Origin of the sequence: Dysgonomonas sp. PF1-14 (assembly GCF_029892965.1) — a bacterium.
Lineage (GTDB): Bacteria > Bacteroidota > Bacteroidia > Bacteroidales > Dysgonomonadaceae > Dysgonomonas.
This window is the reverse complement of record NZ_JARXWN010000002.1, coordinates 230,686-346,028: the sequence shown is the minus strand read 5'-3', so window position 1 is coordinate 346,028 and position 115,343 is coordinate 230,686. Positions and strand designations below refer to the sequence as shown.

The 115,343-nt window shown below is 39.2% G+C and carries 92 protein-coding genes and 1 riboswitch (2 of these 93 only partly in view); of the genes, 54 read left to right on the top strand and 38 right to left on the bottom strand.

Annotated features, from left to right (window positions below):
• From M2448_RS03805 to gldN, 11 genes are all read left to right on the top strand, one after another.
• Positions 1-724 carry the 3' portion of a tRNA(His) guanylyltransferase Thg1 family protein gene (locus M2448_RS03805; protein WP_280644961.1) on the top strand. The gene continues 35 nt to the left of window position 1, outside the view, so 724 of the gene's 759 nt are visible here — the last part of the coding sequence; its start codon lies off the left edge, out of view; the stop codon is at positions 722-724.
• Positions 725-727: 3 nt separating this feature from the next.
• The gene (hisC, locus tag M2448_RS03800) at positions 728-1,756 is read left to right on the top strand and encodes a histidinol-phosphate transaminase (RefSeq protein ID WP_280644960.1); all 1,029 of its coding nucleotides are present in this window, start codon (positions 728-730) and stop codon (positions 1,754-1,756) included.
• Positions 1,757-1,798: 42 nt separating this feature from the next.
• A complete protein-coding gene (gene hisB, locus M2448_RS03795) occupies positions 1,799-2,914 on the top strand; it encodes a bifunctional histidinol-phosphatase/imidazoleglycerol-phosphate dehydratase HisB (RefSeq protein ID WP_280644959.1) in 1,116 nt (371 codons plus the stop codon).
• 97 nt (positions 2,915-3,011) lie between these two features.
• Positions 3,012-5,066: a putative porin gene (locus tag M2448_RS03790; RefSeq protein WP_280644958.1), complete on the top strand. Its 2,055-nt coding sequence runs from the start codon at positions 3,012-3,014 to the stop codon at positions 5,064-5,066.
• Positions 5,067-5,071: 5 nt separating this feature from the next.
• Positions 5,072-5,881, top strand: a complete 810-nt coding sequence (locus tag M2448_RS03785; protein WP_280644957.1) for a transporter substrate-binding domain-containing protein — start codon at positions 5,072-5,074, stop codon at positions 5,879-5,881.
• A 207-nt stretch (positions 5,882-6,088) separates the two neighbouring features.
• Positions 6,089-7,279, top strand: a complete 1,191-nt coding sequence (locus M2448_RS03780; protein WP_280644956.1) for an AAA family ATPase — start codon at positions 6,089-6,091, stop codon at positions 7,277-7,279.
• Positions 7,280-7,369: 90 nt separating this feature from the next.
• Positions 7,370-10,939 (top strand): pyruvate:ferredoxin (flavodoxin) oxidoreductase, encoded by a 3,570-nt coding sequence (nifJ, locus tag M2448_RS03775; RefSeq protein WP_280644955.1) that lies wholly within the window; start codon positions 7,370-7,372, stop codon positions 10,937-10,939.
• A gap of 205 nt (positions 10,940-11,144) precedes the next feature.
• On the top strand, positions 11,145-13,310 hold the full coding sequence (locus M2448_RS03770) for an SUMF1/EgtB/PvdO family nonheme iron enzyme (protein ID WP_280644954.1): 2,166 nt from the start codon (positions 11,145-11,147) through the stop codon (positions 13,308-13,310).
• A 65-nt stretch (positions 13,311-13,375) separates the two neighbouring features.
• A complete protein-coding gene (gene gldL, locus M2448_RS03765; RefSeq protein ID WP_280644953.1) occupies positions 13,376-14,341 on the top strand; it encodes a gliding motility protein GldL in 966 nt (321 codons plus the stop codon).
• Positions 14,342-14,386: 45 nt separating this feature from the next.
• Positions 14,387-15,955 (top strand): gliding motility protein GldM, encoded by a 1,569-nt coding sequence (gldM, locus tag M2448_RS03760; RefSeq protein WP_280644952.1) that lies wholly within the window; start codon positions 14,387-14,389, stop codon positions 15,953-15,955.
• Between the two features lie 99 nt (positions 15,956-16,054).
• Positions 16,055-16,921 carry a gliding motility protein GldN gene (gene gldN, locus M2448_RS03755; RefSeq protein WP_280644951.1) on the top strand — a complete coding sequence of 289 codons (867 nt, stop codon included), beginning with the start codon at positions 16,055-16,057 and terminating at the stop codon, positions 16,919-16,921.
• A gap of 148 nt (positions 16,922-17,069) precedes the next feature.
• Here the strand turns inward: gldN and M2448_RS03750 are convergent, their stop codons facing one another.
• The 5 genes from M2448_RS03750 to ybaK all read right to left on the bottom strand — a co-directional run bounded on the left by M2448_RS03750 (position 17,070) and on the right by ybaK (position 20,589).
• On the bottom strand, positions 17,070-17,624 hold the full coding sequence (locus tag M2448_RS03750) for a 2-oxoacid:acceptor oxidoreductase family protein (protein ID WP_280644950.1): 555 nt from the start codon (positions 17,622-17,624) through the stop codon (positions 17,070-17,072).
• Positions 17,625-17,637: 13 nt separating this feature from the next.
• Positions 17,638-18,396 carry a thiamine pyrophosphate-dependent enzyme gene (locus M2448_RS03745; protein ID WP_280644949.1) on the bottom strand — a complete coding sequence of 253 codons (759 nt, stop codon included), beginning with the start codon at positions 18,394-18,396 and terminating at the stop codon, positions 17,638-17,640.
• Between the two features lie 37 nt (positions 18,397-18,433).
• A complete protein-coding gene (locus M2448_RS03740; RefSeq protein WP_280644948.1) occupies positions 18,434-19,516 on the bottom strand; it encodes a 3-methyl-2-oxobutanoate dehydrogenase subunit VorB in 1,083 nt (360 codons plus the stop codon).
• Positions 19,517-19,588: 72 nt separating this feature from the next.
• Complete coding sequence (locus M2448_RS03735) at positions 19,589-19,819, bottom strand: 4Fe-4S dicluster domain-containing protein (protein ID WP_280644947.1); 231 nt, start codon at positions 19,817-19,819, stop codon at positions 19,589-19,591.
• Between the two features lie 293 nt (positions 19,820-20,112).
• Positions 20,113-20,589: a Cys-tRNA(Pro) deacylase gene (gene ybaK / locus M2448_RS03730; protein ID WP_280644946.1), complete on the bottom strand. Its 477-nt coding sequence runs from the start codon at positions 20,587-20,589 to the stop codon at positions 20,113-20,115.
• Between the two features lie 107 nt (positions 20,590-20,696).
• On the opposite strand from ybaK, the gene M2448_RS03725 reads away from it, so the two are divergent.
• Positions 20,697-21,731, top strand: coding sequence for a DUF4349 domain-containing protein (locus M2448_RS03725; protein ID WP_280644945.1), 1,035 nt, complete (start codon positions 20,697-20,699; stop codon positions 21,729-21,731).
• A 39-nt stretch (positions 21,732-21,770) separates the two neighbouring features.
• On the opposite strand, the gene pdxH is transcribed toward M2448_RS03725, so the two are convergent.
• Both pdxH and M2448_RS03715 read right to left on the bottom strand, forming a co-directional pair.
• Entirely contained in the window at positions 21,771-22,409 is a 639-nt protein-coding gene (gene pdxH, locus M2448_RS03720) for a pyridoxamine 5'-phosphate oxidase (protein ID WP_280644944.1), read from the bottom strand.
• Between the two features lie 195 nt (positions 22,410-22,604).
• Positions 22,605-23,105 carry a flavodoxin gene (locus tag M2448_RS03715; RefSeq protein WP_280644943.1) on the bottom strand — a complete coding sequence of 167 codons (501 nt, stop codon included), beginning with the start codon at positions 23,103-23,105 and terminating at the stop codon, positions 22,605-22,607.
• 261 nt (positions 23,106-23,366) lie between these two features.
• Here M2448_RS03715 and M2448_RS03710 point away from each other — a divergent pair, with 261 nt between their 5' ends.
• On the top strand, positions 23,367-24,809 hold the full coding sequence (locus M2448_RS03710; RefSeq protein ID WP_280644942.1) for a hypothetical protein: 1,443 nt from the start codon (positions 23,367-23,369) through the stop codon (positions 24,807-24,809).
• Positions 24,810-24,894: 85 nt separating this feature from the next.
• Here the strand turns inward: M2448_RS03710 and rpmA are convergent, their stop codons facing one another.
• The 3 genes from rpmA to M2448_RS03695 form a co-directional block, all read right to left on the bottom strand.
• Positions 24,895-25,158: a 50S ribosomal protein L27 gene (gene rpmA / locus M2448_RS03705; protein WP_280644940.1), complete on the bottom strand. Its 264-nt coding sequence runs from the start codon at positions 25,156-25,158 to the stop codon at positions 24,895-24,897.
• Positions 25,159-25,177: 19 nt separating this feature from the next.
• Positions 25,178-25,489, bottom strand: coding sequence for a 50S ribosomal protein L21 (rplU, locus tag M2448_RS03700; RefSeq protein WP_280644939.1), 312 nt, complete (start codon positions 25,487-25,489; stop codon positions 25,178-25,180).
• Between the two features lie 131 nt (positions 25,490-25,620).
• Entirely contained in the window at positions 25,621-26,142 is a 522-nt protein-coding gene (locus M2448_RS03695) for a hypothetical protein (protein WP_280644938.1), read from the bottom strand.
• A gap of 248 nt (positions 26,143-26,390) precedes the next feature.
• Here M2448_RS03695 and asnB (M2448_RS03690) point away from each other — a divergent pair, with 248 nt between their 5' ends.
• The 3 genes from asnB (M2448_RS03690) to M2448_RS03680 all read left to right on the top strand — a co-directional run bounded on the left by asnB (M2448_RS03690) (position 26,391) and on the right by M2448_RS03680 (position 30,490).
• On the top strand, positions 26,391-28,061 hold the full coding sequence (asnB, locus tag M2448_RS03690; RefSeq protein ID WP_280644937.1) for an asparagine synthase B: 1,671 nt from the start codon (positions 26,391-26,393) through the stop codon (positions 28,059-28,061).
• A 392-nt stretch (positions 28,062-28,453) separates the two neighbouring features.
• Positions 28,454-28,726 carry a WG repeat-containing protein gene (locus tag M2448_RS03685; protein WP_280644936.1) on the top strand — a complete coding sequence of 91 codons (273 nt, stop codon included), beginning with the start codon at positions 28,454-28,456 and terminating at the stop codon, positions 28,724-28,726.
• Between the two features lie 429 nt (positions 28,727-29,155).
• Positions 29,156-30,490, top strand: coding sequence for an NADP-specific glutamate dehydrogenase (locus M2448_RS03680; RefSeq protein WP_280644935.1), 1,335 nt, complete (start codon positions 29,156-29,158; stop codon positions 30,488-30,490).
• A 51-nt stretch (positions 30,491-30,541) separates the two neighbouring features.
• Here the strand turns inward: M2448_RS03680 and M2448_RS03675 are convergent, their stop codons facing one another.
• The 6 genes from M2448_RS03675 to M2448_RS03650 form a co-directional block, all read right to left on the bottom strand.
• Positions 30,542-31,141, bottom strand: a complete 600-nt coding sequence (locus M2448_RS03675) for a YigZ family protein (protein WP_280644934.1) — start codon at positions 31,139-31,141, stop codon at positions 30,542-30,544.
• 246 nt (positions 31,142-31,387) lie between these two features.
• The gene (locus M2448_RS03670) at positions 31,388-34,627 is read right to left on the bottom strand and encodes a UvrD-helicase domain-containing protein (protein ID WP_280644933.1); all 3,240 of its coding nucleotides are present in this window, start codon (positions 34,625-34,627) and stop codon (positions 31,388-31,390) included.
• Positions 34,605-34,949: a translation initiation factor gene (locus tag M2448_RS03665; RefSeq protein ID WP_280645050.1), complete on the bottom strand. Its 345-nt coding sequence runs from the start codon at positions 34,947-34,949 to the stop codon at positions 34,605-34,607. The genes M2448_RS03670 and M2448_RS03665 overlap by 23 nt, the downstream gene beginning before the upstream one ends.
• Positions 34,950-35,188: 239 nt before the next feature.
• Positions 35,189-35,668 (bottom strand): methylglyoxal synthase, encoded by a 480-nt coding sequence (locus M2448_RS03660; RefSeq protein ID WP_280644932.1) that lies wholly within the window; start codon positions 35,666-35,668, stop codon positions 35,189-35,191.
• A gap of 685 nt (positions 35,669-36,353) precedes the next feature.
• Positions 36,354-36,965, bottom strand: coding sequence for a DUF1629 domain-containing protein (locus M2448_RS03655; RefSeq protein ID WP_280644931.1), 612 nt, complete (start codon positions 36,963-36,965; stop codon positions 36,354-36,356).
• Between the two features lie 305 nt (positions 36,966-37,270).
• Positions 37,271-39,796 carry an ATP-dependent Clp protease ATP-binding subunit gene (locus M2448_RS03650; protein WP_280644930.1) on the bottom strand — a complete coding sequence of 842 codons (2,526 nt, stop codon included), beginning with the start codon at positions 39,794-39,796 and terminating at the stop codon, positions 37,271-37,273.
• Between the two features lie 505 nt (positions 39,797-40,301).
• Here M2448_RS03650 and M2448_RS03645 point away from each other — a divergent pair.
• Complete coding sequence (locus M2448_RS03645; RefSeq protein ID WP_280644929.1) at positions 40,302-40,910, top strand: hypothetical protein; 609 nt, start codon at positions 40,302-40,304, stop codon at positions 40,908-40,910.
• Between the two features lie 74 nt (positions 40,911-40,984).
• Here M2448_RS03645 and M2448_RS03640 read toward each other — a convergent pair whose 3' ends face one another.
• Complete coding sequence (locus M2448_RS03640) at positions 40,985-41,740, bottom strand: creatininase family protein (RefSeq protein ID WP_280644928.1); 756 nt, start codon at positions 41,738-41,740, stop codon at positions 40,985-40,987.
• Between the two features lie 74 nt (positions 41,741-41,814).
• On the opposite strand from M2448_RS03640, the gene M2448_RS03635 reads away from it, so the two are divergent.
• Positions 41,815-42,414, top strand: a complete 600-nt coding sequence (locus tag M2448_RS03635) for a hypothetical protein (RefSeq protein ID WP_280644927.1) — start codon at positions 41,815-41,817, stop codon at positions 42,412-42,414.
• Positions 42,415-42,471: 57 nt separating this feature from the next.
• Here the strand turns inward: M2448_RS03635 and M2448_RS03630 are convergent, their stop codons facing one another.
• The 5 genes from M2448_RS03630 to gltB all read right to left on the bottom strand — a co-directional run bounded on the left by M2448_RS03630 (position 42,472) and on the right by gltB (position 50,764).
• A complete protein-coding gene (locus M2448_RS03630) occupies positions 42,472-43,230 on the bottom strand; it encodes a C40 family peptidase (protein WP_280644926.1) in 759 nt (252 codons plus the stop codon).
• Between the two features lie 204 nt (positions 43,231-43,434).
• Positions 43,435-43,980, bottom strand: coding sequence for an NlpC/P60 family protein (locus tag M2448_RS03625; RefSeq protein WP_280644925.1), 546 nt, complete (start codon positions 43,978-43,980; stop codon positions 43,435-43,437).
• A gap of 113 nt (positions 43,981-44,093) precedes the next feature.
• Positions 44,094-44,579, bottom strand: coding sequence for a calycin-like domain-containing protein (locus tag M2448_RS03620; protein ID WP_280644924.1), 486 nt, complete (start codon positions 44,577-44,579; stop codon positions 44,094-44,096).
• A 149-nt stretch (positions 44,580-44,728) separates the two neighbouring features.
• Positions 44,729-46,156 (bottom strand): glutamate synthase subunit beta, encoded by a 1,428-nt coding sequence (locus M2448_RS03615; RefSeq protein ID WP_280644923.1) that lies wholly within the window; start codon positions 46,154-46,156, stop codon positions 44,729-44,731.
• A gap of 90 nt (positions 46,157-46,246) precedes the next feature.
• Complete coding sequence (gene gltB / locus M2448_RS03610; protein ID WP_280644922.1) at positions 46,247-50,764, bottom strand: glutamate synthase large subunit; 4,518 nt, start codon at positions 50,762-50,764, stop codon at positions 46,247-46,249.
• 262 nt (positions 50,765-51,026) lie between these two features.
• On the opposite strand from gltB, the gene M2448_RS03605 reads away from it, so the two are divergent.
• Complete coding sequence (locus tag M2448_RS03605) at positions 51,027-51,692, top strand: flavin reductase (RefSeq protein WP_280644921.1); 666 nt, start codon at positions 51,027-51,029, stop codon at positions 51,690-51,692.
• 76 nt (positions 51,693-51,768) lie between these two features.
• On the opposite strand, the gene M2448_RS03600 is transcribed toward M2448_RS03605, so the two are convergent.
• The 3 genes from M2448_RS03600 to dapF form a co-directional block, all read right to left on the bottom strand.
• A complete protein-coding gene (locus M2448_RS03600) occupies positions 51,769-53,946 on the bottom strand; it encodes a glutamine synthetase III (RefSeq protein ID WP_280644920.1) in 2,178 nt (725 codons plus the stop codon).
• Between the two features lie 28 nt (positions 53,947-53,974).
• Positions 53,975-55,207, bottom strand: coding sequence for an LL-diaminopimelate aminotransferase (locus M2448_RS03595; protein WP_280644919.1), 1,233 nt, complete (start codon positions 55,205-55,207; stop codon positions 53,975-53,977).
• Positions 55,208-55,326: 119 nt separating this feature from the next.
• Positions 55,327-56,172: a diaminopimelate epimerase gene (gene dapF, locus M2448_RS03590; protein ID WP_280644917.1), complete on the bottom strand. Its 846-nt coding sequence runs from the start codon at positions 56,170-56,172 to the stop codon at positions 55,327-55,329.
• A gap of 724 nt (positions 56,173-56,896) precedes the next feature.
• Here dapF and rfbB point away from each other — a divergent pair.
• The 5 genes from rfbB to M2448_RS03565 all read left to right on the top strand — a co-directional run bounded on the left by rfbB (position 56,897) and on the right by M2448_RS03565 (position 62,157).
• Positions 56,897-58,033 (top strand): dTDP-glucose 4,6-dehydratase, encoded by a 1,137-nt coding sequence (rfbB, locus tag M2448_RS03585; RefSeq protein WP_280644916.1) that lies wholly within the window; start codon positions 56,897-56,899, stop codon positions 58,031-58,033.
• Between the two features lie 24 nt (positions 58,034-58,057).
• Positions 58,058-59,020 (top strand): hypothetical protein, encoded by a 963-nt coding sequence (locus tag M2448_RS03580; protein ID WP_280644915.1) that lies wholly within the window; start codon positions 58,058-58,060, stop codon positions 59,018-59,020.
• 35 nt (positions 59,021-59,055) lie between these two features.
• Positions 59,056-60,063, top strand: coding sequence for a UDP-N-acetylmuramate dehydrogenase (murB, locus tag M2448_RS03575; RefSeq protein WP_280644914.1), 1,008 nt, complete (start codon positions 59,056-59,058; stop codon positions 60,061-60,063).
• Between the two features lie 101 nt (positions 60,064-60,164).
• Complete coding sequence (gene murA / locus M2448_RS03570) at positions 60,165-61,469, top strand: UDP-N-acetylglucosamine 1-carboxyvinyltransferase (protein ID WP_280644913.1); 1,305 nt, start codon at positions 60,165-60,167, stop codon at positions 61,467-61,469.
• A gap of 46 nt (positions 61,470-61,515) precedes the next feature.
• Positions 61,516-62,157: a hypothetical protein gene (locus tag M2448_RS03565; RefSeq protein WP_280644912.1), complete on the top strand. Its 642-nt coding sequence runs from the start codon at positions 61,516-61,518 to the stop codon at positions 62,155-62,157.
• A 68-nt stretch (positions 62,158-62,225) separates the two neighbouring features.
• On the opposite strand, the gene M2448_RS03560 is transcribed toward M2448_RS03565, so the two are convergent.
• The 4 genes from M2448_RS03560 to M2448_RS03545 form a co-directional block, all read right to left on the bottom strand.
• Entirely contained in the window at positions 62,226-63,599 is a 1,374-nt protein-coding gene (locus M2448_RS03560; protein ID WP_280644911.1) for a hypothetical protein, read from the bottom strand.
• A gap of 450 nt (positions 63,600-64,049) precedes the next feature.
• The gene (locus tag M2448_RS03555) at positions 64,050-65,120 is read right to left on the bottom strand and encodes an NADH:flavin oxidoreductase/NADH oxidase (RefSeq protein WP_280644910.1); all 1,071 of its coding nucleotides are present in this window, start codon (positions 65,118-65,120) and stop codon (positions 64,050-64,052) included.
• 2 nt (positions 65,121-65,122) lie between these two features.
• On the bottom strand, positions 65,123-66,286 hold the full coding sequence (pncB, locus tag M2448_RS03550) for a nicotinate phosphoribosyltransferase (RefSeq protein WP_280644909.1): 1,164 nt from the start codon (positions 66,284-66,286) through the stop codon (positions 65,123-65,125).
• A gap of 250 nt (positions 66,287-66,536) precedes the next feature.
• Positions 66,537-67,781: a DUF1015 domain-containing protein gene (locus M2448_RS03545; RefSeq protein WP_280644908.1), complete on the bottom strand. Its 1,245-nt coding sequence runs from the start codon at positions 67,779-67,781 to the stop codon at positions 66,537-66,539.
• A gap of 439 nt (positions 67,782-68,220) precedes the next feature.
• Between M2448_RS03545 and serC the strand changes: the two genes are divergently transcribed.
• Positions 68,221-69,294: a 3-phosphoserine/phosphohydroxythreonine transaminase gene (gene serC / locus M2448_RS03540; RefSeq protein ID WP_280644907.1), complete on the top strand. Its 1,074-nt coding sequence runs from the start codon at positions 68,221-68,223 to the stop codon at positions 69,292-69,294.
• A gap of 122 nt (positions 69,295-69,416) precedes the next feature.
• Positions 69,417-70,340: a 3-phosphoglycerate dehydrogenase gene (locus M2448_RS03535; RefSeq protein ID WP_280644905.1), complete on the top strand. Its 924-nt coding sequence runs from the start codon at positions 69,417-69,419 to the stop codon at positions 70,338-70,340.
• An 80-nt stretch (positions 70,341-70,420) separates the two neighbouring features.
• Here M2448_RS03535 and M2448_RS03530 read toward each other — a convergent pair whose 3' ends face one another.
• The 5 genes from M2448_RS03530 to M2448_RS03510 all read right to left on the bottom strand — a co-directional run bounded on the left by M2448_RS03530 (position 70,421) and on the right by M2448_RS03510 (position 75,617).
• On the bottom strand, positions 70,421-70,723 hold the full coding sequence (locus M2448_RS03530; RefSeq protein ID WP_280644904.1) for a hypothetical protein: 303 nt from the start codon (positions 70,721-70,723) through the stop codon (positions 70,421-70,423).
• A 428-nt stretch (positions 70,724-71,151) separates the two neighbouring features.
• Complete coding sequence (locus tag M2448_RS03525; RefSeq protein WP_280644903.1) at positions 71,152-72,759, bottom strand: MFS transporter; 1,608 nt, start codon at positions 72,757-72,759, stop codon at positions 71,152-71,154.
• Between the two features lie 4 nt (positions 72,760-72,763).
• Entirely contained in the window at positions 72,764-73,867 is a 1,104-nt protein-coding gene (locus tag M2448_RS03520) for an HlyD family secretion protein (RefSeq protein WP_280644902.1), read from the bottom strand.
• Between the two features lie 2 nt (positions 73,868-73,869).
• Complete coding sequence (locus M2448_RS03515; RefSeq protein ID WP_280644901.1) at positions 73,870-75,177, bottom strand: TolC family protein; 1,308 nt, start codon at positions 75,175-75,177, stop codon at positions 73,870-73,872.
• Positions 75,178-75,188: 11 nt separating this feature from the next.
• A complete protein-coding gene (locus M2448_RS03510; protein ID WP_280644900.1) occupies positions 75,189-75,617 on the bottom strand; it encodes a MarR family transcriptional regulator in 429 nt (142 codons plus the stop codon).
• A 173-nt stretch (positions 75,618-75,790) separates the two neighbouring features.
• Here M2448_RS03510 and M2448_RS03505 point away from each other — a divergent pair, with 173 nt between their 5' ends.
• On the top strand, positions 75,791-77,443 hold the full coding sequence (locus M2448_RS03505; RefSeq protein WP_280644899.1) for an RDD family protein: 1,653 nt from the start codon (positions 75,791-75,793) through the stop codon (positions 77,441-77,443).
• Here M2448_RS03505 and M2448_RS03500 read toward each other — a convergent pair whose 3' ends face one another.
• The 3 genes from M2448_RS03500 to M2448_RS03490 are packed head-to-tail and all read right to left on the bottom strand — an operon-like array spanning position 77,444 to position 81,921.
• Positions 77,444-80,794 carry an AAA domain-containing protein gene (locus tag M2448_RS03500; RefSeq protein WP_280644898.1) on the bottom strand — a complete coding sequence of 1,117 codons (3,351 nt, stop codon included), beginning with the start codon at positions 80,792-80,794 and terminating at the stop codon, positions 77,444-77,446.
• 4 nt (positions 80,795-80,798) lie between these two features.
• A complete protein-coding gene (locus M2448_RS03495) occupies positions 80,799-81,341 on the bottom strand; it encodes a hypothetical protein (protein WP_280644897.1) in 543 nt (180 codons plus the stop codon).
• 19 nt (positions 81,342-81,360) lie between these two features.
• A complete protein-coding gene (locus M2448_RS03490; RefSeq protein WP_280644896.1) occupies positions 81,361-81,921 on the bottom strand; it encodes a hypothetical protein in 561 nt (186 codons plus the stop codon).
• 156 nt (positions 81,922-82,077) lie between these two features.
• Positions 82,078-82,173, top strand: a riboswitch (TPP riboswitch).
• A gap of 115 nt (positions 82,174-82,288) precedes the next feature.
• On the opposite strand from M2448_RS03490, the gene M2448_RS03485 reads away from it, so the two are divergent.
• The 15 genes from M2448_RS03485 to M2448_RS03415 all read left to right on the top strand — a co-directional run bounded on the left by M2448_RS03485 (position 82,289) and on the right by M2448_RS03415 (position 98,856).
• Positions 82,289-84,505 (top strand): TonB-dependent receptor, encoded by a 2,217-nt coding sequence (locus M2448_RS03485; RefSeq protein ID WP_280644895.1) that lies wholly within the window; start codon positions 82,289-82,291, stop codon positions 84,503-84,505.
• Positions 84,506-84,612: 107 nt separating this feature from the next.
• Positions 84,613-85,230, top strand: coding sequence for a nicotinamide riboside transporter PnuC (gene pnuC, locus M2448_RS03480; RefSeq protein WP_280644894.1), 618 nt, complete (start codon positions 84,613-84,615; stop codon positions 85,228-85,230).
• A gap of 97 nt (positions 85,231-85,327) precedes the next feature.
• On the top strand, positions 85,328-86,392 hold the full coding sequence (locus M2448_RS03475; RefSeq protein WP_280644893.1) for a glycosyltransferase: 1,065 nt from the start codon (positions 85,328-85,330) through the stop codon (positions 86,390-86,392).
• Complete coding sequence (locus tag M2448_RS03470; protein WP_280644892.1) at positions 86,389-87,453, top strand: glycosyltransferase family 2 protein; 1,065 nt, start codon at positions 86,389-86,391, stop codon at positions 87,451-87,453. Before M2448_RS03475 ends, M2448_RS03470 begins: the two co-directional genes overlap by 4 nt.
• 8 nt (positions 87,454-87,461) lie before the next feature.
• Positions 87,462-88,763 (top strand): hypothetical protein, encoded by a 1,302-nt coding sequence (locus tag M2448_RS03465; RefSeq protein ID WP_280644891.1) that lies wholly within the window; start codon positions 87,462-87,464, stop codon positions 88,761-88,763.
• 5 nt (positions 88,764-88,768) lie between these two features.
• The gene (locus M2448_RS03460) at positions 88,769-89,470 is read left to right on the top strand and encodes a nucleotidyltransferase family protein (RefSeq protein ID WP_280644890.1); all 702 of its coding nucleotides are present in this window, start codon (positions 88,769-88,771) and stop codon (positions 89,468-89,470) included.
• An 8-nt stretch (positions 89,471-89,478) separates the two neighbouring features.
• Entirely contained in the window at positions 89,479-90,033 is a 555-nt protein-coding gene (locus tag M2448_RS03455; protein ID WP_280644889.1) for an HAD-IIIA family hydrolase, read from the top strand.
• A complete protein-coding gene (locus M2448_RS03450) occupies positions 90,023-91,051 on the top strand; it encodes a dehydrogenase (RefSeq protein ID WP_280644888.1) in 1,029 nt (342 codons plus the stop codon). Before M2448_RS03455 ends, M2448_RS03450 begins: the two co-directional genes overlap by 11 nt.
• 5 nt (positions 91,052-91,056) lie before the next feature.
• Positions 91,057-91,893: a hypothetical protein gene (locus tag M2448_RS03445; protein WP_280644887.1), complete on the top strand. Its 837-nt coding sequence runs from the start codon at positions 91,057-91,059 to the stop codon at positions 91,891-91,893.
• Positions 91,894-91,994: 101 nt separating this feature from the next.
• The gene (locus tag M2448_RS03440; protein ID WP_280644886.1) at positions 91,995-93,059 is read left to right on the top strand and encodes a glycosyltransferase family 1 protein; all 1,065 of its coding nucleotides are present in this window, start codon (positions 91,995-91,997) and stop codon (positions 93,057-93,059) included.
• Between the two features lie 828 nt (positions 93,060-93,887).
• On the top strand, positions 93,888-94,589 hold the full coding sequence (locus M2448_RS03435; RefSeq protein ID WP_280644885.1) for a succinate dehydrogenase cytochrome b subunit: 702 nt from the start codon (positions 93,888-93,890) through the stop codon (positions 94,587-94,589).
• A gap of 48 nt (positions 94,590-94,637) precedes the next feature.
• A complete protein-coding gene (locus M2448_RS03430) occupies positions 94,638-96,611 on the top strand; it encodes a fumarate reductase/succinate dehydrogenase flavoprotein subunit (RefSeq protein WP_280644884.1) in 1,974 nt (657 codons plus the stop codon).
• Between the two features lie 68 nt (positions 96,612-96,679).
• On the top strand, positions 96,680-96,967 hold the full coding sequence (locus tag M2448_RS03425; protein ID WP_280644883.1) for a four helix bundle protein: 288 nt from the start codon (positions 96,680-96,682) through the stop codon (positions 96,965-96,967).
• A gap of 115 nt (positions 96,968-97,082) precedes the next feature.
• Positions 97,083-97,838 (top strand): succinate dehydrogenase/fumarate reductase iron-sulfur subunit, encoded by a 756-nt coding sequence (locus M2448_RS03420; RefSeq protein WP_280644882.1) that lies wholly within the window; start codon positions 97,083-97,085, stop codon positions 97,836-97,838.
• A 91-nt stretch (positions 97,839-97,929) separates the two neighbouring features.
• Positions 97,930-98,856, top strand: coding sequence for a putative 2-dehydropantoate 2-reductase (locus tag M2448_RS03415; RefSeq protein ID WP_280644881.1), 927 nt, complete (start codon positions 97,930-97,932; stop codon positions 98,854-98,856).
• 57 nt (positions 98,857-98,913) lie between these two features.
• On the opposite strand, the gene M2448_RS03410 is transcribed toward M2448_RS03415, so the two are convergent.
• Positions 98,914-99,585, bottom strand: a complete 672-nt coding sequence (locus M2448_RS03410) for an OmpA family protein (RefSeq protein WP_280644880.1) — start codon at positions 99,583-99,585, stop codon at positions 98,914-98,916.
• A gap of 425 nt (positions 99,586-100,010) precedes the next feature.
• Between M2448_RS03410 and M2448_RS03405 the strand changes: the two genes are divergently transcribed.
• The 12 genes from M2448_RS03405 to M2448_RS03350 form a co-directional block, all read left to right on the top strand.
• Complete coding sequence (locus tag M2448_RS03405) at positions 100,011-100,838, top strand: polysaccharide biosynthesis/export family protein (RefSeq protein WP_280644879.1); 828 nt, start codon at positions 100,011-100,013, stop codon at positions 100,836-100,838.
• Positions 100,839-100,846: 8 nt separating this feature from the next.
• Entirely contained in the window at positions 100,847-103,165 is a 2,319-nt protein-coding gene (locus tag M2448_RS03400; protein WP_280644878.1) for a polysaccharide biosynthesis tyrosine autokinase, read from the top strand.
• Entirely contained in the window at positions 103,128-104,132 is a 1,005-nt protein-coding gene (locus M2448_RS03395; protein WP_280645049.1) for an SDR family oxidoreductase, read from the top strand. The genes M2448_RS03400 and M2448_RS03395 overlap by 38 nt, the downstream gene beginning before the upstream one ends.
• Positions 104,133-105,374, top strand: a complete 1,242-nt coding sequence (locus M2448_RS03390) for a nucleotide sugar dehydrogenase (RefSeq protein ID WP_280644877.1) — start codon at positions 104,133-104,135, stop codon at positions 105,372-105,374.
• Positions 105,365-106,816, top strand: a complete 1,452-nt coding sequence (locus tag M2448_RS03385) for a lipopolysaccharide biosynthesis protein (protein WP_280644876.1) — start codon at positions 105,365-105,367, stop codon at positions 106,814-106,816. The genes M2448_RS03390 and M2448_RS03385 overlap by 10 nt, the downstream gene beginning before the upstream one ends.
• The gene (locus M2448_RS03380; RefSeq protein ID WP_280644875.1) at positions 106,816-107,943 is read left to right on the top strand and encodes a glycosyltransferase; all 1,128 of its coding nucleotides are present in this window, start codon (positions 106,816-106,818) and stop codon (positions 107,941-107,943) included. The genes M2448_RS03385 and M2448_RS03380 overlap by 1 nt, the downstream gene beginning before the upstream one ends.
• Positions 107,944-108,647: 704 nt before the next feature.
• The gene (locus M2448_RS03375; RefSeq protein ID WP_280644873.1) at positions 108,648-109,016 is read left to right on the top strand and encodes a hypothetical protein; all 369 of its coding nucleotides are present in this window, start codon (positions 108,648-108,650) and stop codon (positions 109,014-109,016) included.
• A gap of 54 nt (positions 109,017-109,070) precedes the next feature.
• Complete coding sequence (locus M2448_RS03370) at positions 109,071-110,123, top strand: glycosyltransferase (protein WP_280644872.1); 1,053 nt, start codon at positions 109,071-109,073, stop codon at positions 110,121-110,123.
• The gene (locus M2448_RS03365; RefSeq protein WP_280644871.1) at positions 110,110-111,309 is read left to right on the top strand and encodes a glycosyltransferase; all 1,200 of its coding nucleotides are present in this window, start codon (positions 110,110-110,112) and stop codon (positions 111,307-111,309) included. The genes M2448_RS03370 and M2448_RS03365 overlap by 14 nt, the downstream gene beginning before the upstream one ends.
• Entirely contained in the window at positions 111,306-112,370 is a 1,065-nt protein-coding gene (locus tag M2448_RS03360) for a glycosyltransferase family 4 protein (protein ID WP_280644870.1), read from the top strand. Before M2448_RS03365 ends, M2448_RS03360 begins: the two co-directional genes overlap by 4 nt.
• Positions 112,371-112,373: 3 nt before the next feature.
• Complete coding sequence (gene asnB / locus M2448_RS03355) at positions 112,374-114,260, top strand: asparagine synthase (glutamine-hydrolyzing) (protein WP_280644869.1); 1,887 nt, start codon at positions 112,374-112,376, stop codon at positions 114,258-114,260.
• Positions 114,257-115,343: the 5' portion of a hypothetical protein gene (locus M2448_RS03350; protein WP_280644868.1), read on the top strand. Its footprint extends 56 nt past the window's final position; 1,087 of the gene's 1,143 nt are visible here — the first part of the coding sequence; it begins with the start codon at positions 114,257-114,259; its stop codon lies beyond the right edge, outside the window. Before asnB (M2448_RS03355) ends, M2448_RS03350 begins: the two co-directional genes overlap by 4 nt.

Below are 115,343 nucleotides of genomic sequence, written 5' to 3'. Positions count from 1 at the left end.
TTATGAAACTGCTCAGGATATTTGCATTGTTCCTGAAATGTATATTGTTGCCCGTATAGATGGTCGGGGTTTTACAAAGCTGACAAAAGAGAAGTATGATTTTGAAGCTCCTTTCGATCCGAAATTTCGCGATTATATGGTCGAGACTACTAAACATCTGATGAATTGTGGTTTCAACGTTATATATGGTTATACACAGAGCGATGAAATATCCTTGCTATTTCATTACAATGAAAATAGCTTTGGGCGGAAAATAAGAAAATTTGATTCTATTTTAGCTGGAGAAGCCAGTGCCAAGTTTTCAACCCTTTTAGGGGGTGTTGCCGCATTTGATTGCCGCATATCGGCATTTCCTAATAAAAATCTTGTGATAGACTATTTCCGGTGGCGCAACGAAGACGCACATCGTAATTCTTTGAATGCTCATTGTTATTGGACGCTTCGTAAAGATGGCTTTAATAAACGCGAAGCCACAAAAAGAATAGAGAAGATAAGCATTTCGGATAAAAACGAATTACTCTTTTCTTATGGTATAAATTTTAATGGTCTTCCATCATGGCAAAAGAGAGGTATCGGTTTTTATTGGAAAGAGACTGATAAGGAAAGTTTTAATCCAAAAACAGGAGAGAAAGTTATTGCCAAAAGAAATACATTATATATTAATTATGAGTTGCCTTTGAAAGAAGGTTATTATGATCTGATTCTAAGCATATTATCTAAATAGTAAATGAACCTACAACAATTAGTACGCAAAAACGTCTGGAATATGAAAGCCTATTCGTCGGCACGCGATGAATTTAAAGGTGAGGCTTCGGTTTTTCTCGATGCAAACGAGAATCCACTGAATGATAAGTACAACCGCTATCCCGATCCGCTGCAATGGAAGCTGAAAGAAAAAATAGCCAAAATAAAAGATATTGAGCCGGAGAAAATATTTCTAGGGAATGGTAGTGACGAGCCTATCGACCTCGTTATACGTATCTTCTGCGAACCGCGTACCGATAATATTGTCGCCATCGATCCTACTTACGGTATGTATCAGGTGTGTGCCGATGTGAATGATGTAGAATACCGCAAAATATTGCTGAATGAAAACTTCGATCTGGATGCACAAACACTTCTGGAGAAGATAGATAACAATACAAAAATCATATTCCTTTGTTCGCCGAACAATCCGACCGGAAATTTGCTGAACAGAAAAGAAATAGAAAAAATACTCAATTCATTTGCCGGTATTGTCATTGTCGATGAGGCTTATATCGATTTTGCTTCCGAAGCCACATGGCTGGGCGATCTGGACAAATATCCGAATCTGATTGTCCTGCAAACTTTCTCCAAAGCATGGGGATTAGCTGCTGTCCGTCTCGGAATGGCGTTCGCATCTCCGGATATAATTAAGTTATTCAATAAGGTGAAATACCCATATAATGTAAATATCCTTACCCAAAACTTTGTTAGCGAAGAGTTGGATAAACTCGAATTGAGAAAAGAATGGGTTTCCATTCTACTGAAAGGACGTGATTATCTGAAAACAGAATTACCAAAATTATCTTTCGTTGAAAAAATATATCCTACCGATGCTAATTTCTTATTGGTAAAGGTGGCAGATGCCAATGGCCTTTACAAACAGTTGGCTGACAAAGGAGTAATTGTTCGTAACCGTAATTCTGTTTCGCTATGTGCAGGTTGTCTGCGTATAACAGTGGGAACAGATGGGGAGAATAAGACGCTGATTGAAACATTGAAACAATTATAAAATAGTAAACTAGAACTCTAAACACTAGTAAACTAAAATCAAATGAAAAAAAGGGCATTATTTATAGATCGTGACGGAACGTTAGTTATAGAACCACCTGTAGACTATCAACTGGATAGCTTCGAGAAACTGGAATTTTATCCTAAAGTTATCCGTAACCTGTATTTCATCCGCAAGAATCTCGATTTTGAGTTTGTAATGGTTACCAATCAGGACGGCTTAGGTACAGCCTCTTTTCCCGAAGATACATTCTGGCCTGTCCACAATCTGATGTTGAAAACATTACAAGGAGAAGGTATAACGTTTGATGATATCCTGATAGACCGCAGCTTTCCCGAGGATAACGCGCCTACTCGCAAGCCCCGTACGGGTATGCTTGGCAAATATATGACAGAAGAATATGATATGACTAATTCTTTTGTGATAGGTGACCGGATGACCGATGTAGAATTAGCTAAGAATCTGGGTTGTAAAGCCATTTTCTTAAGAGAAGACATGGATGTACCGGAAGAATTAAAAAATATCTGTGTACTTCAAACAACCGATTGGGATGTTGTAAGCGAATTCCTTTTTGCAGGAGAGCGAAAAGCGGAAATCAAACGGACTACTAAGGAAACAGATATATATGTCGCTCTGAATCTTGATGGTAAAGGTAATTGCGATATTTCTACCGGACTGGGATTCTTCGATCATATGCTCGAACAAATCGGAAAACATTCCGGTATGGATCTAACCATAAAAGTAAAAGGTGACCTGAATGTGGACGAACACCATACAATAGAAGATACAGCCATTGCTTTGGGCGAAGCATTACATAAAGCATTCGGCGACAAGCGCGGTATAGAGCGATACGGATACAGCCTGCCTATGGACGATTGTCTGTGTTCCGCCATACTCGACTTCGGCGGTCGCCCATGGCTTGTATGGGAAGCTGAGTTCCATCGCGAGAAGGTAGGGGATATGCCAACCGAGATGTTCCTTCACTTTTTTAAATCTCTGAGCGATTCGGCAAAAATGAATCTGAATATAAAAGCAGAAGGCTCAAACGAACATCACAAGATAGAAGGAATCTTTAAAGCTTTGGCAAGGGCTCTGAAAATGGCTAAAAAGCGGGATATATTCAATTATGAACTACCATCTACCAAAGGTGTAATCTGATGGAAAATGCGGGTTTAAATACAATAAATAGCCTTCTCTCCTGTTTTTAAGGAATCATTAACGTCTCAATTTTCATTTTTTGTGTAAGTTTGCACCGATGAAAAAATATATACTGGCAGCTCTTGTGTTTTCCATGTCTTTTCTGGCAGTAAATGCTCAGGACAGGCCTAAAGTTCAACGCACGTCACCCCCTGTTGCGGGTATCGACTCCCTGCATCTCGATTCAATAAACTTTCCGACAGGGAAAAATATAATAGATACGGTAAAAAATGTCGTTCCTAATATTTTTGCATGGAAAATAACTCCACGTCTTGGTGAACGTATATTTCTGCCTCGCGATACTATGCCTCAGAACTTCCATAATAGTATGCTGGTAGATGGTGCCGGAGTAGCTATGGGATATCTCGGGAATGTAGGTTCGCCTGCTCAATCGAAGATTTTCTTTGAGCGTCCCGAAGCTTCACGATTTATGTTTCTGGATGGCTTGTATTTGTGGCGTAAAGATCCGGAAGATCAGTTGTTTCTGAATACTAAAGTGCCTTACTCCAATATCAAATACCAAAGCGGAGGCGGGGGCGAAAGGCAGGAGCAACGCTTTCAGGGTGAATTATCTATGAATATGGGCAAGAAGCTGAACGTAGGTTTCGATTTCGATTATATTTATTCGCGTGGATTCTACAATTCCCAGTCTAACAAGGGAATAAGTTACGACTTCTATGCCAGTTACATAGGGGATAAATATAAGATGCACGCCTTTTTCCATAACAATAACTTTACCATTCTGGAGAATGGAGGTATTGCTGATTCCACTTATATTCTCAATCCTGATGCTGTGCGCTACACTGGAAATACACTGGATATCCCAACGCGGATGCAGGATACACGCAACAAGATACGTGGACGTCACCTGTATGTTACCAATCGTTACGACTTGGGTAACGATATGGAAGAGTATGCGATAAACGATAGTGTGACGGGTTTGCGTAAAAAGAAAGACTATATTCCCCTTGCCAGTGCCATATTAACTACGCATTACACCGATCAGCGCAGAGGCATAACTTCCGGATTTAGTGGTTTGGATGATCTCTATAAACCTACACCGACAGAGAATGCTAATGGAGAAATCATCGAGCAAAATAAATATAGTGGCTATATAGATGACTATATGGCTTACTATTCTTTCAAAAATACATTGGCACTTGCTATGAATGAAGGGTTCCGCAATTGGACCAAATTCGGTCTGACCGCTTTCATTGAGTACGATATGCGAAAATACTCCCGTCCCGGAGGACTTCCCGGATTGCATACAAGGGAGAGTGAGAACTCCCTGACTATAGGAGGAGTATTGTCGAAAGAGAAAGGAAAATACCTGAGATACCGAGCATCCGGAGAATTTGATTTCATAAATAGCGATTATAAGCTCGAAGGAGAGGTGACCACCATGTTTAGCCTGTGGGGCAAGAATATATCGGCTAAGGCGAATGCCTATGCTAAAGGTATTAGTCCGAGTTATTTTCAGCGTACGTTTTCATCTAAATACTGGAACTGGAATGAAGATTTTAATAATACCCAAAGAGTATATGTTGGTGGGGAGATTATTTTTCCGGAATTCTCCTTTTCAAGGACAAGGCTTAGAGGCGGAGTTGAGAATGTAACAGACTACATTTACTATGGAACTGATCGTTTAGTTCATCAGAAATCGGGTAGTGTACAAGTTGTATCTTTCAGGCTCGACCAAGACTTTCAGGCAGGGATTTTTCATTGGGATAATCAGGTTGTGTACCAAGTAACAGGAGATAAGGATGTGATTCCATTGCCTACTCTGAGTGTGTATTCTAATATATATCTGACAACCAAAATTGCTAAAGTGCTTACTTTGCAGCTTGGTGCCGATGTACATTATCATTCAAAATACTATATGCCGGGCTATGAGCCGCTCACTATGCAGTTTTATAACCAGAAAAATATGGAAATCGGTAATTTTCCTGTGGTGAATGCCTACCTGAACTTGCATCTCAAATATACACGCTTCTTTATGATGATGTACAATGTGGCCGATGGTATGGGAAATGCCGAGTCATTCTCTTTGTATCGTTATCCGATCAATCCTCGTGGCTTTAAATTAGGTATCTCGTGGCAGTTCAATAATTAACGGGTATGTTGAAGAAAAGGATTTTCATAATCATTTCAGCACTTATAATTATATTGGCTGTAATATCTTTCTTTCTTCTCAGAGGTACGTCTTCTCCTAAAGACCTGTCGCAGATAGAAGAAGATGGAGTGCTGCATATTGTTACCGATTATAATCCCGCCGGATACTATGTGTCGGGTGACACTATTGCAGGATTCAATCATGACCTCATACAGCTTCTTAAATCGCGTATCCCATTCGAAATAGAGATATTACTCGAATCCAGTCTCGATAAAAGTATCGATGGACTGAAAAAAGGGAAGTATGATGTTATGGCACGAAATATACCCGTAACATCCGAATTAAGGACTTCGCTGCGTTTCACTGAACCTGTTGCACAAAACAGGCAGGTGCTGATTCAGCGGAAGAAAGAATATAATGATGGAGCAGAACCATTGCGAAGCCACCTCAATCTGGCTAAAAAGACCTTGTATGTCCCGCAAAATTCTCCGGCGATATTACGCATAAGAAACCTATCACACGAGATTGGCGATACCATTTTTGTGAAAGAAGACCCTATTTACGGGCAGGAACAACTGGCTATGATGGTCGCAGCCAAAGAAATAGATTATGCTGTTTGTGATGAGATTGTTGCAGCCAGAGTTGCCCGTTCGATCCCCGAAATAGACTATTCTACCCTTATTGGATTCACTCATCTGGAAGCATGGGCTGTCAGTGAAAAATCTCCGGTTCTGCTGGATTCTCTTAATGTTTGGATCAAAGAGGTGAAGAAGACGAGAGAGTATGCCCGAATTTATAAAAAATATTATAAATAACTGTCTTGTAGGTGATTATTGACTTATTCGTTGCGCTATATAAATACCACTGCCGATAAACCTTTGGCGAGGGTTGCTTTTCATTCTTGCTCTGTTTTTTATATTTTGGGTGCTTTTTTGATAAAAAATGATTAAAATTGCTAAGCAGACATTGCAACAAAGTAAAAAAATAAGTACCTTCGTCGAGTTTAAACGAGGTTTTTACTAGTGGAATCATTTTTTAGAACGCATAGGTATTTAGTCGAGCATCTGGATGGAGTTATTCCCCGTTTATTGATGAAGCAAATAGACTGGTCTCATCGGCTGATAGGCATAAAGGGAACCAGAGGTGTCGGCAAAACATCTTTTTTGCTTCAGTACGCAAAAGAATTCTTTGATCTGGATAAGAGAGATTGTCTTTATATCAACCTGAATCAATTCTATTTTACGGTAAGATCGATTACCAGTTTTGCTAAAGAATTTGTAGATAGGGGTGGAAAGACATTATTACTCGATCAGGTATATAAATATCCCGATTGGTCGAGAGAGCTCAGGGAATGCTATGATTTGTTTCCACAACTGAAAATCGTGTTTACGGGGTCTACAGTAATGAAACTCGGAGAAGACGAAGAACTGGCTTCGGTTGTTTCAGTTTACAATCTGAGAGGCTTTTCATATCGTGAATTTCTGAATATCCTGTTAAACAAAGACTTTAGAGCATATACACTAGACGAAATAATAGAGAATCATCAAAAAATAGCAGAAGATATCTGTTCGCATATAGACCCGCTCGAACATTTCTGGTCATACATGCATCATGGATATTATCCGTTCTTTCTCGAAAAAAGAAACTTTTCGGAAAATTTGCTTAAAACAGTAAACATGATGTTGGAGGTAGACGTACTATCTATCAAACAGATAGAAATGTCTTATTTGCCCAAGTTGCGTAAACTGTTATATCTATTGTCCTTATCCTCTCCGGGTAAACCTAATATCAGTCAGCTGAGTATCGATTGTGAGATATCGAGGGCGACAGTGACAAACTATATGGAATATCTGAGAAGTGCCCGATTGATAAATATGCTGTATAGGGAGGACGAAGAATTCCCGAAGAAACCGGAGCTTGTATACATGCACAATACAAATCTTATGTTTCCGTTGAAGATGGCACCTATCGAAGATCAGGCATTGCGTGAAACCTTCTTCTACAATCAGATTCACCATAGCGACTGTAAGCTGAAGAAAGGGACGAAAGCGGGGACTTTCATCGTACTGGCGGGAGATAAGAAGTTTAAATTTAAGATAGAAGGAAAGAAAAACAGAGGTAAAAACAAACCGGAACAGTTTTATGCTGTAGGCAATATGGAGATAGGAGAGAAGAATGTAATTCCGCTCTGGCTATTCGGTTTCCTGTATTAAGTATATTTTCCGGTCGAAAGAACGATCTGTTTTCAGACCCATCAAAATAATAAAGTAAATTTTAAAAGATAATCAACTATTACAAAAGGTATGGCTAAACAAAAAAAATTCCTGACATGTGATGGTAATCAGGCTGCGGCGCATATTTCATATATGTTTAGCGAAGTAGCTTCGATCTATCCTATCACACCGTCATCAACTATGGCAGAGTACGTTGATGAATGGGCGGCCGCCGGACGCAAAAACATCTTCGGCGAAATATTAAGAGTACAGGAAATGCAGTCTGAGGCAGGAGCAGCAGGTGCAGTTCATGGTTCGTTACAGGCAGGTGCACTGACAACTACATATACAGCTTCTCAGGGCTTGTTGCTGATGATACCTAATATGTATAAAATAGCAGGGGAGCTCCTTCCTAGCGTTTTCCATATTTCGGCGCGCGCATTGGCAGCACAGGCTTTGTCTATATTTGGTGACCATCAGGACGTGATGGCTGCCCGTCAGACAGGTTTTGCTATGTTCTTCTCAGGATCGGTACAGGAAGTAATGGATCTTTCGGCTGTTCCTCATTTGGCAACATTAGATTCCCGTATTCCATTTATGAATATCTTCGATGGATTCCGTACATCGCACGAAATTCAGAAAGTTGAAGAAATGCAACAGGAAGACCTTCTTCCGCTGGTAAACTGGGATGCTATCAAAGAATTCCGCGAAAGAGCTTTGAATCCGGAGAATCCGGTGACTCGCGGTACAGCTCAGAACGACGATATTTATTTCCAGTCTCGTGAGGCTGCAAATAAATTCTATGATGCAGTACCTGAAATTGTAGAAAAATACCTTGCTAAAATATCTGAAATAACAGGACGTAAATATAATCTGTTCGATTATTACGGTGCTGAAGACGCAGACCGTGTGATCATCGCTATGGGTTCTGTAACAGAGGCTATTAAAGAAACAGTAGACTATCTGAATGCTAAAGGCGAGAAAGTAGGTTTGGTAGCTGTTCACCTTTATCGTCCGTTCAAGGTTGAAGCATTCTTGGGTGCAATCCCTAAAACTGCGAAAAGAATAGCAGTTCTTGACCGTACAAAAGAGCCGGGAGCTCCGGGTCAACCATTATATATGGATACTAAGGACTCATTCTATGGAAAAGAAGATGCTCCAACTATTGTTGGTGGTATCTACGGACTTTCATCTAAAGATACAACGCCTGCGCAGATAATGTCGGTGTATGAAAATCTGGCAATGGCTATGCCTAAGAACGATTTCACAATCGGTATAGTAGACGATGTTACATTCAAATCTCTTCCGATGAAAGAAGAAGTAGCAGTGGATGAATCTGCATACGAAGCTAAATTCTACGGATTAGGTTCTGACGGTACTGTAGGTGCTAATAAGAATACCGTTAAGATTATCGGGGATAACACAAATAAATATTGCCAGGCATATTTTGCTTACGACTCTAAGAAATCGGGAGGATTTACAGCATCTCACCTTCGTTTCGGTGACAATCCTATCCGTTCTACTTATTTGGTGAATACACCTAACTTCGTGGCATGTCACGTTCCTGCATACCTTCACCTGTATGATGTGACAAAAGGTTTGAAGAAAAACGGTACATTCCTCTTAAACTCTGTATGGAGCAAGGAAGAAGTAGGTAATTATTTGCCTGATCATGTGAAAAAATATCTGGCTGTAAACAATATCAATTTCTACATAATCAATGCGACAAAGATTGCTACGGAAATTGGTCTTGGAGGTCGTACAAATACAATCCTTCAATCGGCATTCTTCAAAATTTCGAATGTTATACCTTTCGATTTGGCTGTAGAGCAGATGAAGAAATTTATCGTGAAGTCTTACGGACGTAAAGGAGAAGATGTAGTCAATAAGAATTACGCTGCCGTAGATCGTGGTATTGAAATAGAAAAAGTTGAAGTTCCTGCCGAATGGGCAAATATAGTAGTTGGCAAACCAGAAGAAGACGATGCTCCTGAATTTATAAAGAGAGTGGTTCGTCCGGTAAATGCTCAACGCGGATATGACCTTCCTGTGTCGGTATTCGTAGGTCGTGAAGACGGTACGTGGGATCATGGTACAACAGAGTACGAAAAACGTGGAGTAGCAGCATTCGTTCCTGTTTGGGAAGCCGAAAACTGTATCCAGTGTAACCAATGTGCTTATGTTTGTCCTCACGCAACTATCCGTCCGTTTGTATTGGATGCTACAGAACAATCAAAAGCTCCTCAGGATATTGAATTGCTAAAAGCGCAAGGAAAACAATTCGATGGTATGGCATTCCGCATTCAGGTAGACGTTCTCGACTGTCTTGGTTGTGGTAACTGTGCTGATATTTGTCCGGGTAAGAAAGGTAATTCAGCCCTCAAAATGGTTGAGATCGGAACTCAATTCCCTGAGCAGAACAATTGGGATTTCATGATCAAAAATGTAACAAGCAAGGCTCACCTTGTGGATACTAAATTGAATGTGAAAAACTCTCAGTTTGCTACTCCGTTGTTTGAGTTCTCCGGAGCATGTTCGGGTTGTGGAGAAACTCCATACATCAAACTTGTTACTCAGTTATTCGGAGATCGTATGCTTATTGCCAATGCTACTGGTTGTACATCTATATATGGTGGTTCTGCGCCTTCAACTCCTTACCGTAAGAATGAGGAAGGTAAAGGTCCGGCTTGGGCAAACTCATTGTTCGAAGATAATGCTGAGTTTGGTCTCGGTTATGCTTTGGCTAATATGACAATGCGCGACAGGCTAGTTAAACTGATGACTCAGTCACAAGATTGCGATAAGTGTTCAGCTGAAATCAAGGCTATCTACAAAGAATGGATTGAAAATAAAAATGAGTCTGAGGCTACAAAAGAAATCGCAGCACGTATGTTGCCGCTTCTTGAAGTAGAGAAAGATAAATGTGACTATTGCAAAGAGATTTACTCTTTGAAGCAATATCTGATCAAACGTTCTATCTGGATATTCGGAGGTGACGGTTGGGCATATGATATAGGCTTCGGCGGTCTCGATCATGTTATCGCTACAGGTGAAGATGTAAATATCCTAGTACTCGATACAGAGGTTTACTCTAATACCGGAGGTCAGTCTTCTAAATCTACACCGGTTGCAGCTGTAGCTAAATTTGCTGCTGCAGGTAAGAAGATCCGTAAGAAAGATCTAGGTATGATTGCTACAACTTATGGTTATGTTTATGTAGCACAGGTTGCTATGGGAGCTAATCAGGGACAATGCCTGAAAGCGATCAAAGAAGCCGAAGAATATAAAGGCCCATCGCTGGTTATAGCATACTCACCTTGTATCAGTCACGGATTGCGTAAAGGTATGGGACACGCTCAGGATGAAGAGAAAGCAGCAGTTGCTTGCGGATACTGGCACCTGTGGCGCTACAACCCGATGTTGGAAGAAGAAGGCAAGAATCCGTTTACAATGGATAGTAAAGAGCCGGATTGGTCTAAGTTCCAGGAGTTCTTAGGCAATGAGGTTCGTTACACCTCTCTTCAGAAATCGAATCCGTCTGAAGCATCAGAGCTATATCAGGCTGCTCAGAACAATGCTATGTGGCGTTACAAGAGCTATGTGCGCATGGCGGCTGAGACATTTGATAAATTTGACGAATCTTCAGAATTAAAGAATTAATTCTGGCATTTTGTAGATTTTTTAACTAAATAATGAGAGGTGGAACAGGTTTGTTTCACCTCTGTTATTTGCTGAATCCCTTATTCTAGCGAGATAGTTAAACCTAAATTTGTTATATTTAATATGTAAAATTATTAATTATTAGAAAAATATATATTATCTTTGCCACACCTGATATATAGTTATTATAACTGATACGAAACATATGAACAAAAAGACTTTACTAACTTCACTACTATTGCTCTGTGTGTCAATAGTATCCTATGCTCAGACAGAAAGTTCTGTGCAGTATTCCGTTCCTTCGAGGAATGAATATCTATTAAAAGATCCCCTATGGTTTATCTCCATTGGTGGTGGTGCCCAAATGTATTTTGGAGAAGATGATAATGGTGTTCCCGGCAACAGAACTAGCTTCATGAGTCGTGTAACTTTAGCTCCGACATTCTCTATCGGACGCCGTATGAGTAACATCATTTCGCTCCGAGCACAGTTCTCGGGAGGTAGTTTGCATGGCTACAATGATGGCTGGAGCGGAACATATACCAACTACTGGAAACAAGGTTCTGATGCCTCTCAGGTAGGTATGCTCACAAGAGACCCTCAATGGGACTATATGGGCTGGGAGATAGATAAAGATTTCAGCTACAGGGAAGTTGATGATTCGGGTATTAAAATCTGGGCTCCTATGGGAGACAAAGGTTGGCAGCCCAATCAAGTATACTATATGCAGCACCTGCGCTATGTTAGCCTTACAGGAGATGCTATGGTTAACTTATTGAACTTGTTGACTGGGTATAAGCCAAACCGTAAGTTTGAAGTAAATCCATTTGTAGGTGTTGGTATCTATCAACGTCTTGCACATAATGGAGCTCTTGCCGGTACATTCTTTGGCGGTAGCGGAGGTTTGAACTTAGGATTCAACTTTACACGCAATTGGCAGATATATGCAGAAGGTAGAGCTATCCTGATCGACGATACATTCGATAATCAAAAAGGAGATATGAACTCTAATGGTATGGCTCAGGCTACATTAGGTATTACATATAAATTCGGTAATCCGAAATATATTGACCCGGCTATCGAAACACGTTTGCTTATGCCATACAATGTGGCTCGCGCTTGCGACAAAATGTTGTTGATACCGGGAGGTAATATAGAAATGGGTACAGGTGTTGATCCTTTGTGGGGTGACTCGGTACCTCGCAAACTGGTTGCAGTAAGCCCTTTCTGGATGGACGAAACAGAAGTGACAAATGCTCAGTATCGCGAATTCGTATATTGGGTGCGTGACTCTATAGTAAGAGAAAGAATGGCAGACCCTGCTTTTGGCGGTGATGCTTCATATAAACAAACTGTTCGCACTAAAGACGGACAAACAATACAGCGTCTGAACTGGGGTAAATCTATCCCTTGGAAAAATCCTTCAGCTAAAGAAGCTGCTGCTATAAATAGCGTTATGGGTGGAAACCCTTATGCTGCCGATAAGAGTGGCTTGATCGTAACAGCTCTGAACTACAAATATGAGTGGTTCGATTCGAAAAGCTATTATGCATTCTTAGGAAAACTAAAAGAAGGAGTTGCCAAATCGATGGTAATAACTAAAGATACAGCTTATGTAAACATGAGAGGAGACATCATTCGTGAAACTCTTTCGAGAAATTCTCATGGCGACAGAGTTGACTTTACCAATACATATATTGTAAATGTATATCCGGATGTAATGAGCTGGATGACTGACTTTGCTAATGCAAAAAGTGAACAATATACACAACATTATTTCACAGCTAAAGGTTATGATAACTTCCCTGTAGCAGGAGTTTCATGGGAGGCTGCCGATGCTTATTGTGCATGGCGTACAGACCGTTACTTATCAGAAGGCAACTGTGAAAAAGACGGTTTCGAAGGTTATAGATTGCCTACAGAAGCTGAGTGGGAGTTTGCTGCCAGAAATGGGCGTTCAGAACTTGATTACCCATGGTATTCAAACCAGACTCATACAACAGACGGTCTTGCACATGCTAATTTCAGAGCATCAAAAGACCTGAAAGATTTAGTATCTCCGGTTGCTACATTCCTGCCTAACCGTTTTGGTCTGTATGATATGGCCGGAAATATGGCTGAATGGACAACTACTACATTTACAGAATCTGTAGACCGTATGGCTGATGAAGCTAATCCGGATTTCAGCTACAGAGCAGTATTGTCCGATCCTGCTATCTTGAAACGCAAGATTATCAAAGGCGGATCATGGAAAGATGCTACTGTAAGATCAGGAGAAAGATCTGTTGAATTCCAGGATAAAGGACGCTCGTTCATCGGATTCAGATGCGTTAGATCTTGGGGTGTAGACCAAAAAGGTAGAATCAAATAATACTAAATACCGATATTATACGTTGTATTAGTATTGTGAGATTTTTATAAAGAGAAAGAATTACGATGGGAAAGAAAATGCATAATTTTAGGCTTTTGCTGGCCAGTAGAAAAGGACAGATATTATTCAATGTTCTATACAGTTGGGGTGCAGCTGTAGTTATTGCCGGAGCATTGTTTAAGATTATGCATTGGCCCATAGGTAACATTGTGTTACCTGTAGGTATGATTATAGAAGTGTTAGTGTTTATTGCTGCCGGATTCGACTACACAACAAGTACGAGTGCAGTCGGTGCCGGAGGAAACGGTGATGTAATTGTAGGTAGCGGAGTATCCAGTACTTCAGCTATTGTTGGTTCTGACACAGTAGTGACAACATCCGATACAGAAAAAGGTAGAAGTAAAGTCGGGGGATCAGGTCAGGTCGTTGTTGTCGGTGGCGGAAGCGGTGGTAGTTATGCCGGAGGAGGAAGTGTTGCAGGTAGCGGAAACGTTGCCGCATCTACAGGGGTTCCAAAAACCGGTTCTACAGTTAATGTGCCTGTTTCGGGCGGTCAAGGCGTAGTGCCACCTGCATCAGTAGGAGGAGCCGTTGCCGCAGTAGGTGGTAATGTAACACCGGAATATGCTCAGAGCCTGTCTAATACTGCTCAAAACTTAGAAGACTTCTCAAATACTATACAGTCGTTGAATGAAGCATCTCAAAAATTATTGGGTGCTTATAAGCATGTTACCGAAACTCAGGGTTTTGCAGATAATCTGGCGACATTAAATCAGAATGTAAGTGGGCTGAACGATGTGTTTAACAGCCAATTACAAACTATAACAGAACAAATGTCGGCCATCAGATATATAAACGATAGCTTGCAACGGATGAAAGGTCTGTATGACGGAGCTATAGGCGATAGTTATATGTTTAAGGAAGAGTCTGCAAAAATGACAAGGCATATAGAAGCATTGAATAATGTGTATGCCCGTTTATTACAGGCAATGACAACAAATAACAACAATATGAACCATAATAATTTCTAATGGGGAGAAATCTCTGTTTATTAGAAATTAAAAAAAGGATAACTGATGGCATTAAGTAAAGGGCAAATGACGCGGCAGAAGATGATAAATCTGATGTATCTGGTTTTCATTGCTATGCTTGCTCTAAATGTATCGACAGAAGTCTTGGATGGTTTTGTATTGATTAACGATAATCTTCAGGAAACGATTAAAGTAGCCGAAGACCGTAATAATCGCATATACGCTGATATTGAGGCTGCAAGTGAGAGTAATCCTCAGAAAGCTGAGGAATTCTTTAATGATGCTAAAGCTTTAAAACTTGAGACTGATTCTTTATTTAATTATATTCAGTCGCTAAAACTAAAGATAGCACAAAAATCGGATGGTGAAGATGCAGATATAAACAATCTGGAATCGAAAGATAATATAGATGCATCTACCGATGTAATAATATCTCCGGTCGGAGGACAGGGGAATAAGCTGAAAAAGGATATTGATGAGTATCGTGAAAGTGTACTGAAACACATTACAGATAGTGCAAAGCAGGACATCGTAAGGCGTACTTTATCGACAGAACCATCAGCGAGAGCTAAGAAAGACGGAAAAACATGGCTACAGGCATCATTTGAAAGAATGCCGAGTATAGCCGCCATTACCTTTTTGTCGGAATTACAGGCAAATGTAAGACAGGCAGAAGGCGAAGTGTTGAACGTCATAGCTCAGAATATTGATATGAAAGACCTTCGGGTAAATTCCCTGAACGCATATGTTGTTCCCCAGTCCAATATGGTAATGAGAGGAACAACCTACAAGGCTAACATAATAATGGCTGCTGTAGATACAACTCAGGATCTCCGAATAGTTATAAACGGCAAAGAGTTGCCGACAGAAAAAAAAGGTTTATATGAATTTGGTGTTGGAACACCCGGTAATTTCGAGTTTAGTGGTTATATAGAACTGATGGATCGATTGGGTAACCCATTACGGAGAGAGTTCACTCAGAAATATACCGTAATGGAACCAATGGCTACTATAGCGCCACTACTGATGGATGTACTTTATGTAGGCATAGGAAATGATGTCAGCATATCCGTTCCGGGAGTAGCAACAAGTAATGTAACAGCCAGAGTTGTAGAGGGTGGTACATTGACTCCTAAGTCGGGAGGAATATGGACAGCACAACCAGCAGCGGCTAACATTGGTAAAAAATTCATTATTTCCGTATCAGCAAATGTAAATGGTGTAAACCAGCAGATTGCGACCAAAGAGTTCCGTATACGTGCCTTACCTGATCCGCTACCGTATATTGAGTATGCAGATCAGAATGGTAACCTAAGAAAGTTCAGAAAAGGGCCTTTAGCCAGAGCTACTATATTGAATACTAGAGAACTGAAAGCATCTATAGATGACGGTGTATTGGATATCCAGTATAAAGTTCTTAGCTTTACGACACTGAACGTAGACGCAATGGGTAATGCTACGAAAGAAATGTCAAACGGAGCAAACTTCTCAGATCGTCAGCTCGATCAGATACGCAGAATGCAACGCGGTGGACAGATCTTCATTACAGGTATAAAAGCCAGAGGGCCGGATGGAGACAGAGATCTTTATTCGATGGATGTAAGAATTAATTAATTAACACAAAAATAGGATATTATGAAAACGAGCATGGATAACTATTTGCCAAATAATGTCAGCAAGTTTCCATACATCCTTTAAAAACAAAATTGTCATATGAAATATTTAGTTTCATTAATGCTTGGCGGATTACTTGTTACAAGTTCGCTTTCTGCACAAAACGCAGCAAATAACGGGCCTAGAATATTGAACGAGGTTGACGTTGTTACAAATACAGCAGAAGACATGGCTTCAACTATTTCTTCGCGTGAGCTTTTCGTTATGGAGAACTCGATGAATGATTATTCATCTACTATCTGGTCGAGAGAGATCTACAGACAACTTAGCGATGTTGAAGGAAACGAAACGTTTTTCTATCCTACCGAGTCTACAGACAGCAGAGTAAATCTGTTCTCTCTGATGATAAATCTGATGAGCACAAATACGATAAAAGCGTATAAATACGAGGCTCAACCGGATGTAACTGACGAAAAAGCATTAGATGTAAGAGAAGCACTGAAAGAGAGTGTTATTCCTTTTACCGAAGGTGCTAATCATACCGTAGTAGTAAAGAAAGAAGATATACCTTCCGATAAGATACTACACTATCTGGTTAAAGAAAGATGGTATTTCGATATCAAAACATTTAAGGGTGACGCTCGTGTAACTCACATTTGTCCGGTATTGTTCGATAAAGGTAAGCACTATCCGTTGTTCTGGATATCATTTGATGACCTGAGCGTATATCTGGCAAGAGCTAAATCTCCGGTTGCTGTAGCAAACATCACTCCGGTGTTGAGCAATGCTTCTATGTTTGATGTAATCAGAAACAGATGGTACAGAGGTTGTATATATCAGGTTGGTTTGAGACAACTATCAGTACTTTATCCTAATATGGATGACCTGATTAAAGAACGTATGCGTATAGAAAATGAACTAGACTATATTCAGGCTAAATTTTATGCAGCTGAAAGCAGAAGATAAGTAAAGTCAATTATTATAAAAGAGACCTTATAGATATGAATATTTTATCTGTAAGGTTTTTTTGTTGATATAAGGTGGAAGAGTAGATAAGCAAAAGCCCCGGATGATGATCCAGGGCTTTTGCTTTTATAATACTTATATTCTTGTTTTAACTCGGCTTTTGTACCTCCTGTATCACTTCCATCCCTTTTGCAATAGCCTGTTCATTCATTGGTAGCAATTTGTGATGGCGTTCAGGCAGAGATTTCTTTAATCCAAGCATTACATTTTCCAGTTTTACCATAGGGCTCACCTTAAGAAGCCCACCCAGTACAATCATATTAAATGCCTTTGTGTTCTGCATCATAGTAGCAGTATCTACAGCTTCTATTTTATATACAAAGATATCTTTTCGTGTAGGTGGATGCTGGAAACCGTTAGGATCGTATATCAGTATGCCGCCTGGTTTTACATGTGGCTCGAATTTTTCGAGTGAAGGCTGGTTGAGTATGATAGCAATATCATACTCGTTTACTATCGGTGAACTGATAGGACTATCACTTAAGATTACAGTCACATTTGCAGTTCCACCACGTTGTTCGGGTCCGTAAGATGGAAACCACGATACTTCCTTGTTCTCCATCAACCCCGAATAGGCGAGTATTTTTCCCATCGACAGCACACCTTGTCCGCCAAAACCTGCTATTATTATTTCTTGTGTCATATTTTCCGGTCTTTTAGATGTTTTTCAAGTCTCCAAGTGGATATACAGGGAACATATTCTCCACCATCCAGTCGTTAGACGCGGCAGGAGTCATTTTCCATCCCGAACTACAGGTAGATACTATTTCTACAATAGATGTACCTTTGTTCTCCATAGAGTTTTCAAATGCCTTTTTAATCATTCGCTTAGCCTTCTTCACCGAAGCGGCAGTATGTACGCTCTGACGCGTTGCCAGACATACGCCTTCGAGTTGTGCCATCAGATCAAGTATTTTGAGAGGATAACCGTTTTCATGGATATCGCGTCCGTTAGGAGTTGTCGATGTCTTCATATTGCTAAGAGTGGTAGGAGCCATCTGGCCGCCTGTCATACCATATATGCCATTGTTGATAAAAATAATGGCAATATTCTCTCCACGATTGGCTGCATGAATAGTCTCGGCAGTACCGATAGCGGCCAAGTCACCATCCCCTTGATAAGTAAACACCATTTTCTCAGGTAATAGTCGTTTTACAGCGGTCGCTACAGCCGGAGCACGTCCATGAGCTGCTTCCTGCCAGTCTATATCGAGATAGCTGTATGCGAATACCGCACAACCTACCGGTGCTACGCCGATAGTCTTGTCTCTCAGTCCCATTTCGTCTATAATCTCAGCTATCAGTTTGTGTACTACACCATGTGAACAACCCGGGCAATAGTGCATTTCCGTATCGTTCATCAATTCGGGCTTTGCGTACACAAGGTTTGCCGGATCTATTATATTTGTACTCATAATGATTTTAACTTAAAGTTTGATACAACAGCCTCAATTAAAGGCCAAATTTATATTCAAGGGCATCTACTACTTCACTTGGTGTAGGTACTATACCTCCCAAGCGTCCGAAATGCTCGACTTTTACTTTTCCGTTTACAGCAAGGCGTACATCCTCTACCATCTGTCCGGCATTCATTTCCACTGTCAGTATTCCTTTTACCTTATCGGCGTATTTGTTTATTATGGCAGATGGGAAAGGCCACAGTGTAATAGGACGTATAAGACCAACCTTTACGCCTTGTGCGCGTGCCAGCTCCATTGCTTTCTGGCAAATACGAGCAGCTGAGCCGAATGCTACAAATATGTAATCTGCATCCTCACAGTTTACTTCCTGATACAGGCACAGTTCTTTTTCTATTAACTTATATTTGGCCTGAAGGCGCAGGTTATTTACCTCCATCTTATAAGAATCCAACTCCAGTGTTGTAATTATATTCGGTTTGTGTCCTTCCGGCTTACCCAGAGTAGCCCAAGGGCACTGTTCTCTGATTTCTTTTTCTGTCCTTCTGCGCTTATAGGCAGGTAGTGTAACTTTCTCCATCATCTGTCCGATAACACCATCGGTAAGTATCATGGCAGGAGTCTGGTATTTAAAGGCCAGATCGAAACCTAGCGTTACAAAGTCAGCCATTTCCTGTACCGAACTCGGAGCAAGGGTAATAAGCTTGTAGTCACCATGTCCTCCACCTTTTACAGCTTGGAAATAGTCGGCCTGTGAAGGTTGTATCGTTCCCAGTCCGGGACCGCCACGCATCACATTTACCAGCAGGCAAGGAAGTTCTCCTGCTGCTATATATGATACTCCCTCGAGCATAAGGCTCATACCGGGACTCGAAGACGACGTCATTACAGCCTTTCCGCATCCTGCGCCACCATATACCATATTTATAGAGGCTGTTTCGCTTTCGGCTTGTAGTACGACCATTCCTGTCGTTTTCCACGGTGCTTCACTCATCAGTGTCTCCATTATCTCCGACTGTGGGGTGATAGGATAACCAAAGTAGCCATCTGTGCCATACCTGATTGCAGCATGGGCAATGGCCTCATTGCCTTTCATTAAAAATATTTCTTCTGACATAAGCGTTGATTGATTAAAAAACGAATTGCGGGTAACTGCCGTCAAAGGCAGGGCAATACGTTATTTATATTTTTATGCAAATTTTTTCTTATATATGGTAAGGCATGCATCGGGGCATACATAACCACAATTGGCGCATCCGATACATGAGTCCGGATCTTTCATATATACATAATGATAACCTTTTTGGTTGACATTTCGAGGTTGAAGTTCCAGTACATCGCAAGGACATGAAACCACGCAAAGATTACATCCTTTGCAACGCTCCTCATTAACTACTACTGTTCCTTTGATTTTGGCCATTTTGTATAATAATTTTTTTAGTTGTCACTGTCTTTCGGGCGATATGCCTCTCTATCCTTTCGGGTGGCATAAATACAACAGATATGCGTCTTTTTCAGATATATGTAACTGTTACGACTGTTGTTTATATAAAAAATGCCCGTTGTTACTTACACAAAGGTATATGTATTTATTTTTATAATCTCCTTTTTTATTCATAAAGATGTTAAAATAAATGATGTCATTAAACATGTTTTTTAGGGTGTAAATTCGTTGTAATTTACTAAAATACAGTGTATTATCATTATTTTTCTTTATTCTGTAAGATTTTCGACTTTAATATTTACAATTTGTATTAAATATTTAGGATTTATTTGAATTTGTAAACCTCTTTTGCCCGCACTTATGTATATGAGTGGGTGGTTTTCGACCTTTTTGTCAATAAACGAAGGGAATAGCTTCTTCATGCCGATGGGCGAACATGCTCCTCTTATATATCCTGTGACATTCAGCAGGTCTTTCATCGGAATCATGTCGCAATTCTTATTACCCGAGACTTTTGCTGCTGTTTTCAGATTTAATTCTTCTGCGCCGGGTATGATGCAAACGAAATACCCTGTTTTGTCCCCTTTGAGTACAAGTGTTTTAAATAGCTGTTCTACAGGCTCGTTCAATTGTTCTGCCACATGTATTGCACTTAGGTCGGATTCGTCTACTTCGTAGGGAATGAGTTTATATTCTATTTTTTCTTTATCGAGTAGCCGGACAGCATTTGTCTTATCGATCTTCATTAAAACTTACTTTTCGCTAGTAAAACAATTAATATTATCAGAAGTTTATGGAATTAACCATTTATAGGTATCTATTAACTAAAAGGTAAAATTAAACAAATATTATTATGAAACACATTAATAAACCATTTTTAGTTATTGTATTAGGATTTGCAGTACTATTTTCTTGTGGAAAGGCAAATAAATCAGAGGCTATGGATGAAGCTTATACAATGATGGATGTCTCTGTTGGCGATGAAAGAAATGGTGCCGATCAGGCATTGGCTGCCGTCTATGAAACCAATTCGAAAGAGAAGCCGGAAGAATCTACTGTCTATAAATTTGTTCCGCCTACGCTTGCCGTACCTAACTTTATCGCTACATCTTCGGCTTCTACACTCAACGATGACGGAATACATAAGTTAGTAAGGACTGCCCGTCTGAAATTCAGGGTAAAAGATGTTCCGAAGGCAACTCAGATTATAGAAGATGTGGTATTGAAGAATAAAGGAATAATACTAAAATCGGCTATCAATAACAACAATGTGCAGTCGCAATGGATAAATATATCGAAAGATTCGGCTTATATCGTATATCGTAACCATTTGCAGGCAACGCTCGACCTTCGTGTGTCCTTTAGCCTGTTGGATTCTACGTTGTGGCAGATTGCTCCACTGGCTGTGGTGATAGATTATCGTATAGTAGAAGGAGATGATGTGACGGCACAACTGATGGCTGACGAATTGAAGAAGATACGTTTGGAGAAGAAACAACGACGTGTATCGAATGCCATATCTACCCGAAGTGGCAAACTAGAAGATGCCATTGCCGCCGAAGAATCGCTGGACTATGCGATGGAAGAAGCTGACAGGACTAAAATATCGGAGTATAATATGAATGACAAGATAGCATACAGCCTTATTCAGATAGAGATTTATCAGGAGCCGGTAATAACGAAGGAAAAAGTAATGCGTAACGATGTAATTATCGCTTCGTACGAACCGGGCTATGGAAGTAAGATAGTGGATGCTATGAGTGGCGGCTGGTCGGCTTTGGCTAATATTTTCTTATTGATTATCCGATTGTGGCCATTGTGGATAATAGTAGCAATAGGAGCATATGTTTTTATAAGAATACGGAGAAAGAGAAAAGGGAACAGCTGAGCTAAATAACAAGAAGGGTAGGGCGAACCTACCCTTTTCTTATGGAGCTAAACGTTCAATCCTCCATTTTCCGTCAGTAAGGGTATATTGTATTCTGTCGTGCAGACGGCTTTTGCGTCCCTGCCAGAATTCAATCATAAAAGGTTCGACAATATAACCTCCCCAGTTAGACGGGCGAAGTATCTGTTTTCCTGCAAATTTTTTATCGAAGTCGAAGACGAGTTGTTCCAGATATTGCCTGTTTGGTATTGCCTTACTTTGTGGGGAAGCCCAAGCTCCCAGTTTGCTCTTTGTCGGGCGTACTTCAAAATAAGAATCGGATTCGGCATCCGATATCTTGTGCACAGTTCCTTCTATCCTTACTTGTCTTTCGAGTTCGTGCCATACGAAGTTAAGGGCGCAGTATTTATTATTCGCCAGCTGTACACCTTTCTTGCTATTGTAATTGGTGAAAAATACAAACCCTTCGGACTTTATCTGTTTCAGTAAAACAATGCGAGACGATGGTCTTCCGTCCGGCGTGGCTGTAGCCAGATTCATCGCGTTAGGCTCTAAAGCTTCTGCCTGTATGGCTTCATTGAACCATTGCTCGAAGAATGTGATAGGATCAGATGTTATGTCCTGTTCATCGAGTGTTTTCAGTGCAAAGTCGCGGCGTATATCGAATAAGTCTGTCATAGGATGATTATTTAGTTTGCTGACAAATATAGAACAGATTTTGCAGGATATTGTTGTCCCTGAAAAGAAATCCCCATTGACGTCACGTCTACGGGGATTCAAGATCAACTAAAAACTATCAATAGAAAAGTTATGTTAAACAAAGTCTGTTTTTATTTCTCTCTCTTTTTATCTTTTGTTTTTGCAATATTTTTTTTAGATGAATTTCTTTAATTCTTCAATCCAGTTTTCGATTCTTTCGTCAGTCAGGTCTGATTCATTATCATTGTCGATAAGCAGGCCTACGAATTTACCGTCTACTATAGCCTCCGAGTCATCGTAAGTGTAACCGTCAGTGCTTACCTGACCAATAAGCTTGCAGCCTTTATCTTTTATTGTCTGATATATTTTTCCGATAGCATCGCCAAAAGTATCGCTGTATGAAGAAGAGTCTCCACAGCCGAAAAGGGCTACTGTTTTACCATTAAGGTCTGCTCCTTTTACTTTTCCGATGTAGTCTTCCCAATCGTCTTGTAGGTCACCGAAACCCAGAGTGGGTGAGCCGAATAATACAACATCGTATGCTGTATAATCTGCATTTGCTTTTGCTACATCGTGCAGATCGGCTTTGTCAACGTTTAGTTTTTTAGCAATGTCTTCCGCCACTTCCTGTGTGTTTCCGGTAGTTGAACCGTAGTAAATTCCTATTCTTGGCATTGTATGATTTTTTTTTTTGATAATTATATGATGCAAAGTAAAAGGATATGCCCAGTTTCGACAATACCAATATATAGGTATATTTTTATTTGATATTAATTGTTTATTGCTATTCTGTGAAAATTTAGCTTTTTCGGATATTGATTATCTTTCTGTACGCTTTATTAGTTGTTAGAAAAAATTGTTAGAAAAAATTGGTAGATTAAATCTTTATTACTATTATTGAGGTGCTATATAATTTTCACAAAACTACAATATACTATGATTAAAAAATTACTACTCATTCTTTCCTTTGTTCTTTTTGTTTTTGCAAGTTTATTTGCTCAAAAGATAGAATATAACAAGAAGAACAGCATGATGTTGATAGATAAAGTCGAGGTGGCTAAACTGGAGATAAGCAAGGATGCTGAAAAACATCAGGTATATACCTTTACCGACCTGAAATCAGATGCGACATTGGTATTGACAGGTGCTACACCCGGACAACAACCCGAATATTACATTGTGTCATCAACACTGAGTGATAAAAAATCGGAGATAATTTTTGAAATGGTAAGTTTCACTCTGAATCAGACCAGTGCTATTATGAACCTTATGGTAAAAAAATACCAATTCTTTACCGCTGCCGGAATGGATCAGAGGGCAATTACTGATTTTCTGTATGTGGAGAAAAGAGATTACAGCAATGCAAAATCAGAAACAGCAAATACTGCACTGCAGACACAACTTAAAGTAGATTCGCTAGCGCCTGTTTATAAAGATAATAGAGTTGTAAGCAAAAATACGGGTGAGTTGCTGGCTGTATTAGAAAATACAAATGACGGCGGTTTCCTGATAAAAGATGAGAGGAATAATCTGGTTGCCAGAGCAAGACGAGATGTGCAGGGTGCAGGAGCAATAAGTATAACGACATATATACTGAATACCTATGACGACAAGCAATATGAACTAAAAGCGGATGAGTTGAGCACAGCCAAAACAACTGCAATTAATTGTCTTATTACTTATGACTATCTGGGTAAAGGGGTTAATTCATATATGATAAAGAAACCCCAACTTGCGGCTGCTGAGTCACAGAATAATCGGATACGCTCAGAATTTCGTAAAGGTAAATTTGTTACCGGTATATTAACGCTTGAGGACGGGAAGAGTATCAATGGTCGTTTCGAAATTGACTTCAGGGCTATATTGCCCGACGGGACAGAATATCCGCTCGACGATATGGGGGTGATGGCTCCTCGCTACAAGAATGCTGTACATCACTATCTGGATGACAAGAATAAAGAGAGGAAGAGAGACTACAGGGAGAAGCAGATGAAATCTTTCAAAGTAATAAATTCTAATATACCTGATTATGATGAATTCTATTGTAAAATAGAGTACAAGCCGGAACAATCAAATGGTATGGGGTTAACAAGCGGCATTTTAAAGCTTGGCGGAGTAAAATTAGCAGATAAAATAGAGGTGTTTGCTTACAGGGTAAGTGATCTGCCTAAAACGACCTTATATGCAGGCAATCAGAGACTGTTCATTGTAGATAAGAAAAGAGATCAGACAGTGATAGAATTGCGTCCAAAAACATTTCGGGATCAATTGAAACTAGTCGTTGCCGATTGTCCGGCGATAGAGGAAAAGCTGGCTACGTGCGAATATACAAGAGCCAGTATTGGTCAATTGATAAAAGAATATAACGATTGCGAGTAAGTTATTATTCTTTGTATGATATATGTTATGAAAAACGAGGCTGTCCAGAAAAGGACAGCCTCGTTTTTTATGAATATTTTGTATCTTAAGCTTCTGCTTGAGGAACTACAGATACATACGATCTGTCGTTTTTCTTTCTGCGGAATGCTACTACTCCATCAGTCAGTGCAAACAATGTATGGTCTTTTCCAATACCTACATTTTCGCCCGGATGATGAGTTGTACCTCTTTGACGAACTATGATGTTGCCTGCTTTTACAACTTCGCCACCAAATATTTTAACGCCCAATCGTTTACTTTCCGATTCACGGCCGTTTTTCGAACTACCTACACCTTTCTTGTGTGCCATTTTCTTCTGTTTTTACTGATTAAGCGATAATATCTTTAACTATAACTTCTGAGAACTGTTGACGGTGACCGTTTAGTTTGCGGTATCCTTTTCTTCTCTTCTTGTGGAAAACCAATACTTTGTCTCCCTTAGCCTGAGATACGATTTCAACTACAACTTTGGCGCCTTCTACTGTAGGGGTTCCTACTGTTACAGCTCCATCTTTGTCAACTAGTAATACTTTTTCGAACTCTACTTTAGAGCCATTTTCTGCATTGATTCTGTGAACAAATAATTTCTGGTCTTTTTCAACCTTCATTTGTTGTCCCTGAATGTCTACGATAACGTACATCTGTTTTTATAATTTACAGGTTATGTGCCTGAGGCGAACCACTTTATGTGCGGTTACTTGTAGGCCTATTGGCAATCGGATGGCAAAGGTAATAAAATGCTCCGGAAATATCAAATTATTTTCCGGCGATATTATCTTGCGTAACGCGTTTTTAACTCTCCGGTTATAGTTTCGGGGATTAGGTTGTCGTATCCACCTACGTCTATTGCCAGTGCTCTGATCTGGGCTCTGGTGAGTTTGGTATATGTCTCCAATATTTTTTCTCCCAGAAAGAATTGGGATTCTGTAACTCCCAGAAGGTTGTCAGATATATGCAATATGTCTTTTTCTATACTGTATGTTCCGTCTACAGGTCTGTCGGCTTCGCCACTGGATGAATTTTTATCATAAACTCTGATTGTTACTGAACCTTCAGACCAATCGTCGCCGTTCAGTGCAGTGAAGGTTCTTTTCATATCATTTAGCCTGAGGTCTTCTTTGAACCAGCTATTCAGTCTTTCGTCAACTTCTTTGTTGCCTGTGGTCAGAGTACGCTCTGTCACATACCAGTCACCTAATATTGTAGGCTCTTTTGTAGGTTCGTCATCACCGCAGGAAAAAGAAAAAATACCGATAGTAAGGAGGACGAATAGATTACGGATGTTTTTGTTCATGTGTGAAAAAATTGTTTTGTAAATGTTTTACAAAGATAAATATATATTTCTTTTAAGTATTCATATGTATAGTTAAAAGCGTATCGGATACAGATATAACGAAACGCTCATCTGAATATTATATATTGGATCAATTTGAAATCAAAATAATTGTAATTGAAACAAAATGATTAAATATTTTGTTTTATATATCAAAGTGTTATATTTTTGTCAAATTGTTTGATAATATAAAACTAATATTGCAAAATATGTGTGGATTTGTCGGAGTGTTTGATCTGAGTCAGGATGTAGATGTATTAAGGGCGCAGGTGTTGCGAATGTCAAAGAAAATTCGGCATCGCGGGCCTGACTGGTCGGGTATCTATTGCGGCAATAAATCGATTCTGGCACACGAAAGACTTTCCATTGTCGGTGTCGACTCGGGTAAACAACCGCTGTACAGTAAAGATAATAAACTGGTGTTGGCAGTGAACGGTGAAATATATAACCACAAAGAAATAAGGAGCAGATATCCCGATTATGAATTTCTTACCCATTCCGATTGTGAGGTTATTCTGGCTTTGTACAGAGATAAAGGTGCCGATCTGCTTGAAGACCTGAATGGAATCTTTGCTTTTGCATTGTATGATGTTGAAAATGACCTGATGCTTATTGGTCGCGACCATATGGGGATCATACCATTATATATGGGCTATGACGATCGCGGGCAATTCTATGTAGCCAGCGAATTGAAAGCACTGGAGGGAGTATGTCCGAATATACAGGAATTTCAGCCCGGTCACTATCTGTACACAAAAGAAGGTACAGAGGTAAAAAGATGGTATAAACGCGACTGGATGGAATACGATAATGTAAAAGATAATGTATCAGATGTATCCGAATTGAGGACAGCGCTCAAGGGTGCAGTGCATCGGCAGTTGATGTCTGATGTGCCTTACGGAGTATTATTGTCGGGAGGATTGGACTCTTCTATTATATCTGCCATTGCAAAACAGTATGCAGCCCGCCGTATAGAAGATGATAACAAGACGGAAGCATGGTGGCCACAACTTCATTCGTTTGCAGTAGGGTTGAAAGATTCTCCCGATCTGGTAGCTGCCCGAAAGGTAGCCGAATATATAGGAACGGTGCATCACGAAATACATTTTACGGTGGAGGAAGCGCTGGATGCGCTTAGCGATGTTATTTACCATATAGAGACATATGATGTGACAACAGTGCGTGCTTCTACTCCGATGTATTTGCTTGCCCGCTTCATCAAGTCGATGGGGGTAAAGATGGTGCTTTCGGGTGAGGGGTCGGATGAATTGTTCGGCGGATACTTGTATTTTCACAAAGCTCCCGATGCTAAGGCATTCCATGAGGAAACTGTGCGAAAACTCGACAGGCTTCATCTTTATGATTGCCTGCGGGCAAACAAGTCTCTTTCGGCTTGGGGTGTAGAGGGACGTGTGCCGTTTCTCGATAAAGAGTTTATGGATGTGGCTATGCGCCTCAATCCGAAAGATAAGATATGTGGTAACGGTAAAATAGAAAAATATATCTTGCGTAAAGCATTCGAAGATTACTTGCCGGATAGTGTGGTATGGCGTCAGAAAGAACAATTTTCGGATGGGGTAGGTTACAGCTGGATAGACTCTCTGCGGGAGCTTGCCGCTAAGAAAGTTACAGACAGGCAGATGGAACACGCCGAAGAGCGTTTCCCTATCAACCCGCCGATGTCGAAAGAAGAATATTGGTATCGCACTATATTCGAGGAGCACTTTCCGTCGGCTTCGGCTGCGCGTACTGTGCCGTCAGTACCATCGGTAGCATGTAGTACGGCAACGGCTTTGGAATGGGATGCCTCATTCAGAAACAGGGTAGACCCATCGGGGCGAGCAGTGAAGGCAGTACACGAAGAGGCTTACGAAAAATAATTGAAGAATGAGAAGGCGTTGTCTTCTCATTTTTGTTATGTGGTGGGAGTTGTTTTATCTATAAGGTATATTCAGTTAACGGCGATCAGTCAACGGTTAACAATAAAAGTGATCTTTGAAGAAATAGAGAAAAATGTGGATTTTGTCGGGTTTTAGTTAAAATATTTCTCACGTAAAGACGCGAAGGCGCAAAGAAAAATTATTTGAAAAAGTTGTGACCTTTACACACACTTCGCTCCTGTAATTGATAATTGTCAAGTTTTTGATCACTGTTGACTGATCACTGTTGACTGACAGAAGTGTTACCTTTGTTACCTTTTTTCATAATTTTTCTTTTCCGAGATAATTACTTTATTTGTAAATTGTATTGTAATCATTTAGAGACACTACATATGTCTATAAAAAAAGCAACAGCCATATTATTCGCCTTTCTATTCACCCTCTCGGCATACTCACAGGATATTTTCTATGGTGTGATCAACTCTAAAGGGGAGGAGGTTATTCCATTTGGCAAATACCATTATATTTTCCCGTCGGAATGTGGAAAGACATATCCCGTAAGGAATGTGAATGATTTATACGGGGCAATAGACTTTTCAGGAAATGAGGTAATTCCTTTTGAATATACTTCTAGTCCTTTTTTCTACCGGAACTATCTGATGTGAAACGTAAAAAAACGATTATACCTTATTATGATGAAATTAATTCATATTAATATTCGAATGACGCATTTGTAGTGAGAAAGAAGACAAACTTAGAGTCTGTTTAAATTTTATTCGTTTAGGTTTTCAGCACTATTTTTGGAATGATTTTTTTCTTATCTGAAGCGCGAATAGCGGGCTATTCAAGCTGAAGAAAGGGGAAAATCGGACAAAAAGAGACTGAAAATGAACGAAAAAAGAACGATAACAAAATGTTTTGGTAAAATTTAAACAGGCTCTAAGATATTATGGATCCGCAAGAGTGCAAAAAGTCCTTTTCATATCTCTTTACTCATAAAAAGAAAAAAATGTCAATTTTTTATCAACTTATTTAACAAATAGATATTTTTTTTGTATTTTTGCATCATCCATAAATCAAAAGTCAACTTAATAATGAAAACAGAACAAGTTTTAGCTGATTTAAAGCGCAGATTCCCTAACGAACCTGAATACCATCAGGCAGTACACGAAGTACTGGAATCAATCGAAGAAGTTTACAATCAACATCCTGAATTTGAGAAAGCTAACTTAATAGAAAGACTCTGTATTCCCGACCGCATCTTTTCTTTTCGCGTGACATGGGTCGACGATAAAGGGAACACACATACCAACATGGGATACCGTGTACAGCACTGTAATGCAATAGGCCCTTACAAAGGCGGAATGCGTTTCCATGCTTCGGTAAATCCTTCTATCCTCAAGTTCCTTGCTTTTGAGCAGACTTTTAAGAACTCGCTTACTACCCTGCCTATGGGTGGTGGTAAAGGAGGTTCTGATTTCAATCCTAAAGGAAAATCTACAGCTGAGATCATGCGTTTTTGTCAGGCTTTCATTACTGAGTTGTGGCGTCACATCGGCCCCGACACAGACGTTCCTGCCGGAGACATAGGCGTAGGTGGTCGCGAAGTTGGATATATGTTTGGCATGTATAAAAAACTAGCCCGCGAATTTACAGGTACATTCACAGGTAAAGGTCTTACATTCGGCGGCTCCCTGATACGCCCCGAAGCTACAGGTTACGGAAATGTGTACTTCCTGCTGGAAATGCTGAAAACAAAGAATATAGACATCAAAGGTAAAAAATGTCTCGTATCGGGTTCAGGTAACGTAGCACAATACACTTGCGAAAAACTTATCGAACTGGGTGCTATACCTGTATCATTGTCTGACTCTAGCGGATACATCTACGATCCGGAAGGCATTACCACTGAGAAACTAGAATATGTAAAAGAACTGAAAGAGCTGTACAGAGGCCGCATCAGCGAATATGCAGAGACTTACGGTTGCAAGTATGTTCCGAGTGCACGCCCTTGGGGTGAAAAAGGAGACATTGCTCTTCCTTCGGCTACCCAGAATGAAATCAGCGGAGAAGATGCACAAAAGATTGTTGATAATGGCATATTTGCCGTTTCGGAAGGTGCAAATATGCCATCCACACCGGAAGCTATAGAGATATTCCAGAAAGCTAAGGTACTATATGCTCCGGGCAAAGCTGCCAATGCGGGAGGTGTATCGGTATCGGGTCTGGAAATGACTCAGAACTCAGAACGTCTGAGCTGGTCGTCAGAGCAAGTAGACGAGAAGCTGAAATGGATAATGCAGAATATACACGAAAACTGTGTGAGATACGGTACTGAAGCCGATGGTTATGTAAACTACGTGAAAGGAGCGAATATTGCCGGATTTATGAAGGTTGCAAAAGCTGTGATGGCACAGGGGATAATATAATCAGTAGTTATAATATATCGAGCGATTGTTAGACAACAGTCGCTCTTTTATTTAACCGTCTATTAATCTGAGACTTTCCACCTTCTCCAATCTGCTTACCAACTCTTCGAAGCGTGCCTTTCTTATTTCCAGCGTCATCAGGCAATCCATATCGTAGCTCTGAGTGATAATTGCCGGTTCAAGGTCTTTGACAATCTTCATTACATCGTTCATAAACGGATATTCGAAAGCAAACGAGATACGACAATCTACCGTCCTTTCTACAATACTGGCTTCCCGAATGGCTTCGGCAGCGGCTTCGCGATATGCGACAATAAGCCCGCTCGTACCTAGCTTTATGCCGCCAAAATAACGGATGACAGCGATCAGTATATTTGTCAGTTCATTAGAGTTTATCTGTCCCAGTATTGGTTTCCCGGCTGTACCGGAAGGTTCTCCGTCGTCATTAGATCTGAAATCCTCCCTGTCTGCACCTAGCATATAAGCCCAACACACATGTCGTGCATCGTAATATTCCTTACGTAGTTTGTCTATTTCTACCTTTGCCTCTTCAACTGTATTCACAGGAATGGCATAAGCGATAAATTTACTCCGCTTTTCCGTATAGATAGCTTTAGATGCATCTGTTATCGTTCTGAAAATATCCTCCATATAACACAAAGATAGCAGTTTTGCAAAAATATAAATCCTTATAAAAAAGAAATGGTTGTCATCCCGACAACCAATCTTCATTTTTAACCTTAAATCTAATACTATGAAAAACACATAATATTAACGCTACATTTAGTAAAATAGTTTACTATCAGTATATTAAAAATGTCAAAATTGGCTGAAATTCCGTTAATACTCAGTCCGGATGCAGACTTCGGGTAGGTATCAGCTATACATTCCCTGGGGTTATATCTCAATAACTTTCCCCAATGTGATGTAACAGATATACCCTTTTACATCTTTATAGCCCATCTTGCGAATTTGGTCTGCATAGTATTTTATCTGACGGATATACCTCTTATCTTCCTTCTCTCCGAACTTGTAGTCGATCACTATTACCTCTTCCTTGTTTATCATCACCCTGTCGGGACGGCTAAACGATCCTTTCGGCTGCAGTATTTGCACTTCGTTCAGTACCTTATATTCACCACTGTACCAAGAGGCAACCACAGGATCGGATAGGTAGTCTTCCAATAGCCCGCCTATTTCTGCCTTTTGGGCGGCAGTTATATCACCCGATATATAATATTCGTCCAGAGCCTTTTCTATGTCGTCAAGGGTTTCCACCTTACTGACAATTTCGTGCATCAGTGTTCCGTAATCTCTTTTTCCCGAATCGGTGAAGTAATATTTATTCTTCAGCAATAAGCCAATGCGATCGTCATACGATACACTCGACAGGCTGTCTATCTTTATTTCTTCCAGAGGAGATGCTTCTTTCTTTAGCTTTGGAATATAGCTTTCCCCGATTTCGAATATGCCCGATTCTACATTCAGATATTCCGGCAAGTCGATATGAGTTTGCTTGCCAGCCAATATGCCGGATGAAGTATTAGCTCCGACCCAGAGCAGCGATGCAATATTGTTTATTTCTTCACGCTTCGGACGAGGAGCGAAAGCGATCAGTTCGTTCTTAGCACGCGTGAAAGCAACGTACAATATATTTACATTGTCGATAAAGGCATGCAGCCGTTCATCGAAATACTCATAGTCAAATATTGTATTTTTCAGTTTCTGCGAATATTTTACAGGAACAAGGTGCAAACGGTCGAACGGCTCTGTCTTGGGGTGGCACCACAGTATGGTAGTCAGCCTGTGGTCTATTTCCCAGTTGCAGAAAGGAATAAGAACGACATTGAAACCCAGCCCTTTCGACTTATGTATTGTCATAATGCGTATAGCATCCTGTCCATCGGGTGTGAAGATTGTTTTGTTTACCCCTGTTTCGTTCCACCACTTCAGGAAAGCATCCAGATCGGACGAACTACGGATAGTGAAATCGAGTACCATATCCAGAAATGACTGAATATATACCTGTTCATTATCTTCCATCGCGTTGCGGAACAGTTCAAATATCTCTTCCGTCATTTCATACAGAGGCAGTTCGCGTATGCGGTCGAGCTCTTTTGCTATATTTTCAGGAAGTTCCTCGTTCCCCGAAAAATATTTCTGTAAAGCATCTTCTGCACTTAGCTGGTTATTGTATTTGAAGTATTCGAATACGGCCAGTGTTTTCAGCGAGGCATCCAACGGATTGTGCAGGTATTTCAGTAATGCAATAATCAGTTTTATACTTTTAGAATTACCTACAAACAAGGCTTCATCCGATATGATATCATAGCGGTACTTAGAATCGGGATGATTGCTTTTGTATTCCAACAGACAGTTTGCAACATCTGCACCTTCACGCTTGGTGCGTACCAGTATGGCTATATCCTGCAAGTTATACCCTCTGTCCTGTAATTCTTCTATTTGCAAGGGTAGCTGTTCCAGTACATAGTCTTGCCATACATGTTCGTCCGTATCTATAAACTCTATCTTTACACGCCCTTCGTTATCCTTATGCTTATCGGGTATCTGCTGATAAAGTTCACCGTATGCTTTCGTTATACGCGAAAAGAACGGTTGCAGGCGTTTATCTTCCGTATCGGATAATGGTTTGTTGTATGTATCTTGCAAGAGATGCGAACCAATGGAAAAGATAGCATTATTGAATCCGATTACATTGCGGGAACTTCGCCAGTTGGTGTCCAGTGTTTCGTGGTTTATACCTTCTTGTCTGAAATCTATATCCAGTTGTTCGTCCAGTAGCTTCCAGTCCGAGTTTCGCCAGCGATAGATACTTTGTTTCACATCGCCTACAATGAAATTTTTGTTCCCTCCTGCCAAACTGTCGCGCACAAGTGGCAGGAAGTTTTGCCATTGCATCCCCGATGTATCCTGAAATTCGTCTATCATGTAATTGTTGACCCGCAGTCCCACCTTTTCGTAGATAAAGGGCGATTCATTTCCTTCTATGATGCGGTTCAGCAATTCGGTAGTGTCCGATATCAGCATCATATTGTTTTCTGCTGCATTCTCACGTATTTTCCTGTCCACATCGCCTAGTATGCCGAGCGTGAAGAAATAGCGATTTATTTCATACGCTGTCTGGTAAATGCGCGAATCATCATAGTGAGTGATAATGTCGGATACACATACATTCAGTTCTGTAAAAGCACTCTCTATCCTGTCCTTTACATCTGCTGCGGTTTTGGCTGTGTACCAGTTTGTCACATCATCGGGCAGTGTGCGGAATGTATTTGTAGGCTCCTCTATAGCTTTGTTAGCCCATTTGAGGAAGCTAAAAAATGCCGAACGCGATCCCCCTTTGAAGTCATCGGGTTTCAGCCCGAAACGGGTCATTATATTCAGTGCTTTTTCGCCTATCTGTTGCGATCTGGTTTCAAAAGTCTGAATGATGGCAAAGAGCATATCTTTGTAGTCGGTCATCAGTTGTTTATCTGCAATGTTTGCCTGTACCTGATTGCTGTATGCCTTGTAGCTCTCTTTGAATATTTCGGATGATAGCGACTGTATGTCATTGCGTATGTTCCATGTTTCCCCGTTTTCTACTTTTTCTTCCGAGAAGCGTATCAGCCAGTCGAGCAGCAGCTTGTTATCGCTGCGTTCCAGATCGTAAAGCATGGAGTCTATTGCTTCGCCCAATACCTTATCGGTATCCAGTTCTACATTATATCCTCCGCCCAACCCAATTTCGCGGGTGAAGGCACGCATGGTTTGCTGAAAGAACTTGTCGATGGTACTGACCGAGAATGCAGAATAGTCATGTAGTACGCGGACAAGCGTGTCGCGAGCTTCTTTCTTTACCTGCTCGTCGTTGTAGCCGTATTCTTCTGCCAGAAGTTTTGTGTATGGGGAATCTTCACCTTTAGCCAATCGTGCCAGTTCGGCTACAATACGGGTTTTCATTTCGTCCGTAGCCTTGTTGGTAAATGTTACAGCCAGAATATGCCTGTATGCATTTGGAGCAGAAAAAAGCAGGCGCAGATATTCGGCGGTCAGGCGATGAGTCTTTCCCGAGCCTGCCGATGCCTTGTAAACCTGCAAGTTTATTTCATCGTCAAATAGTGCGTGATTTGACATACCCTTCTTTCTGGAGAAGTTCCAGTATCTTGTTTCTGAAATCACCCTGTATGATTATCTCTCCGTCTTTCGCTGAACCACCGACGCCACATTTCACTTTCAGCATTTTGCCGAGAGCTTCAAGGTCATCGGTTGTTCCTACAAATCCGGTGATCAGGGTAACGGCTTTTCCTTTCCGGTTACGTTTATCGAGAGAGATGCGCAGTAGCTGCTTGTCTTTAGGCTGTGTATCCTGCTCATCTTCTTTTTCTGTCTCATATTTATAGTCCGGATTGGTGGAATACACCACATTCAGACGGTCTTTCCAATCATTCATAATAATCGCTTTTTAACTAAAAAGTAACGAATGTAACGAAACAACGTTCGACAGAGCGAAGCGGAGTCAATCTGCGCTGTTTTCATTCTTATTACTTTTTATCCATTGTCACCCAATAATACAACACCCCGATTTTAACTAAAATGTAACGAAAGTAACGGATTCGCATTGTTTTTAATTCTCGTTACCTTTTTGTCGCTAAATGCTGACTGTTATATTCTTATAGATAAAGTTCCAATAAAATCTTAATCTTTCAACCTTTTGAAACTTGCATCGAAATTAGCCCTGTCGAATGCTTCGTATCGCGGTTTTGTCGGAACATAATCATCGTTGTCCCACAGCGGGCTTGTAAGCATCAGGTCGGCACTGTAACGGTTGCAGGCAATAGGTACATTGTGCACGCGGCATTGGCGCAGCAACATCATAATGTCGGCTTCGTGTGGCTGAGGGTTCAGGTCGTCGATCAGGAAAATAGCCAGATCCACCTCGTGACGTACCACCATAGCAGCAATCTCGGCATCTCCACCCATCGGCCCCGAGTTCATACGGGTGATGTCCGCATTGATTCCCTTTTCTTCAAATGCCTCTTTTACAAGTGTTCCTGTTGTTCCGGTACAAACCAAGTGATGTTTTGCCAAAAAGTCAGAGTTATAAAAACACCATTCTACCATGTCCGCTTTGCGGTGATCGTGCGCTACCAGCGCTATTGTTAATCTTCTGTTCATATCTGAATTATTTTCTGTTTTAAGTATGGTAATTTCTAACAGGATACCCTTTATAGATTGTGATCTTAATTATCCCAAAGATAAGACATTTCTGTGTCATTTTGGTTAAGGAACCATTAAACATTTCTACGGATGGAGGCAGATAGATAATAGGTTCTTTTATTTTCTACTGCGCGCAATCACAGATTGCTTGCATTCCTTTTGCCCAAAGCCCCAAAAGGAATCAAAAAGTCTTTAGCGCCCCGCTTCATAGGACGACCCGTAGAAGGGCTTAAAGTCTAAACGAAAAAACTCGCTCAGAAGTTTGTAGAATATTCATTTGAAGCTAAGCTCAAACACGTTTTCGTTTCACGCCTTTTTCACCCTACGGGTACCCCGTCCATAAAGCTAACGGCGCGGGCTAACGCACGATTGGCTGGCAATTATGCTGCTTTGTCAGTGCGTCGCGACTCTGTGCATTAGCTACGCAAGCGGGCGCCTGTCCGGTGCAGGCGGCGTGGAAAGGGATGGGGCGATAGCCCGTTCGTCCCTTTCAGCCGTCAAACCGTTGACAGGTCGCTGAGGAGCGAAGCGTATGTGAAACGACTAATGAAATAGAGCATATAATTTCAACTACTGATTCGCATAAATAATGATTCGAAAAGAGTATTTTGGATTCTCTATAAATGAATCCCGGCAGGATGTGCTAGACAGCAAACACCCTTTTGGTATTATAAACATCTATATTTTGTGCATTTGTTTGCAGTTTTATGAAACGCACACCTACAGGGTTAGTTGCCATAATGGCTTCTGCTACGGATGCGTGATATATTTGCTTCGTAGAATTTTCTATAAGGCGGAAGACCAAACGGTCTTTTAGTGGTATGGTGTTCAGATACTCTCTGTTGAGTACCAGTTTTTCTATGGGATTGGCTATTTGTATCGACTCTATCCAGTTACACTTCGACTTTTTTATATCCATTGCTTTCAACCTGTTGTATATATGTATATACCAGTGCCTGTCGTACAGCTCATTTTCCCTGCCTGTAACGATGACGGGTATCAGCTGTACCTTTTTCAGATTCATCGCTGCCAGTACATCATATATCTTATCCGATACTATAGAGAATGGCATTGCATAGTAATCTGCCGTTTGCACTCTTCGCGGAACGGGATTTTTGTAACTGTACTTTGTCATATACGGATTTTCGATGTGTGTCTTTACATGCTGGTAGTTACATGTTCCGTCTTCCTTTAGCAGAGGATAGTTTTGATTATTACTCCGCTCCATCAGGTAATATTCAAATTCGTCGTTCATAAATTTTGTGTGTTAGATGAGTCTTTTTCTACGTGAAATTTATTTGTAAGTTGTTTCTCAAAGTTATCGGCAAAAGTGTAGCAGACCAAATTTCAGCTTGTCATATTTTGAGACAACACTTCCCTGCAAACAGTTGATAAATAAAATATTAACTTAATATTAAAGTAGAATTATTAAGACAGATGTATTTAGGAAGCGAAAAAGAGTTCTAAAACAAGTGTATAATATTTCCTGTTGGAAGAGTATAAAATAAAAAAGCTGTGTCAGTTTTTTCCGACACAGCCTTTCGCTATCGAGTGAGATATTTATTTCCCTTTTTGTGTTACAGCTTTCAATTTGTCTTTTTCTTTGTCCACTTCAAAGCTTATAGTACCGCCTTCTTTTACTGCACCCGAAAGTATCAGCTCGGCTATTTCATCCTCCACGTAGTTTTGGATAGCACGTTTTAGCGGACGGGCTCCGAATTGTACATCATAACCTTTATCGGCAAGAAAATCTTTGGCTTCCTGACTCAGATTGATTGTGTAACCCAGTTCTTCCATACGTTTGTAGAAGCCTTTCAGTTCTATGTCGATAATCTTTTCGATAGAAGTTTTATCCAACTGATCGAATGTTATAATGTCGTCTACACGATTGAGGAACTCAGGCGAGAATGTTTTGTTCAGTGCTTTTTGAAGTACGCCTCTCGAATATTCTCTATTGGCAGCCGATTGACGGTTGAACCCGATACCTCCCCCAAAGTCTTTCAACTGGCGTGTACCTACGTTCGATGTCATAATCAGTATTGTATTCTTGAAGTCGATCTTACGTCCCAGACTATCGGTCAAGTGTCCTTCGTCCATTACCTGCAACAGTATATTGTACACATCAGGGTGGGCTTTTTCGATCTCATCGAGCAATACTACCGAGTAGGGTTTGCGGCGAACCTTTTCGCTGAGCAATCCGCCTTCTTCATATCCTACATATCCCGGAGGTGCTCCGACCAGACGCGATACATTAAATTTCTCCATATACTCGCTCATGTCAATACGTATCAGCGCATCGGCAGAGTCGAACAGTTGTTCGGCAATCATTTTAGCTAAGTGCGTTTTACCTACTCCTGTCGGTCCTAGGAACATAAACGAACCTATCGGGCGGTTAGGGTCTTTCAGTCCTATACGGTTGCGCTGTATAGCTTTCACTATTTTATTTACAGCCTCGTCTTGTCCGATAACGGCAGCTTTCAGGCTGTCTTTCATACCCACAAGCTTAATACCTTCCGATTCACCTATTCTTTGTACAGGTACACCTGACATCATGGAAACTACTTCGGCAACCATCTCTGCGTCTACAGTCTCCGGTTTTTCTTTCAGCGAAGCTTTCCATTCGGCCTCTGCCGTATCCAGTTTAGCCATCAGTTGACGCTGTGTGTCGCGGAAGCTGGCTGCCAGTTCGTATTTCTGGGCTTTTACGGCATCTCCCTTCTGATCGATGACTTCTTTCAGTTCCTTTTCGAGGTCTTCTATCTCTTTTGGTACCTGTATGTTTGCAATATGCATACGGGAACCGGCTTCGTCCAGAGCATCGATTGCCTTGTCGGGGAAGTTGCGGTCGGTGATATATCTGTCAGTTAGTTTCACACAGGCCTCAAGCGCCCCTTCTGTATATTTTACATTGTGGTGTTCCTCGTAACGCTCTTTGATATTATGTAATATCTGCAATGTTTCTTCGGCAGTGGTAGGGTCTACCATAACTTTCTGGAAACGGCGTTCGAGCGCACCGTCTTTTTCTATATTTTTGCGGTATTCGTCCAGTGTTGTTGCACCGATGCATTGTATTTCTCCACGAGCCAGAGCCGGTTTCAGCATATTGGCAGCATCCAATGATCCGGTTGCTCCGCCTGCACCTACTATAGTATGTATCTCGTCGATGAACAATATAATGTTCGGATTTTTTGACAACTCGTTCAATATCGCTTTTATACGTTCTTCGAATTGTCCGCGATATTTAGTTCCTGCTACTACCGAAGCCATATCGAGAGCTATCACACGTTTGTCGAACAATACTCGCGATACTTTCTTCTGGGTAATACGCAAGGCAAGACCTTCTACTATAGCCGATTTACCGACTCCCGGTTCACCGATCAGTATAGGGTTGTTTTTCTTGCGGCGGCTAAGTATCTGCGCCAGACGTTCTATTTCTTTTTCGCGGCCTACTATCGGATCAAGCTTGTTTTCCAAAGCAGCCTTTGTCATATCTATACCGAAATTGTCGAGTACAGGCGTATCTGTAGCCTGGCGCGGTTGTTGTGTACCCACATTTCCCGAACCTCCGCTTACAGCTTCATCGTCATCGTCGTCATCGTCGGTAAAGTCTGCACCCATGCGGGGCGATTCTTTACTATTGTTGTGCATAATATCTCCCATACTTTTAATATAGGTAAATGCTCCGTTATAATCCATATGATATTCTTCTAACAGCGTTGCAGCTACATTGTCATGATCTTTGAGAATGGCTAGAAGCAAATGTTCCGAGTCAGTTTCCTGACTTTTCGTCAATCGCGCTTCCAGTATGCTCATTTTTAATATTTTTTCAGTGCTTTTGCTTAATACTATTTCGCTGTTTGGGTATGCGTCCTCCTGTTGCTTTAATATGTTATTATCAATACTGTCTTTAACTTCAACTAGATCTATTCCAAAATCTTTCAATGCCTGTATGGCTAATCCTTCCCCGTTGCGGAGAATTCCAAGCATCAAATGTTCGGGTGCCAGATAGTTGGTTTGTAAGCGTCCGGCCTCTTCACGACTATAAGTCATGATCTTGCGAACTCTTTGTGAAAAATTATTTTCCATAACCGTCTTATTTGATGATCTGTATGTTTATTACAAATATAAGATTAATTTCTAAAACCTTTTTTAGCGATAATCTTAATTAACTTCTCTAGTTATTTATATTCAAACAAAAATGATGCCATAAAGTTTTTACTATATCTTACAAAGATAAGATTAAAGTTTTAAATAGCTCATTTCCTTGAATTAAATATTTCATTTTGATTGATAAATCATTTATTTCACATCATAATGATATTAAATAAATAATATTTATGTCTTTTTGTTTTGGTTATTTAAAAATATTGTATACATTTGTACTGTATTTTTCATGGTATTAGATTTATGGTTAGGAGTGAAGATTGGTTGTCGGGAGACAACCATTCCTATTTTAGTACTGAAATATACCAATGTATAAACCTTCCCTTCCTTTGCCTATTAATGGAACAAATATTGTACTTTTGACTAAACTATTAATTCTAAGTAGTGCATTATTTTAATTTATATCTATATAGCAAACTACAGGGTTATGAAAAAGATTGTTGTCGTTGCAATATCATTACTTTTATTTCTGTCATGCAGTGATGGAAAAAAAGGAAAACAGGAAAAAGGGACAGCCAATGAGGCTATTGAAAAAATAACAGCGGGATTCGATTTGCACAAGGAACTGGCAGTAGACCTGATGATGGATATTCCTTCTTCGATATACATGAAAGAGGGTGAAGGACAATATTCGATACTATATATTCCCAAAACAGAGGAAGTACTGGAAAAATATAAGAATTTTGATCAGAAAAATAATATTACAATCAGCGCCGATTCTACCGGAAATCTATTTTATAGTGACGAAATGTCCAGAAAGACAGATGAAATAATACGCAGTAGTCTGAATATAAAAGATTTCTGCATAATAGGACGTTTTATCCCTTCCCAATATTTAAAAATAGATCATACTTCAACAAAAGGCGAATATAGTATTTCCATGCCTTACGAAATGCAGATATATAAACTGATCGGCAACGAATGGCAACTAGCAAATCAGGTAGTAATATCAGATTTTAGCGGTTACGACCACTACGAATCAATTAAGACCTACAGAGATCTGCTAGGCATAGGCAAAGGAGAAAGCGGGAATTAGTAACTGTTTAAATTTGACCGAAAATATATTTGAATAATACAAAATAAGATTGCCAATCAACTTTAAACAGGCTCTTAATATATTTCGTCTTCAACTACCGAAATAAATAAATCTGCCAATTTATTACTTACAGCTTCAACATACCTTCTGCCCTTTTCGGCTGTAGATTTCAGAGGATTTCCAATTCCGGTATCTTGCGACACTTTTGCCCAGTTACGAGGTATCCAACCGGTTCCGTCACGCAGAGCCTGTATCCTGAATGGAAAATAAACTCCGTTTCCGGCCACAGACAGGTCTACCAACTCGGGGCGATAGTGCATCAGTACGGACGTTTCCAATTCGCCTGCATGATCGTCTTTTTCATCAAAGAAACCGATTTGCGGTACAATTGCAAACCAATCGGACACAACGATCAGAAAGTGAGGATAGTCTACAGCCAGATCGCGTATCATATTTTTAAAGCTATTGCCTCCGTGTCCGTTTACGATAAACAGCTTACTGATACCCTGATAATCGAGGGAGGCGACAATATCGGTTAAGATGGCTTTTTGCGTTTCGTAGCGTGTATGCAGACAGAAAGGCAGTTCGCGCTGACCGGGATTTTGTGATCCGAGCGGAATCGGAGGTAATACCATCCCTTTTATCCGTCCTTGCTCATAAGCTCTGATGGCAGCATCGACAGCTACATCGTGAGACAAGTAACAGTCGGTAAGATATGGAAGATGGTAATTATGCGGCTCGGTTGCTCCCCATGGAAGTATGGCATACTGATACTTTTCATCTTTAGTATCATTATATATGGCTTTCAGTATATCGAATTGTTGACTCATTATATTCTTTGTTTTTAGCAGATGTAAAGATAGTGATATTGCTTTTATTATCTTTGCCCAAAATTAGAGAATATATGACCGACAAGATAAAAGAGCTACGAAAATTAGTTCCTGTTCCTATGGGTGAGGCTTTACAGCTACTGAAAGCAAATGACGGAGACGTCGAAAAATGCGCCTATCTGTTCAAGGCAAAAAGCATAAAGGAGATACAGGAACTGACCGGCTGCGACGAAAAGATGGCGAGCACCCACTATGAAGCGGAGAAATACGACCTCAACAGAACCGTTTCGAGTATTCGTGAAGCTATCTTTGACATATGCTATATACCCATTGAAGGAGTAACAAAAGAGAAATTAAGCCTTGCTTATCAATGGTTAAGATTCATTGAGGATAAGGATTTCGGGACAGCCCTCGATTACAAATTCCTTAATGAAGCGATCGAAACAATGCTGCTTATACCTTCACTGGCAGATGTTGCGCAGATAGCGAGAAAGGCAAAAGAGGCTAAAGATCGCATTTTTGAAGGGTATTCGGACACAGATCCACTCGATGAATTTGTCCGCAGGTATAAACAGTTGGATGATGAAAAAGATTATCAACTGGCAAGCAAGACGATAAGCCTCAGATTGACGATATTAAAAGATGAGTTGGCAAGACATGCCCGAAATCTATAAATAAAAAGAGGAAAGACTATCGACCTTTCCTCTCTCCCATTATTTATATCTTGATTATTAGTTGTTTCTTCCGCCTTTTCTCCATGCCTTACTATAGTAACCTTCTGCAAGGGAACTCACAATCACACCTTTCTTTATGGACGCGTGAATAAACTTGCCTTCGCCGATATACACACCTACATGGTTAATATATTTTTTGTTGAATGTAGAAAAGAACACCATGTCACCCGGTATTAAATCTTCTTTTGCAACAGACTCTTTCAAGTTGTTAGCTATGGTAGTGCTTACTCTATCCAGTTGTTGATTATATACATTCTTATAGACAAGATTTGTAAACCCCGAACAATCTACCGCCTGACGGCTCATACCTCCTCTTCTGTAACGTGTTCCCAGCCAGTCTGCAACTTCCCTGTACAGGTCTATATGGGCAGCATCGGTAATTGTTATTCCCAGTCTAGATGAAAGCTCCTGCATTTCTTTCTGCATCATCAGCTTTTCTTTCAACGCTTCTAAAGACTTATTGATATCAGCATCTGCAAACAGATCATCAGCTGCATCAGATATAATAGATGATTGATCTATTAATGTCTGGTCTACTCTTGGTAAAGAGACTGTAGCACCATCATCTGTGGTCATCTCTACATTATCTGTCGACTGTACGACAGTAACCTTTTTGGTTGTCATTGAAGACTTCGCTTTTGGTTTCTTTTTTCCTGTTTTAGATTGTTTTGGATTGGTCGCCGATATAGGGGCAAATGCCATTAAAATAAGCAGTAATAGTGATGGTATCCTCAAAAGGTTAGGTTGTGTAGACATATACGTTCAATTTCATTAGGTATTTTACATACGTTTCACTCCTGTGACCGTTGGTTCTCGCAATGGCATAATTCAAGTAAATTTGATTCTGCACTCATTGCTTAACGAAAACATTCAATTTTAAGCCGGATAAAAATAAGTAATCCAGCTTAATAACAAGTTAACAATTCTGATCTTTTATATTATTTTAAGAACTATAGCAGCTCACAGTATGCGTCCGCCTTTTTTCCATGTGCGGTTGTAATATCCTTCATTCAGATGGCTGACAATCACGCCTTTCGATGTAGATGCATGAATAAAAGCACCATCTTTGAGATATATGCCCACATGGTTTATCCTGTTCTTATTCTTAGATGTAGCAAAGAAAACAAGGTCTCCGGTCTTTAGGTTGCCTTTCGAAACTTGTTTCATCCTCATAGTAGACTGGTCGGCTGTAGAACGGGGCAGATTTAGTCCATATACTTTCTGAAATATAAGATATGCAAAACCCGAACAATCAAGGCCCTTGCGTGATAAGCCTCCATAGCGGTATGGAACGCCCAACCATAAGGAAACTTCGGCATACAAGCCCATATTCTTATCATCGTCCTTGTCTATATTGCTTAGCTTTACCCCGAGCTTATCTGACAAGTCCGCTACTTCTACAGGATTATACAAGGTAGCATTAGACGTTTTCTGTGTACCGCAGGATGTAAGCAGTAAGGCAGAAAAGGCTATCAGTAGTATATAGTTAGAAGTAGTCTTACTCATAAGAATGTGATTATCTGCAATAAATATACAAATTATAAAAGAGAAGAGCGATTTCTGTTTCCAAAAACCGCCCTTCGTCATATAATAAAAAGATTAATTAACAGAATTTCTTCTTATTTTTTAGTGCCATTGAAAGTTACATTCAGATTTTGAAGGACAGGAACTTCTGCTACCGGTATCTTCAAGTCTATTACTTTACCTTTCACTGTGCCAGATACTGTAACTTTTACAGTTGCATCTACTCCCAATATATTAAGAGTTACATCTTTCTTAGTTTCAGCCAGATTAATAGTTTCTCCGCTCTTGCTAACAGGAATATTTTCTACAACGATGTCTCCAAGTTCTCCAATACCTTCAAAAGAGAAGCCTATCACAGAAACTGTTGCTTTGTTTTCAGCAGTTCTTTCGACTTTTATCTCTCTCTCAATAGGAGTATCTTGTCCAGCGATAGTCACAGTTAGGGTACCCTTATATGTTCCGGCTATTTCTTTTGCATAATCAGATGTTACTACCGGATCGTCATCATCGTCACCGCAAGCAGTAAATGACAAACCCAATGAAAATACCAATGCTAATAAATAAATAAGTTTTTTGTTCATAATAGGCATTCTTTTAGTTAATAATATTGATAATCGATTAATTAATTTCTATGTTCCTAAACCCCGCAAAGATACAACGACTTATGAAACAATATATTTTGTTGTACCGCGAAAACAGACAAAGATAACTAAATTTAACAGATACTTAACTATATTTCGCCTAAAAATACATCTATATGTTCTGCTGTTTTGCGACCCGAAGCAATACTGGTTACCACTAGTGATTGCCCGCTTACGCAGTCTCCTGCTCCAAACACTTTAGCTACATTTGTTGCACGATTCTGATCTGTGGCTACATTATGGCGTATATCATCGGTCTTAATACCCAGTTCAGCCAAAAGCCCTTCCTGTATCGGATGTACGAAGCCAAGAGCAAGAAATACAAGGTCGATCTTCAATATCTCAGGCTTGCCTACTTCTTTCATTATATGTTTACCCGATTTGTCTTGTTCCCAAGCTACCTCAACCAATTCTACAGCGGTTAGTTTACCATCTTCACCGATAAAACGCTTGGTATTGAGCGACCAACGGCGGTCGCATCCTTCGAGGTGAGATGAAGATGTTTTCAGTACAACAGGGAACGGATTAGGCCAAGGGTTTTCTACTTCATCCAATTTCTTTGGTTTTGGCAGAATTTCTATTTGCAGGATATTAGCTGCACCCTGACGGTTAGCAGTTCCGATACAGTCCGAACCTGTATCACCACCGCCAATAACAAGCACATTCTTACCTTTAGCATCTATAATCTGATCGGCTGGCACTTCTTCTTTAGCAACCAGTTTATTCTGCACAGTAAGATATTCCATCGCATAATAAACTCCTTTCAGGTCGCGCCCTTCAACTGGTAAATTACGTGGCACCTGCGAACCGATGGCAACGCAGACAGCATCATATTCTTTAAGGATGTCTTTGCCTTTGACATCTTTGCCTATCTCAGTGTTCACGACAAACTTAACACCTTCTGCTTCCATTAGTTTCAGGCGGCGGTCGATAATATTCTTATTCAGCTTGAAGTCCGGTATTCCAAAGCGAAGCAAACCTCCGATATGTGAGCTTTTCTCATATACAGTAACATCGTGCCCTCTCTGATTCAACTGATTTGCTACTGCCAGCCCCGATGGTCCCGAACCGATTACTGCCACCTTCTTACCGGTGCGATGCGCCGGAATTTTGGGTTGTATAAAACCTTCGTTAAAGGCATGTTCTAATGCGGAAGCTTCATTCTCGCGAATAGTTACCGGAGCACGATGGATGGACAACACACACGATTTTTCACAGGGTGCAGGACAAATACGTCCTGTAAATTCGGGAAAATCATTTGTCTGCATCAGCACCTCTGCCGCCAGTTTCCAGTTTCCTTTATATATATATTCCTGCCATTCGGGCATCTTATTTCCCAGCGGACAACCCCAGTGGCAAAACGGAATACCACAATCCATACAGCGTGAAGCCTGCTCACGCCGGTCTTCGGTATTCAGTGTCTGTTCTACTTCTCCGAAGTCGAGGATACGTTCCTGAACCGGACGGTATCCTGCGTCTTTTCTTTTTACTGTCAAAAATGCTTTTGGATTTCCCATTTTTAGTTTATTGGTTTTTAAGCATGCTAGTTTACTAGTTTCGTTGCTCTTTATTTTATCTAGTACACTTGTAAACTGAAAACTAGTATACTAGTAATCAAATTCTACCTGTGCTATTTTTTTCTTGATAGCTTCAAGTTTTTCATCCTGCAATACCTTTTTATATTCGATAGGAGTCACTTTCATGAATTGCTCTACTTCAGTATTCCAGTTATCGAGAATGCGTTTCGCCAGCGGACTGTTGGTATAAGTGTAATGATTGGTTATCAACTGACGAAGTTCGCGGCTATCGTATGTATCTTCTATCAGTGACAGTTCCACCATCTGCATATTACAATAGTAATCGAAATCACCATTTACATTATATACATAGGCTACGCCACCACTCATTCCGGCAGCAAAGTTTCGTCCTGTTGCACCCAGTACGACAGTACGTCCGCCTGTCATATATTCGCAGCAGTGGTCTCCGGCTCCTTCCACGACGGCAGTCGCACCACTGTTACGGACACAGAAACGTTCTCCTACTCGCCCGTTTATATATATTTCTCCCGAAGTTGCTCCGTACAATAATGTATTTCCGGCAATGATATTTTCTTCGGGCTTGAAACTGGATACAGCAGGTGGAACAATGATGATCTTACCTCCGGATAAGCCTTTTCCTGCATAATCGTTGGTATCCCCTTCCAGTCGGAAAGTCACTCCATGAGCAAGGAATGCTCCGAAACTTTGCCCGGCTGAACCTTGAAACGTACACTTTATTGTATCTGTAGGAAGTCCATCGTTTCCATATTTCTTAGCTATTTCGCCCGAAAGCATAGCACCTACAGTACGGTTTGTATTTTTTATAACATGCGATATTTCAATCGGCATAGCTTTATCAATAGCCATGCGCGAAGTAGTGATCAGCTTCTTGTCCAGGATATCATCCAGTTTATGTTCCTGATTTTTTATATGACGTATTGCGTTCTCTTTAGCCTCCTCAGGGAAATAAAGCAGACGGGACAGATCTATCTTCTCTACTTTCTTGTTAATATCACTCTTCACATATTTCAGCAAATCGGTACGTCCCACTATTTCATCAAGCGATTTTACACCTAACGATGCCAGATGCTCACGAACCTCTTCTGCCAGAAAGTTAAAGTAATTGATAAGATACTCGCTGCGTCCGATAAACTTCTTCCTCAGCTCTTCATTCTGTGTTGCTACTCCTACAGGACAGGTATTCAGATGGCATTTGCGCATCATAATACATCCCAATACAATTAATGCACTGGTTGCAAACCCATATTCCTCTGCCCCGAGCATGGCAGCTACAATTATATCGTGTCCGGTTTTCAGTTGTCCGTCTGTTTGCAGATATACTTGTCCTCGTAGTCCGTTCAGCACCAGAGTTTGCTGTACTTCGGCCAGACCAATCTCTAATGGTAAACCTGCATGCTTGATCGAACTGGCAGGACTTGCACCTGTTCCACCCTCGCAACCACTGATTATAATACGGTCGGCTTTTGCTTTTGCCACTCCGGCAGCAACTGTGCCGACACCACTTTCCGAAACGAGCTTCACACTTATTTGAGCTATCGGATTTACATTTTTCAGATCGAAAATAAGTTGAGCCAAATCTTCGATAGAATAAATATCATGATGCGGTGGTGGCGAAATCAGCGAAATTCCCGGTATGGAGTGCCTTGTTTTAGCAATGATCTTATCCACTTTAAAACCCGGAAGCTGTCCGCCTTCACCCGGCTTCGCCCCTTGTGCTATCTTTATCTGAAGTTCGTCTGCATTCACCAGATATTCGGTAGTAACACCAAAACGCCCAGATGCTACCTGTTTGATGGCCGAACGTGCATTTGTCGCAAAACGTTCGGGAAGCTCGCCGCCCTCACCGGTATTACTCTTTCCTCCGATAGTATTCATAGCCACAGCCATAGCTTCGTGTGCTTCGCGACTGATAGATCCGAATGACATAGCACCTGTTACAAAACGTTTCATTATCGCCGAAGCTGGTTCTACTACTGATATATCGACAGGCTTTTTAGCCCGATCGAAATCAAGAAAATCGCGCAGGAATATCTTTTCCGGCTTTTTGTCTATACCGTCTGTATATTCTTTAAACTTCTTATAGCTGCCCAAACGGGTTGCCATTTGAAGCTGCATTATCGTTTCGGGATTCCACGCATGGTATTCACCATTACGCCTCCAGGCATATATACCCTGACTAACCAACGATGGATCAACAAAGTCATCTTCGAATGCTTCATAAAATGCTTCGAGTGTGTCGCTGGCTATATCATTGAGGTCGATACCTTCTATTTTCGAAGTTGTTCCTTTAAAGTATTTCTCGATAACAGGACTACTGATACCGATAGCCTCAAATATCTGAGCCCCTATATAGCTCTTCAATGTGGAAATACCCATCTTAGACATAGTCTTCAACAGTCCTTTGTTGATGGATTTCACATAATTCTTCATCGCTGTATAAAAGTCGAGCTGTATATCTCCTTTTTTCACAAGGTCTTCGATTACAGCCAGTGCCAGATATGGATTAACCGCATTAGCTCCATAACCGAACAATAAAGCGAAGTGCATTACTTCGCGCGGCTCTGCCGATTCCACTACAATGTCTATCTGCATACGCTTGCGGCGTTCGATCAGGTAATGATGCACAGCTGACACAGCCAATAAAGATGGTATCGCAGCATTCTCAGTATTAACGCCCCTGTCGCTAAGGATAATATAATTATTGCCGTTGTCTACGGCTTTTTCAGCTTTCTTACACAGTTCATCTATCGCTTTCTCAAGCCCTGCTCCTCCTTGTTTAGGATCGAAAAGCATCGGTAACACTTCACATTTAAAGCCCTTATATTGCAGGTGGATAAGTAAGTCTAATTCTCTGTTAGACAGGAACGGATTCGACAGACCGACCATTTTGGTATGCTCAGGCATCGGTTCCAGAATATTTTTATGTAGCGAACCTATATATCCGGACAAAGACATCACGAGTTCTTCACGTATAGGGTCGATAGGCGGATTCGTCACCTGAGCAAATAACTGACGGAAATAGGTAAACAACCTTTGCGGTTTATTCGACAATACCGCAATAGGCGTATCGTTACCCATCGAGGCTGTAGGCTCTTTACCTTCGGCAGCCATCGGGGTAATGATCTTTTCGATGTCTTCTTTATAGAAACCAAATACTTTAAGTAGTTTGGTATAGTCTTCCACGCTATATTTAGGCGTACGACCAGACGAGATATCATCCAGTGAAATACGGTTTTTTGACAACCATTCTCTGTACGGATATGCTTTTGCGAGATTCTCTTTCAGTTCGGCATCGTATTGTATAGTGCCTGTTTCGGTATCTACCATCAGCATCTTACCCGGACGAAGGCGTCCTTTCTCCTTTATTTCGGATGGTTCGAATGGCAACACTCCCATTTCGGATGCCACTACCATAATATCGTTGTGCGTCATCAGATAGCGGGCAGGGCGCAGACCGTTACGATCTAAGAACCCTCCGGCATAGCGTCCGTCAGAGAACAGCAGAGTAGCAGGGCCATCCCATGGCTCCATAAACAAACTATGGTATTCATAAAACGCTTTCAGATCATTCGAAATCGGGTTTTTATCGTTCCACGATTCCGGCACCATCATAGCCATAGCGTGTGGTAAGGATTTTCCCGACATTACAAGAAACTCCAGCACGTTATCGAATGATGCACTATCGCTCATGTGTGGCTGTACAACCGGCCATATATCATTAATATTCCCCAGTAATTCTGACTTTAAAACACTTTCGCGGGCTTCCATCCATAGACGGTTTCCTTTGATAGTATTGATCTCTCCATTGTGTGCGACCATACGAAACGGATGTGCCAGATCCCATGTAGGGAATGTATTGGTGCTGAATCGTGAGTGAACAAGGGCAATAGCACTTGTAAGATGTGGATTCAGCAGATCGGGATAATAATGCCTTAACTGCTCGGAAGACAACATACCTTTATATATAATGCGCTTGGTGGACAAGCTGACAATATAAAATGCACGTTTCGTAGCCAATGAGAATGTTTTAGAATTGAATATCTCTTTCTCTATCTTCTTGCGAAGTATATACAGGCGATGCTCAAGTTCGTCCTGAAGCATACCCTCTTCACCTACAACAAATATTTGTTTAATATGTGGCTCATTCAACAAAGCCATCTCGCCAAGTATCTCGCTATTGACAGGCACATCTCTAACAGCAAGCAACTTCAATCCTTCCTTTTCTACATATTCGGTCAGGGTGATCATACAGATTTCCTGTTCAGCTTCACCTTTTGGTAAAAAGACCAGTCCGGTTCCATAGTGTCCTTTTTCAGGAACAGGGATTCCCTGTAACAGAATAAATTCGTGAGGAATTTGTAGCATAATACCTGCGCCGTCACCGGTTTTGTTGTCTGCATTTTCGGCTCCCCGATGCGTCATATTTTCCAAAACACGTAGGCCGTTTTCAACGATAGCATGCGATTTTGCACCTTTCAGATGAAGCACCATACCTACCCCACAAGCATCGTGTTCGTAAGTTGGGTCATATAATCCGTGCTGTATTGCTGATCTTAAATCTTGCATATTGATAGTTGATAAAAATTGAAAGAAGAATAGGCTTCAAACCTAATTTATTTAACATGACAAAAATACAATTTTTATTTCTAAAAATCTCTTTTTGACAATAAAATATGATATAAATTTGACTTTTGTTAATTTAATACATTTTGTGTAGCAAAAGAATATTTTGTAAGAACTCATTTATAAACCTATATCCTTATATTATACCAACTTCCTTATTTTATTGTTATTTTTGAAAAATATTAATCAAAAAAATGTATTGCTTATGAAAAAGGTATTGCCAGTATTACTATCTGCTATCTTCCTAATCTCATGTACAGGAAAAGTAAAGGAAGCGGCTGCTACAGAGAATGTCAATATAGAGACAATAGACTATACCAATGTAAAAGATAAATCATTCGAAGATTTATTCAAAAAGATCGAACCGACCGAACTAACCGATAATGTATTCAAGCTGGTAGGACAGGATTATACTGTCATCACAGCCGGAACAGATTCCGCATTCAACTCTATGACTGCCAGTTGGGGTGGCTGGGGACAACTGTTCGAAGTGCCTGTTACATGGTGCTTCCTGAATGCGAGCCGCTATACATTGGAATTTATCAAGAAAGAACAGACATACACCATGACTTACTTCCCTGAGCAGTTCAAGGAACAGGTAATCGCATTTGGCAGTAAGAGCGGAAGAAACTCCGACAAGATGAAAGAAACCATACTAACCCATGTGAAAACGCCATCAAACAATATAACATACAAGGAGGCCAAGCTGATAATAGAGTGCAAACTGGTAGAGATTACCGAGACTAATCCTAAAGACTTTTATTCTGAGAAAGGAAAAGACTTCGTTGAAAAAGGCATGAAAGACGGTAATGGTAAGGAATACCACAAACTTGTATTCGGCGATATCACAAATGTGTGGGTAAGAAAATAACCCACAGCTATATATAATACAGAGAGCCCCGCCTTAGTAAACTAAGAACGGGGCTTTTCCTTTATATAATGTTCAATTATCGTATAAACAACAGTTCTCTGTATTTAGCCAATGGCCACATTTCGTTATCAACGATCAGCTCAAGCTTATCGACATGATAACGGATTTCGTCAAGATATGGAGCTACATTATCGTGGTAAGCAATTGCTTTTTCGCGCTCACTCTCGATATTGTTTGCCAGTTTACGAGCATCGATCATTTCATGCACTTTGGCATTGATAGCGTTCACATGGGTAGAAACCTTCTCTATCAGACGTAACTGCTCAGCTCCCAACACCTTATAGTTATCAGTAACTTCTTTCAGTTTCGATACGTTAGTTAGCAGGATAGACTGATAAGCTATAGCAACCGGAATGATATGATTCAGAGCCAGATCACCCAGTACACGCGACTCTATCTGAATCTTCTTCGTATATGTCTCCCATTTCACTTCATTACGTGCATGAAGCTCTATTTCCGACAAGATACCCTCGAATGTCTTGATACTTTGTTTTGAAGTATAGCAATCATAAATCACCGGAACGCTGGTTTCTGTATCCAGTTTACGCTTCTTAGCCTCGGCTTTCCATTCTTCGCTGTAGCCGTTACCATTGAAACGGATAGGACGCGATTCTTTGATGTATTTCTTCAATACCTCGTATAGCGCTTCTTCTTTCGATTTACCTTTCTTGATCAAAGCATCCACTTCTTGTTTGAATGTTCTCAGTTGCTCAGCAACAGAAGCATTCAACGCAGTCATGGCCGAAGCACAGTTAGCTGTAGAACCTACCGCACGAAACTCGAAGCGGTTACCGGTAAAAGCAAAAGGCGAGGTACGGTTACGGTCGGTATTATCGAGCAATATCTCTGGTATCTGGCCTACTCCCAGACTGATCTGCTTTTTGCTGTCTACAACAATAGCATCTTTCACCGAGCTTTTTTCAAACTTGTCGAGAATGTCGCTAACCTGAGTACCCAAGAATACAGATATAATTGCCGGAGGCGCTTCATTCGCACCAAGTCGGTGAGCATTGGTAGCAGATGAGATAGAGGCTTTCAGTAAGCCATTATTCTTGTACACCGCAGCCAGAATGTTCACAACGAAAGTTATGAAGCGAAGATTTTCAACCTTATCTTTTCCCGGCGACAACAGGTTAATTCCTGTATCGGTACTCAACGACCAGTTGTTGTGCTTACCCGATCCGTTGATCCCTTTGAACGGTTTTTCGTGGAACAGCACGCGGAATGAATGTTTGCGGGCAACCTTATCCATGATAGACATTACCAACAGGTTATGGTCTACAGCAAGGTTACATTCTTCATATATAGGAGCCAGCTCAAACTGGTTCGGTGCAACCTCATTGTGACGTGTCTTTACCGGAATACCGAGCGAATACGCCTCATACTCAAGTTCTTCCATGAATTTATGAACACGTTCTGGGATAGCCCCAAAGTAGTGATCTTCAAGTTGCTGATTTTTAGAACTTTCGTGACTCATCAGTGTTCTTCCTGTCAGCGCCAGATCGGGACGAGCCATAAACAGATCTTCATCTACAAGGAAATATTCCTGTTCCCAACCCAGATTAGACTGCACCTTGCGCACATCTTTATTAAAGTAATGTACAACATCGGTAGCCGCCTTATCGACAGAAGACAATGCCTTCAACAATGGAGTTTTATAGTCGAGAGCCTCCCCTGTGTACGAGATAAATATAGTAGGGATACACAATGTATCGCCAACGATAAATGCAGGTGAAGACGGATCCCAAGCCGAATATCCGCGCGCCTCGAATGTATTTCGCAGCCCTCCCGAAGGGAAGCTCGAAGCATCCGGCTCTTGCTGTGCAAGAAGTTTTCCTTCAAATTCTTCGATAAGGCCACCCTGTCCGTCATGCTCTACAAATGCATCGTGCTTCTCGGCTGTTCCGTCTGTCAACGGATGAAACCAGTGCGTGTAGTGCGTAACTCCGTTTTCGAGAGCCCACATACGCATCCCTGCCGCTACGTGTTCAGCAAGATTGCGATTTACCGATCCTCCCTCATCTATAGCATCATGTAAGGCTTTGAAAGTTTCTTTAGAAAGATACTTAGTCATCGCTTTACGGTTGAATACTTTCTCCCCATAATATTCCGAAGTCTTACTTGCCGGCATTTTCACTTCCATTGGTTTTCTCTCGGAAGCGATTGCAACTGCTCTGAAACGTAACTTTGTCATAAATCTATTTTTATTGAGTTATATTGTTTTATATTGAAATCTTTTTCAAACGGCTAACCGCCTCTTTTGTATTATCGAGCGTACCGAAACCCGTCAGTCTCAGATATCCTTCTCCGCTAGGTCCAAAACCCACACCCGGAGTACCGACTATATTCAACTCGGCAAGAAGATAATCAAAGAATTGCCATGAGGTCATTTCTTTTGGGGTTTTCACCCAAATATACGGAGAATTTACTCCACCATATACTTTAAAGCCTTGCGACAACAGACCGTCTCTGATTATTTTTGTATTGTTCAGATAATAATCGATTGTAGCTTTCACCTGTTTTTTCCCTTCAACCGAGTAACATGCTTCGGCTGCACGCTGAATAATATAGGGTACACCATTAAACTTAGTCGTATGGCGTCTGTTCCACAATTTATTAAGTGATACTTTCTCTCCCGATTTTGTATATCCCATCAAAGCCTTTGGAACTACAGTGTATGCACAACGTGTACCCGTAAATCCTGCCGTTTTGGAGAAGCTACGAAATTCGATTGCCACTTCTTTTGCTCCTTCTATTTCGTATATACTGTGAGGAACATTGTCTTCGGTAATAAAGGCTTCGTATGCACTATCGAAAAGGATAAGCGCCTTATTCTTCAGGGCATAATCAACCCATACTTTAAGCTGATCTTTTGTCAGTGTAGTACCTGTAGGATTGTTAGGATAACACAGATATACTATATCCACTTTCTCTGTCGGCAGAGCAGGAACAAAGTCATTTTCTTCCGTACAAGGGAGATATACGATGTTACTCCACTTTCCATTCGGTAACAATTCACCCGAACGTCCTGCCATTACATTCGTATCTACATATACAGGATATACAGGGTCTGTTATAGCTACAACATTGTCTAAGCCCAGAATGTCACCAATATTACCTGTATCGCTCTTCGATCCGTCGCTGACAAATACCTCATCGGCGGCAATATCCAATCCATATGCCTTATAATCGTTATCTACAATAGTATTTACCAAAAAGTCATAACCCTGCTCAGGGCCATATCCTCTGAAAGTAGAAGCGTCCGCCATATCATCCACAGCCTTGTGTAAAGCGTCGATCACAGCCGGAGCTAAAGGCTTTGTCACATCGCCTATCCCCAGTCGTATTATATTGGCATCGGGATGCGCTGCCTTAAATTCATTTACCTTACGTGCAATATCCGAGAACAGGTAGCTACCCGGAAGTTTAGTATAATTTTCGTTTATTAATGCCATATAATTTTAATGTAGTAATGAGATAATATGCCGATGTGCCAACACAATTATTACCTATTCCTATTCTACTATTTTTTATTCTTATTCATTTCAAATTGACCAATTGGCATATTGGCACATTAACCTATTGACAATTCTCCCTCAAAGACTGTTACCGCCTCACCGGTCATATATACATGGTTGTTCTCCTGTTTCCATTCTATCTGAAGATCACCGCCTAGCAAGTGTATAGTAACCTTTCTGTCACAGTACCCGTTAAGAATAGCTGCGACTGCTGCTGCACAGGCACCTGTACCACAAGCAAGCGTTTCTCCTGCTCCACGCTCCCATACACGCATATTCAATGTGCTGCGATCTATCACTTCGATAAACTCAGTATTTGTTTTGCGTGGAAAGATCGGATGTTTCTCAAATTTAGGACCTAATACAGGCAAGTCTAAATCATTTATCCCGGTAGTGAAAACTACTGCATGAGGATTACCCATCGACACACACGATATGTTCCATATCTTTCCGTCAATATCCAACGGATAATTCAATACAGGCTCTTCGTCTATCTTTACAGGAATCAGTGTGGGGTCCAGAATTGGCTCACCCATATCCACTGTTATTTTTCGGGTTTTAGCATCACCCTCAAGCAATGTAATATACTTTGTGCCGGCTTTGGTTTCCAGCGTTATTTCTCTTTTTGTAGTCAGACCGTTGTCGTAGACATATTTTCCCACGCAACGTGAAGCATTTCCGCACATCTCGGCTTCAGAACCATCCGAGTTAAACATTTGCATTCTGAAGTCACAGTTTTCAGATGGCAGGATAAGCACAAGACCGTCCGAACCAATACCGAAATGACGATTACTCAATTTTACAGCCAAGTCTGAAGGGTTTTCTATTTTCTGATCGAAGCCGTTCACATATATATAGTCGTTTCCGGCACCTTGCATCTTGGTAAATTTCAGATTTCCCATCTATTTATAAGACTCTTTTTGTGTACAAAAATATTGTATTTATTATTTACGCCACAAATTTCATACAAATTATTCATTTTTGCAAGAAATTTATAACATTTTTTCAGATTTAATTAAGCAAAAGAATCTTTTTGACTTATATATTTTCTAAATACATAGCATAAAGACATTCTGGATTCTTAAATTATTTACAAATGATAGCATTAACATCCATATACCATCGCTTTAATGCAATTCGGAATGTAATTATATCAAAATATCTATATTTGTTATAACAGACAAAAAGCAATTTAGTTAATGAAAAAAGGTAACAAAGGCAACACTTCTGTCAGTCAACAGTGATCAAAAACTTGACAATTATCAATTACAGGAGCGAAGTGTATGTGTAAAGGTGACGCTTTTTCAAATAGTTTTTCTTTGTGCCTTCGCGTCTTTGCGTGAAATAATTTTAACTAAACCCTCACGAAAATTACATTTTTCTCTATTTCCTCAAAGATCACTTGCCTCTGTTGACTGATCACTGTTAACTGAATACATTTTATAGATAAATTTGTAAAGAAAAAATAAGACAATGCAAAAATTTTATATGTTTATCCCGATAATATTCAGATGAATGTTTTTAATGTTGTTTTTTTCTTATTTTTGTAAATAATATAATTAAAAACAGTTATAAGAAATATTTTCAGTCAAATTTGAATAATTACTTAAATATATAAAATAGTAAATGACGTATTTTATTACAGGCGGAGCCGGCTTTATCGGCTCAAATTTTGTGAAGCATATGCTGGCTACACACCCTCAGGCAAAACTTATCGTATTCGATGCTCTTACCTATGCAGGAAACCTGAAAACATTGGCAGAAGAACTGAAAGACCCCAGAGTAGTCTTTATAAAAGGGGATATCTGTGACAGGAACATTACTGAAAAAATATTTGCAGACCATCAGATAGATTATGTAGTCAACTTTGCTGCTGAAAGTCATGTTGACCGAAGTATCGAAGATCCACAGCTTTTCTTGCAAGTGAATATATTGGGCACGCAAAATCTGCTCGATACAGCTAAGAAATTCTGGACAGTGGGCAAAGATGAAAATAATTACCCTATATGGCGCGAAGGTGTAAAATATCTACAGGTTTCTACCGATGAGGTATATGGTTCGTTGGGAGACGAAGGGTATTTTACAGAAACTACACCGCTCGATCCGCGTTCGCCGTATAGTGCCGCTAAAGCAGGGGGTGACCTTATTGTACGCGCTTATGGCGAAACATTTAAGATGCCGATAAATATAACCCGTTGTTCTAATAACTACGGGCCGTATCATTTCCCTGAAAAACTAATTCCGCTCATTATTAAGAATATCCTGTCGGGAAAACAATTGCCTGTCTATGGTGATGGTAGCAATGTACGCGACTGGCTGTATGTAGAAGATCACTGTAAGGCTATAGATGCTGTTTTGCATCGTGGACGCATAGATGAAGTCTATAATGTGGGAGGTCACAATGAGAAAAAGAATATAGATATTGTAAAACTTGTGATAAAGACCATACACGATATTCTCGACAAAGAACCTAAATATCGTGAAGTGCTGAAGAAGAAAGAAATAGCTGCCGATGGCAGTATCGATATAAGCTGGATTAATGATGATCTTATCTCTTTCGTAACAGACCGTCAGGGGCACGACCACCGCTATGCTATAGACCCCACCAAAATATCTACCGAGCTGGGATGGTTACCCGAAACTACATTCGATAAAGGCATTGTAAAAACCATATATTGGTATCTCGACAATCAGGAATGGGTAGAAGAGGTTACTTCGGGCGACTATATGAAGTATTACGAACAAATGTACGCTAACAGATAAAATCAAACTATTCCGGATTTATATATGGAACGATTGAAATCTATATTGGCAGACAAAATATTAGACCTGTCTGCCGAAAGCGGAGACGAAGTAAAGGCAAAAATAGACAAAATGCAGCGGTTCAGGGATTTTGCCAATGCCCTGAAATCTCTTATGATTAAATATCCGGCTATAGAAGATGAGCTGATCTCGATGGTTGAAGATGGCGATTTCGATACTAAAGTAGCTTCTTCCCGTGTAGATACGGTTATACGTCTGGCTGATATAGAGGCTGCTCAGGCAAGCCGTACTATTACTCCTCAGATAGAGGAGTCAAAGGAAGAACTCCTTATAGAGGAAGAGAGTGAAGTCATAAATCTGCCTGTAGTAGAAGAACAGCAGCCTGCATCGGTTGTGGAAGAAATAGAGGATAATAATATTACTGGTAATATTGAAGATACTGAAGAACCCGTCGAAGAGCCGGAATCGGCGGTAGAGCATTCACTCGATACCGATGATATACCGATGGAAATATATCAGGGTGAGGAAGAACCTGTATATCATCCCGAAGATGTGGATTATGAAGAAGTTCCTGTGTCGGCAGAAGAAGAGGAAGAAAAAGGCTATGTGCCGTACGAGAATGTAAGAGATGAAGATATATATACAACTACGGAATCGGAACCGGACGAAGTAACCGAATCGGTAATACACCATAATTTGGAAACTGAAGATGTAGACAGTCCGGAAGCAAAGACTGAAAAATTAGAATTGCAATCGCAGGCTGAAGAAGACGAAAACCTTTTTCCGAGCGAAGAAGAACTGGCTGCTGCAAAGCGTAAAATAACGATTCGCAGAGTAGTGCAGGTTATTGGCATTGTAGCCGCTGTTGTGGCTTTAGTTTTTATTGTTAAGTTTGTAATGCTACACTGGCAAACTATCCTTATTGTAGTCGGTGTCGTTTTAGTTTTGGCAATTCTGATTTACTGGCTTGTTAAGCGAAAGCGCTGACAGGTCATCCTTATGTTTAACCAATTATTCCCGAAATGGACTATTATAGGCAAACCCAGCTAAAAAATTACAATTCATTTAAAACAGAGGCTTTGGCAAAATTGTTTTGCCGGCCAAAAAATGTGGAGGAATTCCGCAAGTGTTTATCAGATTATCCTAACGAACAGAAATTAATAATAGGCGGAGGTTGTAATCTTTTCTTTACAAAAGATTTTGACGGGCTTGTTATCTGTCCCGAGATAAAAGGGCTTCGCGAGATATCGGATGAAGAAGAAGAGGATGAGGATGTTTTTTTGGAAGTGAGTGCTTCCGAAAACTGGGATGAATTTGTCGCCTACTGTGTAGAACGCGGATTTGCCGGACTCGAAAATCTTTCGCTTATACCCGGAACGGTAGGAGCCGCACCTATACAAAATATAGGAGCATATGGTGCTGAGGTGAAAGATGTGATTCGCGAAGTGGTGGCAATAGATATGGAGACCGGCGAAGCTGTATCATTCAACAACAACGAATGTGAATTTGGCTATCGCGACAGTGTATTCAAGCGCACAGGTAAATATTTTGTTATTTCGGTTGTTTTTCACCTGAAACGCACATTTGTTTATACGCCTAAATATTTCGATCTGAATAAAGAATTGGAAGATATAGCCGAACCTACAATACAAGATGTACGCGAAGCTGTTATTCGTGTGCGTCAGCGAAAACTGCCGGACGAGAAAGTCCTGCCCAATGCAGGAAGCTTTTTCAAGAATCCTTATATAACAAAAGAACTGGCCTCGAAAATACAAACCGAATATCCCGATATACCGGCCTATCCTCAAAAAGACGGACTGATAAAGACTTCGGCGGCTTTTCTGATAGATAAGGCAGGATATAAGGCAAAAAGGGTAGGTGAGATAGGTACATACCCATACCAACCCTTGATAATAGTAAATTATGGGTCATCTGATGGCAACGATATACTGCGTTTCATGAATGAAGTGTGTGGAGCTGTCAAAGATACTTTTAGTATAGAATTAGAACCCGAAGTAAGAATATATTAATCTAATTATGGATTATAAATTATGGATTATAAATTCATTTACTAAATGACCACTCTAACAATTCATAATTTATAACTCATAATTTATAACTAAAAAAACACATGGCATCATTTATTATCGAAGGTGGCTGCCGCCTTAATGGAGAGATTACCCCACAGGGAGCGAAGAACGAAGCGTTACAGGTTATCTGTGCCGTATTGCTCACTCCCGAAGAAGTGATAATAGAAAATATCCCCGACATACTGGATGTGAACAACCTGATCGCATTACTGGGCGAGTTGGGGGTAGAGACAAGGAGAATCGGAGAAGATACATGGTCGTTTAAGGCTGAGAATGTAAATATAGACTATTTGCAGACTCCTGAGTTTATGAAGAAAAGTGCTTCGCTTCGTGGTTCGGTGATGATAATAGGGCCGCTTGTTGCCCGTTTTGGAAAAGCTATGCTGCCGAAGCCGGGAGGTGACAAGATCGGTCGCCGTCGTCTCGATACTCACTTTGTAGGAATACAGAAGCTTGGTGCAGACTTCGTTTACGACGATGCACAGCAGATATACAATATTTCAGCAGAAAAACTGACAGGTACATATATGCTGCTGGATGAGGCATCTGTAACAGGAACGGCAAATATATTGATGGCTGCCGTTTTGGCGGAAGGAGAAACCACTATTTATAATGCAGCCTGCGAGCCTTATATACAGCAGTTGAGCAAAATGCTGAACCAGATGGGAGCCAAAATTACAGGAGTAGGATCTAACTTGCTTCGAATAGAAGGAGTGAAAACTCTGGGTGGTACTAAACATCGTATTCTGCCTGATATGATAGAGATAGGGAGCTTCATCGGAATGGCAGCAATGACCGGCTCGGAAATCACAATCAAGAATGTAGCTTATGACGATCTGGGAATTATACCCGATACGTTCAGACGACTGGGTATTCAGCTCGAACGCAAGGGGGACGATATATATATACCTGCACAGAAAGAATATACAATAGATACATTTATCGACGGCTCTATTCTCACTATTGCCGATGCTCCTTGGCCGGGACTTACCCCCGACCTTATCAGTGTGTTGCTGGTGGTAGCCACTCAGGCAAAAGGTAGCGTGCTTATTCATCAGAAAATGTTCGAGAGCCGCTTGTTCTTTGTCGATAAACTGATAGATATGGGCGCACAGATAATATTGTGCGATCCCCATCGTGCTACAGTCATAGGTACAGGCAAAAGACCGATGCGTGCCACTACAATGACTTCGCCGGATATACGTGCCGGTATCGCTTTGCTGATTGCAGCAATGTGTGCCGATGGGAAAAGTACAATTCATAATATAGAGCAGATAGACAGAGGATATCAGAATATCGATATCCGTCTCAATCAACTGGGTGCTAATATTATGCGCTTAGACTAAGAGTAGGCAATATAAAACTAACGTTACTATATTCAATTTTTACACTATGACAGAAAATGAGAAATATCTCTACGATCGTTTCCTGATTAGTATAAAATCCGGATTCGAATCATTAGAAGATATTATTGACGGCGAAATCGAAGCTGTAGAAGATGAAGGCTGGGGAAATGAGATTCCCGAAGAATGGCTGAGAAAAACTATTACTGATGAATATCAGAAACATGAGGTGGAGAGTAAGAGTTGGCAACGGCCTACCGATACCGATAAACTACATGCCGTATTTGATAAGCTATGTCGCGAAAAAATTGTAGCCCTGCACAATGCGGGTTATACACAGTCTGATGCTATCTACGATGTACAGGATGTATGGGAAGATATCGAAGACAGCGGTGTTAAGCCTATTGGTTATTGTTATTATCACGGGCAAGATTTAGAGAGGGTAATAGAAACAGGTGTGTTATGTATCGGGTTCTATGGCGAAAAAGAAAAGAACGAAAAGGAAGCCATAGCCATAGGCAATAAGGTTGCATCGGCTCTCAGAGATGCAGGTTTTGAAATAGAATGGAACAATACTGCATCGAGGAGAATAGAGGTTCAAAACTTCAAATGGCAGAATGTTTTCACTACAGATGCAGATGTAGATGAAAAATGGGGTTATGACCGTGTCATAGAATTGATGACACGTTGAAGAAATAATGCTGATATAATAAATACAAGAGGTTGTCCGGACGGATAACCCCTTGTTGTTTATATTCCTTATTCTGATACGATCTCTTCTGCATATATCCAGCACTTGGTCTTTGTGTAATTGGAATAGGCGCTGGCCGGTGCTCCAAAGAAGAAAGAATATCTATATATCTTCTTCGTATTATCTATAGGTGTAAAAACCAGTTGACGGTATTCCGGATTTCCTCCGAAATATACATCCGGATTCCCATTAGTTTTCCAGCTTTGAGTGACTACACAAGCATTGTCGGAGTCGCCGAAAGCCCCTCCGTTATAGTCCGAAGAATGGAGAATCATTATGTTATCGTTGTCGCTATACACTGTGCCATTATGCTTTATTTGTATATCTGTCAAATTTAAACTCTGATTTGCATTAACAAAAAATCGCATGGAGTATCTACCGTCAAAAGTTGTTACTGCATATTCTGCACCTCCTGAGACTGCATACATAGGTCCCAGATATGTTCTTGTTTCGAAAGAAGCTCCGCCACGTCCGACTTTTGCTGTACAGCTTTTGCTAAGAAAAGAAATAGGAAAGCTGGTCTCTATCGGCGAAGAGGCGGTCGGCCTGCCTGTTATGGCATAGGTTATTTTCCCGTTCCCATATTCCAGAGTTCCGGGTTGCAATTTGTAATATAATCCGTCTATAGGGCCTAATTGCTCTCCACCGTCATACGATGCACCGTTACCGCCTGTATAAGGAACTTCCAGAATTCCGCTATAATCCTTATTATTAGTATATGTAGATGGTGTAAGCTGTGCCCCATCGCATAATAAAGATGTTATTGATGGAGGAGTGGTTGCTCTATCTGAAAACTTCATCCATGAATTCCCATTCCAGTAAAGAAATCCGCTAATGGCAAACTTATCGTTTTCACCTGTATTGTAAACCAGCAGACCTTTTGCGGGGTTAGATATAGTAGTCCTATCGGTGGACCCCGTTAAAGTGACTCGCGGTATTAAAACACCTTTATTCTTTGCATATATGTTGAGTGCAGCTGAAGGGTCTCCATTGGATGTGCCTACACTGACTCTCCCCATTTGGTATATGTTTTGACTGTTTTCAGTGGCGATGGTATCCGTACCCGGATTAGCATTTGATATTCGCCATGGGCCGACTATATCCAGCTTTTCCCATGTTGTACCGTCCCAGTATTCGACTGAGTTATCGGTAATATCATAAACCGTAAGACCTTTTGCCATTTTTATTTCATTCGGATCTGTCAGGTCTTCTAGCGACAGGCCTAGTTTTTCACTTGTTGTCAGTTGTGGTAATCTGATACCTCCTTTTGTAGATAAGGTTGATAATTCGAGTATTGAAAACTTCTGGGGTGGTATACCATCACCTATGGTAACCTGTGCTTGTAATTGTGTTGTTAATGATACCGTTAGAATAGATATCATTAAGAGGACATTTCTTGATTTTACTTTCATTTTGTTAGTCTAATTCTATTATTAATACACATTGTTGATGTTAATGTTTATGCTCAAGCAAGCATGTAGTGTAAGTCTGTAAATGTGAATTTAATAGAATATAAAAAGAGAATGGAGGGGAGTAATAGGCATTATAGGCAAGCTTGCCTTTCTCATTTTCTCATTTTACGATTGCAAAAGTATATAAAAAATGTAATTCTGGGAATTTATTAAAATTCACAGGAATGCATTTTTGTGTATTTTTAAGTTTTTTTAGCTGATGGTTAAAGTGCTAAATGTTGATATCGATTAAGTAATACATGATAAATACTGTCGCATTTTCTTAGGTAGTCGTAGGGGCGAAAGATCTTTCGCCCCTACAGCATTGAACACGACAATAAATATTATGCATCACTTAGATAAACTTTTGTCTAATAAATATTATATGGACTGCTTCACTCTGATATATTGATTCTTCCATTCAATGTCATTATTTAACTTTTGAGCAGCGTGTAGGGGGAAATACGCATCGCGCAAAAGTTCTCTTCCTATAAATATCAGATCGGCTTGTCCTTTCGCCAATATATCTTCAGCTTGTTGCGCATCATCGATAAGTCCTACCGCTCCGGTAATAATACCTGTTTGCTTCTTTATTTTTTCGGCAAATGGTACCTGATAACTCTTCCCGACCGGAATTTTTACGTGTGGAATATTTCCTCCGGAAGATACATCAATGACATCTACGCCTCTACCTTTTAGCAGTCCGGTTAGCTTAGCTGATTCTTCTACGCTCCAGCCTCCTTCAGTCCAGTCGGTTGCCGAAATTCTTACCCATAGCGAATGATCTTCGTTCATAAGCAGAGCTATAGCATCTACTATTTTCAATATCAAACGTATCCTGTTTTCAAACGTACCTCCATATTCATCATTCCTTTTGTTAGTCAGCGGAGACAGGAACTGATGGATAAGATAACCATGTGCAGCGTGTATCTCTATGATTTTATATCCTGCTTTTACAGCCCGCTGTGCAGCCAGAGCAAAATCATCTATTATCTTTTCTATCTGTACTTTCGATAGCTCTACAGGACTATTGTCAGCTTCATAAAAAGGAATTGCAGACGCAGAAACTGTAGTCCAGCTATTGCGGTCTTCCTTTAGTTGTCCGCCACCATTCCAAGCCAGATCGCAACTGGCTTTTCGTCCGGCATGGGCTAATTGTATTCCGGGTATAGCTCCATTTTTCGATACAAAGTCAGCAATCTCGCTCAATTTTGTTATATGTTCATCTTTCCAGATTCCCAGATCGCCATACGATATGCGTCCTTCGGGACAAACGGCAGTAGCCTCCTGTATGATTGCAGCCGAGCCGCCTACAGCACGGCTACCGTAGTGTACCAGATGCCAGTCATTGGCAAAACCATCTGTTGCCGAATACTGGCACATGGGTGACATCACTATCCTGTTTTTAAGGATAAGATTGCGTATTTTCAGTGGAGTAAATAATTTTGACATGGTTATTCCAGTCCTAAAGTTCTTAAACTCAAATCTATTTCTTTTTCGTCACCGGTGTGCTTACCCGATACATCAGACAGTTTTACCGCTTTCAGATATTTCTTATCTTTCTTGTTAGGCTTCACATCGGTGAGTTTGATAACAATATTCAACGGTTTTACACCCACATCGTTCGAAAAGAATGTGCCTATTCCGTAGGTATCGTGTATTCGGCCTCCAATATATTCCTGAATTTGTTTCACCGCTTCCAGGTTAAGAGAGTCGCTGAACACTAGTGTCTTAGAGGTGGCGTCGATACGGCTCTGTTCATAAAACTGTATGGCTTTATCGGCAAAGACAAGTGGGTCGCCGCTGTCGTGGCGTACTCCATCAAACAGTTTTGCCTGTTTCAGGCTAAACGAATTGAAGAACGCATCGGTAGTATAGGTATCTGTAAGTGCAATACCCAGACTGCCGTCATATACGTCTACCCAAGCTTCGAGCCCTTTTATATTTGCCGAACGATAACCAAATACGGCACCGTGATACATAAACCATTCGTGTGGCATGGTACCGATAGGCGTGGTATTGTATTTCATCGCCAGATATACATTGCTTGTACCTTTGAAGCAATCCCCTGAATTAGCCTGTAGTGCGGCAATTACCTTGTCTTGTACATCGAACGAAAAACGGCGGCGTGTACCGAATTCGGAGTAGTCTGCACCCATTTCTTTCAGGGCTTTCCCTTTCTGTGCTGCTTTTATTTCCACATCCTTAGGCTCGGCGCCCGTCATTTTGAAGTACAATTCCGATATAATAGCCAGCAGCGGAACTTCCCACAGTACGGTGCGGTACCAGTAGCCTTCTATTACTACGCTGAGTTCTCCGCCATTCTGTGTTATCTGTACCTCCGTAGGATCGTATTTGTATCCTTCCAGAAAGTCGATAAACACAGGGTCGAAAAAGTAACACCTTTTCTCTATATATTTTTTCTCTTCTGCGGTTAGCTTCAGGCTGGCCATAGCATCTACTTCTTCACGCATTCTTACGGCAAACCCTTCGGGAAATTCTGTCTTTCCTCTGTTGGTAAATGCATATTTTACGTAAGACCAAGGGTATAGCTTCTGTATAGCGTGCATTACTGAGAACTTGTAAAGGTCATTGTCTGTAAAATGTTGTATAATCATAATCGTTTGTTTACATTGTTTAGTTAACAAATATAAGTTATTTATATAACAAACTTATCGGCTAACAGTTGAAAGATCATTCGGATTTTACTCTCAGCCGAAAGAGTCAACGGTTAATAATATCTATGTCTTTCATTTTTTGTGCGGATTCCGATTATCTTACAGATAAAGCTTACCGGAAATATATAAAAAGACAAAACCGGTTCCAAAAACATTCGGAATCGGTTCTGTTATCTAAGATAGAGAATGATTAGTCCAGTTTATGTATTACCAGTCCCGAGCGTAGTTTCGGCTCGAACCATGTAGTCTTTGGAGGCATGATATTACCTGTGTCAGCTATATCCATCAACTGTTTCATAGTCACAGGATAAAGAGCCAGAGCTACTTTCATCTCACCACTGTCTACTCGTTTTTTCAGTTCGCCCAATCCTCTGATACCGCCAACAAAGTCGACGCGTTTATCAGAGCGCAGGTCTTTTATGCCGAGTATTTCATCCAGAATATATTTTGATGAAATGGTTACATCCAGTACGCCGATAGGATCATTGTCGTCATAAGTACCTGCTTTAGCAGTCAGGCTATAACATTTTCCGTCTACATAGATGGAGAAATTATGCAACCCTGTCGGAGGTGTTATTTCCGTACCTTTAGGTTCAACTGTAAAATGCTCTTCCAATTTTTTCAGAAATTCGGCTGTTGACAAACCATTGAGGTCTTTTACCAGACGATTATAATCTATAATATTCAGTTGAGTGTCGGGGAAGCATACGGCCATAAAGAAATTGTATTCCTCGTCACCTTTGTGGTTCGGGTTCTGTTTTGCCTTTTCTGCACCTACCAGAGCCGCTGCTGCAGAACGGTGATGTCCGTCGGCAATATAAAGATTCGGTATTGCGGCGAAAAGTTCGGTAATCCGTTTTATCACCTTTTTATCCTTAATTACCCAGAAGTGGTGACCTACACCATCTGTAGCCGTAAAGTCGTATTCGGCAGGGGTAGCGATCACGCTCTTTACTATATCGTCCAACTCTTTATTGTCGGGATACGCGAAAAATACAGGCTCTATATTGGCATTGTTTACACGTACATGCTTCATACGGTCTTCTTCCTTGTCGCGGCGGGTCAGTTCATGCTTCTTTATACGGTTGTTCATGTAATCTTCGGTATGCGAGCATACTACAAGTCCGTATTGAGTTTTTCCGTTCATGGTTTGGGCATATACATAGTAGTATTCCTCAGGGTCTTGTACCAGCCAGCCCTTTTCCTGAAACTTATTGAAGTTTTCTACCGCACGATCGTACACATCGGGGTGATGTTCGTCTATCATTTCTTCGAAGTCTATTTCAGGCTTTATAATCCTGTAAAGGGACTTCTCATTGCCTTCGGCTTCGAGGCGGGCTTCGAGTGAACTCAATACATCGTAAGGGCGAGAAACTACTTCACTAACAATGTTTTTAGGGGGTCTTACCCCTTTAAAAGGTTTGATTACAGCCATGATATCGTTTATTTATTTTATATAAGGTTAAACAATTACATATTTTCTAATAAATTGAAACTACTCCGGCAATTATTTATATGTGAATTTCAGTTGTTTTTAATTGTCAAATAGTTTATGTTCCTGCTATTTTGCTAACGGTAAGATAGCCCTTTTTCGTTTTGTTTGTTCTTTTTCTAAATTTTTTTTATCCTTTTTCTGATTTTTTATCAACAATGAACTATCTTTTTGTTAGGTACAAATATATAAAAACAATAAAATATAATAGAATATTCGTTTAAAAAATGTTATAAAACATATTTGTAAAAACATTTTGATATAAAACAGGAAATAAAGTTAATAATATTTTCTATTAAATACTTTGTTTTAAGATATAATTACTAATTTTGAAGACCTTAATAAGCAAAGGAGAATACTAATTACCTAATTTTTTATAGCAATGAAGAAAATTAATTTTAGCGCCGGGCCTTCAATTTTACCTCAGCAAACAATAGAGGAGACAGCAAAAGCTATTCTGGATTTTAATGGCTCCACACTATCGTTGATGGAAGTCAGCCACAGAGGAAAAGACTTTCAGGCTGTGATGGATGAAACTGTCGAATTGTTTAAAGAATTGTTAGATATACCGGCAGGTTATTCTGTAATCTTCCTTGGAGGCGGAGCCAGTCTTCAATTCTGCATGGTACCTTTCAATCTGTTGGAGAAGAAAGCTGCTTATCTGAATACTGGGACATGGGCAAATAAGGCTCTAAAAGAAGCAAAACTGTTTGGTGAAGTTGTAGAAGTAGCATCATCTAAAGAGGCTAACTATACATATATCCCTAAAGATTATACAATACCTACCGATGTAGATTATTTCCATATTACAACCAATAATACGATTTTTGGTACTGAAATACATACCGACCTCGATTCTCCTGTTCCGTTGGTAGCAGATATGTCATCCGATATATTCTCTCGTCCTGTAGACGTTTCTAAATACGGGTTGATATACGGTGGTGCTCAGAAGAATCTGGCTCCTGCCGGTGTTACATTCGTTATTGTAAAAGATGAATTGCTTGGAAAAGTAAATCGCCAGATACCTACAATGCTGGACTATCGCACACATATCGAAAACGGATCGATGTTCAATACGCCTCCGGTAGTACCTATCTATGCTGCCATGCAGACATTGAGATGGCTTAAAGCTAACGGTGGAGTAGCGGCTATGTATAAAAAGAACAAAGAAAAAGCAGCATTGCTTTATAACGAGATCGACCGTAATCCTGTATTCAAAGGTACATGTCAGGTAGAAGACCGTTCAATAATGAATGTATGCTTTGTGCTTTCATCAGAATATGAAGGAAATGAAGCTGACTTCTTAGCTTTAGCTAAAGAAAGAGGCCTTGACGGATTGAAGGGACACCGTTCTGTTGGTGGCTTCCGTGCTTCTATCTACAATGCTATGCCTATCGAAGGTGTACAAGCACTGGTTGATGCAATGCAGGAGTTTGAAAAAAGATTGGTTAAATAGGCCCCCTAATCCCCCAAGGGGGACTTCTCTTGTTCTGGAAAAATGAATATTAATTGTAACAATTAAAAAAATACCCTCATTATAGCCTCCCCCTTTGGGGAGGTTGGAGGGGCTTATATAAAATGAAAGTATTAATAGCAACAGATAAACCCTTTGCCGCAGAAGCAGTAAACGGTATCAGAAGTGTGATTGAGAAAGCCGGTTATGAACTGGTGTTGCTCGAAAAATATACAGAGAAAAAACAATTGCTGGATGCTGTAGCCGGTGCTGATGCCGCGATCATCCGCAGCGATATTTTTGATAAGGAAGTATTGGATGCTGCAAAAAACATGAAAATTGTAGTGCGTGCAGGTGCAGGTTTTGATAATATCGACCTCGATGCTGCTACGGCAAATAATATATGTGTGATGAACACACCGGGGCAGAATGCCAATGCTGTGGCTGAACTGGCTCTGGGACTTGCTGTATATGCAGTACGTAATTTCTATAACGGTACTTCGGGTACAGAGCTTTACGGAAAAAAACTGGGTATCCATGCCTATGGCAATGTAGGGCGTAATGTAGCCCGCGTAGCTAAAGGTTTCGGGATGGAAGTGTACGCTTACGATCCGTTCCTTACAGCAGAGCAGATAGAAAAAGAAGGAGTAAAAGCTGTTGCTTCGGCAGACGAACTGTACGCAACCTGTCAGGTGGTTTCTCTGCATATACCTGCAACTGCTGAAACCAAGAATTCTATCAACTATGCACTGTTGAGCAAAATGCCTAAGAACGCCTTGCTTATCAACACAGCACGTAAGGAAGTAATCAATGAAGCAGAAATGGTGAAACTGTTGGAAGACCGTAAGGATTTCAAATATGTTACGGACATTATGCCGGGTAACCATGCCGAACTGGCTGAAAAATTCGCCGGACGTTATTTCTCTACTCCTAAAAAGATGGGAGCCCAGACAGCAGAGGCTAATACAAATGCTGGTATTGCTGCGGCTAACCAGATAGTAGACTTCATAAAGAACGGTAACGAACGTTTCAGAGTAAACAAGAAGTAAATGATTTTATTTTCTAAAATAGAAAAACTCCGGTAAAAGTCTTACCGGAGTTTTTTCGTTTAGATGAAATTATTTGACTGTTAACTAAAAACAAACTGAGAAATGAACTTGTCATTATCCCATTCGTCTTTGCACTTGATGCCGATTCCCAGTTTGCTGAGAATGTATTTCAATTCGTTAGTAATCGTGTCTATGTAAATCAGACTGATCTCTTTCAACTTCAGCAGAGATGAGAAGTGATCATTGCTATTGTTGTCGAGTTTTATACTTTCGTAGCTGAAAACTTTGTCATCTTCTATTCTGAATATATTTACGGTAGTATCTTCCTTTATTTCCTTGCTTGGAACTCCTTTATCCATGATTATTGCTATAGTCTTTACCATATTGCGCCCATTCTGAGAATTAAATAGTTCTGTGCCTCTATTATATAAGACTGTTTATCTCCCGGAATGTTTTAAAGCCCTATGCGTTTTTAATGAAGTTTTTGTTTTGGCTGTTCTAATTCTGAACGAATCTAATATTTTCTTATAAAAGACAAACGGTTTTGCTTGCTTTCTGGTATAGGTTGATAAAGAGGTGATATGAGAAATAAATAACTTTATCTGTAAGGTATATTCAGTTAACAGTATTGACCGGATAAAAAAATATTAAAACGAATATACGGGTAGACATGCGAGTCTGCTCCTACAGGAAAGGTAAAGTGACAAACAAACTGTGCAAATGTGTTACCTTTACATACGCTTCGCTCCTGTGACCGTTGGTTGTTACCTTTTGTTGTTAACTGTTGACTGATCACTGTTGACTGTAATTATTACCCCGACATATCATTACCCATTTTCATCAACCTTACAGGCTTAAATTGCAGGAAGTATAATACAATGCCTATCAGCAATAGAATGCCCAATATCAGCATCCATCCGGCTATGGTTTTTATGCTGATGGTGACGGCTTGTACCTGTATTTTCTGGTATAGGAGATTTGTTGCAATGCGTTGGGCATCTTCGAGGCTCCACCCTTGTGACAAAGCTGAATTTACAGATGAGGTAAACTGGCTGTTAGCAAGAGGGTTTTGCATATCTACTCCTTCCGACAAGATACTTGTATTTTTTTGCTGCAGGCGGTAGAGCCAGTTAGTCAGTACAGAAGCACCAATGGCAGGAGCAAGTGCCGAACGTGCGGTGATAAGAAAGAATGCATTGTATATAAGTTGCCTCGGTGATAATCCGTATATACCATAAATTGCAAAAGCCACAAACAACACAAGCATACCGATACCTCTGAGAAACATGAGCAGATACAGGTCTTCATACAAGCCGTTTGGTGTTATCTGAAAGTATAACAAGGCTATGGACAATGTAAAACAGGCGAATCCCAGAAATATGAGCCATGCCATACGTATCTCTTTAAGGAACCAGTAGTAACAGATGACGCCACCAACTAAAAAACCGGGAATCATATACAGGTATAATTCGTTTACATGGGTGCTGTCCAACCGAAGTACATTAGTAGTGTATGACGAAATGAGAATACTGAATGAAGCATAAAACATGAGCAGGAAAGACAGGAGATAAATGGTCACTGAGTTTCTGTTCTTCAATACGCTCATATCCAGAAACGGCGTGTCGGAAAATTGGCGGCGGATGAAAAGCCAACCGGTCAGCGGAATCAGTATCGTAGCGATTATAATCTGACCCGAATTGAACCAGTCTTTCGTCTTTCCGTAGGTTGCCACATAGACAATAGCCATAAAGCAAACCGATACGAGGAAAAAACTCAGCCAGTCTATATCTTTGAAAGGTATGCGCACAAGCCTTCGGGCAAACGACATACATATTACTACAGCAATGATCGACACCAGCAACATGAGTATCATAAAATAGTACATATATTGCCAGTTGTATATATAAGCCAGTTCGGCTGTTAATACCAGTGATAATTGTCCGCAGGTGAGTATTATAGGATAAAACTTTGCATAAAATTCGTTACGTGTGCCACTCGGACTCAGGACAGGCATCAGTATGTTGATAGTTTCTATCATAGAGAATGCCTTGAAATAACCGATGAAGAAACTGCATATAATGATGATCTCTATATAGCTGGTTTCTGCACAGATAAAGCTGAGAAGCACCTGAAACAGTAATACAATGAGGATAATTGTTTTTGCTGTGGCAATAGGTTTTACTTTGGGTATTACCAGATGTGCAACAGCCATGCCCACCGATGAAGCATAATACGCCATATTGATGTCTTCGGAGATAACACCGAGATAACTGGATATGTCGATGTTACTTCCGGTATATGCCCCGTTCACCAGCAGTATGGGTATCAGTATGATGAGGGCAACAACAGTTTTCAGCCAGTTGGGAACCCAACTTCTAAATGGGCTTATAGCCGTTGTTTTTATAACAGGGATAATCATGTTGTCAGTCTTTTATAGCTTCGGTAATCACCATCATTCCGGCACGCAGTTTCTGCATATCTTCGGCAGTGATATCCTCAAAGTCGATGCGTACAGGGATACGTTGCTGTATCTTGACAAAGTTTCCGGCCGAATTGTCGGTCGGCAGCATGGAATATTTCGATCCTGTGGCTTCCGATATGGCGGTTACTTTACCTTTAAAGGTCTTTCCTCTAATGGCGTCTACCCTTATTTTTACTTCCTGCCCGATGTATATATTTCCTATCTGCATCTCGCGATAGTTGGCTATGATCCACTTGTTGTCGTTCTTTATCAGGTTGGTAATTGTTTGTCCTGCCTGTACCAGCTGCCCAACTTCGAGAGTACGGCGTCCTACATAGCCACTGTATGGGGCTGTGATTACCGTATACGACAGGTTTAATTTTGCCATTGCCAGATCGGCCTCACGCCGCAGGATTGTAGCCGCTGCGTTTCCCTGCTTCTTCGATGTTTCGGAAGATGTGGACTTCAATGACTCTTTCTGTCTTAGCAAAGCGTTGTAGTGAGCGGTTTGCGCATCGAACTCACTCTTTATTTGATCATACTGCTGTTGCGATACCGATTCGGCATCAAGCAGGTTCTTGTATCGTTTCATATCCTGTTCGGCTCTCCACAGACGGGCTTTAGCCTCTTCTATGTTGGCATCCGATACGGCTACATTTGTTGAGGTAGTGGCTATGCTCGATGAGAGTACCGATGAGGTGCTTTGCGCATCCATCAGTGCAGCTTCAGCATCCATTTCCTTTATCCTGAACTCGCGGTCGTCTATAATGAGCAGGGTGTCGCCTGCATTTACCCATTGGTGTTCGGTGAATCGTACTTCCTTTATATATCCGGCTATGCGCGAATTAACGGGGGTGATGTACTGCTCTATGGTAGCATCGTTAGTGATCTCATATCTGTAGTACCGCATAAAGAAATTGACACCCCATATAATGCCTCCCAGTGCAAGCAGTATGCTGATAGTGTTGAGTATAATGTTGCGGGTACGCTTCTTTTTCAGTTTCAGATAGGCTTCCTTTTCTTCTAGTTTGCTGTCCGGTATATTAGTTGGTTTGTCTGTGTCCATAATTATAAGTTTCCACTAACTTTTTGTAATTGATAATAAGTATATATTGCGTTGGTCTTAGCTGCTGTCAGCTGCAACTCGGCATTTAACTGTACCGAATTGGCATCCAGCAGATCGGTGAGTATCGCCAGTTGGTTAAAGTATTTATTCTTTACAATGCGGTAGTTCTCATTCGATTGCTCCAGTGTCTTTTCCAGAGCCTTAATTCTGTCCAGTGCTTCCTGATGTTTTATGAATGCCGATTTTACTTCGGTACGTATATGCTGCTTCTGCTGCTCCTGAGCTAGTTCCTGTAAGTGTATCTGGCTTTTGGCTGCATTTGTATTATGCTTCTTGTCGAACAGGGCAGATATGTGATAGCTGAGATTCAGCGTTACACCCCAGGCATTGAGGTATAAGTCCTGAGCCGGAGATACATTCGGTATCGGGCGTGCAAGCGTATTACTTGCCTGTAGCGACAGGGTAGGGAGGTAGTCGGCCTTGGTCAGTTTCAGGTTGTTCTGTGCCAGCGCTATATTGCGTTCTGCTATTTTCAGATCGGGATATTGTGCATAAGCCTGATATATATAATCGTTTTCAGTCTGTATAGCCAATCGGTAAGACAGCAGATTCTCGTCCGGTTGCAGTATCGTATTTTCGTCCAGTCCCAAAACTATATCCAACTGTTGCGAAGTAAGTTGTATGTCGTTCTGTGTCTCTTTAAATGAAAGTTCGTAATTAGTGAGAATGATCTGGCTGCGAAGTACATCATTCGAAGTAATCATCCCCTGTTCTTTCATCTTCTCTATATCGCGCAGGCGGATCTGTGCTTCTTCTATATTCTTCGTGTACACTTCACGCTCTTTGTACATATTGAAGAGATCCAGATACTTGCCTATCAGCCATAGTCGCAGGTCTGATTTATCCTTTTGCAGCGAGAGTTCGGCTACTTGTCTTTCCAGATCGGCCTTTTCTATACTGTTTTTGATACGTCCGCCCTGATAGATCGGCTGAGTAGCACTCACCTGATAGTTTTGTTTCCAGTCGGGTGTATTGGAATGTTGCAGGAAAGAAAAGTCCTTGTCGAGGATGATGGGAGTACCTACGTACCCGAATAGCCCGTTGATCGAAATATCCGGCAATCGTTTGTTCTTTGCCAGACTTACCTTATCTTCCGAAATCTGCGTTTTTACAATAGAGGTCTGAATGGCTATGCTGCTTTGTATCCCTCTTTCGAATAGTTCGTCTACTGTCAGTCTGTATGTTGTTTGGGCTGTAAGCGGTAGCGATATGGATAGTATTGTAAATAGGGTGTATAAATACTTTTTCACTTGCTTATTACTTAATTATCTTTTATTGTTCCTGTAAACTCTTTCATATATTCTATGCACAGTTGTATATGTTCGGTATTCACATTTTGTTCCAGTGTTGTATATACATCTTCTATAATGTCTTTGATCTGTATATACAATTGTTCTCCTTTCTCTGTCAGCATAACCAGCTTGTTGCGCTTGTCTGCGGCATCTTCTTCGCGTGCGATCAGTCCTCTTTTCTCCATGTTCTTTATCAGATAAGAGAGGCTCGATTTGTCTTTGAACGTCAGATTTGCCAGTTCCTGTTGGTTCACTTTATCACCAACCCTGTCCATACAGCGCAATATGTGTAACATCTCAAATGTCACATCTATATTATGCTCTCGTATTTTTCTATGGATTATCTGACGGTAGAAAGACTGCGTTTGCAATATTGTTTGTACAAATGTTTGCATCATGTCTTTATCATTTTTTTCGACTGCAAAGGTATAACAAAATAATTTAGTTGAATGTTTAACTAAATTGTTTTTTGTAATATTTTTTGTAGGTTTATATAATGTTTCTAGATTTGTATAGTTGCTAATTTTAAAGAAGACTTCTCAAAAACTTTTATAAACTATAACCCGATACTATGGACAAAAAACTCCGGTTGATCGCTTGGGCAGGATGTGTATTCTCGCTATATTCCCTGTTTACATATATCCTTTATATATTCATGGGTGATAAAACACCTTCCACTATATTTAGTTTTTCGGCAGTTGCTTCTCCTGTTAGTTTTCTTAGAGAGTTGGCTTTGGTAGTTGGATTTATCATTAATATTTTATTTCTTTCAGGTTCGGTTCTATGCCTGAAGACTAATGGTCGGGAAGTGCGTTTACTGCGATTCTGTTTTAGTCTGGTCTTTATATATAATGTAGTACCTATTCTATCTATACTGATCTTCGAACTGAAAAATATGAGTGTGTTATATGCCCTGATCCTCCTTATCAAGATTTCTTTTCTGGTAGTTTCTTATCTGGCATTAAAACATATGACTACTTTAAAATCATTGAAAGTGGAATCATACAAACTGGGAGATGCCGAGATAAGTAATTATGTGGAAACAACAGGCTGGCAACGCTTTTCGCACCTTGTAACCGATCTCTTATTACTGATGTTCTTTTTTTACCCTTGGGTGATATGGCTGGGGCGGTTAATGGAGATACCTAACAGCATTGCTGCATCTTTCCTTGCAGTCTGTTTTATCATATTACAGTTATTTTTCTACATATTGTTTGAAACAATATTCGGAGCTACCCCCGGTAAATACCTGACCGAGAGCCGCACGATAAAAAATGATATGGACAGCTTACCTGTGGGAACCGCTATTCTACGTAGTTTTTGTCGTATTATTCCTTTCGAGCGTATAGCTTTCCTGCTTGGCAGCAGATGGCACGACAACTGGTCGGATACCAATGTAGTCAGAGAAGAACAGACCGGTGTGAGTGGTAAAAGCTATCTGATAGGTATATTGGGTGTGATAGTTAGCTGCACAGCTATTTTTTATGGGGCTAAATTTGCAGGAGACATGTTGGAAAAGGCGGATCGTGATAAACAATATGAAACAGAAAAACAGACAGAAAGGGACAATTTGCTGAAAAGGGCAGAGCGGGTATCTACCGAAGCATTCTTGGTATTTGAAAAAGACTGGTATAAAGTAGAACGCATAAGTAACGATACTTTGTATACGGTATTTGTCCCTACCGACTCATATTCACCGGATATTTCTTCTGTTTATAATTCATATAATTCGATCGACCTAGTCGGAGATTCGCTCATTCCGATACTAAAAAGCGAGTTGATAACCTCTGTAAAGAATGATGTGAAGATGTCATATTTGCAGGAGGGAAGTGTACACATAGGAAATAAGGGCTATGAACTGAAAAATATCATATATATAGATGAACCGGCTATAAGCAGAAGTGGTGGTGGAAATTATCGTTACTCCTCCGATCAGAGAGATAACTATGGAGAATTTTCTCTTTCATTCTATAATGACGGCTGGCCATTGAAAGTAGTGGAGATGGAGCAAAGGTTAGGTGATATAGAATGGGATCACTCTCCTTTGAATAATACCTATACCGATCGTTATTTCTCCTTAAATGGAGTATTCAAATCAGGCGATAAAGATTTTGAAACTCTTTTTATACATGAAACTCCTTTAGGTGAACGAAGACGCTATCTGTTGAAAATACATAAGGATAGGAGCGGTTATCCAAATGCCTATATCGAAGAGTTAGATTAGCTATCCGATAGCCTCCAATATTTTTTTATAGATAGAGTTTTGGCTTAGTATGTGGTCATTTCCTACAAGAAACAGCTGCTCTCGCGCACGGGTAAGTGCTACATTCAGTTTTCTGTCTACAGTGTTTTCCCTGTTCATATTGCTGAAAAAGCGGAGCTGATAAGGCTTATTGAAGCAGAACGAGAAGATTATAACATCGCGTTGGCTACCCTGATAGCGCTCTACCGTATCTACCATAATATCCCTTAGTTCGGCAATTCCGGTTTCTTCCAGTTTACGCTTTATCAGTGCTATCTGATTGCGGTATGGGGTAATGATTCCCAATGTTTTTTGTGAATCGAAATCCAGATTGTTGGCACGGTAAACCTCCAATAATGCTGTAGCCAATGAAACGACAGTATCAGCTTCGGCAAGGTTTATCTTATCAGACGAATTGGAATAGTCGGACACCCTTACAGGAACAAATCCGATGCGGGTATTCGCTACCACAGACTGATATTTGTCGTCCGCATCGTAGTTTGGTAAAGATAATGGTATCTGTTGCCTTTCGGTAGCTGTCTTAAGCCGATTGTCGTAAAAGCTATTATTTACCAGTTCGGCAATGTCGTAGTGCATACGGCCATGATATGTCAGTGTATCATAAGCGTGTGTCCATTCGTTTTTCTGACAGATGTGGTATAGGCGTTCAAACAGTGACTCGCGGCAATCGTACAAGCCGATAGCGTTAAGCTCACTATCGGTGACCTTAGATTTGTTCTCATCCTGCAAAGTGATTGTAGATAGCTGTTTGTGGTCACCTATCATTATAAACCTGTCGCACTGAGGGAGTAGTCCAATTATCTGAGGTTCCAGTATTTGCGAAGCTTCATCTATAATAGCTGTATCGAACTGTTTCAGATCGAATAGCTCCGACTTTCCGGTTACGGATGCCAGCGTACCAATGAAAATACGGGTATTGTCTATTTCAGTCAGCAGTTCTTTCCTGTTTTTTGCCTTATGTGAGATATTCTGCAACAGGCGATGGCGATATGGTTCACCGCACGAAAGCTCTGTGCCGATACGGATATACTTGCTACACGCAGCCTCATCTTCGCCGAAAGCTGCACATACCGATGCGCATAATTCGTCTACAGCCCTGTTGGTATATGCTATGACAAGAATGTTTGTATTGGGTTCGGCATGTAGCCGTTCTATCAGTTTTCGGGCAAAAATAGATGTCTTGCCTGTTCCCGGTGGCCCTACGATGAGGAAATAGTCTTTGGCTGACAAGGCTTTATTTATAATGACTTCCTGCTTTAGCTCTTGGGAGTATTCTCCTGTATGAACTTCATTATAGGATGAATCCGGTTGTCTGATACCTAACAGCAGTTCTTTTTTCTCGATTGGCGAAGCAAGGAAAGCAAACAGGCTTTTAAACATGGCATTATAGCTGTGATCAAGCTTGTCATGCTCTACCGCCCAATATCTGTATTTCGTGAAAAAGTTTCGGTTTCGCTGTTTATATCTGAATCTCAGTATTACTTCCGTTGATGATATTTTTACGACCGTTCCTTTCAGTATCTGGTTTGTCAGCACCGAATCGTCTTCCTGCTCTTTCGGATAAAGGATACAAATTTCGCCCTCACGAAAATTGACACAGTCGGGCTGTATTTCCCGTCTGAAACGGATAATCATATCGCGTCCGCTATCGTCTATGCCTTCTATCTCCAGTCCGGCTATCAGATCCAGTCCATCGCGCCGTTCCTCAAAAGTAGTGTTCCATAGTGCGGAAACACTCATTGACGAATCGTAACCTTCATCTCCTGTTTTTTGCAGGTACAGTTCACGCGATATAAAACTGATATACCGGTAGAAATATGCTTTTTCCACAGTAGACGCACCGTCTAGTATCTTCTTGAGTTCATTTAGCTTGTCAGTGAAGAACTGCGGTACACGTCCGTAATTATTCATGTCAAATAATTTACGGAAAGTATCTTCTACCGTTCCTCCATCACCGATATATAGATCGTGTTCGGTGGCTACGATCAGGTTGCGTGTATTGATTATTTCTTTCTCCAGTTGTTGATAGAAAGCGGCAAAACGGATGTTCTCTCCATCGTTTTCCGCAGCCGAATACAAGATGGTCGGATATATATGGCGTGCATCTTTGCCGAATACACTTTGTATCATCAGACGGTAAACAGCTGTTTGTGTCTCGTGATTCGGTGCTATCTTGGTCACATCTTCGCGAGGGTAGGGTGGTTTGCCCGATTTCAGTTCTATAATGCGGTCTGTTCCTGTTCTGTCTTCTGCCAGTTGTAGCAAATCGAGCCTTCCCTGAAAACCATACTTTTCACTGAAGAAGGATGGTTCAAGTATGCAGTCCGCTGCCTTAAAACCGTTGGCAGGCATATCGTTCAGCACTACACGCTTAATGTTGTTGAACTGGCTTTCGGCTTTCGCCATAAACTCTTTGAAGTCGCTGTTGTTTTGTATCTCCTTACACGAAGCATATTCAAAGGGCATGGAACGAAACGACTTCATAAAGGTATCTTCGAAAGTCACTGTAGCAGCATCTTCTGCATAGATCAGTTCGTCCAGAAAATAGTTAGCCAGATTTCCGAGCAGTATATAATGTGTATTTGCATTCGGTTCAAACTTGCGGCGGAAGTAATGCAGATGTGAATTCCCGTATGACTGAAAGCACTCGGCTATTGCAGAAGCATCTATCAGGTAATCGGGCTCAAGTACAACTATTTTCGGAATATAGTAACCCTCACCGTCTTCTTTTACGTCTATCAGGTTGAGTTGTGCCCCTGTCCACAGTCGGCTGATAGTATCGTTAAACAAGTCATTTACATGTTCAATATTATATTTTACCCGCAACGTTTCGTCCGTAAGGCTGTCGGACTGGCATATAATTATTTCGTTTTCCCTGTCTATATCCAGTACCTGTACACGTATCTTGTCGAGTGATAGAGGTGTAGTGTTCTCCTTTTCAGCATTATCTGATAATTCAATAGTATTGCCATTGATAACCAAAAAGAATTTTTCCAGTGTTTCCTTCGCCTGCTCATATTGATATGGCGATATAAGGTGTTTTTCGCTGCGGAGGAGGAAGGCTGCCTTTATTCGTATGTTTTGCAAGCGCCATTCCAGCGATTTGGGCAGTTCATATTTCTGAGATATGAATACAAGGCGCGAGAATAAAGAAGGAAACTGCAAAGATTCACTGGCAGTGATATCTTTACAGCTTCGTTCGAGTATTTGTTTCAACCGGATATATTTGTTCCTTAGTGATAGATCCGATTGGTCTATTTGTTGTATTTCAAGAGAATAGTCGGATAATACGATGAGTGGTTTATCAGACATATACCTAGTTCTTTACCTTGAATTCCAATTCGTTGTTAAATTCTATATTAAATGTGGTATTCCGTTGCCTCGGATTAGGTGCTTCGCCGTATATAGCAAGTGAGACACTTCCCTTTTGCAGAATTATTCTTGTCATCTCTTCTACAAATTCGCACAATGTATGCTTAGCATCTAATGGAATGGTTTTTCTATGTTCGTCTACTGCCCATACAATATTACAATAAGTATTACCATCCAGAGCCAGACTGGTATATATAGGATCGCCATAAGTGAAGTCCGGACTGTAGAACCGCCATTCGGCATTGTTAACCGTTATATTGTCTACATTCAGTGCAGATGTTTCCACTCCTGTTATATCAGAAGCTGATATAATCATATGGAGTGCAAATTCTCCTTCATTGTCTGTTTTAATGTTTTGATAAACAGTTCCCTCTGTAGATACTATTAGTTGTGCTTTCTCATTGCTGTAATTGTCCTCTTCTCCATTACTACAAGATGAGAGGAAAATACAGGATAATGTTAGTAAGAATATAGTTGCTTTTTTCAAGTTCAAGTTGTTGCTTTAATTAGTATCTGACTTCAAAGTCAAAGTCATTTCTAACTTCAAAATCAAAAGAGGTATCTTGGGATGTACTAAGTAGTTCACCGTCAATGTAAAACTTGAGTTGGCCATTGCGAGCTAAATTATATGTCATATTGGACATAAATTCTCTTAGTAAATAGAGGTCTTCATCTATTACCATTGCTACTCTGTCACCATAATCGTTAACTATAACTATCATTCTTAGTGTGTACGATTTTACGCCATCGGCTCTCAATCTTATATTTATCCGATCATTCGGTCTGAACAAATTACTCTGGAAAAGGAAAACTTCAGACTCATATGATCTTACGTCTACAATATCTAATCTGCGTGCATCTATGCCTCTGATATCTTCAGCACGCAAATTATAATTAAAACTGAACAGCCCCCCTTCATAAGTGTAAATAGGCTCCTTGTCGTTAACTGTGGATAAATTAAGTGTACCACGTAGCCATTCATAGTCATCGCTTTCACATGAAGAGAAAGCTACTAGTGCAGTAACCGCAAATAATACTGCGAATAGTTTGTTCTTAAATTTTTTCATATCATTTCTTTATTTTGTGACAAATGTACATAAATATCTTTTATTATTTATATGACTGTAATTTTTGCGTTTTGTAACATCGAGAGTTATAGTTATAGAAACTTTTTATAAAGGGTAAACACTTATTTATTAAAAAGGTTTGCCTATCTTTGCCGCTGAAATCTTAGGGGTGCCTTAATAGAACGGGCTGAGATCATACCCATATACCTGATCCGGGTAATGCTGGCGTAGGGATTGAGAATTATGCTTCGCGCACGCATATTTTAAAATTCGGGAAATCATCTTATTAAAAACCCCTTTTTTGTTTAACAGGAAGTATAAGCATCATTTTGGTGTTGTTTTATGCTTTTGCAAATTATTATTTTAAATGAAAAAGGTATTCTGGGCTTTCTTTGCTGTTATTGTAAGTAGCAGTGGAGCCTATTCTCAACAAAAATCAGACACATTGAAAGTTGTAAAACTGGACGAAGTGGTCGTATCGGCTACACGAGTGAGTGACGATGCCCCCGTAGCCTATTCAAATCTCAGCGAAATGCAGATAAAACAGGAAAACGCAGCAAAGAACATTCCAGCTCTTTTGCAGACGCTACCGTCGGTAGTTGCATATACCGAAGGGGGAACGGCTGTAGGAAATACGTCGTTTCGCATCAGGGGAACAGATGCGAACCGCATCAATATCACACTGAATGGTATGCCGTTGAACAATGCCGAAAGTCAGGAAGTATATTGGGTAAATCTGCCCGACTTGTCAAATTCACTACAAAGTATGCAGGTACAGCGTGGTGTGGGTACGGCTACAAACGGTACAGCTTCGTTCGGAGCCAGTATTTCCATGCAGACGCTAGGCGGCAGGCCGAAACCATATGCAGACCTCTCTTCGGCTTATGGGCAATACAATACATTACTGCTTACAGCGGCGGCAGGTACAGGCATCATGAAGAATGGATTGTCTGTAGATGCCCGCTATTCTTATACCAAAAGTGACGGGTACATACGTAACGGGAAGGTAGACCACCGGAATATTTATGCAGCCGTATCGCATTATTCCGAAAAGCAACTGATTCGCCTTATCTACATGAACGGTATTCAGCACACAGGAATCACGTGGGAAGGCATAAGTCCCGATATGATAAATATCGACAGACGGTACAATAAAGCAGGTGAATACAAAGACGAAACAGGGAATCACTACTACGATAACGAAACGGACAACTACTATTCCAATATAGGTCAGCTTATCTATACACGTTATCTGACAAGTGCGCTGACACTGAATGCCAATCTGAGCTACAATCATGGTTACGGTTATTATGAAAACTATAAAACCGATCAGAAGTTCGGCGAAAAATTTGGTATAGACGATCAGGTAGTGAACGGCGTTACATATAAGAAATCAGATATAATACGCCGTAAGCTAATGATGAACCATCTGTACACAGGCGGATTCAATCTCAATTATCAAAAACATAAGCTGGGGTTGACACTGGGCGGAGTGTACAACTACTTTGACGGAGACCATTACGGGCGGTTACTATGGGCAAAATATAATCAGAATATACCCGAAGGCTACGAGTGGTACAGAAACGAAGCCGATAAGAAGGATATGAACGCTTTTCTTAAGGTAGAGTACAGACCTGTGGAGAATCTGTCCCTCTTTGCTGAAGTTCAGGATCGTTATATCGATTACCGTATGAAAGGGATAGACGACGACCTGATGGACTTGTCGAATAACAATTATTATAATTTCATCAATCCCAAAGGTGGTGCTTCCTTCCGCTTTGCGAAGTATAATGAAGTATATGCATCTTTCGGTATCTCTAACAGGGAGCCATTGCGTGCCGACCTGAAAGAATCTCTTAAAGGTGGAGGTGCGCGTGATATAACATCCGAACGGTTGTATGATTACGAACTGGGCTACAGATATACAAGTTCTGTATTCTCATTCAGTGCCAATCTCTATTACATGGATTATAAAGACCAGTTGGTACAAACAGGCAAACTGAACGATACAGGGTATAAGTTGCAGGAGAATGTCCCTGACAGTTACCGTACCGGTATCGAACTGGCTATGGCATACACGCCAACTGAATGGATGCGGCTTGACGGGAATCTGACACTGAGCCGCAATAAGATCAAAAATTATACAGCCTATTATGATTATTACGATACCGACTGGAATTATCTGGGGCAAATATCAGAGTTTCACAAATCGACCGATATATCGTTCTCTCCAAATGTAGTAGCTAGCGGAATAGTTACATTCAAACCGTTCGAAAAAGAAGATTTCAGTTTCTCTTTTGTGAATAAGTATGTAGGGCGTATGTATTATGACAATACATCCAACCCTGACAACAGGCTGCAAGATCATCTGGTAACCGATTTGGTAGTGTCTTATACACTCGACACACATAAAATAGGTACATTTGACTTCCAGTTTTTTATCAACAATCTGGCTAGTATAAAATACAATGCCAACGCATGGGTAGAAACTTATAAGTTTTCGGATGGCAGTGAGGAAGTATATAAAGGCTTGTTTCCTCAGGCAGGAGCTAACCTGATGGGAAAGATCAGATATCGCTTTTAATACTATTTCAAGATTTCAGGTTTCAAGATTTCAAAATTCTAATAAATAAAGCAGATAATTTTGAAACCTGAAATCTTGAAATTAAAAATTTTGAAACTAAAAAAACTATGCCGGATTTTATAATTAATAATTGGGTAAGTATAACAGGTGCTGTTATCGGGCTGATATTTCTGTATTTGGAATATAAGGCCAATGTATGGATGTGGCTTGCCAGTATCGTTATGGCGGCATTCTTTATCTATATCTATTACCATGCCGGGTTATATGCCAGTATGGGTATTTACACATATTTTTTCTTTGCATCTGTCTATGGCTGGATTATGTGGCTTACACGTAACAGAGACGATCAGACAGGCAATGAGATCATTACCCGTGTCGGGAAAAAGTATATCATTCCTATTGTATCAGGTGTTATGGTTTTCACCATATTGTTATATATACTGCTTACACAATCGGCTGGTTACCTGCATCTCACTGAAAATCCGTTTTTACTGACGGCAGGCGATGCTTTGTCTACATCTCTTAACATTGTTGCTTTATGGATGATTTCGCGCAAATGGGCAGACCAGTGGCTACTGGTGATTCCTGCTAATCTTATATCTTCGATTTTGCTCTTTGTACAGGGCGATGTGATGTCAGGGTGTATGTTTTTCATTTATTTTGTAGTTTCCATATTCGGCTATCTGAGGTGGAAAAAGCTTGCAAAAACTACATTGACAGACTGAAAATATACTAAAGAAGACTTCTATAGAATAATATTAACAAAAAAACAGATAAAAACTATTATCTTTACCATCGAATTGTGTCGATAAGGCTAAGTAGATGAAAATTTTCCAGATTATTACTGTTTCCGAATATGGCGGTGCTCAGACTATTGTAGCCAATCTGATAAAAACATTAAGCCCCGAACACGAGCTTTTTGTTTTATATGGCGGTGATGGAGAGGCCTGGAACAATCTCGGAGACAATTTTACAAAGATCAAACTTAATAGCCATCGGAAAGAAATTTCGTGGAGGGATATTGGTTTATTGTTTAAACTGTTTTATTACAGATTTAAATATAAACCTGATGTCGTACATCTGCATTCTTCCAAAATGGGCGTATTGGGACGCATTGCTTTCAGCCCTAAAAAAATCGTTTATACAGTTCACGGTTTCGATTCTATCCGAAAAGCATTCCGTAAATTCCTTATTATTGAAAAATCGTTTAAGAACAGGGCATTCCGCATAATCGGCGTTAGCCGTTACGATGTAGAGATGATGCAGGAAGAAGGCATTTCTAAAAATGTGGAATGCATATATAACGGAGTTACGGATGAATACGTGGAGAAGTACGAGTTAAAGAACCATGTTACCGAAGAACTTGAAAAAATAAAACAATCCTATCCTAAAATCGTAATGTGTATATCACGCATATCCAAACAAAAGAAATTCGAATTGTTTGTTGATATTGCTCGTGATATGCCTCAGTATGCATTTGTCTGGATAGGTAATAAGGAGAAGATAAAAGGGCTGCCTGATAATGCATTCTGTCTGGGAGAGATGCATTCGGCTTTCTATTCTCTGAAATATGCAGATGTATTTATTCTACCATCCAACTATGAGGGCTTACCGATGTCTTTGCTCGAAGCTTTGTCCTATAAAGTCCCGGTTGTGGCTTCTGCTGTAGGAGGTATAACGGAAGTATTGGATGGCAGAAACGGCTTTGCTGTGGAAAACGATCAGTCTATTTTTATAGAAAAAATAGAATATATCCTTTCGGATGAAGAGAGGCAAAAAACGATGTCGGACAATGCCCGGCAGTCATACCTTGCCAATTTTACTATAGAAAAAATGGTGGACGGATATACATCCGTTTTTAATGAAATCATTGCAAATAAAAGATGAGCACACCTTTGGTTTCGGTATTGATACCTTGCTACAATGTAGAGAAGTATGTGGAAGAGTCGGTTAATTCGATTCTCAGTCAGACCTATACCAATCTGGAAATAATAGCTATCAACGATTGTTCTACTGATAGTACCGGTGATCTGTTGCGTAAACTGGCACAAAAGGACTCCCGCATCACAGTGGTCGATAACGAGGTGAATCTGAAACTTATAAAAACACTGAACAAAGGAGTAGCATTGTGTAATGGTGAATATATTGCCCGTATGGATGCCGATGATATATCGTTGCCTACCCGTATAGAAAAAGAAGTTGCTTTCCTGGAAGCTAATAGAGATCATGACATTGTCAGTACGCTTTTTTATGCTTTCAATTCTGAAAACCCTGCAAAGAAAACGCTACACCATAGTCCGCTTACAGATAGCGAACTCAGGGCATACCTGCTTTTCAAGTCGGGAATCTGCCACCCCGCAGTAATGATTCGTAAACGTGTTTTTACCGAACTTGGATTGAAATTTGAGCCTGAATTCCTTCATGTCGAAGACTATGCCTTATGGTCAGAAGCCGTATATAAAACAAAAGTGGCAAATGTAGGGGAACCCTTGCTTCTTTACCGGGTTCATCAGAATCAGGTATCTTCTTTGCATGAAGATTTGCAGACTGATAATAAGAAAAAAGTTTTTAAAATACACTGCTCACATCTGGGGTTACCCTCCGATAGCGACTTTATAGACGTATATGCTTCCGTTGCCGAATGCGTACCTTTGCATTCATCTTTAAAATATTTAGACAAGTGTGAAGAATTTATGCTAAATTTGCTCACTGTTAATAAACAGAAGCCTTTTTGTGATAATGCTTATCTCGACCGGATGCTGTCGGTAAACTGGTTACGCTTATGCGCCAATTCCCGTGTGGGATTGAAAGTATTGCACAGACTAAAACAGTCACCGTTGTATAAACCTGAAAATTATACATCACGGGATTTTGCAATTCTTTATACAAAGTGTACATTTAAGCTCAGATACAAAAAGTCCCTTATTTACAAACTTGTTTTTAGGTAACCGAGTACATGCTGCAACGAAAAGAGATATCGAACATCCCTGACCTGAAAGATATTATACCAATGGTAATCCCGTTACTATTGACATTCTATCATATATATCCTCAGGCATTAGATGTGATGGGCTCTTCCTTTATCCTTTTCTCGGGAGTTGTGGGTATGGCATATTACGTGTATCACGGATTCCCATTCAAAGAAACGATCATATTACTATTGGGCATGGGTGTTGTTTTGCTATGGTTTCTTACAGTAGCCTGGATGAACGATGCTAATGACCCCTATACCTTAGGGTATTTCAAGAGTGAAATAGCGTGGTTTTTCTCATCATATCTCATCGTCTTATTTATATTTAAGGTACATAAGCAGCCTTCGGTCGATACTGTTCTGATGTATATAGTAGGAGCTGTTGCTCTTCAGTGTTTTATTACATTTATTATGTACCTGAACGAGAGTATTGCAGACTTCTTTTTCTCATTGCAGCTGCAAGCTCAATATACCGAAGATGTAGTAGGCGAGAATAATTGGCAGCGTCTGATGGGCTACGGGATTGGCTTCTTCGGTGCCGGAGCTAACAATGGTATTGCCCTTGTTGTCATATCGTACCTGTTGATCAGAAAACCCCTCAAGACAAGCGAATTTTTTATTCTGTCCAGTCTGTATGTCTTTATTTTCTACATAAGCCTGTTTATGGCCAGAACGACAGTGGTCGGAGCCGGAGTGGGGTTTGCGCTGATTGCTTTTCTCTATTTTAAAGATAAAAATGCTCAACGAAAACAAATACACAAGTTCCTGATAGCATCTGTATTTTTGCTCTTCGGCGGATATCTCTTTGCCATGTTCTACTTCGAAGGGCTTGCCGACTGGGCTTTTGAGTTGTTTATCAACTTTGCCCAAAAGGGAGAGTTGCAAACACGATCGTCTGACGGTATCAAAGGAATGTTTGAAATACCGGAATTAACAAAGGTGCTATTAGCGGGTGACGGGGTTATGATCTTTCGCGGATCTGATGTCGGTTATACCCGTATGTTATATTATGTGGGGCTAATCGGTTCCTTACTGTTTTACGGATATGCTTTCTTTATTGTAAGAATGTGGGGAACAAAGCATAGTACGATAAAGATTCTGGGGTATGCACTTTGTTTTTACAGTCTTGTTTTGAATGTCAAAGGTTGGTTCGATCTCAATCACATATTGTTTGTTATCTTCTTTTATTTCATGTTCTATAAGTACTATGTTTATTATCCTAAGATGATTCGATTAAACAAAGAACAGCAACAAACGAAAAAGGAGAAAAAACTGATTCATACATAATGGATATGAAAAGAAAAGAGTGTATAATATTGGCAGGAGGGCTTGGTACAAGACTACGCGAAGTAGTAAGTGATGTGCCAAAATGCATGGCTGAAGTGGCCGGAAAACCCTTTCTATCCTATCTGCTCGATTGGTGTAAAGCTCAGTCTTTTGGCAGGGTAATACTGTCTTTAGGTTATCTGTCGGAAGTGGTGACAAATTGGGTTGAGAAAAATGAATACCCTTTCGAAATAGTATATGTAAAAGAGCAAGAGCCGTTAGGCACAGGTGGAGCTATAAAGCTGGCTATGCAATCAGTTGAGGGAGATAGGGCTGTTGTGATAAACGGAGATACCTTTTTCGATGTAGATATAAATATGCTGTATGAGTTCCATAAGGGGAAATTGGCAAATATAAGTCTGGCATTGAAACCCATGACAAACTTTGATCGTTACGGCAGAGTAGAACTAAATGCGGATAACAGGATTATCGCCTTTATAGAAAAACAGCAGTGTAAAGAGGGGCTGATAAATGGAGGCGTATATCTGATAGATAAAGACATCCTTTTGTCCGACAAAGAGCTTCCTGTGAAATTCTCATTCGAAAAAGATGTTCTCGAGGCAAAAATAAGCACACTACCCATATACGGAAATATTCAGGATACATATTTTATCGATATTGGTATTCCTGAAGATTATCGTAAGGCAAATATTGATTTTGCCCAATGACAGATAGTATGAAACAATATAAATATCTCTTTCTCGACAGAGACGGGGTGATAAATATAGAACGTCCCGACGATTATGTGAAATCAGTTCGGGAATTTGTCTTTGAGGAAAAAGCTTTGGATGCGATAGCGATATTATCAACACTCTTTGATAAGATTTTCGTGATAACAAACCAGCGTGGTGTAGGGCGTGGAGTAATGACAGAGGAAGCATTGCAGGCTGTTCATTCACATATGCTGTCAGAGATTGCCGCAGATGGAGGAAAGATATCGCAGATATATTATTGTACCGATACCGCTTCCACCTCTATAAACCGGAAACCGAATGTCGGCATGGCTTTCAGAGCTTTAGAAGATTATCCCGAGATTGTATTTGCCGAAAGCATAATGGTGGGCAACAGCAAATCGGATATATTGTTCGGTAAAAAACTGGGTATGTACACTGTATTGGTCGGCGACAAATATTCACGCGATAATGATATTTACACGATTGCCGATGCGCACTACGAAAATTTATATAAGTTTGCACTGTCTTTAAAAATCAAGAATAACGATGATTGTTAGAAGTAAAGCACCTTTTCGTTTAGGACTGGCAGGGGGGGGTACGGATGTATCTCCGTATTCCGATTTGTATGGAGGATGTATCCTTAATGCAACTATCAGTCTGTATGCTTTTGCAAATATAGAACCCCGCGATGATAACAAGATAGTATTCCGCATACCTCAGACGGGTGAAGAATATATATTCGATTCGGCTATAGAACTTCCTATACTGAACGATAAGGCCGATTTGATGAAGGGGATATATAACCGCATTGTAAAGGATTATGCTAACAAACCATTGTCTTTTACACTTACTTGTGCACTGGAAGTGCCTTTCGGTTCAGGATTGGGTACATCATCCACATTGGCTGTAGCTATATTGGGAGCATATACCGAGTGGCTGTCATTGCCATTAGGTGAATACGATCTGGCATATCTGGCATATCTTATCGAACGCGTAGACCTCATGCAAGCAGGTGGAAAGCAAGACCAGTATTCGGCCGCCTTCGGTGGTTTCAACTTTATGGAATTCTATGCAGACGACAAAGTCATTGTGAATCCGTTACGTGTGCGTAACGAAATTATCAATGAGTTGTCTAATAATCTGCTGCTTTATTATACAAATTCGAGCCGTAACTCAGGCGACATTATTGCCAAGCAGCAAAAGAATGTAAAAGAGCAAAAGTCGAAGTCGATAGAAGCCATGCACCAGATAAAAAATCAGGCTTACGAAATAAAAGAAGCAATACTGAAAAATAATCTGGATGAAATAGGGCATATCCTGCATCGCGGCTGGAACTACAAGCGTGAGATGGCAGACGGTATCTCTACACCCTTTTTCGAAGAATTGTACGAAACAGCAATGTCGGCAGGCTCTTCGGGGGGTAAGATATCAGGAGCCGGCGGTGGCGGATATGTATTCTTCTATTGTCCGGGTAATAGCAGGTTTGAAGTAGCAAAAGCTTTAGAAAAACTCGGCGGAAAGGTTCAGCCATACTCATTCACTAAAAAAGGCTTGGAAACCTGGCATACAAAATAGACGAAATGAAGATTGCTATACTTATACGTGTATACGATAGGATTGAAGATTTGAAATATAATCTCCAGATAATCTCAGATACATGGAAAGATAATGATTATTATATAATTGTAGTCAGCAATGGCTTGACGAAGGGTTATGAAGTATCACCGGAGTCGCTACCTCTGATAGATAAACTGGTGGTTCTCGAAGAGAATGCCGGACACCGTAAAGGTAATTCACAGTTGCTGCTGGAGGGGGCTAAATATATTCCCGAAGATTGCGATTATACACTGATTCTGGAAGCTGATACATGGCTGTATGGTGATAAATTGTTGACCAAGTACACCCGTTTGTTATCAGAAAACTCAGGTGCAGTATGGTCTAGCGCCGACTGGTACGATAAATATTATGCTCTGGCTACCGATTTTGCTATTATCAAGACAAAATATATAAGAGAAAATCCGGGAATATTTGATTTTGAGCTTTTCCCCGAATGCCATATCTCTAATTTCCTGCGCGATACCAATGCCGGATATATCTGGATAACTGAAAATATGCCTGTGCATGTACCCAGTTATATAAAATATGCTTATCCTTACGTTCCTAATATAAAAGAAGGACGTTTCTATGTGTTCCCGAAATCGAAAACGGTGACACATCACATCGAATACCTGAAAGAAGGAATACAGAAAAAGAAATATTATTTCAACATATTAGCCGATCACGATTATTTCCCTGAAGCGAAAGCGGGTTGTAAAGCATGGAACCGTTTCAAGATGAGATTCTGGATAGGCCTCACCAAATGCTTTGTAAAGAGAAGCTGGTATGGGAAAAAGACGTACAAAGAAATTATGAATTAGAAATTATAAATTATGAATTAACGGCTGTTGTTCCGTAATTGATTTGCCGATTGCTTTGTAATTTATAACTCATAATTCATAACTCATAATTCACTAAAACTATGTTTGTTGTAAACGGAAGGTATCTGACACAGAAGGCTACGGGAGTGCACCGCTATGCTTTCGAAATATGCAATAAGTTGCACGAAATGGGTGTAGACTTTCATGTGGCTGTACCGCAGGAAATACATCCCGATTATACATTTGACTTTAAAACGGTCAAGTGCGGTTCACTCAATACCCATTTGTGGGAACAGGTATCATTGCCCCGCTATCTGAAAAAAATAGGGAGTCCCTTACTCATAAGCTTTACCGGATGTGGACCATTGAACTACAATAATCAGATAATGACTATTCACGATGTTTCGCATGAGCGTTATCCACAATGGTTTTCGAAGAATTATTATCGCTTCTATCATTATATGATGCCACGTATCGGGCGTAAGGCACATGCAATACTTACCGTAAGCGAGTTTTCCAAGCGTGAGATAGTAGATACACTAGGGTTGGATGCGGCTAAGATACATGTAGTGCATAGCAATGTGCCTTTCCACAATAAACCATCTGATGAAGAAATATTGAATTATCGGCACAATCCGTCCGGAGACCGATACGTAATAGCCGTTTCGTCAATGGATCCCCGAAAGAACTTTGAGCGGCTTGTAGCAGCGTTTAACAAGATAGAGGATAAATCGGTAAAGTTGTACATTATCGGTATGTCATTTAAGGCATTCAATACCCCCGATCTGCAAAAGCTGATAGGAGAGAATGTATTCCTTCCGGGCTATATCTCAGACGATGCGTTGCAGAAAATGTATCAGAATGCTATTCTGTCCGTTTACCCGTCATTGTATGAAGGTTTCGGCTTGCCACCGCTCGAATCGATGACCTACGGTTGTCCGGCTATAAATTCCGATATTCCCGCCCTGCGCGAAGTGAGTGAGGGTGCGGCGTTGTACATTGACCCGTATGATGTGGGTGATATGGCAATGAAAATAAACCAGTTGCTTGCCGATGAATCATTGCAGCAAGATTTGCGTGTAAAAGGTCTGGAGCAGATTAAGAAATATTCGTGGGAGAAGTCGGCAAAACAGGTTTACGAATTAGCTCAAAAATATATGCAATAAACAGAACCTATTATAAACATAATAAGCCGGATATATCAAAATATATCCGGCTTATTTATTTTGTGAGTTTTGCTTGGAATTATCTTTAAGGCATATTCAGTTAACAGTGATCACTCGACAGTTAACAAGGGTTAGTGATCTTTGAAGAAATAAAGGAAAGTGTAATTTTTGTGAGGTTTTAGTTAAAATTAACGTGAGTTCGATATAAAAATAGTATGTAATCAATTGTTTTCCAAAATATATGATGTAAACTTCGTGCCCTTTGTGGTTTTTCTTTGTGTCCTTTGTGGTAAAAGAAATAAGATTTAACCACAAAGAGCACAAGGTTTTACACAAGGCTCACAAAGAAAATGTATAACTAGCTGATATTTAGATGCTATTATTTCGAACTCACGTTAAAATTATTTCACGCAAAGACGCGAAAACGCAAAGAAAAATTATTTGAAAAAGTGTCACTTTTACATAGACTTCGCTCCTGTGACCGTTGGTTGTTACCTTTTAGCAAATATCAGGGAAGTTTTCTTTTTAACAATTTGCTGTTGCAATAGCGGAAGCGAGAGCAAAAAGTGACTCAGTTGTCTTATATTTAAGGTTTTTTACAATAATCGGATAAAAGAGTAAATAAAGGACATAAAATATGTTCACAGGTTAACAAATCATTTTGATTTTTAATCAAAAACGCATTCTATTTCCTTTGAAAATCCCTTTATTTAATCTATTTTTGCATGAGTATAGAAAAAAATGATTGAACATGTTCTTTTTCTATAAATGATCAGATTTATCAACTGGAAATTAACTATTCAATATAACTAAAAACAATTTTAATTTATGAGTTGGTTACTAAAGTCTTCTATTGGTAAGAAGCTGATAATGAGCGTTACGGGTATCGCTCTTATCTTGTTTTTGCTGTTTCACGCGGCAATGAATGTAACGGCTGTGTTTTCGGAGGACGCTTACAATACTATCTGTTCCCTGTTGGGAGCTAACTGGTATGCTGTAGCGGGTACTATCGCTTTGGGAGCATTGGTCGCTATCCATTTTATTTACGCACTGATACTGACACTGCAAAACCGCAAAGCTCGTGGTAATGACAGCTATGCAGTGAATGTTCGCCCGAAAAACGTAGAATGGGCTTCCCAGAACATGTTTGTATTGGGGGTTATCGTTATCGGATTCATGTTCCTTCACTTTAGCCAGTTTTGGTATAAGATGATGTTTGTGGAGCTGATGGGACATCACGAAGTTGCGTTAGGCGGTGCTGTGGTTTCTCCACAAGATGGAGCAGCTTTCATTAAGTATTATTTCAGTCAGACATGGGTTGTTATAGCCTATCTGGTTTGGTATGTGGCACTGTGGTTCCACTTATCTCACGGTTTCTGGAGTGCTATCCAAACTATCGGATGGAATAACACAATATGGATGAATCGCTGGAAAGTGATTGGACAGGTAGTTGCTACTGTTATTTGTCTGGCATTTGCTTTTGTAACCATCTACTTCTATGCAAGGCACTATTTCTGTCTTGGAGCATAAGGAAGCAGACACAGATTATTTTTGTTAAAGATTAAAGAAAAACAGATTATGAGTACTATACTAGATCCAAAAAAAGATTCAAAAATACCTGAGGGGCCATTGGCGGAAAAATGGACCAACTATAAGGCTCACCAGAAGCTGGTGAACCCTGCCAATAAGCGTCGCCTCGACATTATTGTGGTAGGTACGGGCCTTGCAGGAGCATCGGCGGCTGCATCTCTGGGTGAGATGGGGTTCAATGTCCTAAACTTCTGTATTCAGGATTCTCCCCGTCGCGCGCACTCTATTGCAGCACAGGGCGGTATAAATGCAGCAAAGAATTACCAGAACGACGGTGACTCTGTCTATCGTCTTTTCTACGATACAATCAAAGGTGGTGACTACCGCGCACGTGAAGCTAACGTATATCGTCTGGCTGAAGTGGCGAATAGTATCATCGACCAGTGTGTGGCTCAGGGAGTACCCTTTGCTCGCGAATACGGAGGCTTGCTCGATAACCGCTCGTTCGGTGGTGCGCAGGTGTCGCGTACATTCTATGCTAAAGGGCAGACAGGACAGCAATTGCTGCTCGGAGCTTATTCAGCACTTAGCCGTCAGGTGCAGAAAAAGAGTGTGAAGCTTTATACACGCTACGAAATGCTTGATGTCGTTCTTGTAAAAGACGATAACGGCGAAGAACGTGCGCGTGGTATTATTGCCCGTAACCTTGTAACAGGCCACCTTGAGCGTTTTGCAGCTCATGCTGTAGTTATTGCTACAGGTGGATATGGAAATGCCTTCTTCCTTTCTACCAATGCAATGGGATCGAACGGTTCGGCCGCAATTCAGGCTTATAAGAAAGGCGCATATTTTGCGAATCCTTGTTTTGCTCAGATTCACCCTACATGTATTCCTGTACATGGCGAGTTCCAATCGAAACTGACTCTGATGTCGGAGTCACTTCGTAACGACGGACGTATCTGGGTACCTAAAAAGATAGAAGATTCGGAAGCTATCCGTGCCGGAAAGCTGAAACCGACTCAAATAAAAGAAGAAGACAGAGATTACTATCTGGAAAGACGTTATCCGGCATTCGGTAACCTTGTTCCTCGTGATGTTGCTTCGCGTGCAGCTAAAGAAAGATGCGATGCAGGCTATGGTGTAGGTTCTACAGGCCTAGCTGTTTATCTTGATTTCAGCGATGCTATCAAACGTCTCGGACGTGATGTGGTAGAAGCTAAATACGGTAACTTGTTCCAGATGTACGATAAGATTGTGGATGACAATCCGTATGAAACTCCGATGATGATCTATCCTGCTATCCACTATACAATGGGTGGTATCTGGGTAGACTATGAGCTGATGACTTCTATCAAAGGACTGTTTGCTCTTGGTGAAGCTAACTTCTCAGATCATGGAGCTAACCGCCTTGGCGCATCTGCTCTGATGCAGGGGCTTGCTGACGGATATTTCGTGTTGCCTTACACTATACAGAATTATCTGGCTGACCAGATTTCTGTACCGCGTTTCAGTACCGATCTTCCTGAGTTTGCTCAAACTGAAAATGAACTAAAAGAAAAAGTTGCCAAACTGATGAATATTAAGGGTAACCGTTCGGTAGACTCTATTCATAAGCAACTTGGTATTATCATGTGGGACTTTGTGGGTATGGCACGTACAAAGGAATCTTTGGAGAAAGCCATTGAAGAAATCAAGGCTGTGAAAAAAGAATTCTGGACAAACGTTCGTATTCCGGGAGAGGCTACGGATCTGAATACCGAATTGGAAAAAGCACTCCGTTTATCAGACTTTATAGAGATAGGTTTATTGATGGCTTATGACGGACTAAACCGTAACGAGTCGTGTGGTGGACACTTCCGTGAAGAGTATCAGACTCCGGAAGGTGAGGCTATGCGCGATGATGAGCATTACTCATATGTCGGATGCTGGAAGTATACTGGAGACAACGAAGCCCCTGAACTGATAAAAGAGCCTCTTGACTACGAGTTTGTGGTAAGACAACAAAGAAACTATAAAGCGTAATTTTTAGTGTACTAGTTATAAGTATACTAGTGTACTAGAGAAATTAGTTTACAAGAGAAAGAAAACAAATGGATTCTCATAAAAATTTGATTGTATGGCAAAAGAGTATAGACCTTGTGAAACTGGTTTATGAAGGAGTACAATCATATCCAAAAGAGGAAATATTTGGATTGGTTTCTCAAATAAAAAGAGCTGTTATTTCGATTCCGTCTAATATAGCGGAAGGTTTTGGAAGAGGTTCTAAAAAAGATTGTAAACGATTTATACATATAGCATTAGGTTCTGCTATAGAATTAGATACTCAAATGATTATATCCAAAGAACTTGGTTTCTTATGCGAAGATAATAGAGATTAATTCATTATTGATAGAGATCAAAAAAATGCTGAAAGCCTTGATTAAATCAATGAAAGAAGAGCTTATTGAAGACTAGTAAACTAGTAAACTAAAAACTTTAAAACTTTAAAACAAAATGGAAAAATTAATAAATATAACATTAAAAGTTTGGCGTCAAAGAGGCCCGCAAGTAAAAGGAGCTTTTGAAACCCATAAACTTGATGGCATTTCTACTGAAAGTTCTTTCCTTGAAATGCTCGATATATTGAATGAAAAGCTGATCAATGACGGTAAAGAACCTGTAGTATTCGATCATGACTGCCGCGAAGGTATCTGCGGTATGTGTAGCTTGTATATTAATGGTCACCCGCATGGTCCGGACGAAGATATTACGACTTGCCAGCTGCATATGCGTAAATTTAAGGATGGTGAAACTATTACAATAGAGCCTTGGCGCTCTCACGGATTCCCTGTTATACGCGACCTGATGGTTGACCGTAACGCATTTGATAAAATCATGCAGGCTGGTGGTTATGTGAGTGTAAACACTGGAGGTATCCCTGATGCTAATGCAATTCCGATTCCGAAAACAGATGCTGATGAGGCTATGGATGCCGCTTCTTGTATTGGTTGCGGTGCTTGTGTTGCAGCTTGTAAGAACGGATCGGCTATGTTGTTCGTTTCGGCAAAGGTAAGCCAATTGGCACTGTTGCCGCAAGGACGAATAGAGGCTTCGCGTCGTGCTAAAGCAATGGTTTCAAAAATGGATGAATTAGGCTTCGGGAACTGTACAAACACACAGGCATGTGAAGTACAATGTCCTAAGAACGTATCGATCAGCAATATCGCACGTATGAACCGCGAGTTCCTAAAAGCGAAATTTAAAGATTAATACACTATGTATTAGATATATGAAAGCGACTATCAAGAGATGGTCGCTTTTTGTTTGTATATGTTTATCTTTGTAGCAAAAAGTATATATTATGTCATTAAAATACGCAGTAATAGGTACAGGTGCTATAGGTGGATACTATGGCGGACGGTTAGCTAATTCGGGACAGGAAGTGCATTTCCTCTTCCATTCAGATTATGAGTATGTGAAGCAGTATGGATTGCGGGTTGATTCGGTAGATGGAGATTTCTATCTGCCGGTTGTCAATACTTATAAGGCTGCAATGGATATGCCTAAGTGTGATGTGGTGCTGGTTTGCCTTAAGTCTACGAATAATTATCTATTAAAGGATTTGCTCCCTCCATTATTACATAAGGATACAGTTGTTGTACTTATTCAGAACGGTTTGGGCTTAGAGGTTGATCTACATAAAGACTTTCCGGATTTATCTATAGCCGGAGGATTGGCGTTTATTTGTTCTTCGAAAGTAGGAGAGGGGCACATCGGACATTTCGATGAAGGACGGTTAAATCTGGGCTCATATTCGTGTGCTGACGAGAGGCTGTTGGAGCAGATCAGTAAGGACTTTATACAGGCCGGAGTTGAGGTGCAGGTGCTTCAACTGGATAAAGCAAGGTGGATGAAGTTAGTATGGAATATTCCCTACAATGGAATGACCGTTGTGATGAATGCTTCTACCGATCAGTTGATGAGTAATCCGGATATGGAAATACTCCTTCATGAAATAATGCTGGAGGTTATAGGAGGGGCTAATAGTGTAGCTGATGGTAGATTTACTATCCCTGATAGTTATGCTGATAGCATTTTAGAAATGACCCGCCATATGGTCCCGTATTCACCTAGTATGAAACTAGATTACGATAATAAGCGCCCGCTGGAAATAGAGTATATATATTCACGTCCGATAGAGCAAGCCCGAAAGAGTGGGTTTGATATGGTAAGAGTATCGATGCTCGAAAAGCAATTGAGGTTTATACAAAGCCAGTATATTAAATAGAAAAGAGAGGAAAATTTCCTCTCTTTTTCATCTCTATATTATGGTCAAATCTTTTCTTTATGGATTGATTAAGAATAGTACGGCACGGTTCTTATCATTTTCAAGTTTGAATGGCTGAAGTCCGTCTCCTTTCCAGTTTACAGATAATCTGTTTTTAGCAATTCCGTATTTAGTCTCCATTGCTTTTGCCACAGCTTCTGAGCGTTGTTTCGATAGTCTCAGGTTGATAGCAGAGTTACCTGTTTTCTTATCGGCATATCCTGTAACAACACAAGTCGCATTCGGATTTTCATTCAGGTAAGTAACAGCTTTTTCTATCTTTTCCCATTCAGGCTGATCTATAACTGATTTATTGATGCGGAAGAATACAGGGTCAGGTAAGAAGAATCCTTGTCCTGTAATTTCTTTTATCTCAGGTTTTACTTCAATCGGCTTTTGAACCGGCTCATCTATTTTGGGAGTTTCAGGTCTTGGTTCCGGAGCCAAAATGTCTGGACAATCAAAGTACTTTCTGCGTTTGGCCATCTCAGATTGGGCAACGCTTAGTTGTTGCGCACTTCTTTTTACTACGATAACTTCTTCACCACTGTTAAGTTGTAGTAAAACAGAGTCTCTTATAGAACCACAATTACAAGGATCAGTATCTTTTGTCGATTTTCTGTCTTGTGCATTTAATGAAATAGTCAATACTCCTAAGAGGATTGGTAGTAATAAAAATTTTATTTTCATAATAAAAATAATATAGTGTTAAGGTAAAACCTATTTTACTTACTAATTTAGAGTACAAATTTATACAATATTATTAGATTATTTTTCATTTTTATGAAAAGATTTCATTTTTCACCTTAAATCTTTAGGTTTTCTTTGTTTAGGATAGCGAGGAAAGTGGTGAATGTAAGTAAAATGTGGCGGATAGTTGTAGAATATATCAAATGGAAATCTAAAGTGAAAAATTAATAAATAGATGATTTTGTGTTAAAAATGATATGCTCTCAAAACATGATGGCTTTATAAAATGTTATTAATCACTGCTGTGTGTTTTAGATATTATCTATATTGATCAATAATATCTTTACATTTGTTCTGTGGTTTGTAAATTTGGATTACCTTTGCACCCGAAGAAGATAATGGGTCAATAAAATATTGTAGTGTGGATGAAAAATAGAAGTTCTTTGTGTAGGATCCTTAACGTATCGTTAGTATTATTCTCAGTAATTATTTTTAATTCATGTAATGGATATAAACAATTACCTTATTTGAAAGATGCAGGAGTATCACTTTCAGATACATTAACAGGGTTAGCTATACCTCATGAGCCATGTATTATGCCTAATGATATAATAAGTATTACTGTAAATTCAACTGTTCCAGGTGCGGCATCAAGTTTTAATATGCCAGCAGGGACGGGAAGTTCAGATGGTTCTATATCAACCTCTACTTCTACCGGTACTTCCGGAAATTTGCAGAACTATTTGGTCGATAGAGATGGTCGAATAAATTTTCCTCTTTTGGGTGAATTGAAATTGGGCGGTATGACAGTAAAGGAAGCCCAATACTATATTGTATCCTTGATATACCCACGATATATCGCCGAAAAACCTATTGTAAATATAAGGTTTACTAATTTTGAGGTATCGGTGTTAGGCGAAGTTGCCAAACCGGGTATCTATAAATCTGTTAATGGTCAGATGACTATATTAGATGCTCTTGCTGCTGCGGGGGATATGACCGTTTATGGAAAGAGGAATAATGTATTGCTTGTCAGAATACAAGATAACGGTGATGTTGCTACGCACAGGATTGATATACAGGATAAAGATATTATCCAGAATAGAAATTTGTTCTATATGCAGCAGAATGATAAACTCTATGTTGAGACAAATAAAGCCAAAGGAAATAATTCCCGTTTCGGAACATTTGAAACGATTGGTTTATCTGCACTTTCAATTTTAATCTCAATAATTGCAATCGCAACTCGTTAAGCTATAAAATGGAGAAGATAAATAATGATAGCTGGAAGAAAGCTAATGAGATAAAATCTATAACTGATATCCTTTATGATTACTTACGTCACTGGAAATGGTTTATAATATCTGTTGTTCTCTGTTTAATAATTGGGACGATCATTGTACTATCCACACAAAAGCAATACAAACCATCTCTGTCGATATTGTTGAATGAGAGCAAAGGCGGTGGATCGGGAAAGAGTGAAACTGGATTAGATTTAGAATCGTTAGGCCTTTTATCTACAACTAATAACATAGATAATGAAATCGCTATTCTTTCTTCACCGGATTTGATGCGATCGGTCGTAGATTCCCTTAATCTCCATATAGAATTCTATATAAAAAAAGGGCTGCGAAAGACGGAGATTTATGAAAGTTTTCCTTTTCGCGTAGATCTTGTTTCCCCAGATAAGGATAGAAGTATTGAATTTTCAATATCTAAGGAGAGTAATGAGTATATAATAGAAGGGGTATATAATGGTAATGAAATCAATGAAACAGCGGAGCGATTACCTATTAAAGTACGATTGGATGAAAAAATAGAGTTGATTATCAGTCAAACAGAGAAGGTTGTTGACGATGAAAAATATTATGTTTCTATAAAAGATATCTCTTCGAGGGTATTATCTCTTTGTGGTGATTTATCTATATCTTCGACTAGTAAGGCATCGTCTGTTATAAACATCAGTTTACTTTGTCATAATACAGATAAAGGGAAGGCGATTCTGAGAGAGTTGGTAAAGCAGTATAATGAGATGGATGTTAATGTGAAAAATGAAATAGCATATAATACAGCTATTTTTATTAATGATCGTCTTAAAGAAATTTCAGCTGAATTAAGTGATGCTGAAGAAAATGTTGTAGATTTTAAACAGAAAAATCAAATTACAGATTTGAGTACAGAATCTCAACTTTATGTACAACAAACTGGTTTGAACGAGCAAAAAATAATGGAAATAGAAACTCAGCTAAATGTAATCAATTTAATTGAACGTTTCGTAAATGATCCTAAAAATAAATATTCGGTTATTCCTAATATTGGTATTTCAGATATAGGACTGAGCCAGATAATAAGTGGTTACAACGAAAAATTGCTAAATTCGGAAGTTCAGCTTAAAGGAATGGGGGAAGAGAATCCAGTTCGGATAAGAATTACTGAAGATTTGGATAATCAGCGCAGTAGCATATCCGGTTCGTTGAATAATGTAAAACAGACATATAATGTTTCCAGACAAGACCTATTAAGACAGTCTTACTCAACAAAATCGAGAGTCCTGTCTGTTCCTCAGCAAGAGAGGGGATTGATAGAAAAGGTTAGAGAACAACGTATAAAGGAAAATCTGTTCTTATTCCTTATGCAAAAAAGAGAAGAGACGAATCTCACCATTGCTTCCACAGCAAATAAGGCCCGTATTATTGTATCGCCTCAAACTAATATATCTTCAATTGCGCCTCAAGCACAAATAATTATTCTAGGTGCTTTTGTTTTCGGATTATTACTTCCTATAGCTGTAATATATACACTCAATCTGTTTAAAACTCAGATTAGAAGCCGAAATGAGTTGACAAAACTATCAGATGTCTCTATTATAGGGCAAATAGCTAAGAATGAGGTCAAGGATCAGATTGTGATCCGTCCAGGATATAATACAGGGATTGCAGAAATGTTCCGCTCATTAAGGAATAATGTGAGATTTATATTTAAACATCATACAAATCAATTAATTCTTGTCACCTCTACTACTATGGGAGAAGGGAAAACTTTTATTAGTGTTAATTTGTCTATGAGTTTTGCCTTATCAGGAAAGAAAGTTCTTCTAATAGGGGGAGATATACGGAATCCAAAGCTAAAGGATTATATAAACTTAAATAACAAAAGAGGCTTGAGTGATTATTTGATTGGTGACGATTCATGGTCGAATTATATTCAAGAATCGGGATTAGATAATAATCTGAAAGTGATGTATGCAGGTACTATCCCTCCAAATCCGAACGAGTTGTTAATGAGCCCTCGATTAAGTGCTTTGTTTTCTGAAGCCAAAAAAGAATATGATTATATAGTAATTGATACAGCGCCGGTCGGATTGGTTTCAGATACATACCTATTAAATGACTATGCAGATATAACTCTGTATGTTGTACGTGAAGGAGTAACACCAAAAGGTGCGGCAAATTTTATAAATATGCAGAAGGAAGAGGGAAAACTGGTTAATATGTATCTGGTTTTGAATGATTCTGTACTCGATAATAACTATAAATATGGATATGGAAAAGCCTATGGATATGAATCAAAGTCTAAATAATACTACAATACTAGTTACAGGTGGTGCCGGTTTTATCGGATCAAATCTCTGTGAAGAATTATTGAAGCATAACTGTAAAGTTATATGTTTTGATAACTTTTCTACAGGTAAGATGGAGAATATTCTACCATTATTTGATAATGAAAGATTTAAGTTGATCGTTGGCGATATCCGTAATATTGATGATTGCCATAAAGCAGTAAGCGGTGTTGATTATATTCTACATGAAGCTGCTTTAGGTTCGGTTCCTCGCTCTATAAAAGATCCTATTACGAGTAATGATGTCAATGTTTCCGGATTTTTGAATATGTTGGTTGCAGCTAAAGATGCTAACGTTAAGCGTTTTATATATGCAGCCAGTTCGTCTACGTATGGAGATTCAGCGTCATTGCCAAAAGTAGAAGACGTAATAGGAAAGCCACTGTCTCCATATGCAATAACAAAGTATGTGAATGAACTCTATGCTGATGTTTTTTCGCGAACATATGGCATTGAGTGTATCGGACTTAGATACTTTAATGTCTTTGGCCAGCGTCAGGATCCTTATGGAGTATATGCTGCTGTAATTCCATTATTTGTAAAGAAATTTATGAACCACGAATCTCCTATTATTAATGGAGATGGAGAGAATTCCAGAGACTTTACATATATAAAAAATGTGGTTCAGATGAATATATTGGCTCTAACCACAACAAATAAGGCTGCATTAAATACGGTGTATAATACGGCTTTCGGAGAAAGAACAACTCTGAACCAACTTGTCGGTTATCTCAAGGAATATTTAAGTGAATATGATCCCTTAATAGCGGATGTGAAAATTGAATACGGACCAAATCGATCAGGAGATATCCCTCATTCTTTAGCAAGTATTGACAAAGCAAAGTCTTTGTTGGGCTATAATCCACATTATAATATGAGAGAAGGTTTAAGAGAAGCCGTAGAATGGTATTGGGAAAATTTAAAATAAATGAATAAGACGAAAATTGCTATTATTGGTCTAGGGTATGTAGGATTACCTTTAGCCAGATTGTTTGCGACTAAATATTCAGTCGTAGGGTTTGATGTTAACAAAAACCGAGTAAATGAATTGATGTCTGGCACAGACCATACATTAGAAGTAGAATCTGGTCTTCTTCAATCTGTCCTAAAAAAGAGGGCAGATGATGCTATAGGGTTATTTTGCTCTTTTAATTCGGAGGACATAAAAGATTGCAACTATTATGTGGTCACAGTTCCTACTCCGGTAGACAAGAATAATCGTCCAGACCTTACTCCTTTGTATAAAGCGAGCGAAACGGTAGGAAAAGTAATAAATAGAGGAGATATTGTTATCTATGAGTCCACTGTCTATCCGGGAGCAACAGAAGATGATTGTATTCCAGTAGTAGAAAAAGTTTCAGGATTGAAATTCAATATTGATTTCTATGCCGGGTATTCTCCGGAAAGAATAAATCCCGGAGATAAAGAGCACACCGTAGAAAAGATAAAGAAAGTGACTTCAGGCTCTACGCCTGAGATTGGAAAGAAAGTCAATGAACTGTATTCTTCAGTCATTTCGGCAGGAACACATTTGGCTCCGACAATCAAAGTTGCTGAAGCTGCAAAAGTTATAGAAAATTCTCAACGTGATATAAATATTGCTTTCGTAAACGAATTGAAAAAGATATTTGACCGAATGAATATCGATACAAATGCTGTATTAGAAGCTGCTGGGACAAAGTGGAATTTTTTGCATTTTAAACCTGGTCTAGTCGGCGGACACTGTATTGGTGTCGACCCTTATTACCTAGCTCAGAAGGCCCAAGAATATGGGTATCATCCCGAAATAATTCTCGCAGGTCGTCGTATGAACGACAGTATGGGGGAATATGTTGCCAGTGAGGTAATCAAAAAGATGATAAAACAGGGTATTCAAGTCAAAGGATCGAATATACTTGTACTTGGTATTACGTTCAAAGAAAATTGTCCGGATGTGCGTAATACTAAAGTTGTAGATGTTATAAGAGAATTGAAGGAATACGATACTAATGTAACAATCTATGATCCATGGGCAAATCCTGAAGAAGTAAAACATGAATATGGGTTGGATATCTTAACGGAATTACCTGAAGGAAAGTTCGATGCTGTGGTATTGGCTGTGAATCATGCGGAGTTTGAAGGATTGTTTCAGGGGGCAACAATATCTTATAATTTAAATAAATGTCATTAAAGGAAAAAGCAATATCAGGAGTCTCTTGGCTTTTTATACAAAAAGTAGCGACTCAAGGTGTATCTTTTCTTACAACAATTGTTTTAGCTAGAATTATTCTCCCAGAAGATTTTGGGCTAATAGGGATGATATATGTCTTCATTGGTATTGGAAATGTATTGTTAGATGCTGGTTTTAGTGCTTCCTTAATAAGAAGTCAGTTTGTGGATCAAGCAGATCTGTCAACAGTATTTTATTTTAACATAATTGCCAGTGTTGGTGTTTATCTGTTATCTTATGCTTTAGCTCCTTTTATTGCCTCTTTTTTAGGACATGATATTTTAATTATAATTATTCGAGTATATAGTATTTCATTTATTTTTACAGCTTTTACAGCAATTCAAAATGTAATGCTAATAAAAGAAATGCGCTTTAAAACCCAGTTTTATATTAGCCTGCCATCTTCAATCTTAAGTGGGATAGTGGGTATTGTTTTTGCTCTGTTGGGTTATGGAGTTTGGGCTCTAGTTTGGAGTGGGGTTGCTAAATCTTTTTTTTATTCAGTTCAATTATGGATACATAATAAATGGCGTCCATCTTTGGTTTTTGATAAAAAGAAGTTTAAATATCATTTCAATTTTGGATCTAAATTAGCTATTAATGAGATTTTTAATGTTATTTTCGTAAACCTTTATCCTTTTTTTATTGGTAAATTCTATACTCCTACACAAGTTGCCTACTATACACAATCAGAGACATTAAAGCAGGTTCCTGTAGCTAATATTTATGGGTCAATTAATGTGATCTCATTCCCATTATTCTCTTCTATACAAGAAGATTTACTTAGATTAAGAGAGGCCTATAAAAAGAATATAATATATTCCTATTTTATACTAACCCCTATTTTGATATTTATGCTAGTCTTGGCAAAATCCATATTGATTTTTTTATACACTGATAAATGGGTTGATGCAACCCCATATCTTCAAATACTATGTATCATAGGCATAATTAGCCCATTGAAAAATACGAGTTTAAATATTCTAAAAACAAAAGGACACGGTAGCCTTTTTTTAAAACTGGAAACATTTAATAAAATAATAACAATTATTTCCATATTTTTATCAATAAATTTTGGTATAATTATCTTTCTTTGGGCTAAGGTTATTTGTGAAATAATTTCATTATTATTTAATTCCTATTATGCAGGTAGAATATTAAATTATTCATTATTGAAACAGATACAAGATATTATTCCTATTCTCGCTATATCTTGTATTACAGGCATTCTTATCTATATTTTACACAATATTATTTCCTTTTATAAAATTCAACATTTTGTTAATATCCTGATTTGTGGGATAATTAGTTTTTCAATATATGCATCATTAAGTTTCTTTTTTAAAAAGAATCTTTTCATTGAGATACGAGATATAATATTAAAAAAAATTGCAAAGACATAATGAAATTAAAAATACTACATATTCAAGAAACAATAGCATCAGGAGGCGTTGAGAAACTACGCTTACTTTTGGCTAAATATTTGGATAAAAATAGATATGAACAAAAAATAATATGTACACATAAGGCAGGAATAATAATTGAAGATTTTGCGAAAGAGGGTGTTGAGATTATATCAATAGGATCATTTAATGGAGTTTTTGATATAAAACAATATCGGAAAGTCATAGATATTATTAATGAATATAAACCAGATATAATTCATGGAGCTGTTTTTGAAGGTGTAATTATGGCTTGTGTCTGTGGATTTATCAAAAAAGTTCCTATTATTATTGCAGAAGAAACATCAGATCCTCAAAACAGGTCTAAGAAGGCAAGTTTTTTACTGTGGTTGCTTTGCTTGGTGGCTCAGAAAGTAGTTGCAATATCTCCAGGCACAGAAGAATATCTAAGGAAGATAGCTAAAATACCTCAAAAGAAAATTCAGCTTATAAATAATGGCGTTGAATATCCTCGCATAGTAACAAGTGACGAAATAGATCTTGCAAGAAAGAAATTAAATATCATGCCTAATGAAATTATTGTAGGTAGTGTGGGACGTCTACATGATGATGTTAAGAAATTTACAGATATAGTAAAGGCTTTTTCTATATTAAAAGATTATTCAAATATAAAATTGCTTATTGTTGGTGATGGCCCCGATAAGCAAACGATTATACAGACAGCAGAAGAACTAGGCATTTCAGATAAAATAATCATGGTTGGATATCAATATGATACAGCATTATATTATAAATTAATGGACATTTATTGCATAGCTTCACAACACGAAGGTTTTGGCTTGGTTGCCGCAGAGGCCATGCTAAATGGATTACCCGTTGTTGCAACTGCTGTTGGAGGATTAAAATCAATAGTTATTGATGGTGAAACGGGTTTTCTTGTCCTACCAAATAATCCAGAAATACTTGCTGAAAAATTAGAAATTCTTATTAAAGATTTAGAATTAAGACTTGCGCTAGGAGAAAATGGAAAGAAAAGAGCTATGAATGAATATACTGCAGATATTTATATTTCTAAAATAAATGAATTATATCAAAATTTAATAGAAACTCATCATGCAAAACGATGATTTAATTTGAATATAAATATTATAGTTTAAATTTGTTGTATATGGACAACTTGAAGATGTTGTATTCTTCCAAAGTTATTTTTTTATAATCTTAAATTATGATTAAACTCGCATTTCTATTAGGTAAATATTATATTGTCACTTTTAATTGGTGCTATGTTCGATACGTTTATTTAAAAGATATCTTTTTTTCAGGTTGTTTCGCATCCAAAATTAAGTTTTGTAATGGTCGATTATTCGTTAAGAAGCCATATTTATTATCTGGTGCGACAATAGCAGCACCTGCAGTATTTATAAATAAATCAATATTCATTAATCTAGGAGGATGCAATGAGAAATATAAAATGGCAGATGATGGTCAATTATGGTTTCGGTTTGTCGAAAATGGATATAGGATATTTTTTTTGAAGGAAATTCTTGTTGGTTATAGAGTTCATGAGAAGAGCCTATCTAATATAGATCTACCTAAATAAGAATTTATGCAATCTCGTTTGGGTCTATATCTTGATATAAATCTTTTATTATTAAAACGGGAAAAAATGTATTTAGTTTATATTTTACAGAAGCTATATTGTAATGTTAAATTTAAAAGAATTGCGGAGGGTGAAAAATGGAACTATATACACAAAAAACAAATGTATTTTATTGAGTATTTCATGATTCTTTTACAGAAAGATTCTTTATATTATTTATAACTAAGAAATATGTTTATAATAATTAGAAAAATAATAAGTTTATTCTTTATAAGGCTCCCTTATATTTTAAAAGAATATTTCTTTTCTTTAAAGTATTATTCATCTTTAAAGCCTGTTAGATCCTGTTGTATAACAAAAGGAATAAACTATATTGGTAGAAAAAAAACTATTTTACCCCACCCTATAGGAATAGTAATAGGAAGAGGTGTCGTTTTAGGAGAAAATTGTGCTATATATCAAAATGTATCAATTGTCTCGAAGCAAGAATCATATCCTATTATTGGAGATAATGTGACTATATACGCGAATGCTGTTCTAATTGGTAAGATTAGAATAGGTAATAATGTGGTTATTGGGGGGAGGAGCTGTTTGTATTAAAGATATTCCTGACAATGCAATTGTTGTTGGCAATCCTGCTTATATTTTGAATAAATGAAAATAGTTAGATTAACAACTTTCTTAGATTTTGGAGGTATTGAAAGCCGATTTGTGAACTTATCTCATGTTAAGGATGATAATAATTGGCTTTTTTGTGCTATAAATAAGGGAGGGGATGCAGAAAGAAAGATAAGAAAACAGAATAAGTCAGTTTATGTTTTTGGTCTTCCCTATAAAATCCCAAGTCTTATTACTATATGGAAACTTTACATTTTTTTTTCAAAAGAGAAGCCCGATGTTGTTCATACATCTGGAGCGGAGGCAAATTTTCATGGGATATTAGCTGCGAAATTGGCCGGTGTACAAACTATTGTTTCAGAAGAAATAGGTATTCCAACACAAAGTATAGTAGCTAAGACATTTTTTAATTTTATATATAAAATATCAGATCACATTGTCGGAAATTCTAATAATGTTGTAAATTATTTAATTAAAGAGAATAAAGTTTCGTTGAAGAAAATAGCAAAAATATATAATCCAATTATATTTCCACCTATAGATATATCTAGGGAAATGCACTCGAAATTTTGTATTGTTTCCGTATCCCGTTTAGAGCCTGTTAAAAATATAAAGGATGTGTTATTGGTAATAGAAAGGCTCAATGCTGAAGGGTACAATATACATTATACGATTGTTGGTGATGGAAGTTCAAAAGAAGTCTTGGAAAATATTGTAAATAAAAATAAATTGGATGTCATTTTTGCTGGTTATCAGTCAAATCCATATCCTTTCTTTATGAATACAGATTTATTCATCCTCAACTCTTTGTCTGAAGGCTTTTCCAATTCATTAATTGAAGCGATGTTTTCAGGAACTCCATCTTTATCAACAACAGTTGGCGCTGCAGAAGAAATTATAGAAGATGGATATAATGGATGGCTGGTTCCTCCTCAAAATCAAGAGGCATTATATATAAAGATTAAACATATAATGTCTTTATCTGTAGAAGAAAGAGTGTGTGTAGGAATGAAAGGGCATGAGACGGCTCTAAAATATTCGTTAGAGGAACATATAAATCAATTAATGGATATATATGCAAAAGACTAAACTCCTCTTCATTACATGGGATAGTCCACAAACAACATATATGGAGGGGCTTTTTATGCCCATCTTTCATGAAATAACCAAATTTAAATCTCAATATGAATTTCATGTACTACAATTTACTTGGGCTAATGACGAAAGAGTATATCTAATAAAGGAGAAAGCGATATCTCTAGGTGTAATATATAATAGTTATCGCATACAACGAAAGCTTCATCCCATACTAGGTAGTTTATATACATTATGGAATGGAAGAAATGCTCTGGAAAAATATATATTTGATAATAATATTGACATTGTTATGCCGAGAAGTACTTTTCCGGCAATAATGATCAATTCATTAAACCTGAAAAAAATAAGAATTATCTTTGACGCAGATGGGTTGCCCATAGAAGAAAGAGTTGATTTTTCAAATCTGAAAAAAAATAGTCTCCAATATAGAATATTCAAAAATGCAGAAACTAAAATATTAAGATCGGCTGATGCTATAATAACAAGAACAAATAAAGCCATTGATATACATGTTAGAAATATAGGGGAAAGTTATAGGGATAAGTTCTTTAAGGTCACCAACGGTATAGATACTAATATTTTTAAGATTGACTTAAAGAAGAGAATAGAAATCAGAAATTTATTGGGTTTAGAATCAAATACGATGTTATTTGTGTATAGTGGTTCACTTGGAGCTCAATATTGTATTGAGGAAATGCTTAATATATTTGAGAAATATTTGGAACATAATGAAAAATCACAATTTTTAATTTTATCAGGAAATATATCTTATCTTAACGGTTTGATACCTGATAATATGATAGGAAATATTATTCTAAAATCAGTTTCAAATTCAGAAGTTATAGATTATTTGAATGCTGCAGATATTGCTTTTGCAATAAGAAAGCCTTTATATAGCATGATGGGTGTATCTCCAATAAAGATAGGAGAATATTTATTAGCAGGTCTGCCTGTAATTGCTTCGAAAGGAATTGGGGATACGGAAGATATTTTAAGTGATCTAGAAGGTTGTTTTATATACGATCATTCGGACACTTCAAGAGTAGAGAAGGCATGCCTGTGGTTGGAAAATGAAAAATGGGAGAGACCTAAAATTTCAACTTTTGCTAAAAGTATATTTTCTTTAAGAAAAAGTATGGAAGATTATTGTCATGTAATAGAGTATTTAAATCTATGAAAATACTATATTATACAAAATATACAAGAAAGGGTGCTAGTAGCAGATTGCGAAGTTATCAGTATTTTCCTTATTTAGAACAGATGGGTTATAATATTGAGGTTTCTCCGCTCTTTGATGATAAATACTTAAATAACATGTATGATGGGAAATCTGTAAAATTGTTAATTTTGTGGTCTTACCTAAAAAGATTTTTTTTCATACTGAAAAATATCCGAAACAAAGTAGTTTTTATAGAGTATGAGCTGTTTCCGTATCTGCCGGCTTGGACTGAATATTTACTGAAAATGTTAGGTGTTAAGTATATTGTTGACTATGATGATGCAATATTTCATAAATATGAAATGAATTCAAGTTCAATTTTTCGTTTTTTTATAGGAAGAAAAATTGATAAGGTAATGAAATATAGCTATATGGTTATTGCAGGTAATAACTATCTAGCAGAAAGAGCTCATATTGCCGGAGCAAAAAGAGTACAAGTAATACCAACTGTAATTGACCTGAACAGATACGAAATAAAAGAAAAAGAGGATGAGAGTAAATTTGTCATAGGATGGATAGGAACAAAATCTACTTTCAGATATTTATATCCTTTAAAAAATGTACTGAATAGACTAATAGAGAATTACGGCATCTATTTGAATATAGTAGGAGCAAAAGAATTGCTTGGTTTGGGTGAAAATGAAGTTCATATTGAATGGAGTGAAGAGAATGAAGTTAATTCTATTTTGACTTTTGATGTAGGAATCATGCCATTAGAAGATGGATACTGGGAAAAAGGAAAATGTGGATATAAGCTTATTCAGTATATGGGATGTGGTTTACCTGTTATAGCCTCTTCTGTTGGGGCAAATAATGATATTGTGATAAATGGTGATAGCGGATTTTTAGTGCAGGAAGAAAATGAATGGTACAAAAGATTAGAGCAATATATAATTGATCTGAGTCTACGAAAATCACATGGAATAAAAGGACGTCAATTGGTAGAGAGTAAATATTCTGTGCAAAGGCAGGTAAATAATTATATTGAAATTTATAATACAATTTTCTTAAAAAAATAGCTAATGTGTGGTATTAACGGTATAATAGTTCATAAATATGATGATTCTATCTCAGACAAAATAGAATCAATGAATACTCATATTATCCACCGGGGACCTGATGATGATGGGACTTATATAGAGAAGGGTGATACTTCTGTTGCTTTAGGAATGCGGAGACTATCAATTATTGATTTGTCAACCGGGAAACAGCCAATTAAGAATGAGAATGATGATATTATAATTGTATTTAATGGAGAAATTTATAATTATCTGGTACTGAAAAATGAGTTGTTAGAGGAGGGGAGTACATTCAATACAAATTCAGATACAGAAGTTATACTGCGTTTGTATGAACGTTATGGTATAGATTCATTTCATAGGTTAGATGGAATGTATGCTTTTGCAATTTATGATAAAAGAAATAATAAAATTATATTAGCAAGAGACTTTTTCGGAGAGAAGCCTTTGTATTATTATCAAACAGATTCTGTTTTCTATTGGGCATCCGAATTAAAAAGTATTGTAAATGTCGTAGAAAAAACAGAGTTAATTCTATCTCAGGACGCCCTGAAATTATTTTTTCAATTAACTTATATTCCAGCTCCTTATACTATATATGAAAGTGTTTATAAATTAGAGCCTAATACAGTATTAGTATTAGATTTAGTTTCGAAAGAAACCAGTAGTACTACTATATATGCTGAAAATAAGAGTGAGTATAATGATTTAAGTTGGGATAATGCTTGCAAGATATGTTTTCAAAATGTAAATGAAAGTGTGATGTCGAGAGCTATAGCGGATGTTCCTATTGGTACATTTCTTTCAGGTGGAGTTGATTCATCGATTGTCTCATGGGCTTTGGCCAATAATACTAATACTCAAATTGACACTTTTTCTATTGGATTTAAGAATAAAAAATTTGACGAATCTGAAAAAGCAAAAATAGTAGCTAAACTTATCAATAGTAATCATCATGAATTTACAATATCGGAAATTGATTTATATGAGCATATTGATGATATTCTGTTAAATTTTGATGAACCCTTTGCTGACTCATCTGCTTTAGCCACTTATTTAGTTGCACAGAAAGCTCGATCAACAGTAAAGGCAGTTCTTACAGGTGACGGTGGAGATGAAGTTTTTGGAGGGTACAATAAATATTATATTGGTAAATTTAATTCTGCCTTTACAAATATAATGCCTTCGGGGATTTTTCCTTTTTTTAAAAATATTGCTAGCCCTTTATTGAAAGTAAAAACAGACAATAGAGGTTATCGGTTTAAAATAAAAAAACTTTTAGAAGCAATCGATTACGATAGAGATTTCTATTATAAAATAATATCATTAGGGTTCTCTAGTGAAGAAGTGCTTCGACTGCTAGCTGATATCAAATTAGATAATCCTATAGATTATTATAAAAATAAGCTTAATATCAGCAACAATAATCTTCATAGCTTCAGACTGATTGATAGATTCTTAAGTTTAGAAGGAGATATGTTGGTAAAAGTTGACCGTACAAGCATGCTCGCTTCTCTGGAATGTAGATCTCCTTTTTTGAATAAAAAAATGTGGGATTTTACAAATCAATTACCTGAAAATTATTTGATAAAAGGATTCAACAAGAAGTACCTACTAAAAAAATCTTTCGAGCAATACTTTCCAACCAATTTTTTCGAACAGCCAAAACAAGGGTTTGGAGTTCCTGTTGGGGATTGGTTAAGAGAAGGGTTAAAAAATGAATTACTTGATTATATTGATGATGATTTCTTAAGAGAACAAAATATTTTTAATCAGGAATATATAAAAATAATGGTTCATAATCATATAAATAAAAAAGAAGATAATACATTTAAGGTTTGGACATTCTTTTGTTTTCAAAAATGGTATAAAAATATATATATGAAATGATATTAATAGATGTAGTATTTTTATTCTTGTTATTTATATTAGGGTTACTTATACCGACTTTTCTAAATGTTTCCCAAGAAGATAGACTTAGTCTGAAAATTTTATGGATGTACCATTTGATTTTCAGTGTGTATTATTCTTTTTTTTTGAGAGTGGACTCATATACTTACTGGGTAGAGGCAAATAATATGACCTCCGCCGAGTTTTGGGAATATATAATGAAGAGCGGAACATATTTTGTTAATGCAATAACTTATATTCCAACCAATCTTTTAGGTCTTTCCTATCTCTCTGTCACAATATTATTTTCTTTAGTAGGCTATATTGGTATGGTCTATTTTTATCAAATTGCGGTAAGATATATCCCTTATAATGTGAAAATAAAGGGGATATACCTCTTCCCATTACTGTTTTTCTTGCCAAATTTACATCTTTGGTCAGTCGCAATTGGTAAAGATTCGTTACTGTTTTTTTGTATAGGAGCGTTCGCATATAGCTTGACTGATATCAAGAAATATCTCCCATTGATGGCTTTCGCATTAATATTATCATATTTAGTCAGGCCTCATATTACTTTAATCCTGATATTTTCATTTGGATTTGTGTTTTTTATTTCGTCTCATATTTCTAAATCGAAAAGAATCTTGTTGTCAGTGCTTTTTGTTACAGTAGCACTTGTTCTGTTACCTTCTGTTATGGAGCATTTTAAACTGGACAGCTTGTCTGAAGTAGATCAGTTTAGTGATAAAACTGCAGAAAATATGGCTCAGGGAGCAGGTTCTGCGATAGATATATCATCTTATCCTTATCCACTAAAGTTTTTCTCTTTTTTATATAGACCTCTGTTCTTCGATATAAATGGCTTTGCCGCTTTGATTATATCTTTTGAGAATTTGTTGTTGTTAATACTTAGCATATATGTTATAAGGAATCATCCGATGAGGACATTTCGTTCTGCCCCTATAATTATTCAAGGGTTATTTATATTTCTTCTGGTAGGATCTCTTATATTCTGTTCATTAATGAGTAACTTAGGTATTATTATTCGTATGCGGAATATGTTTCTGCCCGGATTGCTTATTT

What these genes read in the sequence shown, in the direction of transcription:
- hisC (WP_280644960.1), top strand. Translation starts at nt 728, where the DNA reads ATGAACCTACAACAATTAGTACGCAAAAACGTCTGGAATATGAAAGCC.
- hisB (WP_280644959.1), top strand. Translation starts at nt 1,799, where the DNA reads ATGAAAAAAAGGGCATTATTTATAGATCGTGACGGAACGTTAGTTATA.
- M2448_RS03790 (WP_280644958.1), top strand. Translation starts at nt 3,012, where the DNA reads ATGAAAAAATATATACTGGCAGCTCTTGTGTTTTCCATGTCTTTTCTG.
- M2448_RS03785 (WP_280644957.1), top strand. Translation starts at nt 5,072, where the DNA reads ATGTTGAAGAAAAGGATTTTCATAATCATTTCAGCACTTATAATTATA.
- nifJ (WP_280644955.1), top strand. Translation starts at nt 7,370, where the DNA reads ATGGCTAAACAAAAAAAATTCCTGACATGTGATGGTAATCAGGCTGCG.
- M2448_RS03770 (WP_280644954.1), top strand. Translation starts at nt 11,145, where the DNA reads ATGAACAAAAAGACTTTACTAACTTCACTACTATTGCTCTGTGTGTCA.
- gldL (WP_280644953.1), top strand. Translation starts at nt 13,376, where the DNA reads ATGGGAAAGAAAATGCATAATTTTAGGCTTTTGCTGGCCAGTAGAAAA.
- gldM (WP_280644952.1), top strand. Translation starts at nt 14,387, where the DNA reads ATGGCATTAAGTAAAGGGCAAATGACGCGGCAGAAGATGATAAATCTG.
- gldN (WP_280644951.1), top strand. Translation starts at nt 16,055, where the DNA reads ATGAAATATTTAGTTTCATTAATGCTTGGCGGATTACTTGTTACAAGT.
- M2448_RS03750 (WP_280644950.1), bottom strand. Translation starts at nt 17,624, where the DNA reads ATGACACAAGAAATAATAATAGCAGGTTTTGGCGGACAAGGTGTGCTG.
- M2448_RS03745 (WP_280644949.1), bottom strand. Translation starts at nt 18,396, where the DNA reads ATGAGTACAAATATAATAGATCCGGCAAACCTTGTGTACGCAAAGCCC.
- M2448_RS03740 (WP_280644948.1), bottom strand. Translation starts at nt 19,516, where the DNA reads ATGTCAGAAGAAATATTTTTAATGAAAGGCAATGAGGCCATTGCCCAT.
- M2448_RS03735 (WP_280644947.1), bottom strand. Translation starts at nt 19,819, where the DNA reads ATGGCCAAAATCAAAGGAACAGTAGTAGTTAATGAGGAGCGTTGCAAA.
- ybaK (WP_280644946.1), bottom strand. Translation starts at nt 20,589, where the DNA reads ATGAAGATCGATAAGACAAATGCTGTCCGGCTACTCGATAAAGAAAAA.
- M2448_RS03725 (WP_280644945.1), top strand. Translation starts at nt 20,697, where the DNA reads ATGAAACACATTAATAAACCATTTTTAGTTATTGTATTAGGATTTGCA.
- pdxH (WP_280644944.1), bottom strand. Translation starts at nt 22,409, where the DNA reads ATGACAGACTTATTCGATATACGCCGCGACTTTGCACTGAAAACACTC.
- M2448_RS03715 (WP_280644943.1), bottom strand. Translation starts at nt 23,105, where the DNA reads ATGCCAAGAATAGGAATTTACTACGGTTCAACTACCGGAAACACACAG.
- M2448_RS03710 (WP_280644942.1), top strand. Translation starts at nt 23,367, where the DNA reads ATGATTAAAAAATTACTACTCATTCTTTCCTTTGTTCTTTTTGTTTTT.
- rpmA (WP_280644940.1), bottom strand. Translation starts at nt 25,158, where the DNA reads ATGGCACACAAGAAAGGTGTAGGTAGTTCGAAAAACGGCCGTGAATCG.
- rplU (WP_280644939.1), bottom strand. Translation starts at nt 25,489, where the DNA reads ATGTACGTTATCGTAGACATTCAGGGACAACAAATGAAGGTTGAAAAA.
- M2448_RS03695 (WP_280644938.1), bottom strand. Translation starts at nt 26,142, where the DNA reads ATGAACAAAAACATCCGTAATCTATTCGTCCTCCTTACTATCGGTATT.
- asnB (WP_280644937.1), top strand. Translation starts at nt 26,391, where the DNA reads ATGTGTGGATTTGTCGGAGTGTTTGATCTGAGTCAGGATGTAGATGTA.
- M2448_RS03685 (WP_280644936.1), top strand. Translation starts at nt 28,454, where the DNA reads ATGTCTATAAAAAAAGCAACAGCCATATTATTCGCCTTTCTATTCACC.
- M2448_RS03680 (WP_280644935.1), top strand. Translation starts at nt 29,156, where the DNA reads ATGAAAACAGAACAAGTTTTAGCTGATTTAAAGCGCAGATTCCCTAAC.
- M2448_RS03675 (WP_280644934.1), bottom strand. Translation starts at nt 31,141, where the DNA reads ATGGAGGATATTTTCAGAACGATAACAGATGCATCTAAAGCTATCTAT.
- M2448_RS03670 (WP_280644933.1), bottom strand. Translation starts at nt 34,627, where the DNA reads ATGTCAAATCACGCACTATTTGACGATGAAATAAACTTGCAGGTTTAC.
- M2448_RS03660 (WP_280644932.1), bottom strand. Translation starts at nt 35,668, where the DNA reads ATGAACAGAAGATTAACAATAGCGCTGGTAGCGCACGATCACCGCAAA.
- M2448_RS03655 (WP_280644931.1), bottom strand. Translation starts at nt 36,965, where the DNA reads ATGAACGACGAATTTGAATATTACCTGATGGAGCGGAGTAATAATCAA.
- M2448_RS03650 (WP_280644930.1), bottom strand. Translation starts at nt 39,796, where the DNA reads ATGGAAAATAATTTTTCACAAAGAGTTCGCAAGATCATGACTTATAGT.
- M2448_RS03645 (WP_280644929.1), top strand. Translation starts at nt 40,302, where the DNA reads ATGAAAAAGATTGTTGTCGTTGCAATATCATTACTTTTATTTCTGTCA.
- M2448_RS03640 (WP_280644928.1), bottom strand. Translation starts at nt 41,740, where the DNA reads ATGAGTCAACAATTCGATATACTGAAAGCCATATATAATGATACTAAA.
- M2448_RS03635 (WP_280644927.1), top strand. Translation starts at nt 41,815, where the DNA reads ATGACCGACAAGATAAAAGAGCTACGAAAATTAGTTCCTGTTCCTATG.
- M2448_RS03630 (WP_280644926.1), bottom strand. Translation starts at nt 43,230, where the DNA reads ATGTCTACACAACCTAACCTTTTGAGGATACCATCACTATTACTGCTT.
- M2448_RS03625 (WP_280644925.1), bottom strand. Translation starts at nt 43,980, where the DNA reads ATGAGTAAGACTACTTCTAACTATATACTACTGATAGCCTTTTCTGCC.
- M2448_RS03620 (WP_280644924.1), bottom strand. Translation starts at nt 44,579, where the DNA reads ATGAACAAAAAACTTATTTATTTATTAGCATTGGTATTTTCATTGGGT.
- M2448_RS03615 (WP_280644923.1), bottom strand. Translation starts at nt 46,156, where the DNA reads ATGGGAAATCCAAAAGCATTTTTGACAGTAAAAAGAAAAGACGCAGGA.
- gltB (WP_280644922.1), bottom strand. Translation starts at nt 50,764, where the DNA reads ATGCAAGATTTAAGATCAGCAATACAGCACGGATTATATGACCCAACT.
- M2448_RS03605 (WP_280644921.1), top strand. Translation starts at nt 51,027, where the DNA reads ATGAAAAAGGTATTGCCAGTATTACTATCTGCTATCTTCCTAATCTCA.
- M2448_RS03600 (WP_280644920.1), bottom strand. Translation starts at nt 53,946, where the DNA reads ATGACAAAGTTACGTTTCAGAGCAGTTGCAATCGCTTCCGAGAGAAAA.
- M2448_RS03595 (WP_280644919.1), bottom strand. Translation starts at nt 55,207, where the DNA reads ATGGCATTAATAAACGAAAATTATACTAAACTTCCGGGTAGCTACCTG.
- dapF (WP_280644917.1), bottom strand. Translation starts at nt 56,172, where the DNA reads ATGGGAAATCTGAAATTTACCAAGATGCAAGGTGCCGGAAACGACTAT.
- rfbB (WP_280644916.1), top strand. Translation starts at nt 56,897, where the DNA reads ATGACGTATTTTATTACAGGCGGAGCCGGCTTTATCGGCTCAAATTTT.
- M2448_RS03580 (WP_280644915.1), top strand. Translation starts at nt 58,058, where the DNA reads ATGGAACGATTGAAATCTATATTGGCAGACAAAATATTAGACCTGTCT.
- murB (WP_280644914.1), top strand. Translation starts at nt 59,056, where the DNA reads ATGGACTATTATAGGCAAACCCAGCTAAAAAATTACAATTCATTTAAA.
- murA (WP_280644913.1), top strand. Translation starts at nt 60,165, where the DNA reads ATGGCATCATTTATTATCGAAGGTGGCTGCCGCCTTAATGGAGAGATT.
- M2448_RS03565 (WP_280644912.1), top strand. Translation starts at nt 61,516, where the DNA reads ATGACAGAAAATGAGAAATATCTCTACGATCGTTTCCTGATTAGTATA.
- M2448_RS03560 (WP_280644911.1), bottom strand. Translation starts at nt 63,599, where the DNA reads ATGATATCTATTCTAACGGTATCATTAACAACACAATTACAAGCACAG.
- M2448_RS03555 (WP_280644910.1), bottom strand. Translation starts at nt 65,120, where the DNA reads ATGTCAAAATTATTTACTCCACTGAAAATACGCAATCTTATCCTTAAA.
- pncB (WP_280644909.1), bottom strand. Translation starts at nt 66,286, where the DNA reads ATGATTATACAACATTTTACAGACAATGACCTTTACAAGTTCTCAGTA.
- M2448_RS03545 (WP_280644908.1), bottom strand. Translation starts at nt 67,781, where the DNA reads ATGGCTGTAATCAAACCTTTTAAAGGGGTAAGACCCCCTAAAAACATT.
- serC (WP_280644907.1), top strand. Translation starts at nt 68,221, where the DNA reads ATGAAGAAAATTAATTTTAGCGCCGGGCCTTCAATTTTACCTCAGCAA.
- M2448_RS03535 (WP_280644905.1), top strand. Translation starts at nt 69,417, where the DNA reads ATGAAAGTATTAATAGCAACAGATAAACCCTTTGCCGCAGAAGCAGTA.
- M2448_RS03530 (WP_280644904.1), bottom strand. Translation starts at nt 70,723, where the DNA reads ATGGTAAAGACTATAGCAATAATCATGGATAAAGGAGTTCCAAGCAAG.
- M2448_RS03525 (WP_280644903.1), bottom strand. Translation starts at nt 72,759, where the DNA reads ATGATTATCCCTGTTATAAAAACAACGGCTATAAGCCCATTTAGAAGT.
- M2448_RS03520 (WP_280644902.1), bottom strand. Translation starts at nt 73,867, where the DNA reads ATGGACACAGACAAACCAACTAATATACCGGACAGCAAACTAGAAGAA.
- M2448_RS03510 (WP_280644900.1), bottom strand. Translation starts at nt 75,617, where the DNA reads ATGATGCAAACATTTGTACAAACAATATTGCAAACGCAGTCTTTCTAC.
- M2448_RS03505 (WP_280644899.1), top strand. Translation starts at nt 75,791, where the DNA reads ATGGACAAAAAACTCCGGTTGATCGCTTGGGCAGGATGTGTATTCTCG.
- M2448_RS03500 (WP_280644898.1), bottom strand. Translation starts at nt 80,794, where the DNA reads ATGTCTGATAAACCACTCATCGTATTATCCGACTATTCTCTTGAAATA.
- M2448_RS03490 (WP_280644896.1), bottom strand. Translation starts at nt 81,921, where the DNA reads ATGAAAAAATTTAAGAACAAACTATTCGCAGTATTATTTGCGGTTACT.
- M2448_RS03485 (WP_280644895.1), top strand. Translation starts at nt 82,289, where the DNA reads ATGAAAAAGGTATTCTGGGCTTTCTTTGCTGTTATTGTAAGTAGCAGT.
- pnuC (WP_280644894.1), top strand. Translation starts at nt 84,613, where the DNA reads ATGCCGGATTTTATAATTAATAATTGGGTAAGTATAACAGGTGCTGTT.
- M2448_RS03475 (WP_280644893.1), top strand. Translation starts at nt 85,328, where the DNA reads ATGAAAATTTTCCAGATTATTACTGTTTCCGAATATGGCGGTGCTCAG.
- M2448_RS03470 (WP_280644892.1), top strand. Translation starts at nt 86,389, where the DNA reads ATGAGCACACCTTTGGTTTCGGTATTGATACCTTGCTACAATGTAGAG.
- M2448_RS03465 (WP_280644891.1), top strand. Translation starts at nt 87,462, where the DNA reads ATGCTGCAACGAAAAGAGATATCGAACATCCCTGACCTGAAAGATATT.
- M2448_RS03460 (WP_280644890.1), top strand. Translation starts at nt 88,769, where the DNA reads ATGAAAAGAAAAGAGTGTATAATATTGGCAGGAGGGCTTGGTACAAGA.
- M2448_RS03455 (WP_280644889.1), top strand. Translation starts at nt 89,479, where the DNA reads ATGAAACAATATAAATATCTCTTTCTCGACAGAGACGGGGTGATAAAT.
- M2448_RS03450 (WP_280644888.1), top strand. Translation starts at nt 90,023, where the DNA reads ATGATTGTTAGAAGTAAAGCACCTTTTCGTTTAGGACTGGCAGGGGGG.
- M2448_RS03445 (WP_280644887.1), top strand. Translation starts at nt 91,057, where the DNA reads ATGAAGATTGCTATACTTATACGTGTATACGATAGGATTGAAGATTTG.
- M2448_RS03440 (WP_280644886.1), top strand. Translation starts at nt 91,995, where the DNA reads ATGTTTGTTGTAAACGGAAGGTATCTGACACAGAAGGCTACGGGAGTG.
- M2448_RS03435 (WP_280644885.1), top strand. Translation starts at nt 93,888, where the DNA reads ATGAGTTGGTTACTAAAGTCTTCTATTGGTAAGAAGCTGATAATGAGC.
- M2448_RS03430 (WP_280644884.1), top strand. Translation starts at nt 94,638, where the DNA reads ATGAGTACTATACTAGATCCAAAAAAAGATTCAAAAATACCTGAGGGG.
- M2448_RS03425 (WP_280644883.1), top strand. Translation starts at nt 96,680, where the DNA reads ATGGATTCTCATAAAAATTTGATTGTATGGCAAAAGAGTATAGACCTT.
- M2448_RS03420 (WP_280644882.1), top strand. Translation starts at nt 97,083, where the DNA reads ATGGAAAAATTAATAAATATAACATTAAAAGTTTGGCGTCAAAGAGGC.
- M2448_RS03415 (WP_280644881.1), top strand. Translation starts at nt 97,930, where the DNA reads ATGTCATTAAAATACGCAGTAATAGGTACAGGTGCTATAGGTGGATAC.
- M2448_RS03410 (WP_280644880.1), bottom strand. Translation starts at nt 99,585, where the DNA reads ATGAAAATAAAATTTTTATTACTACCAATCCTCTTAGGAGTATTGACT.
- M2448_RS03405 (WP_280644879.1), top strand. Translation starts at nt 100,011, where the DNA reads ATGAAAAATAGAAGTTCTTTGTGTAGGATCCTTAACGTATCGTTAGTA.
- M2448_RS03400 (WP_280644878.1), top strand. Translation starts at nt 100,847, where the DNA reads ATGGAGAAGATAAATAATGATAGCTGGAAGAAAGCTAATGAGATAAAA.
- M2448_RS03395 (WP_280645049.1), top strand. Translation starts at nt 103,128, where the DNA reads ATGGAAAAGCCTATGGATATGAATCAAAGTCTAAATAATACTACAATA.
- M2448_RS03390 (WP_280644877.1), top strand. Translation starts at nt 104,133, where the DNA reads ATGAATAAGACGAAAATTGCTATTATTGGTCTAGGGTATGTAGGATTA.
- M2448_RS03385 (WP_280644876.1), top strand. Translation starts at nt 105,365, where the DNA reads ATGTCATTAAAGGAAAAAGCAATATCAGGAGTCTCTTGGCTTTTTATA.
- M2448_RS03380 (WP_280644875.1), top strand. Translation starts at nt 106,816, where the DNA reads ATGAAATTAAAAATACTACATATTCAAGAAACAATAGCATCAGGAGGC.
- M2448_RS03375 (WP_280644873.1), top strand. Translation starts at nt 108,648, where the DNA reads ATGTTTATAATAATTAGAAAAATAATAAGTTTATTCTTTATAAGGCTC.
- M2448_RS03370 (WP_280644872.1), top strand. Translation starts at nt 109,071, where the DNA reads ATGAAAATAGTTAGATTAACAACTTTCTTAGATTTTGGAGGTATTGAA.
- M2448_RS03365 (WP_280644871.1), top strand. Translation starts at nt 110,110, where the DNA reads ATGCAAAAGACTAAACTCCTCTTCATTACATGGGATAGTCCACAAACA.
- M2448_RS03360 (WP_280644870.1), top strand. Translation starts at nt 111,306, where the DNA reads ATGAAAATACTATATTATACAAAATATACAAGAAAGGGTGCTAGTAGC.
- asnB (WP_280644869.1), top strand. Translation starts at nt 112,374, where the DNA reads ATGTGTGGTATTAACGGTATAATAGTTCATAAATATGATGATTCTATC.